General features: G+C 54.5%; 101 protein-coding genes and 1 pseudogene (1 of these 102 running past the window's edge). 54 read left to right on the top strand and 48 right to left on the bottom strand.

Annotated elements, in window-relative coordinates; translation table 11 throughout:
• Positions 1-588, bottom strand: the 5' portion of a protein-coding gene (zapD, locus tag INF61_RS18845; protein WP_017383779.1) for a cell division protein ZapD. The gene continues 156 nt to the left of window position 1, outside the view; only the first 588 of its 744 coding nucleotides appear in the window; its start codon is at positions 586-588; the stop codon falls past the left edge of the window.
• Positions 588-1,208 carry a dephospho-CoA kinase gene (gene coaE, locus INF61_RS18840; protein ID WP_193547999.1) on the bottom strand — a complete coding sequence of 207 codons (621 nt, stop codon included), beginning with the start codon at positions 1,206-1,208 and terminating at the stop codon, positions 588-590. Before coaE ends, zapD begins: the two co-directional genes overlap by 1 nt.
• Before the next feature lie 228 nt (positions 1,209-1,436).
• Here coaE and INF61_RS18835 point away from each other — a divergent pair, with 228 nt between their 5' ends.
• Positions 1,437-2,480 carry a GMP reductase gene (locus INF61_RS18835; protein ID WP_017383777.1) on the top strand — a complete coding sequence of 348 codons (1,044 nt, stop codon included), beginning with the start codon at positions 1,437-1,439 and terminating at the stop codon, positions 2,478-2,480.
• Positions 2,481-2,513: 33 nt separating this feature from the next.
• Here the strand turns inward: INF61_RS18835 and hofC are convergent, their stop codons facing one another.
• The 4 genes from hofC to nadC all read right to left on the bottom strand — a co-directional run bounded on the left by hofC (position 2,514) and on the right by nadC (position 6,585).
• Complete coding sequence (gene hofC, locus INF61_RS18830; protein ID WP_045350067.1) at positions 2,514-3,698, bottom strand: protein transport protein HofC; 1,185 nt, start codon at positions 3,696-3,698, stop codon at positions 2,514-2,516.
• On the bottom strand, positions 3,688-5,067 hold the full coding sequence (gene gspE, locus INF61_RS18825) for a type II secretion system protein GspE (RefSeq protein WP_015572679.1): 1,380 nt from the start codon (positions 5,065-5,067) through the stop codon (positions 3,688-3,690). The genes hofC and gspE overlap by 11 nt, the downstream gene beginning before the upstream one ends.
• Positions 5,068-5,079: 12 nt before the next feature.
• Positions 5,080-5,517 carry a prepilin peptidase-dependent pilin gene (gene ppdD, locus INF61_RS18820; protein ID WP_015572680.1) on the bottom strand — a complete coding sequence of 146 codons (438 nt, stop codon included), beginning with the start codon at positions 5,515-5,517 and terminating at the stop codon, positions 5,080-5,082.
• Between the two features lie 174 nt (positions 5,518-5,691).
• The gene (nadC, locus tag INF61_RS18815; RefSeq protein WP_015572681.1) at positions 5,692-6,585 is read right to left on the bottom strand and encodes a carboxylating nicotinate-nucleotide diphosphorylase; all 894 of its coding nucleotides are present in this window, start codon (positions 6,583-6,585) and stop codon (positions 5,692-5,694) included.
• 87 nt (positions 6,586-6,672) lie between these two features.
• Here nadC and ampD point away from each other — a divergent pair, with 87 nt between their 5' ends.
• Both ampD and ampE read left to right on the top strand, forming a co-directional pair.
• Positions 6,673-7,236 (top strand): 1,6-anhydro-N-acetylmuramyl-L-alanine amidase AmpD, encoded by a 564-nt coding sequence (gene ampD, locus INF61_RS18810; protein WP_017694507.1) that lies wholly within the window; start codon positions 6,673-6,675, stop codon positions 7,234-7,236.
• On the top strand, positions 7,233-8,087 hold the full coding sequence (ampE, locus tag INF61_RS18805; RefSeq protein WP_003856320.1) for a beta-lactamase regulator AmpE: 855 nt from the start codon (positions 7,233-7,235) through the stop codon (positions 8,085-8,087). Before ampD ends, ampE begins: the two co-directional genes overlap by 4 nt.
• An 18-nt stretch (positions 8,088-8,105) precedes the next feature.
• Here the strand turns inward: ampE and INF61_RS18800 are convergent, their stop codons facing one another.
• From INF61_RS18800 to aroP, 3 genes are all read right to left on the bottom strand, one after another.
• Positions 8,106-9,056, bottom strand: a complete 951-nt coding sequence (locus INF61_RS18800; protein WP_033486449.1) for a family 43 glycosylhydrolase — start codon at positions 9,054-9,056, stop codon at positions 8,106-8,108.
• Between the two features lie 10 nt (positions 9,057-9,066).
• Positions 9,067-10,464, bottom strand: coding sequence for a glycoside-pentoside-hexuronide (GPH):cation symporter (locus INF61_RS18795; RefSeq protein ID WP_047718814.1), 1,398 nt, complete (start codon positions 10,462-10,464; stop codon positions 9,067-9,069).
• Between the two features lie 164 nt (positions 10,465-10,628).
• The gene (aroP, locus tag INF61_RS18790; protein ID WP_193547998.1) at positions 10,629-11,999 is read right to left on the bottom strand and encodes an aromatic amino acid transporter AroP; all 1,371 of its coding nucleotides are present in this window, start codon (positions 11,997-11,999) and stop codon (positions 10,629-10,631) included.
• 537 nt (positions 12,000-12,536) lie between these two features.
• On the opposite strand from aroP, the gene pdhR reads away from it, so the two are divergent.
• From pdhR to lpdA, 4 genes are all read left to right on the top strand, one after another.
• Positions 12,537-13,301, top strand: coding sequence for a pyruvate dehydrogenase complex transcriptional repressor PdhR (gene pdhR, locus INF61_RS18785; RefSeq protein ID WP_015572686.1), 765 nt, complete (start codon positions 12,537-12,539; stop codon positions 13,299-13,301).
• Between the two features lie 123 nt (positions 13,302-13,424).
• Positions 13,425-16,088: a pyruvate dehydrogenase (acetyl-transferring), homodimeric type gene (aceE, locus tag INF61_RS18780; protein ID WP_003856315.1), complete on the top strand. Its 2,664-nt coding sequence runs from the start codon at positions 13,425-13,427 to the stop codon at positions 16,086-16,088.
• A 14-nt stretch (positions 16,089-16,102) separates the two neighbouring features.
• The gene (gene aceF / locus INF61_RS18775) at positions 16,103-17,998 is read left to right on the top strand and encodes a pyruvate dehydrogenase complex dihydrolipoyllysine-residue acetyltransferase (RefSeq protein WP_047062348.1); all 1,896 of its coding nucleotides are present in this window, start codon (positions 16,103-16,105) and stop codon (positions 17,996-17,998) included.
• 175 nt (positions 17,999-18,173) lie between these two features.
• Positions 18,174-19,598, top strand: coding sequence for a dihydrolipoyl dehydrogenase (gene lpdA / locus INF61_RS18770; RefSeq protein ID WP_003856313.1), 1,425 nt, complete (start codon positions 18,174-18,176; stop codon positions 19,596-19,598).
• Between the two features lie 56 nt (positions 19,599-19,654).
• On the opposite strand, the pseudogene INF61_RS18765 reads toward lpdA, so the two are convergent.
• Both INF61_RS18765 and INF61_RS18760 read right to left on the bottom strand, forming a co-directional pair.
• A pseudogene (locus INF61_RS18765) lies at positions 19,655-20,443 on the bottom strand (DUF2950 family protein); the annotation flags it as partial.
• A 10-nt stretch (positions 20,444-20,453) separates the two neighbouring features.
• On the bottom strand, positions 20,454-21,908 hold the full coding sequence (locus INF61_RS18760; protein ID WP_193547997.1) for a DUF3300 domain-containing protein: 1,455 nt from the start codon (positions 21,906-21,908) through the stop codon (positions 20,454-20,456).
• Between the two features lie 449 nt (positions 21,909-22,357).
• Between INF61_RS18760 and acnB the strand changes: the two genes are divergently transcribed.
• Together acnB and yacL are read left to right on the top strand one after the other, a co-directional pair.
• Complete coding sequence (acnB, locus tag INF61_RS18755) at positions 22,358-24,955, top strand: bifunctional aconitate hydratase 2/2-methylisocitrate dehydratase (RefSeq protein WP_017383766.1); 2,598 nt, start codon at positions 22,358-22,360, stop codon at positions 24,953-24,955.
• Between the two features lie 212 nt (positions 24,956-25,167).
• Positions 25,168-25,530, top strand: a complete 363-nt coding sequence (gene yacL / locus INF61_RS18750) for a protein YacL (RefSeq protein WP_017694501.1) — start codon at positions 25,168-25,170, stop codon at positions 25,528-25,530.
• 31 nt (positions 25,531-25,561) lie between these two features.
• On the opposite strand, the gene speD is transcribed toward yacL, so the two are convergent.
• From speD to INF61_RS18735, 3 genes are all read right to left on the bottom strand, one after another.
• A complete protein-coding gene (gene speD, locus INF61_RS18745) occupies positions 25,562-26,356 on the bottom strand; it encodes an adenosylmethionine decarboxylase (RefSeq protein WP_017694500.1) in 795 nt (264 codons plus the stop codon).
• Entirely contained in the window at positions 26,357-27,226 is an 870-nt protein-coding gene (gene speE, locus INF61_RS18740) for a polyamine aminopropyltransferase (RefSeq protein ID WP_193547996.1), read from the bottom strand.
• A gap of 101 nt (positions 27,227-27,327) precedes the next feature.
• The gene (locus INF61_RS18735; protein WP_003856306.1) at positions 27,328-27,675 is read right to left on the bottom strand and encodes a YacC family pilotin-like protein; all 348 of its coding nucleotides are present in this window, start codon (positions 27,673-27,675) and stop codon (positions 27,328-27,330) included.
• A gap of 145 nt (positions 27,676-27,820) precedes the next feature.
• Between INF61_RS18735 and cueO the strand changes: the two genes are divergently transcribed.
• Complete coding sequence (cueO, locus tag INF61_RS18730; protein ID WP_032652587.1) at positions 27,821-29,380, top strand: multicopper oxidase CueO; 1,560 nt, start codon at positions 27,821-27,823, stop codon at positions 29,378-29,380.
• An 87-nt stretch (positions 29,381-29,467) separates the two neighbouring features.
• Here cueO and INF61_RS18725 read toward each other — a convergent pair whose 3' ends face one another.
• Positions 29,468-31,858 carry a glucose/quinate/shikimate family membrane-bound PQQ-dependent dehydrogenase gene (locus tag INF61_RS18725; RefSeq protein ID WP_003856304.1) on the bottom strand — a complete coding sequence of 797 codons (2,391 nt, stop codon included), beginning with the start codon at positions 31,856-31,858 and terminating at the stop codon, positions 29,468-29,470.
• Positions 31,859-32,064: 206 nt separating this feature from the next.
• Here INF61_RS18725 and hpt point away from each other — a divergent pair, with 206 nt between their 5' ends.
• A complete protein-coding gene (gene hpt, locus INF61_RS18720; RefSeq protein WP_193547995.1) occupies positions 32,065-32,601 on the top strand; it encodes a hypoxanthine phosphoribosyltransferase in 537 nt (178 codons plus the stop codon).
• 64 nt (positions 32,602-32,665) lie between these two features.
• On the opposite strand, the gene can is transcribed toward hpt, so the two are convergent.
• Positions 32,666-33,328, bottom strand: coding sequence for a carbonate dehydratase (can, locus tag INF61_RS18715; protein WP_003856301.1), 663 nt, complete (start codon positions 33,326-33,328; stop codon positions 32,666-32,668).
• Between the two features lie 107 nt (positions 33,329-33,435).
• Between can and INF61_RS18710 the strand changes: the two genes are divergently transcribed.
• The 4 genes from INF61_RS18710 to INF61_RS18695 all read left to right on the top strand — a co-directional run bounded on the left by INF61_RS18710 (position 33,436) and on the right by INF61_RS18695 (position 36,986).
• Positions 33,436-34,362, top strand: a complete 927-nt coding sequence (locus INF61_RS18710) for an ABC transporter ATP-binding protein (RefSeq protein WP_193547994.1) — start codon at positions 33,436-33,438, stop codon at positions 34,360-34,362.
• Positions 34,359-35,129: an ABC transporter permease gene (locus INF61_RS18705; protein WP_006810078.1), complete on the top strand. Its 771-nt coding sequence runs from the start codon at positions 34,359-34,361 to the stop codon at positions 35,127-35,129. Before INF61_RS18710 ends, INF61_RS18705 begins: the two co-directional genes overlap by 4 nt.
• Positions 35,130-35,234: 105 nt before the next feature.
• On the top strand, positions 35,235-35,675 hold the full coding sequence (locus tag INF61_RS18700; protein WP_015572698.1) for a PTS sugar transporter subunit IIA: 441 nt from the start codon (positions 35,235-35,237) through the stop codon (positions 35,673-35,675).
• Positions 35,676-35,738: 63 nt separating this feature from the next.
• Positions 35,739-36,986: a polysaccharide deacetylase family protein gene (locus tag INF61_RS18695; protein ID WP_017383761.1), complete on the top strand. Its 1,248-nt coding sequence runs from the start codon at positions 35,739-35,741 to the stop codon at positions 36,984-36,986.
• Position 36,987: 1 nt separating this feature from the next.
• Here INF61_RS18695 and INF61_RS18690 read toward each other — a convergent pair whose 3' ends face one another.
• The 16 genes from INF61_RS18690 to thpR all read right to left on the bottom strand — a co-directional run bounded on the left by INF61_RS18690 (position 36,988) and on the right by thpR (position 51,213).
• On the bottom strand, positions 36,988-38,064 hold the full coding sequence (locus tag INF61_RS18690; protein WP_047056010.1) for a fimbrial protein StkG: 1,077 nt from the start codon (positions 38,062-38,064) through the stop codon (positions 36,988-36,990).
• A gap of 11 nt (positions 38,065-38,075) precedes the next feature.
• The gene (locus INF61_RS18685) at positions 38,076-38,684 is read right to left on the bottom strand and encodes a fimbrial-like protein (RefSeq protein WP_048973387.1); all 609 of its coding nucleotides are present in this window, start codon (positions 38,682-38,684) and stop codon (positions 38,076-38,078) included.
• A 14-nt stretch (positions 38,685-38,698) separates the two neighbouring features.
• Positions 38,699-39,262, bottom strand: a complete 564-nt coding sequence (locus INF61_RS18680; RefSeq protein WP_015572702.1) for a hypothetical protein — start codon at positions 39,260-39,262, stop codon at positions 38,699-38,701.
• A gap of 26 nt (positions 39,263-39,288) precedes the next feature.
• Complete coding sequence (locus INF61_RS18675; RefSeq protein ID WP_047056015.1) at positions 39,289-39,864, bottom strand: fimbrial protein; 576 nt, start codon at positions 39,862-39,864, stop codon at positions 39,289-39,291.
• Positions 39,865-39,892: 28 nt separating this feature from the next.
• A complete protein-coding gene (locus INF61_RS18670; RefSeq protein WP_048973388.1) occupies positions 39,893-42,484 on the bottom strand; it encodes an outer membrane usher protein in 2,592 nt (863 codons plus the stop codon).
• Positions 42,485-42,565: 81 nt separating this feature from the next.
• Positions 42,566-43,309, bottom strand: a complete 744-nt coding sequence (locus INF61_RS18665) for a fimbrial chaperone (RefSeq protein ID WP_032670544.1) — start codon at positions 43,307-43,309, stop codon at positions 42,566-42,568.
• Between the two features lie 80 nt (positions 43,310-43,389).
• Positions 43,390-43,998 (bottom strand): fimbrial protein, encoded by a 609-nt coding sequence (locus INF61_RS18660; protein WP_193547993.1) that lies wholly within the window; start codon positions 43,996-43,998, stop codon positions 43,390-43,392.
• A gap of 277 nt (positions 43,999-44,275) precedes the next feature.
• Positions 44,276-44,656 (bottom strand): aspartate 1-decarboxylase, encoded by a 381-nt coding sequence (panD, locus tag INF61_RS18655; protein ID WP_003856284.1) that lies wholly within the window; start codon positions 44,654-44,656, stop codon positions 44,276-44,278.
• A 32-nt stretch (positions 44,657-44,688) separates the two neighbouring features.
• On the bottom strand, positions 44,689-45,540 hold the full coding sequence (panC, locus tag INF61_RS18650; protein WP_003856282.1) for a pantoate--beta-alanine ligase: 852 nt from the start codon (positions 45,538-45,540) through the stop codon (positions 44,689-44,691).
• 11 nt (positions 45,541-45,551) lie between these two features.
• Positions 45,552-46,343 (bottom strand): 3-methyl-2-oxobutanoate hydroxymethyltransferase, encoded by a 792-nt coding sequence (gene panB / locus INF61_RS18645; protein WP_015572705.1) that lies wholly within the window; start codon positions 46,341-46,343, stop codon positions 45,552-45,554.
• Positions 46,344-46,466: 123 nt separating this feature from the next.
• A complete protein-coding gene (gene folK / locus INF61_RS18640) occupies positions 46,467-46,946 on the bottom strand; it encodes a 2-amino-4-hydroxy-6-hydroxymethyldihydropteridine diphosphokinase (RefSeq protein WP_015572706.1) in 480 nt (159 codons plus the stop codon).
• Complete coding sequence (gene pcnB, locus INF61_RS18635) at positions 46,943-48,340, bottom strand: polynucleotide adenylyltransferase PcnB (RefSeq protein WP_026080645.1); 1,398 nt, start codon at positions 48,338-48,340, stop codon at positions 46,943-46,945. Before pcnB ends, folK begins: the two co-directional genes overlap by 4 nt.
• A 42-nt stretch (positions 48,341-48,382) precedes the next feature.
• Complete coding sequence (gluQRS, locus tag INF61_RS18630; protein ID WP_193547992.1) at positions 48,383-49,273, bottom strand: tRNA glutamyl-Q(34) synthetase GluQRS; 891 nt, start codon at positions 49,271-49,273, stop codon at positions 48,383-48,385.
• A 59-nt stretch (positions 49,274-49,332) separates the two neighbouring features.
• Entirely contained in the window at positions 49,333-49,788 is a 456-nt protein-coding gene (gene dksA, locus INF61_RS18625; protein ID WP_001155232.1) for an RNA polymerase-binding protein DksA, read from the bottom strand.
• A 176-nt stretch (positions 49,789-49,964) separates the two neighbouring features.
• On the bottom strand, positions 49,965-50,669 hold the full coding sequence (gene sfsA / locus INF61_RS18620) for a DNA/RNA nuclease SfsA (protein ID WP_017383754.1): 705 nt from the start codon (positions 50,667-50,669) through the stop codon (positions 49,965-49,967).
• Positions 50,659-51,213, bottom strand: a complete 555-nt coding sequence (thpR, locus tag INF61_RS18615) for an RNA 2',3'-cyclic phosphodiesterase (RefSeq protein WP_003856249.1) — start codon at positions 51,211-51,213, stop codon at positions 50,659-50,661. Before thpR ends, sfsA begins: the two co-directional genes overlap by 11 nt.
• Positions 51,214-51,286: 73 nt before the next feature.
• Here thpR and hrpB point away from each other — a divergent pair, with 73 nt between their 5' ends.
• From hrpB to fhuB, 10 genes are all read left to right on the top strand, one after another.
• Positions 51,287-53,716, top strand: coding sequence for an ATP-dependent helicase HrpB (hrpB, locus tag INF61_RS18610; RefSeq protein ID WP_193547991.1), 2,430 nt, complete (start codon positions 51,287-51,289; stop codon positions 53,714-53,716).
• Between the two features lie 152 nt (positions 53,717-53,868).
• Positions 53,869-56,394: a bifunctional glycosyl transferase/transpeptidase gene (gene mrcB / locus INF61_RS18605; RefSeq protein ID WP_015572709.1), complete on the top strand. Its 2,526-nt coding sequence runs from the start codon at positions 53,869-53,871 to the stop codon at positions 56,392-56,394.
• A 272-nt stretch (positions 56,395-56,666) separates the two neighbouring features.
• Complete coding sequence (locus tag INF61_RS18600) at positions 56,667-57,275, top strand: fimbrial protein (RefSeq protein ID WP_110871047.1); 609 nt, start codon at positions 56,667-56,669, stop codon at positions 57,273-57,275.
• A 43-nt stretch (positions 57,276-57,318) separates the two neighbouring features.
• Positions 57,319-58,032, top strand: a complete 714-nt coding sequence (locus INF61_RS18595) for a molecular chaperone (protein WP_032682231.1) — start codon at positions 57,319-57,321, stop codon at positions 58,030-58,032.
• A 20-nt stretch (positions 58,033-58,052) separates the two neighbouring features.
• On the top strand, positions 58,053-60,530 hold the full coding sequence (locus tag INF61_RS18590) for a fimbria/pilus outer membrane usher protein (protein ID WP_047364734.1): 2,478 nt from the start codon (positions 58,053-58,055) through the stop codon (positions 60,528-60,530).
• A gap of 44 nt (positions 60,531-60,574) precedes the next feature.
• Positions 60,575-61,522 (top strand): fimbrial protein, encoded by a 948-nt coding sequence (locus tag INF61_RS18585; protein ID WP_223826492.1) that lies wholly within the window; start codon positions 60,575-60,577, stop codon positions 61,520-61,522.
• A 205-nt stretch (positions 61,523-61,727) separates the two neighbouring features.
• On the top strand, positions 61,728-63,938 hold the full coding sequence (gene fhuA / locus INF61_RS18580; protein ID WP_193547990.1) for a ferrichrome porin FhuA: 2,211 nt from the start codon (positions 61,728-61,730) through the stop codon (positions 63,936-63,938).
• Positions 63,939-63,988: 50 nt separating this feature from the next.
• Positions 63,989-64,786 carry a Fe3+-hydroxamate ABC transporter ATP-binding protein FhuC gene (fhuC, locus tag INF61_RS18575; RefSeq protein ID WP_003856242.1) on the top strand — a complete coding sequence of 266 codons (798 nt, stop codon included), beginning with the start codon at positions 63,989-63,991 and terminating at the stop codon, positions 64,784-64,786.
• Entirely contained in the window at positions 64,786-65,676 is an 891-nt protein-coding gene (gene fhuD / locus INF61_RS18570) for a Fe(3+)-hydroxamate ABC transporter substrate-binding protein FhuD (protein ID WP_003856240.1), read from the top strand. Before fhuC ends, fhuD begins: the two co-directional genes overlap by 1 nt.
• Positions 65,673-67,655, top strand: coding sequence for a Fe(3+)-hydroxamate ABC transporter permease FhuB (fhuB, locus tag INF61_RS18565; protein ID WP_017383744.1), 1,983 nt, complete (start codon positions 65,673-65,675; stop codon positions 67,653-67,655). Before fhuD ends, fhuB begins: the two co-directional genes overlap by 4 nt.
• A 111-nt stretch (positions 67,656-67,766) precedes the next feature.
• Here the strand turns inward: fhuB and hemL are convergent, their stop codons facing one another.
• Positions 67,767-69,047 (bottom strand): glutamate-1-semialdehyde 2,1-aminomutase, encoded by a 1,281-nt coding sequence (gene hemL / locus INF61_RS18560; protein ID WP_015572714.1) that lies wholly within the window; start codon positions 69,045-69,047, stop codon positions 67,767-67,769.
• A 177-nt stretch (positions 69,048-69,224) separates the two neighbouring features.
• Here hemL and clcA point away from each other — a divergent pair, with 177 nt between their 5' ends.
• Both clcA and erpA read left to right on the top strand, forming a co-directional pair.
• The gene (gene clcA, locus INF61_RS18555) at positions 69,225-70,625 is read left to right on the top strand and encodes a H(+)/Cl(-) exchange transporter ClcA (RefSeq protein WP_017383743.1); all 1,401 of its coding nucleotides are present in this window, start codon (positions 69,225-69,227) and stop codon (positions 70,623-70,625) included.
• Positions 70,626-70,710: 85 nt separating this feature from the next.
• A complete protein-coding gene (gene erpA / locus INF61_RS18550; protein ID WP_003856230.1) occupies positions 70,711-71,055 on the top strand; it encodes an iron-sulfur cluster insertion protein ErpA in 345 nt (114 codons plus the stop codon).
• Between the two features lie 58 nt (positions 71,056-71,113).
• Here the strand turns inward: erpA and INF61_RS18545 are convergent, their stop codons facing one another.
• The 3 genes from INF61_RS18545 to mtnN are packed head-to-tail and all read right to left on the bottom strand — an operon-like array spanning position 71,114 to position 73,261.
• Positions 71,114-71,737: a TRIC cation channel family protein gene (locus INF61_RS18545; RefSeq protein WP_003856227.1), complete on the bottom strand. Its 624-nt coding sequence runs from the start codon at positions 71,735-71,737 to the stop codon at positions 71,114-71,116.
• 23 nt (positions 71,738-71,760) lie between these two features.
• On the bottom strand, positions 71,761-72,570 hold the full coding sequence (gene btuF, locus INF61_RS18540; protein ID WP_017383741.1) for a vitamin B12 ABC transporter substrate-binding protein BtuF: 810 nt from the start codon (positions 72,568-72,570) through the stop codon (positions 71,761-71,763).
• Positions 72,563-73,261 carry a 5'-methylthioadenosine/S-adenosylhomocysteine nucleosidase gene (mtnN, locus tag INF61_RS18535; RefSeq protein WP_003856223.1) on the bottom strand — a complete coding sequence of 233 codons (699 nt, stop codon included), beginning with the start codon at positions 73,259-73,261 and terminating at the stop codon, positions 72,563-72,565. Before mtnN ends, btuF begins: the two co-directional genes overlap by 8 nt.
• Positions 73,262-73,343: 82 nt before the next feature.
• On the opposite strand from mtnN, the gene dgt reads away from it, so the two are divergent.
• From dgt to INF61_RS18520, 3 genes are all read left to right on the top strand, one after another.
• Positions 73,344-74,858, top strand: a complete 1,515-nt coding sequence (dgt, locus tag INF61_RS18530; RefSeq protein WP_023295945.1) for a dGTPase — start codon at positions 73,344-73,346, stop codon at positions 74,856-74,858.
• 132 nt (positions 74,859-74,990) lie between these two features.
• Complete coding sequence (degP, locus tag INF61_RS18525) at positions 74,991-76,424, top strand: serine endoprotease DegP (protein WP_193547989.1); 1,434 nt, start codon at positions 74,991-74,993, stop codon at positions 76,422-76,424.
• 146 nt (positions 76,425-76,570) lie between these two features.
• Positions 76,571-77,728: a CdaR family transcriptional regulator gene (locus INF61_RS18520; RefSeq protein ID WP_003856217.1), complete on the top strand. Its 1,158-nt coding sequence runs from the start codon at positions 76,571-76,573 to the stop codon at positions 77,726-77,728.
• 89 nt (positions 77,729-77,817) lie between these two features.
• Here INF61_RS18520 and INF61_RS18515 read toward each other — a convergent pair whose 3' ends face one another.
• From INF61_RS18515 to map, 4 genes are all read right to left on the bottom strand, one after another.
• Positions 77,818-78,207, bottom strand: coding sequence for a DUF3461 family protein (locus INF61_RS18515; protein ID WP_015572719.1), 390 nt, complete (start codon positions 78,205-78,207; stop codon positions 77,818-77,820).
• A 111-nt stretch (positions 78,208-78,318) separates the two neighbouring features.
• Positions 78,319-79,143, bottom strand: a complete 825-nt coding sequence (gene dapD, locus INF61_RS18510) for a 2,3,4,5-tetrahydropyridine-2,6-dicarboxylate N-succinyltransferase (protein ID WP_003856214.1) — start codon at positions 79,141-79,143, stop codon at positions 78,319-78,321.
• A 32-nt stretch (positions 79,144-79,175) separates the two neighbouring features.
• Positions 79,176-81,851, bottom strand: a complete 2,676-nt coding sequence (gene glnD / locus INF61_RS18505) for a bifunctional uridylyltransferase/uridylyl-removing protein GlnD (RefSeq protein WP_003856210.1) — start codon at positions 81,849-81,851, stop codon at positions 79,176-79,178.
• A 62-nt stretch (positions 81,852-81,913) separates the two neighbouring features.
• Entirely contained in the window at positions 81,914-82,708 is a 795-nt protein-coding gene (gene map, locus INF61_RS18500; RefSeq protein WP_032652626.1) for a type I methionyl aminopeptidase, read from the bottom strand.
• A gap of 321 nt (positions 82,709-83,029) precedes the next feature.
• Between map and rpsB the strand changes: the two genes are divergently transcribed.
• The 20 genes from rpsB to tilS all read left to right on the top strand — a co-directional run bounded on the left by rpsB (position 83,030) and on the right by tilS (position 106,510).
• On the top strand, positions 83,030-83,755 hold the full coding sequence (rpsB, locus tag INF61_RS18495; protein WP_003856207.1) for a 30S ribosomal protein S2: 726 nt from the start codon (positions 83,030-83,032) through the stop codon (positions 83,753-83,755).
• 117 nt (positions 83,756-83,872) lie between these two features.
• A complete protein-coding gene (gene tsf, locus INF61_RS18490; protein ID WP_015572722.1) occupies positions 83,873-84,724 on the top strand; it encodes a translation elongation factor Ts in 852 nt (283 codons plus the stop codon).
• Positions 84,725-84,873: 149 nt separating this feature from the next.
• Positions 84,874-85,599 (top strand): UMP kinase, encoded by a 726-nt coding sequence (pyrH, locus tag INF61_RS18485; protein WP_002889306.1) that lies wholly within the window; start codon positions 84,874-84,876, stop codon positions 85,597-85,599.
• A gap of 167 nt (positions 85,600-85,766) precedes the next feature.
• Complete coding sequence (gene frr, locus INF61_RS18480; protein WP_017383739.1) at positions 85,767-86,324, top strand: ribosome recycling factor; 558 nt, start codon at positions 85,767-85,769, stop codon at positions 86,322-86,324.
• A 92-nt stretch (positions 86,325-86,416) separates the two neighbouring features.
• Positions 86,417-87,616, top strand: coding sequence for a 1-deoxy-D-xylulose-5-phosphate reductoisomerase (ispC, locus tag INF61_RS18475; RefSeq protein WP_023315432.1), 1,200 nt, complete (start codon positions 86,417-86,419; stop codon positions 87,614-87,616).
• Between the two features lie 185 nt (positions 87,617-87,801).
• Positions 87,802-88,560 (top strand): (2E,6E)-farnesyl-diphosphate-specific ditrans,polycis-undecaprenyl-diphosphate synthase, encoded by a 759-nt coding sequence (gene ispU, locus INF61_RS18470; RefSeq protein WP_003856176.1) that lies wholly within the window; start codon positions 87,802-87,804, stop codon positions 88,558-88,560.
• A 12-nt stretch (positions 88,561-88,572) separates the two neighbouring features.
• Positions 88,573-89,430 (top strand): phosphatidate cytidylyltransferase, encoded by an 858-nt coding sequence (gene cdsA, locus INF61_RS18465; RefSeq protein WP_003856175.1) that lies wholly within the window; start codon positions 88,573-88,575, stop codon positions 89,428-89,430.
• Positions 89,431-89,441: 11 nt separating this feature from the next.
• Positions 89,442-90,794 carry a sigma E protease regulator RseP gene (rseP, locus tag INF61_RS18460; protein ID WP_003856174.1) on the top strand — a complete coding sequence of 451 codons (1,353 nt, stop codon included), beginning with the start codon at positions 89,442-89,444 and terminating at the stop codon, positions 90,792-90,794.
• A 31-nt stretch (positions 90,795-90,825) separates the two neighbouring features.
• Positions 90,826-93,243, top strand: coding sequence for an outer membrane protein assembly factor BamA (gene bamA, locus INF61_RS18455; RefSeq protein ID WP_003856172.1), 2,418 nt, complete (start codon positions 90,826-90,828; stop codon positions 93,241-93,243).
• 123 nt (positions 93,244-93,366) lie between these two features.
• Positions 93,367-93,861: a molecular chaperone Skp gene (skp, locus tag INF61_RS18450; RefSeq protein ID WP_006810039.1), complete on the top strand. Its 495-nt coding sequence runs from the start codon at positions 93,367-93,369 to the stop codon at positions 93,859-93,861.
• A gap of 3 nt (positions 93,862-93,864) precedes the next feature.
• Positions 93,865-94,890 (top strand): UDP-3-O-(3-hydroxymyristoyl)glucosamine N-acyltransferase, encoded by a 1,026-nt coding sequence (lpxD, locus tag INF61_RS18445; RefSeq protein WP_193547988.1) that lies wholly within the window; start codon positions 93,865-93,867, stop codon positions 94,888-94,890.
• A 104-nt stretch (positions 94,891-94,994) separates the two neighbouring features.
• Positions 94,995-95,450, top strand: a complete 456-nt coding sequence (fabZ, locus tag INF61_RS18440; RefSeq protein WP_003856165.1) for a 3-hydroxyacyl-ACP dehydratase FabZ — start codon at positions 94,995-94,997, stop codon at positions 95,448-95,450.
• A gap of 3 nt (positions 95,451-95,453) precedes the next feature.
• Entirely contained in the window at positions 95,454-96,242 is a 789-nt protein-coding gene (gene lpxA, locus INF61_RS18435) for an acyl-ACP--UDP-N-acetylglucosamine O-acyltransferase (protein ID WP_003856164.1), read from the top strand.
• Complete coding sequence (gene lpxB / locus INF61_RS18430) at positions 96,242-97,390, top strand: lipid-A-disaccharide synthase (RefSeq protein WP_193547987.1); 1,149 nt, start codon at positions 96,242-96,244, stop codon at positions 97,388-97,390. Before lpxA ends, lpxB begins: the two co-directional genes overlap by 1 nt.
• Positions 97,387-97,983, top strand: coding sequence for a ribonuclease HII (gene rnhB / locus INF61_RS18425; RefSeq protein ID WP_015572727.1), 597 nt, complete (start codon positions 97,387-97,389; stop codon positions 97,981-97,983). The genes lpxB and rnhB overlap by 4 nt, the downstream gene beginning before the upstream one ends.
• Positions 97,984-98,021: 38 nt before the next feature.
• Positions 98,022-101,504 (top strand): DNA polymerase III subunit alpha, encoded by a 3,483-nt coding sequence (gene dnaE / locus INF61_RS18420; RefSeq protein WP_017383737.1) that lies wholly within the window; start codon positions 98,022-98,024, stop codon positions 101,502-101,504.
• Positions 101,505-101,516: 12 nt separating this feature from the next.
• Positions 101,517-102,476 carry an acetyl-CoA carboxylase carboxyl transferase subunit alpha gene (accA, locus tag INF61_RS18415; protein ID WP_003856154.1) on the top strand — a complete coding sequence of 320 codons (960 nt, stop codon included), beginning with the start codon at positions 101,517-101,519 and terminating at the stop codon, positions 102,474-102,476.
• Between the two features lie 100 nt (positions 102,477-102,576).
• Positions 102,577-104,709 carry a lysine decarboxylase LdcC gene (locus tag INF61_RS18410; protein ID WP_015572729.1) on the top strand — a complete coding sequence of 711 codons (2,133 nt, stop codon included), beginning with the start codon at positions 102,577-102,579 and terminating at the stop codon, positions 104,707-104,709.
• Between the two features lie 66 nt (positions 104,710-104,775).
• Complete coding sequence (locus INF61_RS18405) at positions 104,776-105,165, top strand: VOC family protein (protein WP_003856151.1); 390 nt, start codon at positions 104,776-104,778, stop codon at positions 105,163-105,165.
• 58 nt (positions 105,166-105,223) lie between these two features.
• Positions 105,224-106,510, top strand: a complete 1,287-nt coding sequence (tilS, locus tag INF61_RS18400; RefSeq protein ID WP_045911041.1) for a tRNA lysidine(34) synthetase TilS — start codon at positions 105,224-105,226, stop codon at positions 106,508-106,510.
• Between the two features lie 26 nt (positions 106,511-106,536).
• On the opposite strand, the gene rof is transcribed toward tilS, so the two are convergent.
• Both rof and INF61_RS18390 read right to left on the bottom strand, forming a co-directional pair.
• Entirely contained in the window at positions 106,537-106,797 is a 261-nt protein-coding gene (gene rof / locus INF61_RS18395; protein ID WP_003856148.1) for a Rho-binding antiterminator, read from the bottom strand.
• Positions 106,784-106,984, bottom strand: a complete 201-nt coding sequence (locus INF61_RS18390) for a YaeP family protein (protein ID WP_003856146.1) — start codon at positions 106,982-106,984, stop codon at positions 106,784-106,786. Before INF61_RS18390 ends, rof begins: the two co-directional genes overlap by 14 nt.
• A 195-nt stretch (positions 106,985-107,179) precedes the next feature.
• Between INF61_RS18390 and INF61_RS18385 the strand changes: the two genes are divergently transcribed.
• The 3 genes from INF61_RS18385 to nlpE are packed head-to-tail and all read left to right on the top strand — an operon-like array spanning position 107,180 to position 108,876.
• Positions 107,180-107,725: a YaeQ family protein gene (locus INF61_RS18385; protein WP_003856144.1), complete on the top strand. Its 546-nt coding sequence runs from the start codon at positions 107,180-107,182 to the stop codon at positions 107,723-107,725.
• Positions 107,722-108,138, top strand: a complete 417-nt coding sequence (arfB, locus tag INF61_RS18380; RefSeq protein WP_006810027.1) for an alternative ribosome rescue aminoacyl-tRNA hydrolase ArfB — start codon at positions 107,722-107,724, stop codon at positions 108,136-108,138. The genes INF61_RS18385 and arfB overlap by 4 nt, the downstream gene beginning before the upstream one ends.
• 39 nt (positions 108,139-108,177) lie before the next feature.
• Positions 108,178-108,876 (top strand): envelope stress response activation lipoprotein NlpE, encoded by a 699-nt coding sequence (nlpE, locus tag INF61_RS18375; RefSeq protein WP_017383734.1) that lies wholly within the window; start codon positions 108,178-108,180, stop codon positions 108,874-108,876.
• Between the two features lie 45 nt (positions 108,877-108,921).
• Here the strand turns inward: nlpE and proS are convergent, their stop codons facing one another.
• From proS to metN, 6 genes are all read right to left on the bottom strand, one after another.
• The gene (proS, locus tag INF61_RS18370) at positions 108,922-110,640 is read right to left on the bottom strand and encodes a proline--tRNA ligase (protein ID WP_047737079.1); all 1,719 of its coding nucleotides are present in this window, start codon (positions 110,638-110,640) and stop codon (positions 108,922-108,924) included.
• A 112-nt stretch (positions 110,641-110,752) separates the two neighbouring features.
• The gene (gene tsaA, locus INF61_RS18365) at positions 110,753-111,460 is read right to left on the bottom strand and encodes a tRNA (N6-threonylcarbamoyladenosine(37)-N6)-methyltransferase TrmO (RefSeq protein WP_015572734.1); all 708 of its coding nucleotides are present in this window, start codon (positions 111,458-111,460) and stop codon (positions 110,753-110,755) included.
• Positions 111,457-111,861 (bottom strand): Rcs stress response system protein RcsF, encoded by a 405-nt coding sequence (rcsF, locus tag INF61_RS18360; protein WP_015572735.1) that lies wholly within the window; start codon positions 111,859-111,861, stop codon positions 111,457-111,459. Before rcsF ends, tsaA begins: the two co-directional genes overlap by 4 nt.
• 106 nt (positions 111,862-111,967) lie before the next feature.
• Entirely contained in the window at positions 111,968-112,783 is an 816-nt protein-coding gene (metQ, locus tag INF61_RS18355; protein WP_003856132.1) for a methionine ABC transporter substrate-binding lipoprotein MetQ, read from the bottom strand.
• Between the two features lie 40 nt (positions 112,784-112,823).
• On the bottom strand, positions 112,824-113,477 hold the full coding sequence (locus tag INF61_RS18350; protein WP_003856130.1) for a methionine ABC transporter permease MetI: 654 nt from the start codon (positions 113,475-113,477) through the stop codon (positions 112,824-112,826).
• Positions 113,470-114,501, bottom strand: a complete 1,032-nt coding sequence (metN, locus tag INF61_RS18345) for a methionine ABC transporter ATP-binding protein MetN (RefSeq protein ID WP_006810022.1) — start codon at positions 114,499-114,501, stop codon at positions 113,470-113,472. Before metN ends, INF61_RS18350 begins: the two co-directional genes overlap by 8 nt.
• Positions 114,502-114,689: 188 nt before the next feature.
• Here metN and gmhB point away from each other — a divergent pair, with 188 nt between their 5' ends.
• Positions 114,690-115,256, top strand: coding sequence for a D-glycero-beta-D-manno-heptose 1,7-bisphosphate 7-phosphatase (gene gmhB / locus INF61_RS18340; RefSeq protein ID WP_017694475.1), 567 nt, complete (start codon positions 114,690-114,692; stop codon positions 115,254-115,256).
• Positions 115,257-115,343: the final 87 nt, after the last annotated feature.

Here is a 115,343-nt window from a genome sequence, read left to right as displayed (position 1 = left end):
GTCGCCGTTATCCTGATAAAAACCGTTGAGACTGGTTTGTTTGCGGAACGGGGCAGAGTTACGCACAAGATCGAGGATCAGGGATAACGTCTGATTCATCGGCTCCAGGCTGCCCAGCCAGCTGTTCACCTGGCGATCGCGCTGTTCCTGCGGCATGTGCAGCCACATATGCAGCGTTGGCAGGTCAAAGCTACAGCATCCGCCCGGTATGCTCAGGCGCTGGCGCACCAGCGCAATCAGACGATCCTCTCGTAAAAACTGGCCAACGCGCGGCGCGGCCATCAGGGTTGTGCTGCTGTTTTTCAGCTGCTTGCGTAAAGCGTCAATTCGACTTTGATCCACGCCCGGTACTTCGGCCCAGGCCTGTAATTTACGCTGCTGGCGCTCCAGCTCTTTCAACAGCTCAGTGCGGACGTCGCCGCGTTCAATCACATCCAGCAGATCGCCCACGTTGCGGAAAAAATGCAGCGCGGTGGCGTGATCGTTGACAGGCAGATGTTGTGAAAGCTGTTGAATAAGAAATTCTATGCGTAGCCAGGTACGCATTTTTTCGTTAAGCGGGTGCTCAAAAAGGATATGAGTCGACATTATGGTTTTTCCTGTGCAACGGCCTGCGCGGCGAAGGTCAGATACTGCGCGTGCAGACGAGCAACATCCGATGCAATAGCATCTGGTGCGCCGTTATTATCAATAACATCATCCGCAACGGCGAGGCGCGCTTCGCGCGTGGCCTGTGCGGCAAGAATTTGTTCAGCATGCTCGCGTGAAACATGGTCACGCGCCATGGTTCTCTGGATTTGCGTTTCGCGGGAAACGTCAATCACCAGCGTTCTGTCTGCTTTATTTTGAAGCTGATTTTCCACCAGTAACGGGACCACCCACAACACATAGGGCGAACTGGCTGCGGCAATCTGACGCTGAGTTTCCTGGTGGATAATGGGGTGGAGCAGGGCATTAAGCCAGGCTTTTTCCGCTGGATCGGAAAATATGCACTCACGCAGCTGCCGACGATTCAGGGTGCCGTCAGCCTGTATCACACGGCGACCAAAATGCGCTTCGATGGCGTTTAAGGCGGGTGTATTGGGTTCTACCACCTGACGGGCAATGATATCGGCGTCGATAATCGTGATGCCGAGACGAGCAAACGCGTGCGCAACGGTGCTTTTACCACTACCGATGCCGCCGGTTAATGCGACGATATACCCCATTAAATCAGATCCTGGGAATTATTCAGTTTTAAAATCAGTTGTTTAAAATTCAAACTTACAACAGCCAATGTTTAGCTCTCTTTACCCGCTTTTTACCAGGTAAATTTATAGGATTGTAGCGTAAAAAAAGAGAATTTCGCAGTCTTGCGGAGCAGGTATTAGTGCGTATGATAGCGTCACTGGAGTTGTGCTTTTAATATATTTGCCTCTAACCCCAGGAATCCGCACATGCGTATCGAAGAAGATCTGAAGTTAGGTTTCAAAGACGTTCTTATCCGCCCTAAACGCTCTACACTGAAAAGTCGCTCAGACGTTGAACTCGAACGTCAATTCACCTTTAAGCATTCCGGTCAGACGTGGTCTGGCGTGCCGATTATCGCGGCCAACATGGATACCGTCGGGACCTTCGAGATGGCGACCGCACTGGCGCAATTCGACATCCTTACTGCGGTACACAAACACTACAGCGCTGAAGAGTGGGATGCGTTTGTCGCCTCCGCCTCGGCTGACGTGGTGAAGCATGTGATGGTCTCGACCGGTACCTCTGATGCAGATTTCGAGAAAACCAAACAGATCCTGAACGCCAATCCAGCGCTGAATTTTGTCTGCATTGACGTGGCAAATGGTTATTCCGAGCATTTCGTTCAGTTCGTCAGCAAGGCACGTGAGGCCTGGCCAACCAAAACCATCATCGCGGGCAACGTGGTGACCGGTGAAATGTGTGAAGAGCTGATCCTCTCCGGGGCCGACATTGTAAAAGTTGGCATTGGCCCGGGGTCCGTTTGCACCACGCGCGTGAAAACCGGTGTGGGTTATCCGCAGCTGTCTGCGGTAATTGAATGCGCTGACGCTGCGCACGGTCTGGGCGGCCAGATCATCAGCGACGGTGGCTGCACCATGCCAGGCGATGTCGCGAAAGCCTTCGGCGGCGGCGCGGATTTCGTGATGCTCGGCGGCATGCTGGCAGGCCACGAAGAGAGCGGCGGTACCGTGGTGGAAGAAAACGGTGAGAAGTTCATGCTGTTCTACGGAATGAGCTCTGAATCCGCGATGACCCGTCACGTGGGCGGTGTCGCGAAATACCGTGCGGCGGAAGGCAAAACCGTTAAGCTGCCACTGCGTGGTCCGGTCGAAAACACGGCGCGCGATATCCTCGGCGGTCTGCGTTCTGCCTGCACCTACGTTGGTGCTTCCCGCCTGAAAGAGCTGACGAAACGCACGACGTTTATCCGCGTTCAGGAGCAGGAAAACCGCGTATTCAATAGCCTCTGACGGCTACGGCTGGCGCGCGTCCGTGCGCCAGCATTACCCCGCGCTCATTGCATCCCCCAGATGGAAAATCGGCAAATACATTGCCACCACCAGCGTGCCAATAATCAGACCCGTCACGACCAGTAGCAAAGGCTCAAGAAGCGCTGCCAGATTGTCTGCCTGCTGAAATGTCTGTTCCGTATGGTGGCGGGCCAGATTCATCAGCATCACATCCAGTGAACCCGACACTTCTCCGGTGCGAATGAGCTGAATACACAGTGGCGTAAAAACAGAGGCCTTCTGGAAGGAGGACCACACGGGCATCCCCTGTTCGATATCGCTGCGTATCTCACGGAGTTTCTCCTGCCAGTAGCCCCTCTCAACGGTCTCCTCCACACTCTCCAGTCCTTGTAAAAAGGCAATTCCGGCCTGCTGGGTTAATGACAGCACGGTAAAAATCTGTCCCAGTTTTTGCCCGCGCGTCAGCGTGCCCATCACCGGTACGTGTAACAAGACATACTGCCAGCGTGGATGCCGCCGCAGCTTACAGGCGATTACAACCATTGCCACGAGCAGGGCCAAAAGGGTGAGGATATGCGCCTGAACCAAGGCCGCCAGCCCCATGACTGCCTGCGTGAGCAAAGGGAGCGGGGTGTTGAACGTTTTGTAGATTGCAGCAAACTCAGGCAAAACCAGCGTGACCATCGCCAGCACCACGAAAACGGCCAGCGTCAGGATGATCAGCGGATAGCGCAGCGCTTTCTTCACCTTCGCACTGAGCTGCTGCTGGGATTTTTGTTGCTGCGCAAGCTGACGGCAGCAGGCTTCGAGCTTACCCGTCAGCTCACCCGTCTTCACCATTGAGACATAAAGAGGGCTAAACACCTCTGGCCATTTCTTCATGGCCTCTGACAGGGCGCAACCTTCGCTCAGGTCATCAGCAAGACTGTGCAGCAGCGCCTGCCAGTGCTGCAAAGGATGCTGTTCCGCCAGCATGTGCAGGCTTTGGGATAGCGTGAGTCCAGCCTGTAGCAGCGTGGCGAGCTGGCGAAAAATATCGTAGCAGTGCTGCACTTGCCATCGGTGGCGTTGCTGGCAGCGTTTCAGCGCCAGCGGGTGCAGTTGTTTAAGCACCAGAGCCGTGTAAGCTGCGCCACGGTCGATGGCCCAGAGGGTGCCGGTTTGCACCTCCCCCTCGGTGTTCAGGGCACGCCAGCGCCAGAGCGAATTAGCAGCCATCGGGCATTCCCAGGACGCGCAACAGCTCTTCGAGCGTGGTCAGCCCTTGCTCTACGGCCATGCAGCCATGCTCAAACAAAGAGGTCATTCCCGCCTGACGAGCGCTGGACCCAATCACCTCCGTGCTTGCTCCGCTGGCGATGGCCTGCCGCAGCGTGTCGTCGATGACGAGCACTTCAAAAATGGCTACGCGACCATAAAAACCGTGGTAGCAGCGATCGCAGCCGGTGGGTTGCCAGCGAGGAAGCGGCCGGGGCCACAGCGTGCGGGGTAATTCGGTGTGGCGGCTGGCTTCCTGTCGGCAGTACGGACATAAACGGCGCACCAGTCGCTGGGCAATCACCATCGAGAGCGCCGAAGAGATCATCCAGCGCGCGACGCCCATCTGTTGCAGCCGTACCAGCGTTTCAGTCGTCGAGTTAGTATGGAGGGTGGACAGCACCAGATGTCCGGTTTGCGCCGCCTTAATGGCAATTTCTGCCGTTTCGCCGTCACGAATTTCACCCACCATAATGATGTCAGGATCCTGCCTGAGCAGGGCACGCAGCACGCTCTGGAAGGTCAGCCCCGCACGCGGATTAATCTGCGTCTGGTTTAAGCCTGCAAGCGGGATTTCAACGGGATCTTCCACGCTGCAAATATTGACGTCAGGGGTATTTCGCGCCTGTAACGCGCTGTACAGCGTCACCGTTTTCCCGCTACCGGTCGGGCCGGTGACCAGAATCAACCCCTGAGGGCTGTTAAGCGCCCCGGCAAAACGGGCCTGCTGGTCTGCGCTCATCCCCAGCTGTTCAAGCTCCAGTGCCTGCTGTACCTGGTGAAGCAGACGAAGCACGATTTTTTCTCCACCACTACAGGGAAGGGTTGCGATACGAAAAGAGACGGGGACGCTTGCCAGCTCCACCGTAAACTGGCCGTCCTGCGGCAGGCGGCGCTCCGCAATATCCAGTTGGCCCAGCACCTTCAGGCGTGCGGCAAGCGTCGTCCCGAGGGCGGCAGAGATCGGCAGTTGCGGGTAGAGAACACCGTCGATTCGCAAACGGATCTGGTAGCCGTGCTCCGTCGGTTCAATATGGATGTCAGAAGCCCGCTGGTTTACTGCCTGCTGCAAGGTTGTACTGAGCACGTCAGCGGCTGAGTTTGGCGCTATGCCCGGCAGGTGTGATGATGAGACGGACTGAAGCCGTTTTTCCATCCGTTCTGCCGTCCAGCACTCAATATCAATACGCTTCTGCGTGGCGAAGCGTAACGCTTCCATCAGCTCAGAGGCAGGATTACCCACCACCGCAATGCTGATCATATCGGTGTCGCTTGCGAGTAGCAGTGCGTGATGGCGCTGACAGAGCGTCATTAGCTGTTCGGTATTCATTGTCCACTCCTGTCAGTTGTTGTCGAAGCGGAAAACATCTTCACAGGCTTGTCTGAGCGCCGTGTCGGACGCAATTTTGCAGTCACGCGTCCAGCCCGTCATACCGTTACCGTCGCTCCAGATCGGTGTCATGAGCACTTCAAGTCCGTTAAGGCTTTCCTGCCCTGTTAACGATACGGCCCCCTTTGCCACGCTCATCGCTGAAACGTAACGTGTGGTTGTCGGGGAGGGGATGCCATTGGTGCCTGCGTCGCAGCTATCCACACCACCACGATCCAGGGCGCAAAGCTCAATGGCGGTGCGGTAGGGGATGAACGTTTGCAGCATATCGGTGAGCGCCGCTTTTCGCAGGTAGTTCTGATAGGCCGGAACGCCAATGGCGCTCAGGATGGCAATAATGCCAATGACCACCATTAGCTCAATCAGGGTAAATCCTTGTTGTCTGTTCATGTCTGCTCCTTACGTTAAGTGGCGCTACTGTGGCAGTGCCAGCATGCAGAAACGAGGGACAAAAGCGTGAACGTGAAGGGGCTTTCAGGGAAATGATTCAGTGTTGCAGAGAAGGACAGCGTAATTGCGAGCGGTTTCGTATTTCCCCTCTCCGGGCGGAGAGGGGAGGATAATTTATTTGAAGCGCATCGAGAGGTCGAGGGCGCGGACGTGCTTGGTCAGGGCGCCAACGGAGATGTAATCGACGCCGGTTTCAGCAAATTCGCGGATGGTGTCGAACGTCACGTTGCCGGACACCTCAAGCTGCGCCTGGCCGTTTGTGCGTTTGACCGCTTCACGCATCTGCTCCGTGTCGAAGTTATCGAGCATGATGATGTCAGCCCCCGCTTTAATGGCCTCGTCCAGCTCCTCCAGCGTTTCCACTTCCACTTCGACCGGCACATCCGGATGTAGCCAGAAGGCTTTTTCCACGGCCTGACGCACCGAGCCAGAGGCAATAATGTGGTTCTCTTTGATCAGGAAGGCATCGGATAGCCCCAGACGATGGTTGGCACCGCCACCGCAGAGTACCGCGTATTTCAGCGCGGTGCGCAGGCCCGGCAGGGTTTTACGGGTATCCAGCAACTGCGTGCGGGTGCCTGCCAGCAGGTCAACGTAGCGGCGTACTTCACTGGCAACGCCAGAGAGCGTTTGCACAAAATTGAGCGCGGTGCGTTCACCGGTCAGCAAGACGCGGGACGGGCCGTCCAGCTCGAACAGTGGCTGATTCGCCGTGACCGCATCACCGTCTTCAACGTGCCATGTTACCTGCACCTCGTCGCCTGCCAGCTGGGTAAAGACCTCCTCAACCCAGCGTTTGCCGCAGAAAACCCCCGCTTCGCGGGTGATGATCACCGCATGCGAGCGTGTCTCTTTTGGCAACAATTGGGCGGTAATATCGTTATCGGCGCTGACGTCGCCGCCGAGATCTTCTTTCAGGGCATGGGCAACGCTTGCCGGGATATCACTATTAATACGTTCCAGAAGCGCGTCACGTCGGTGGTCGGGGTTATAGCGGCGAGGCGGCATGATAAAACTCCAAATTGGTAACGAATCATAATATTGAAACATGCTACTCTGAACCGAGTAACAGCACCATAGATAAGGAGTTCCAGCATGTTGTTAGAAAACGGATGGCTGGTGGACGCGCGGCATGTACCGTCGCCGCACCACGACTGCCGCCCGGAGGATGAAAAGCCCACACTGCTGGTGGTTCACAATATTAGTCTCCCGCCGGGTGAGTTTGGCGGTCCGTGGATCGATGCGTTATTCACTGGAACGATAGATCCCGATGCCCACCCCTTCTTTGCTGAGATTGCGCATCTGCGCGTATCGGCGCACTGTCTGATCCGTCGTGATGGCGAAGTGGTTCAGTATGTTCCTTTTGATAAGCGAGCCTGGCATGCTGGCGTGTCGATGTATCAGGGGCGCGAGCGGTGCAATGATTTCTCTATTGGAATTGAACTGGAAGGAACGGACACCACGCCTTACACCGATGCGCAATATGAGAAACTGGTTGCTGTAACGCAAACGTTAATCGGGCGCTATCCCGCCATTGCAGACAATATTACAGGGCACAGCGACATCGCCCCGGAAAGAAAAACCGACCCCGGCCCGGCGTTTGACTGGTCCCGGTTTCACGCCATGCTTACCACGTCGTCAGATAAGGAGATAACATGACGTTGTTTACCATGCTGCTGGTTATGATCGCTGAACGCCTGTTTAAGCTCGGCGAGCACTGGCATCTGGATCACCGGCTGGAGGTGTTATTCCGCCGCATCAGGCATTTTTCCATGCTGCGCACGCTGCTGATGGCGGCAGGCGTGATGGCGATTACGTTCCTGTTGCTGCGCTCGCTTTACGGCCTCTTTTTCAACGTGCCGCTGCTGGTGGTGTGGATCCTGCTCGGCGTGCTGTGTATTGGCGCGGGCAAGGTGCGTTTGCACTATCACGCGTATCTGAAAGCCGCTTCCCGGGACGATGCCCACGCGCGCGGCGCGATGGCGAGCGAGTTGACGATGATCCACGGCGTACCGCCGGATTGCGATGAACGCGAGTTTCTGCGGGAGCTGCAAAACGCGCTGCTGTGGATTAACTTCCGTTACTACCTGGCGCCGCTGTTCTGGTTCGTGGTGGGCGGACCCTGGGGGCCGGTACTGCTGATGGGTTATGCGTTCCTGCGCGCCTGGCAGACCTGGCTTGCCCGCTATCTTACGCCGCATGAACGTCTACAGTCCGGCATTGATGCCATCCTGCACGTGCTCGACTGGCTTCCGGTGCGTCTGGTAGGCGTGGTCTATGCCCTCATCGGTCACGGTGAAAAGGCGCTGCCCGCGTGGTTTGTCTCCCTTGCAGACCGCCATACCTCGCAGTATCAGGTTTTAACCCGACTGGCACAGTTCTCGCTGGCGCGTGAGCCGCACACGGATAAAGTCGCAACGCCAAAAGCTGCCGTCTCGATGGCGAAGAAAACATCCTTTGTGGTGGTGGTGATTGTGGCGCTGCTAACGATTTACGGCACGCTGGTCTGAGCCAGCGCGCCGAAGCCGTTACGGCGTATCCGCGGGCGGGATGCCGAAGTCAGGCATCCCGTTTTCGTTCCAGCGGACGAGTTTCAGGCGAGTATGGCGATTGGGATCGTAAAGCGGATCGCCTTCAATTTCAGTGTAGTTTCGCGCGTGGTAGACCAGCACATCTTCGCCTTCCGGCGTCTGCGTAAAGCTGTTATGGCCTGGCCCATACTGACGGTTTTCGTAGCTGGTGACGAACACCGGGCGTGGGGATTTATGCCAGTTAGCCGGGTTTTGCGGATCGGCATTCAGGTCTGCCCACAGTAATCCCATGCAGTAGTTCTCGTCGGTGGCGCTGGCGGAATAGCTGATAAACAGCTTATCGCCATGGAACAGCACCGCCGGGCCTTCGTTGACCCAGAACCCACGGCACTCCCAGTCATATTCCGGTTTACTGAGCATCACCGGCTCGCCTTTCAGCGTCCACGGATTTTCCATTTCACACAGGTAAAGATTGGAGTTACCGGAAATATCCGGGGCTTTTTGTGCCCACAGATACCAGCGTTTACCCTGATGAACAAAGGTGGTGGCATCCAGCGCGAAGGTGTCAAACGGGGTTTTGATTTGCCCTTTTTCCACCCACGTACCGGTGAGCGGATCGCGATCTGCGCATTCAATGGCGAACATGCGATGCTGGAACATCCCGAGCTGATCAAGCGCCTGGGTATGCGTGGCGGCAAAATAGATGTACCACCTGCCGTCGATATGATGCAGCTCCGGCGCCCAGATCAGCTGGCTCATCGGGCCGGTGTCGGGCTTGCGCCAGACAATCACCTCTTCGGCATCGCGTAAACCTTCCAGCGAGTCCGCGCGGCGGATCGCCAGCCGATCGTACTCCGGTACGGAGGCGATAAAGTAATATTGCCCATCGTGACGCAGGATATACGGGTCGGCGCGTTGTTCAATAAACGGGTTTGGCCAGGTTTGCATTCGGCTTTCCTTATTTAGTCTCAGCGGCTTTGAGTTCCTGATAATCGTTCAGCTCGCGATAGTTGGTGCGACGCTTTTCCAGATCGGACTGGATCTGCTTCATGGTCTCACGGTCCACTTTCAGCAGACGTACTACGCCCGCGGTAATTAAGTATCCAATGCCGGGAATGACGGTAAACAGCAGCACGATCCCGTTGATGGCGTCCGCGCTCTGCGCTTTTGCGCCCGCGTCGTAGCCGTACCAGGAGAGCAGGAAGCCGACCATTGCCCCGGCAATCGCCAGACCCAGCTTCAGGAAGAAGATGTTGCCGGAGAAGCTGATCCCGGTGATGCGTTTCCCGGTTTTCCATTCACCGTAGTCGTCCACGTCGGCCATCAGCGACCAGTGCAGCGGTGACGGGATCTGGTGCAGAATGTTCAGCAGGAAGTAGAGCACGACAATGGTTGTCGTCGCTTTCGGGTCGAAGAAGTAAAAGGCGCAGGAGAAAATCGCCAGCACGATGTTGGTCCAGAAGAAGACCTTCAGCTTACACCAGCGGTCGGTCAGCACTTTCGCCAGCATACTGCCGAACATCATGCCGACCACGCCCAGGCTGATAAACAGCGTGGCGAAATGGGTGCTTTGCCCCATGACCCAGGTGACGTAATACATGGTGGCCGCCATGCGGATAAAGCCAGGGCAGACGTTGCACAGGGTTAACAGCAGGATCCGCACCCACTGGTCATTCTTCCACACGTCTTTCAGGTCGTTTTTCAGTTCGTCATGGGTTTGCACTGCCGGACGCACGCGCTCGCGCACCGTGGCGAAGCAGAACAGGAACATGCAGGTACCAATCAGCGCCAGCACGGTCATCGCCATCTGGTAGCCTTTGGCTTTGTTATCCCCACCGAACCAGTCGGCCATCGGCAGGAGCGTTAGCGACAGCAGCAGAGTGGCGATACCAACCATAACAAAACGGTAGGACTGGCAGGCAACGCGCTCTTTCGGATCGTTGGTGATCACGCCGCCCAGCGAGCAGTAGGGAATGTTGATAGCCGTATAGGTCAGCGACAGCAGGAAGTAGGTGACAAAGGCATAGATAACTTTGCTGTTATAGCTCCACTCCGGCGTGGTGAACATCAGAATGCTGAACAGCGCATAGGGGAAGGCAATCCACAGCAGCCATGGACGAAACCGGCCATATTTGCTGCGGGTACGGTCGGCAATCGCGCCCATAATTGGGTCCGTGATGGCATCAATGACGCGTACGGACAGGAGTAAAACGCCAACCAGTGCAGGAGCCAGACCAAAAATATCCGTATAAAAGTAGTTAACAAATAACATGATGGCGCCAAAGATAATGTTGCATCCGGCGTCACCCATGCCATAGCCGATCTTTTCTTTTACTGACAGTTTGTTGTTATTCATCGACAGCTCTCCGGGTTTCGGTATGGAGAGAATTATTCGCTGGCAAACGAATATATGCGTTGCAATATAAAGGCGGTGATATGGAGGATTTTGCTGTAGGCGCGAATTTGTGAGGAAGGTAACAAGACGCTGTACCCGCAACCGCGAGTACAGCGAGAAAACACTTAGTGCGCTTTCACCGTTTTGGCATTTTTCTGTTTCACCATATAACCCACGCCGAGGATCGCAATCCAGACCGGGATCAGGTAGACGGAAATCGCCATGCCTGGGGTGATGAGCATGATGACCAGCACAGCTGCCATGAACAGCAGGCAAACCCAGTTCCCCAGCGGATAGAGCAGGGCAGGGAAGCGCGTGGTTACGCCCTGCTGGTGCTTGGCGCGGCGGAACTTGATGTGCGCGAGGCTAATCATCGCCCAGTTAATCACCAGCGCGGAAACCACCAGCGCCATCAGCAGACCGAAGGCAGATTCCGGTGCCAGGTAGTTAATCAGAACGCACAGCGCCGTCACGACCGCCGACACGATGATGGTATTAACCGGTACGCCACGCTTATCAACGGTAAGCAGCGCTTTCGGTGCGTTGCCCTGTTGCGCCAGGCCGAACAGCATACGGCTGTTGCAGTAAACGCAGCTGTTATAAACGGAGAGCGCGGCGGTCAGCACCACGACGTTGAGCGCGTTCGCCACGAAGGTGTCGCCCAGCTCGTGGAAGATGAGCACAAACGGGCTGGTATCCGCCGTCACGCGCGTCCATGGCAGCAGGGAGAGCAGGACCGCCAGGGAGCCCACATAGAAGATCAGAATACGGTAGATAACCTGGTTAGTGGCTTTCGGGATGCTCTGCTCCGGGTTGTCGGCTTCCGCGGCGGTGATGCCCACCAGCTCCAGACCGCCGAAGGAGAACATGATAATTGCCATCATCATCACCAGACCGGTCATGCCGTGCGGCAGGAACCCGCCTTGCTCCCAAAGGTTGCGCACGGTGGCCTGTGGACCGCCGTTGCCGCTGAACAGCAGCCAGCCGCCGAAGATGATCATCGCTACAACGGCAATCACTTTGATGATGGCAAACCAGAACTCCATCTCACCAAACACTTTTACGTTGGTCAGGTTAATGGCATTGATAATGACGAAGAAGGCCGCCGCAGACGCCCAGGTGGGGATCTCCGGGTACCAGAACTGAATGTATTTCCCAACGGCGGTCAGCTCGGCCATGGCAACCAGAACGTACAGAGCCCAGTAGTTCCACCCCGAGGCGAAACCTGCGAAGCTGCCCCAGTATTTATAGGCGAAGTGGCTGAATGAGCCTGCGACCGGCTCCTCAACAACCATTTCACCTAACTGGCGCATAATCAGAAATGCAATAAAACCCGCAATCGCGTACCCCAGAATAATGCCCGGACCGGCCGACTGGATAACCGATGCACTGCCCAGAAACAGGCCAGTACCAATAGCACCGCCCAGGGCGATGAGCTGTATATGGCGGTTTTTAAGGCCGCGCTTTAGCTGATCGCCATGCTGTTGAGCTTCCATTTGAAACCTCGTGTGTGGTTGTTATGTTCACGCTGTGCGTGTGTAATTATGAAAGTCCATATTCTGTATTTATTTCTTTACGGTTAACGATACCGAAAAAAGCGGAGATGGCTTCCGTTAGCGCAAGAATAGTGGTAAGTGCCAGCGAATGCACCTGCTTTATGAAGGGATGAAGACGACTTGAATAAAAAGAAACCAATTGTAAATCGGTACGTTAACCCCTCATACCCCAACCTATAGAATAGAAATGCGTCAGAAGAGGGCGAATTTTCATTTTTTGCCTTGTTGAATCGCTTCAGATTGCAAAAACCCTCGTTTCATTATGGTTAAAACTGCCTCTTTGGTAGTAACCATTTCATTTGTGCAAAGTTACATTCCTGAAACGTTAGTTCTGTAAGGTTGTTAAAATGTGCCGGGTTTACTGATTTCAATCAAAACCAATATGGACAGAAGGTGAATACTTTGTTACTTTAGCGATACGAACATGAAATTGGTAAGACCAATTGACTCCGGGCAAAAAGGCGTAAGACAGGGAATATGGCCTACAGCAAAATTCGCCAACCAAAACTTTCCGATGTGATTGAGCAGCAGCTGGAGTTTTTGATTCTCGAAGGGACACTGCGCCCGGGCGAGAAGCTCCCGCCAGAACGCGAGCTGGCAAAACAGTTCGACGTTTCACGCCCCTCTCTGCGTGAGGCGATTCAACGTCTCGAAGCAAAGGGCCTGTTGCTCCGTCGCCAGGGTGGCGGAACCTTTGTGCAAAACAGCCTGTGGCAGAGCTTCAGCGACCCGCTGGTAGAACTTCTCTCTGACCACCCAGAATCCCAGTTTGATCTGCTTGAGACCCGTCACGCGCTGGAAGGTATCGCGGCTTATTACGCCGCCCTTCGCAGCACTGATGAAGACCGCGTACGTATTCGCGAGCTGCATCAGGCCATTGAACGGGCACAGCAGTCCGGCGATTTAGACGCCGAGTCCAATGCCGTCGTCCAGTATCAAATTGCCGTCACCGAAGCGGCGCACAACGTGGTGCTCCTCCATCTGCTACGCTGCATGGAGCCGATGCTGGCCCAGAACGTTCGTCAGAATTTTGAATTGTTGTATGCCCGTCGGGAGATGCTCCCGCTGGTAAGCAACCATCGCACCCGAGTATTCGAGGCGATAATGGCCGGGGAACCGGAGCAGGCGCGCGAAGCGTCGCACCGCCATCTGGCTTTCATTGAGGAAATCTTGCTGGACCGCAGCCGTGAACAATCGCGTCGCGAACGTTCATTACGCCGCATACAGCAACGAAAGGATTAAGCGCCAGGTACTTTTAGAGCGCGGCAACTAAACGCAGAACCTGTCTTATTGTGTTTTCTGGCGAAAATACAATGGGACAGGTTCCAGACAAATCAACGTATTAGATAGATAAGGAATACCCCCATGTCAGAACGTCTCCAAAATGACGTGGATCCGATCGAAACTCGCGACTGGCTACAGGCGATCGAATCGGTCATCCGTGAAGAAGGTGTTGAGCGCGCTCAGTATCTGATTGATCAGCTGCTTTCAGAAGCACGCAAAGGCGGCGTGAAAGTGGCTTCAGGTGCAGGGGCTAGCAACTACGTAAACACGATTGCCGTCGAAGACGAACCGGAATACCCGGGCAATCTGGATCTGGAACGCCGTATCCGTTCTGCTATCCGCTGGAACGCCATCATGACCGTTCTGCGCGCATCCAAGAAAGACCTGGAACTGGGTGGCCACATGGCGTCCTTCCAGTCTTCTGCGACCATTTACGAAGTGTGCTTCAACCACTTCTTCCGTGCAGCTAACGAGAAAGATGGCGGCGATCTGGTGTACTTCCAGGGCCACATCTCTCCGGGCATCTATGCACGTGCCTTCCTGGAAGGTCGTCTGACTGAAGAGCAGATGAACAACTTCCGTCAGGAAGTTCACGGTAAGGGTCTGTCTTCTTACCCGCACCCTAAACTGATGCCTGAGTTCTGGCAGTTCCCGACCGTATCTATGGGTCTGGGTCCAATCGGTGCGATCTATCAGGCTAAATTCCTGAAGTACCTGGAACACCGTGGTCTGAAAGACACCTCTGAGCAGACCGTTTACGCCTTCCTGGGCGACGGTGAAATGGATGAGCCAGAATCTAAAGGCGCGATCACCATCGCGACCCGTGAGAAGCTGGACAACCTGTGCTTCATCATCAACTGTAACCTGCAACGTCTGGATGGTCCGGTAACCGGTAACGGCAAGATCATCAACGAACTGGAAGGCATCTTCGCAGGTGCTGGCTGGAACGTGATCAAAGTGATGTGGGGCGGTCGTTGGGATGAGCTGCTGCGCAAAGACACCAGCGGTAAACTGATCCAGCTGATGAACGAAACCGTTGACGGCGACTACCAGACCTTCAAATCCAAAGACGGTGCCTACGTTCGTGAGCACTTCTTCGGCAAATATCCTGAAACCGCAGCCCTGGTTGCAGACTGGACTGACGAGCAGATCTGGGCGCTGAACCGCGGTGGTCACGATCCGAAGAAAGTTTACGCTGCACTGAAAAAAGCGCGTGAAACCAAAGGTAAAGCGACTGTGATCCTGGCCCACACCATTAAAGGTTACGGCATGGGTGATACCGCAGAAGGTAAAAACATCGCTCACCAGGTTAAGAAAATGAACATGGACGGCGTGCGTTATATCCGCGATCGTTTCAACGTTCCAGTGACCGATGAGCAGGTAGAAAAACTGTCTTACATCACCTTCCCGGAAGGTTCTGAAGAGCACAAGTACCTGCACGAACGTCGTCAGGCGCTGAAAGGCTACCTGCCTGCTCGTCAGCCTAACTTCACCGAGAAGCTGGAACTGCCAGCGCTGGAAGATTTCTCTCAGCTGCTGGAAGAGCAGAACAAAGAGATCTCTACCACTATCGCTTTCGTTCGTGCCCTGAACGTGATGCTGAAGAACAAGTCGATCAAAGATCGTCTGGTTCCAATCATCGCCGACGAAGCGCGTACTTTCGGTATGGAAGGTCTGTTCCGTCAGATCGGTATCTACAGCCCGAACGGTCAGCAGTACACCCCGCAGGACCGTGAGCAGGTTGCATACTACAAAGAAGACGAGAAAGGTCAGATCCTTCAGGAAGGTATCAACGAACTGGGTGCAGGCGCATCCTGGCTGGCTGCTGCGACTTCTTACAGCACCAATAACCTGCCGATGATCCCGTTCTACATCTACTACTCCATGTTCGGGTTCCAGCGTATCGGTGACCTGTGCTGGCAGGCAGGCGACCAGCAGGCTCGCGGCTTCCTGATCGGTGGTACTTCTGGTCGTACGACCCTGAACGGTGAAGGTCTACAGCACGAAGATGGTCACAGCCACATTCAGTCTCTGACTATCCCTAACTGTATCTCTTACGACCCGTCTTACGCGTACGAAGTGGCAGTCATCATGCATGACGGCTTGCAGCGCATGTACGGTGAAGCGCAAGAGAATATTTACTACTACATCACCACCCTGAACGAAAACTACCACATGCCGGCAATGCCAGCAGGTGCCGAGGAAGGTATCCGTAAAGGTATCTACAAACTCGAAACCATCGAAGGTAGCAAAGGTAAAGTTCAGCTGCTGGGCTCCGGTTCTATCCTGCGTCACGTTCGTGAAGCAGCGCAGATCCTGGCGAAAGACTACGGTGTGGGTTCCGATGTGTACTCTGTTACCTCCTTCACTGAACTGGCGCGTGATGGCCAGGATTGTGAGCGCTGGAACATGCTGCACCCAATGGAAACCCCACGCGTTCCGTACATCGCTCAGGTGATGAACGACGCGCCAGCGGTGGCGTCTACTGACTATATGAAACTGTTCGCTGAGCAGGTTCGTACTTACGTTCCAGCTGATGATTATCGCGTACTGGGTACTGACGGCTTCGGTCGTTCTGACAGCCGCGAAAACCTGCGTCACCACTTCGAAGTTGATGCTTCCTACGTGGTAGTAGCAGCACTGGGCGAACTGGCTAAACGTGGCGAAATCGATAAGAAAGTGGTTGCAGACGCAATTACCAAATTCAACATCGATGCAGATAAAGTTAACCCGCGTCTGGCGTAAGAGGTAAAAGAATAATGGCTATCGAAATCAATGTACCGGACATCGGGGCTGATGAAGTTGAAATCACCGAGATCCTGGTCAAAGTGGGCGACAAAGTTGAAGCTGAACAGTCGCTGATCACCGTAGAAGGCGACAAAGCTTCTATGGAAGTCCCGTCTCCTCAGGCTGGCATCGTTAAAGAGATCAAAGTCTCTGTTGGCGATAAAACCGAGACCGGTAAACTGATCATGATTTTCGATTCCGCCGACGGTGCAGCAGCTGCTGCACCTGCGCAGGAAGAGAAGAAAGAAGCAGCACCTGCTGCTGCTCCAGCAGCGGCCGCGGCAGCGAAAGAAGTGAACGTGCCTGACATCGGCGGTGACGAAGTTGAAGTCACTGAAATCCTGGTGAAAGTGGGCGATACCGTTGCGGCCGAGCAGTCACTGATCACCGTAGAAGGCGACAAAGCCTCTATGGAAGTGCCGGCACCGTTCGCGGGTACCGTTAAAGAGATCAAGATCAACACCGGCGACAAAGTGTCTACAGGTTCCCTGATCATGATTTTCGAAGTGGCGGGCGCTGAAGGCGCTGCGGCTCCAGCGAAAGCGGAAGCTGCTCCGGCTCCGGCTGCTGCACCAGCGGCTGCTGGCGGCGTGAAAGACGTTAACGTACCGGACATCGGCGGTGACGAAGTTGAAGTGACCGAAGTGATGGTAAAAGTGGGCGACAAAGTTGCCGCTGAACAGTCACTGATCACCGTTGAAGGCGACAAGGCTTCTATGGAAGTCCCTGCGCCGTTCGCGGGTACCGTTAAAGAGATCAAAATCAGCACCGGCGACAAAGTATCTACCGGCTCTCTGATCATGGTCTTCGAAGTGGAAGGCGCAGCACCTGCCGCCGCTCCAGCTGCCGTGGCTGCTCCGGCACCGGCTGCTGCACCGGCTCAGGCTGCTAAACCGGCTGCTGCCCCTGCTGCTAAAGCAGAAAAATCTGAGTTCGCTGAAAACGACGCTTACGTCCACGCGACTCCGCTGATTCGTCGCCTGGCGCGCGAATTCGGTGTGAACCTGGCGAAAGTGAAGGGCACTGGCCGTAAAGGCCGTATCCTGCGCGAAGACGTTCAGGCTTACGTGAAAGACGCGGTGAAACGCGCCGAAGCTGCACCTGCTGCTGCCGGTGGCGGTATCCCGGGCATGCTGCCATGGCCGAAAGTGGACTTCAGCAAGTTCGGTGAAATCGAAGAAGTGGAACTGGGCCGTATCCAGAAAATCTCGGGTGCTAACCTGAGCCGTAACTGGGTAATGATCCCGCACGTTACCCACTTCGATAAGACCGATATCACCGATCTGGAAGCGTTCCGTAAACAGCAGAACGCCGAAGCTGAGAAGCGTAAGCTGGACGTGAAGTTCACTCCAGTGGTCTTCATCATGAAAGCGGTTGCCGCTGCCCTTGAGCAGATGCCTCGCTTCAACAGCTCCCTGTCCGAAGACGGCCAGAAGCTGACGCTGAAGAAGTACATCAACATCGGTGTTGCGGTTGATACGCCAAATGGTCTGGTTGTTCCGGTCTTCAAAGACGTGAACAAGAAGAGCGTCACTGAGCTGTCCCGTGAACTGACCACCATCTCCAAAAAAGCGCGTGATGGTAAGCTGACTGCCGGCGAAATGCAGGGCGGCTGCTTCACTATCTCCAGCATCGGCGGCCTGGGTACCACCCACTTCGCGCCGATTGTGAACGCGCCGGAAGTGGCTATCCTCGGTGTGTCCAAGTCCGCGATGGAGCCGGTATGGAATGGCAAAGAGTTCGTGCCGCGTCTGATGATGCCAATCTCTCTGTCCTTCGACCACCGCGTGATCGACGGGGCTGATGGTGCGCGTTTCATCACCATCATCAACAACATGCTGAGCGACATTCGCCGCCTGGTGATGTAATCGAAAAGCCGGCCAGTCGGCCGGCTTTTTTCTGATAATCTCATGGGGTTTTTGAGGTTATTGGTGAAAGCGATAATTCGTGAGCCGTTTGTTGTTTCAAAATTGTTAACAATTTTGTAAAATACGGGCGGATAGAACGACCCGGTGGACGACGGGTATACATTAAGAGGTCATGATGAGCACAGAAATCAAAACTCAGGTCGTAGTACTTGGGGCAGGCCCGGCAGGTTACTCCGCAGCATTTCGCGCCGCGGATTTAGGTCTGGAAACCGTCATCGTAGAACGTTACAGCACCCTCGGCGGTGTTTGTCTGAACGTCGGCTGTATCCCTTCTAAAGCGCTGCTGCACGTAGCGAAAGTTATCGAAGAAGCCAAAGCGCTGGCTGAACACGGTATCGTCTTCGGCGAGCCGAAAACCGACATCGACAAAATTCGTACCTGGAAAGAGAAAGTTATCACTCAGCTGACCGGCGGTCTGGCGGGTATGGCCAAAGGCCGTAAAGTGAAAGTGGTAAACGGTCTGGGTAAATTCACCGGTGCGAACACCCTGGAAGTGGAAGGCGAAAACGGCAAAACCGTGATTAACTTCGACAACGCGATCATCGCGGCAGGCTCTCGCCCAATCGAACTGCCATTCATTCCACATGAAGATCCACGCGTGTGGGATTCCACCGATGCGCTGGAGCTGAAAACCGTTCCTAAGCGCCTGCTGGTTATGGGCGGCGGTATCATCGGTCTGGAAATGGGTACCGTGTACCATGCGCTGGGTTCAGAGATCGACGTGGTTGAAATGTTCGACCAGGTTATCCCGGCTGCCGACAAAGACATCGTTAAAGTCTTCACCAAACGCATCAGCAAGAAATTCAACCTGATGCTGGAAACCAAAGTGACTGCCGTTGAAGCGAAAGAAGACGGTATTTACGTTTCCATGGAAGGCAAAAAAGCCCCATCCGAACCACAGCGTTACGACGCCGTGCTGGTGGCTATCGGTCGTGTGCCGAACGGTAAAAACCTCGACGCGGGCAAAGCTGGCGTGGAAGTGGACGACCGTGGCTTCATCCGCGTTGACAAACAGCTGCGCACCAACGTGCCGCACATCTTTGCTATCGGCGATATCGTCGGTCAGCCAATGCTGGCGCACAAAGGTGTTCACGAGGGTCACGTTGCCGCTGAAGTTATCGCCGGCATGAAGCACTACTTCGATCCGAAAGTGATCCCATCTATCGCCTACACCGAGCCAGAAGTGGCATGGGTCGGTCTGACTGAGAAAGAAGCGAAAGAGAAAGGCATCAGCTACGAAACCGCCACCTTCCCGTGGGCTGCTTCTGGCCGTGCTATCGCATCCGACTGCGCAGACGGTATGACCAAACTGATCTTCGACAAAGAGACTCACCGCGTGATCGGTGGTGCGATTGTCGGTACCAACGGCGGCGAGCTGCTGGGTGAAATCGGTCTGGCTATCGAAATGGGCTGTGACGCGGAAGACATCGCGCTGACCATCCACGCTCACCCGACTCTGCACGAGTCCGTGGGCCTGGCGGCAGAAGTGTTTGAAGGTAGCATCACCGACCTGCCAAACGCGAAAGCGAAGAAGAAATAAGTTTCTTCAGATGAAAAAAGCGGCCTCAGGCCGCTTTTTTTATGCGCCGCGTTCAGGGGGGTGACAGGCTGCCAGGTTTTATCCGGGTAGTATGCAGCGAGCGCCTGCGCTTTTTGTGCCGAATCGTTGCCGAGATTTGCCTGATGCACCTTGTCATCCTGGTTAACGACAAAGCTCATTACCCCCGTCTGACCATAGCTCACGGGCCAGGCAACCATCGCAAAGCCATTTTTATCCGGCAGAATGCGGAACCGATAGCCGTGATAGCCCATACCCGGCTCCGGCGGGCTGAAGGCGGGACCTAGCGGGCTTGGCGCTTCGCCCGGCGAGATGGGCCAGTACAGGCCGTCTTTTAGCCCTGGCGTGCTGACAATCTTCTGCGCATAGCGGTGGTTCATGGCGTAGTAGCTCTGCTGTGCGTCGACGTAGGCGTGCAGCGCTTCGATAGCCGCGAGTTCGTTGCGGCCGATTTCGCGGGTCAGGATCTCATCAGCCGCTTTCTGCATATCAAATTGCCAGCCCACTTTTTTCTTCACTACCGGTATGGGGAGTTGCCAGCCGTTATCGCCAACTGACAGATGGGCAATATCGCCGCTGATTTCGGTACGATGGTTAATCTTCCAGTCACGCAGGAATCGAGCTACCGCCTCCGGATCAACCCCTTCAGGTGGCAGATAGTCGCGCCAGTTATCCCCCAGCAGGTCGGCCATCGCGCTCTCATTCTGCTCGCTGATGGCCTTCGTCAGGGCATTGGCCGCCTGCTCAGGCGTGGAGAAAGATTGCTGGGCGCAGGCGAAGGTGGATACCATCAACAACAGCATTCCACCGATCGGTTTCATGTTCATAGCGGCTTCCTTAACGACGATGGAATTCACGGTGTTCGGTATGATGTTCGGACAGCTGCTGGCGGCTTTGCAGCCCGCGCTGGTGCTGGGCCTGCCAGTTGGCCGAGCGGCTGTCGTTGCCGCTCAGGGCGTTTGCCCGCAGCGGCTGATGCTGAACCTGCGTCGGGCGTCTGGCTTGCGCAAGAGTATTATTCATCTGCTGTGCGTGGGGCCGCGCGCTGTCGTAGCCGCGATAGTTGCTGCGCTGAGAGAGCTGCTTCAGCTGCTGCGCGGACGCTGAATGTTGCGGGAAATGCGCGTCGCCATGCTGTAGCTGTGTGAGGGTTTTGCCCGTCGACTGCTGTATCTGCGCCATCGCAGCCTGCCGCTGGCTATCGCGGTTGACCGTCTGCTGCCGGGTAGCGCTCAGCCCTCCCGGCACTGAAGTCTGATGATAGCGGCTGGCAAGCTGGCTATTGGCGTAGGGCACGCCGTTGCGGTAGGCCGGATTATGCTGCCAGACCTGATGATTATCGGTACGGTGCTCGCCGGTGATCTTGTTGAAGTTATTAACATTAATATTAATGTTATCGCCGTTATGCGAATAACCGCCGTGGTGATCGTCATCATGATCGTGATGATGTTCGTCGTCATCGTCCCAGTCTATGTTACTGAACAGCGCATAGGTAGTGGCTACGCCGAGGCTATAGCCAAAGCCTCTGACAAAACTATTGGTAAACTGCTGGCCGGGAGACGGGGGCAGATACACAGGCGGATAGCTGGCGTTTGGCCACGTGCCGTAAACGGTGGAAGGGTTGTAGGTAGGGACATAAACCACCTGTGGATCGGCTGGCTCAATTTTAATCACCGTCGGACTAGCCGACGTTGACGTCGCGGCTGTACTGGCGGAGGCTGGCGCAGATTTTTTCACGGTGGTGACGGTCTGCTGCGGGGTGGATTGCAACGTGCCTGTCTGCTGCGCGAGCAGGCGCAGACGCTGCACGGAATCCATCACATCCTTTGGCTGGGCCAGAAAGGCGTCGCCGAGGCTCTGTACCCACGACGGGTTTTCTCCCATCAACGACATTAACTGCGGAAAGGCGACCAGCGATTTCACGCTGGCATCCCATGGCTGCCCGCTGACCGCCTGAATGGCGGTATCGCCCTGAATTTTAGGGTTGTCCTTTGACCACTGGGCGGCCTGAATCACGCTCGCCGGATAGGTTGAGGCCATCAGAATTTGCGACAGCAGCGCGTCGGGATAGAGCGCAATGGGCGCTGTCCACTGATCGATCTGCGCGGCGGTATAGGCCGGAGTCGCCACCGGGGCAGGTTGTGCTGTCGGGGCGGGGAGCTGCGGGGCTACCGGCGCAGGTGCGGGAGCGGGTTCCGTTGCGCGGCTTTTAACGAACATGACGCCCGAGGCGGCAAACAGCCCCGCACTGCAAAGCAGAACAAGAAGATGTGGTTTAAAAGGCAACTTCATAGATTGACTCCAACGAGACGAGTGCAGTGCCGTGAGGCGTTGCTGTTGCCGCGAGTATCATTCACCCGTGTTTTACAGTTTTAACTTTTGTTGGGAAAACCTCCGAAGCATCCGGATAAAGAGTGTGAGTATTTATTACACAATTATATCGGACGGCTGAGCAGGCGACGGACATTCAGAAGGCCGCTCTTGCGAGCGGCCAGCAGCTAGCTGCTGGGGTGGCGACAAACTTACGGAACTGCTTTCGGGCCCGGTGACGGGGTGCTATACCATGCTTAACGATTCAGCAAATTTTTTAATGTTGCTTTTTTGTAAACAGATTAACACTGTGCAGAAATCCTGCTATGCTGCCCGACGCGGTATCGGGCATTTACCCTACAAACTGCTGTCTCACAGGAGCGTGAAGAGAACGCCCGCCGCATATGACAATGAGAGCGAGGAGAACCGTCGTGCTAGAAGAATACCGTAAGCACGTAGCAGAACGTGCCGCCGAGGGAATTGTACCCAAACCGTTAGATGCAACCCAAATGGCCGCGCTCGTCGAGCTGCTGAAGAACCCGCCTGAGGGCGAAGAAGAATTCCTGTTAGATCTGCTGATCAACCGTGTACCGCCTGGCGTAGATGAAGCTGCCTACGTAAAAGCCGGATTCCTTGCCGCCGTTGCCAAAGGCGAAGCCACCTCCCCACTGGTTACTCCTGAAAAAGCGATTGAACTGCTCGGCACCATGCAGGGCGGCTATAACATTCATCCGCTGATTGACGCGCTGGATAACGACAAGCTGGCGCCAATTGCTGCCAAAGCGCTCTCTTCAACGCTGCTGATGTTCGATAACTTCTACGATGTGGAAGAAAAAGCCAAAGCAGGCAACGTTTACGCGAAGCAGGTGATGCAGTCCTGGGCCGATGCCGAATGGTTCCTGAACCGCCCTCAGCTTGCTGAAAAAATTACCGTTACCGTCTTTAAAGTGACCGGTGAAACCAACACCGATGACCTTTCTCCGGCGCCGGATGCATGGTCTCGCCCGGATATCCCACTGCACGCCCTGGCGATGCTGAAAAACGCCCGTGAAGGCATTGAGCCGGATCAGCCAGGCGTGGTTGGCCCGATCAAACAGATCGAAGCCTTGCAACAAAAAGGTTTCCCGCTGGCTTACGTCGGTGACGTGGTTGGTACCGGTTCTTCCCGTAAATCCGCCACCAACTCCGTGCTGTGGTTCATGGGCGACGACATTCCGCACGTGCCGAACAAGCGCGGCGGCGGCCTGTGCCTCGGCGGCAAAATTGCGCCAATCTTCTTCAACACCATGGAAGATGCGGGCGCGCTGCCAATTGAAGTGGACGTGAGCAACCTGAACATGGGCGACGTGATTGACGTTTACCCGTATAAAGGCGAAGTGCGCAACCACGAAACCAACGAACTGCTGGCCAGCTTCGAACTGAAAACCGACGTGCTGATCGACGAAGTGCGTGCCGGTGGCCGTATTCCGCTGATCATCGGCCGTGGCCTGACCACCAAAGCGCGTGAAGCGCTGGGTCTGCCGCACAGTGACGTATTCCGTCAGGCGAAAGACGTGGCCGAGAGCAACCGCGGTTACTCTCTGGCGCAGAAAATGGTGGGTCGCGCCTGCGGCGTCACTGGTATCCGTCCTGGCGCGTACTGCGAACCGAAAATGACCTCCGTGGGGTCTCAGGACACCACTGGCCCAATGACCCGTGATGAACTGAAAGACCTGGCGTGCCTGGGCTTCTCTTCCGATCTGGTGATGCAATCCTTCTGCCACACCGCGGCGTATCCGAAGCCGGTTGACGTAACCACGCACCACACGCTGCCAGACTTCATTATGAACCGTGGCGGTGTCTCCCTGCGTCCGGGCGACGGCGTTATCCACTCCTGGCTGAACCGCATGCTGCTGCCGGATACCGTCGGTACCGGCGGTGACTCCCATACCCGTTTCCCAATCGGGATCTCCTTCCCGGCGGGTTCCGGTCTGGTGGCGTTTGCCGCAGCGACCGGCGTGATGCCGCTGGATATGCCGGAATCGGTGCTGGTGCGCTTCAAAGGTAAAATGCAGCCGGGCATTACCCTGCGCGATCTGGTGCACGCGATCCCGCTGTATGCCATTAAACAGGGTCTGCTGACCGTCGAGAAGAAAGGCAAGAAAAACATCTTCTCTGGCCGCATTCTGGAAATTGAAGGTCTGCCGGATCTGAAAGTGGAGCAGGCGTTCGAGCTGACCGATGCCTCTGCCGAGCGTTCTGCGGCGGGCTGTACCATCAAGCTGAACAAAGAGCCGATTATTGAGTATCTGACCTCCAACATCGTGCTGCTGAAGTGGATGATAGCGGAAGGCTACGGCGACCGTCGTACGCTGGAGCGTCGTATTCAGGGCATGGAAAAATGGCTGGCGGATCCGCAGCTGCTGGAAGCCGACGCTGACGCAGAGTACGCGGCGGTGATTGAGATCGATCTGGCGGATATCAAAGAGCCAATCCTGTGTGCGCCTAACGATCCGGACGATGCGCGTCTGCTCTCTGACGTGCAGGGCGATAAGATCGACGAAGTGTTCATCGGCTCCTGTATGACCAACATCGGCCACTTCCGTGCTGCCGGTAAGCTGCTGGATACCCACAAAGGCCAGCTGCCGACCCGTCTGTGGGTGGCGCCGCCAACCCGTATGGATGCGGCGCAGCTGACCGAAGAGGGCTACTACAGCGTGTTTGGTAAGAGCGGGGCGCGTATCGAAATCCCTGGCTGTTCCCTGTGTATGGGCAACCAGGCGCGCGTGGCCGACGGTGCGACGGTGGTTTCCACCTCAACCCGTAACTTCCCTAACCGTTTAGGAACCGGGGCGAACGTTTACCTGGCCTCTGCGGAGCTGGCGGCGGTTGCGGCGCTGATTGGCAAACTGCCAACGCCGGAAGAGTACCAGACCTTTGTGGCTCAGGTAGATAAGACGGCGGTGGATACTTATCGTTATCTGAACTTCGACCAGCTCTCTCAGTACACCGAGAAGGCTGACGGGGTGATCTTCCAGACCGCAGTATAAATGCTACCCTCTCCCGTGGGAGAGGGGCTGGGGGTGAGGGCACCAGACCGCTCCGCACCTGACCCATTGCCCGGTGGCGCTACGCTTACCGGGCCTACAAAACCCATCGCAACGTCGGTGGGTTTTTTATTTTCATTCCTCCCACCTCTCCCGCTTTTTTTCTTCCTCTCTGCTGCGATAATTACCCTAATGGCTTTGCAGAGGAAAACGCTATGGATTACGAATTTTTGCGCGACATCACCGGCGTGGTGAAAGTGCGAATGTCGATGGGGCACGAAGCCGTTGGACACTGGTTTAACGAAGAGGTGAAAGAGAACCTCGCGCTGCTGGATGAAGTCGAACAGGCGGCGGAAACGGTGAAAGGCAGTGAACGCTCCTGGCAACGCGCCGGGCACGAATACACGCTGTGGATGGATGGCGAAGAGGTGATGGTGCGCGCCAACCAGCTTGAGTTCTCGGGTGATGAGATGGAAGAGGGAATGAGCTACTACGACGAAGAGAGCCTGTCGCTGTGCGGCGTGGAAGACTTCCTGAGCGTGTTGAACGCCTACCGCGATTTTATGAAACAGAAGTAATTCCCCGAAGCATCCCTGCTCCGGGTCACGTTTACACGGTCGGAATGTTACGGCCGTAGTAAATTTCGCGCATCTCTTTCCAGAGCAGGTCGGTAATGACCTTACGCTCTTCGTCACTTAAATCTTCCGGCCTGGTGTGGAACATATAGTGCTTAAGATCGAACTCTTTAAGCATCATCTTGGTATGGAAGATATTCTCCTGATAGACGTTCACATCCATCATGTCGTACAGCGACTTCATGTCCTCGGACATGAAGTTCTGAATGGAGTTGATCTCATGATCAATGAAGTGCTTCATACCGTTGATATCACGGGTAAAACCGCGCACGCGATAATCAATAGTGACGATATCGGATTCCAGCTGGTGGATTAAATAATTCAACGCATTCAGCGGTGAAATCACGCCGCAGGTCGACACTTCAATATCCGCGCGGAAGGTACACAGCCCGCCTTCCGGGTGGCTTTCCGGGTAGGTGTGCACGCAGATGTGGCTTTTATCCAGGTGGGCGACTACCACTTCCGGCAGCGGGCCGGGGTGCTCGGTTTTGTCGATAAGCTTCGGGTCAACCGGCTCTTCACTCACCAGAATGGTGACGCTCGCACCTTGAGGCTCATAATCCTGGCGCGCGATATTCAGGATGTTCGCGCCGATAATCGAGCAGGTCTCTGTCAGGATCTCGGTCAGACGGTTGGCGTTGTAGAGTTCATCGATATAGGCGATGTAACCATCGCGCTCTTCTGCTGTTTTGGCGTAGCAGATATCGTAAATACAAAAACTCAGGCTTTTGGTCAGATTGTTAAAGCCATGCAGTTTAAGCTTTTTCAATTAGTTCACCTCCTTTGAGGACAGCGCGTCTTGCAGATATTGAGGCAACGCAAAGGCTGCGGTGTGGATCGCCGGGTTGTAGTATCGGCATTTGAGTCCGGCCTGGTGGAAGCGGGCCTGCACGATCTCGGTAGAGAGATGGCGCAGAACGTCGTTATCCGTCGCCCAGGCAAAGGTCATGATCCCGCCGTAGTAAGTGGGGATCGCCGCCTGGTAGAAGCTGACGTCAGCAAAATAGGTGCTCAGCTTACGGTGGCTATCAAGCGCTTCATCCTGTTGCAGGAAGCAAACGCCGTTTTGCGCCACAAAAATTCCGCCAGGCTTCAGGCAGCGCTTGCAGCCTTCGTAAAACGACGAGGTAAACAGCGACGCGCCCGGACCGATAGGGTCGGTACAGTCAGAGATAATGACATCAAACGTTTGCGTAGTCTGGTTAACAAAATTGACGCCATCATCGATAACCAGATTAAACCGCGGATCGTCATAGCTGCCGGCATTATGGTTGGGCAGATACTGGCGGCAGAACGACACCACACCGGCGTCGATTTCCACCATGGTGATGGTTTCGACATTCTGATGGCGAGAGACTTCACGCAGCATCGCGCCGTCGCCGCCGCCGATAATCAGCACGTCCTTCGCGTGGCCGTGGGCCAGCAGCGGGACGTGGGTCATCATTTCGTGATAGATAAACTCGTCGCGCTCGGTGGTTTGCACCACGCCGTCCAGCGCCATCACGCGGCCAAAGGCGGCGTTTTCGAAGATTATCAAATCCTGATGATCGGTTTTCTCATGATAGAGCACGTTATCCACGGCAAAATACTGACCAAACTGGTCATGCAGCGTTTCTTGCCATACCGTTTTTTCGGTCATGGGGAGCACCTCCTTCGTTAACATCCATTACATCCGGCAGATGGGCGCAACACAACACCGCCGTGAGGCGGTTAACGGGTCAACAAGGGGCGTCGGGAAGGTTACTTCACGTAGGCGAGCAGGCTGAGTGAATCGCGAGCCAGCGCTTTGCATTTTTTAGCAGTGGGAATGCCAATACCGCTTAAATCACGGTAGCTGTCTTCACCGAGCGCCTTCATGTCGAAGCTGTCGTAGTTGCTGAGGTCCCATTGGTTCTGCTGGGCAAAAAAGACCAGTGCGCGACGAATTTGCCCATTGGGTAAATTCTGGTAACCACAATCGTTTTTCAGAAAAACAAAAACTGCCGTCAGATCGGCCATATCTTCCGCTTCGTTTTCACTTAGCGCGTAACTGTTCGCACACATCGCCATCAGGCTGGCGAACAAAATTGTTCTGAAAAACGTCTTCATTGCCTTTACCACTGCATCACGGAAAATTAACGTTAGCATACTTGATGCCAGGCCGACGATCTTTATTATTGCCGCCGTGCTTGACCTTCCGGTAAGGGGAGGGTTTATGCTCAAAAGATCGCCTGCTGGAAATAAGGAAATGCACATGCAACGTCGTGATTTTTTAAAATTTTCTGCCGCGCTGGGGGTTGCCAGCGCGTTACCTCTCTGGAGCCGCGCCGTTTTTGCCGCCGACAGACCGGCTTTACCCATTCCTGAATTACTCGCCGCAGATGCCCGGAGCCGCATTCAGCTTGTGGTGCAGGCCGGTAAAACCACGTTCGGTCAGCACGCCGCCACGACGTGGGGCTATAACGGCAATCTGCTCGGCCCGGCGTTGCAGTTACGCAAAGGGAAGGCGGTGACCGTAGACATTCATAACACGCTTGCGGAAGAGACCACGCTGCACTGGCACGGGCTGGAAGTCCCGGGCGAAGTGGATGGAGGGCCTCAGGGCATTATCAGGCCTGGTGGTAAACGCAGCGTAACCTTTACTCCGGAACAACGCGCGGCGACCTGCTGGTTCCACCCGCATCAGCATGGCAAAACGGGCCATCAGGTGGCGATGGGGCTGGCCGGCCTGGTGCTGATTGAAGACGATGAAAGCCGCCTGCTGCGCCTGCCAAAACAGTGGGGAATCGACGATGTCCCGGTGATTGTGCAGGACAAAAAATTCAACGCTGACGGGCAAATTGACTATCAGCTGGACGTAATGAGCGCGGCGGTAGGCTGGTTTGGCGATACACTCCTGACCAACGGCGCGATCTACCCGCAGCATGCCGCGCCAAAAGGCTGGCTGCGCTTACGTCTGCTTAACGGCTGTAACGCCCGCTCGCTGAACTTCGCCACCAGCGATAAACGCCCGCTTTACGTGGTGGCAAGCGACGGCGGCCTGCTGCCGGAGCCGGTGAAGGTGAGCGAGCTGCCGATGCTGATGGGGGAGCGCTTCGAGGTGCTGGTGGATATCAGCGATGGCAAAGCGTTTGACCTGGTGACCCTGCCGGTCAGCCAGATGGGGATGGCCGTTGCGCCGTTTGATAAGCCGCATCCGGTCCTGCGCATTCAGCCGCTACAGATCACCGCCTCCGGTACGCTGCCGGAGACCCTCACCACGCTGCCAGCACTCCCGTCGCTGGACGGGCTTACGCAGCGTAAACTTCAGCTTTCTATGGATCCGATGCTAGACATGATGGGCATGCAGGCGCTGATGAAGAAGTACGGCAATCAGGCCATGGCGGGAATGCATCACGGCCAGATGATGGGCCATATGAATATGGACCACGGTAAAATGGGCGGCATGGATCACGGCGGCCATGGTTTCGATTTCCACAACGCCAACCGCATCAACGGCAAAGCGTTCGATATGAACACGCCCATGTTCGCCGCCACGAAAGGGCAGTTTGAACGCTGGGTGATTTCAGGCGAAGGCGACATGATGCTGCACCCGTTCCATATCCACGGCACGCAGTTCCGTATTCTGTCTGAAAATGGTAAAGCGCCGGAGGCGCATCGTGCGGGCTGGAAAGATACGGTGAGGGTGGAAGGCGGCGTCAGCGAGGTGCTGGTGAAGTTCGACCACGAGGCGCCGAAAGAGTTTGCCTATATGGCCCACTGTCATCTGCTGGAGCATGAAGATACGGGGATGATGCTCGGTTTTACCGTATAAAAAAAAGCCGGGTGGCGGCTTCGCCTTACCCGGCCTACATAGGGCACCCGTAGGCCCGGTAGGCGTTAGCGCCACCGGGCTTTTTCGTTACTTAGCGTCGTCAGGCAGTGCATACGCGACAATATAGTCGCCCATCTTCGTGCCAAACGAACCGTGACCACCCGCAGAGATGACAACGTACTGCTTGCCATTCACTTCATAGGTCATCGGCGTTGCCTGTCCACCGGCTGGCAGACGGCCTTGCCACAGTTTCTCACCGTTGGTCATGTTGTACGCGCGCAGGTAGTTATCTGCGGTTGCCGCGATGAACAGCACGTTACCGGCGGTGGAGATTGGGCCACCCAGCATTGGCATACCCATATTGAAAGGCACTGGAACAGGCATCGGGAACGGCATGCTGTCCTGTGGCGTACCAATACGTTTCTTCCAGACGATCTTGTTGGTCTTCAGATCCAGACCGGAGATGTAACCCCAGGCAGGCTGTTTACACGGCAGACCGAACGGAGAAAGGAACGGATTCAGGGTCACACCATAAGGAACGCCATACTGCGGCTGGATACCGGCTTCGGTACCGCTGCCTTTCGCATCTTTCGGCTGCTCCATTGGGTTACCCGGACCACGAGGGATCAGGCGGGAAACGAACGGCAGCGCCATTGGGTTAGCGATGGCGACCTGACGGTTAGGGTCAACGGAGATCCCACCCCATTCGAACATCCCCAGGTTACCCGGGAAGACCAGCGTACCCTGCTCTGACGGCGGGGTGAAAATCCCTTCGTAGCGCAGCTGGTGGAACATCACGCGGCATACCAGCTGGTCAAACATGGTGGCACCCCACATGTCTGCACCGCTGAGATCTTTCTTCGGACGGAAGCTCAGGTCAGAGAACGGCTGCGTTTTGGTGACGTAGTCGCCTTTGGCCGCACCCTGCGGAACCGGTTTTTCCGGCGCAGGAACAACCAGCTTACCGTTGCTACGATCAAGCACGAAGATGTTACCGGTTTTCGCCGGGGCGTAAATCACCGGTACGGTTTTACCGTTAACGGTAATGTCCGCCAGCGTCGGCTGGGACGGCATATCCATATCCCACAGATCGTGGTGAACGGTCTGGTAGCTCCATGCCAGTTTACCGGTCGTTGCGTTCAGCGCCACGATGGAGCTGGCGTAACGTTCCTGCTCCGGCGTACGGTTACCGCCCCAGATATCCGGCGTGGTCACGCCCATCGGCAGGTAGACCAGGTCCAGCTTCGCGTCATACGCTGCCGGTGCCCAGGAGTTCGGTGAGTTAAAGGTAAAGGTGTGTTCATCCGATGGGATCGCGTTAGGATCTTTCGCGCCCGGGTCGAAGGCCCACAGCAGTTTACCGGTGTTCACGTCGAAACCACGGATAACGCCGGAGGTTTCACGGGTGGAGAAGTTATCCGTTACCGAACCGGCAATCACGATGGTTTTATCGGTGATGATTGGCGGGGAGGTCGGTTCATACAGGCCCGGCGTGGTGTCCGGCATGTTGGTCTGAAGATTCAGAATGCCTTTATTGGCGAAGGTTTCGCACAGCTTGCCGGTCTCAGCGTTAATGGCAAACAGGCGGCCATCGTTCACCGGCAGCATAATGCGGCGAGGACAGTCGGCAATGACTTCCGGGCTGGCATTATCGGCGCGCGCTTCGTGGTAAGAGACGCCGCGGCAGGTAATGTGCTGGAACGACGGGTTGGAGTTCAGCTGTGGATCAAAGTGCCATTTCTCTTTACCGGTAGCCGCGTCGAGCGCGAACAGACGCTGGTGCGCCGTACACAGGTAGAGCATGTTGCCCACTTTAATCGGGGTCACTTCGTTGGTCAGCTCACCCGGATCGTTTGGCATCTTCAGGTCGCCGGTACGGAATACCCAGGCTTCCTTCAGGTTTTTCACGTTGTCCGCGTTGATCTGCTTCAGCGGGGAGTAGCGTTGACCTTCCTGGTTACGACCATAAGCAGGCCAGTCACCGTCCGCCACCTGCGAAATAGCCGCAGCCGGCGTGGATTCCGCGTTCAACGTACCGTTGATCTCCTGCGGGTCGTTAAAACCGGCCCAGGTCAGGATGCCGCCACTAATCAGCAGGGCAACGACCAGACCGGCCACGGCGCCACTGGAAGGGACAATCAGACGACGCCAGACAAACGGCAGGATCAGCCAGATACCGAAGAAGACCAGAATGTCGCTGCGCGGCGTCAATGCCCAGAAGTCGAACCCGACTTCCCAGACGCCCCAGATCATGGTTGCGAGCAGTAACGCTGCGTACAGCCACAGAGCAGATTGTTTTCTGCGTAAAAGCAGGACGGTTACGCCAACCATAACCAGACCCGCAATCGGGTAGTACCAGGAGCCGCCAATCGCGACCAGCCATACGCCACCGATTAACAAATACAGCGCGCAGAATGCGGCAAACGCGGCTGTTAATGTCACCAGTAGACGCGGCTGTTTAGTTTTTGTTTCAGCCATAGAAAAGTACTCGTCAGTTTTGTTAATTATTTGCTAGCAATTAATTATAGGTATTAACAACTGTGATCGGAATCACAAATATTGCTTTTTATAACTCATACGCCAGGCTTATCCATTTACTGGTATAATGGCTGGCTTGCGTATCGATGCCGGAGCGAGAGTCATCCGCATTGAGAGATTTTCACTAAAATCATTTGGTTAGTAATATGAAACATACTGTTGAAGTGATGATCCCGGAAGCCGAGATCAAAGCGCGTATCGCCGAACTGGGTCGTCAAATCACCGAACATTACAAGGACAGCGGCAGCGAAATGGTGCTGGTCGGTCTGTTGCGTGGCTCTTTCATGTTCATGGCAGACCTGTGCCGTGAAGTGCAGGTGCCGCACGAGGTCGATTTTATGACCGCCTCCAGCTACGGCAGCGGCATGTCCACAACCCGTGATGTGAAAATCCTGAAAGATCTGGATGAAGATATTCGTGGCAAAGATGTGTTGATTGTTGAGGACATCATCGACTCCGGCAACACGCTCTCTAAAGTGCGTGAGATCCTGAGCCTGCGTGAACCAAAATCACTGGCGATTTGTACTCTGCTGGATAAGCCTGAGCGCCGTGAAGTGCACGTGCCGGTGGAGTTCGTTGGTTTCTCCATCCCGGACGAATTTGTGGTGGGTTACGGCATTGATTACGCGCAGCGTTATCGCCATCTGCCGTATGTTGGGAAAGTAGTGATTCTGGACGAATAATTGCGGGCTGATGCCCTCACCCCAGCCCTCTCCCACAGGGAGAGGGTGAAAACCCCCGGCTTTGTTATTTATGGTTAACGTGCTTAAGCTTGAGGTTGGCAATTCCCGAGCGGTAACGCTGTTCCAGCGTTTCGCGGTTGGTGGCGGTCACTTCCAGATTGCGTAGCAGGCCGTCGTGAATACCGTACGCCCAGCCGTGGATGGAGACCTTCTGTCCGCGTTTCCAGGCAGACTGCATAATCGTCGAGTGGCCCAGGTTATAGACCTGCTCCATCACGTTCAGCTCACACAGCGTGTCGAGACGGCGCTCCTGCGGCATTTCGCCCAGCAGTGAGCTATGTTTGAACCAGATATCACGGATGTGCAGCAGCCAGTTATCGATTAACCCCAGCTCTGTATTTTCGACCGCCGCCTGTACGCCGCCGCAGCCGTAGTGGCCACAAATAATGATGTGCTCAACCTCCAGAACGTCAACGGCATACTGAACAACCGAAAGGCAGTTGAGATCGGTATGAATAACGAGGTTAGCCACATTGCGGTGAACAAACAGTTCGCCCGGTTCAAGACCGGTCAGACGTTCGGCGGGGACGCGGCTGTCGGAACATCCAATCCAGAGAAAGCGCGGGTTCTGCGCCTGTGCCAGTTTTCCAAAAAATCCGGGGTCTTCCTCCACCAGCATTTTTGACCATAGTGCATTGTTGCTGATGAGTGTATCTATGTCGTTCATGGAGGTTAGCGACCTGTAACCAAGTGATTGCGTTGCGCTACTATAGGGTAACCCGACTTTTAATGAAACCACACAACGTGTGTCAGAACTTAAGGTAAGTTGAATTCATGGCGATTGCACTGGAGCTTGAACAGCTCAAAAAAACCTACCCGGGGGGCGTCCAGGCGCTGCGCGGGATAGATCTTAAAGTCGAAGCGGGAGATTTCTACGCGCTTCTGGGGCCGAACGGGGCGGGAAAATCGACCACCATCGGGATTATCAGCTCGCTGGTCAATAAAACGTCTGGCCGCGTTAGCGTGTTTGGCTACGACCTGCAAAAAAACGTGGTCAACGCCAAGCGCCAGCTGGGGCTGGTGCCGCAGGAGTTCAACTTCAACCCGTTTGAGACGGTACAGCAGATTGTTGTTAACCAGGCGGGTTACTATGGCGTTGAGCGCAAAGAAGCGCTGGAGCGCAGCGAAAAGTATCTCAAACAGCTTGACCTGTGGGAGAAGCGTAACGAGCGCGCGCGGATGTTGTCCGGGGGGATGAAGCGCCGCCTGATGATTGCTCGCGCGCTGATGCACGAGCCAAAGCTGCTCATTCTTGATGAACCGACCGCTGGCGTGGATATTGAACTGCGTCGTTCCATGTGGGGCTTCCTGAAGGATCTGAACGACAAAGGCACCACCATCATTCTGACCACGCACTACCTTGAAGAGGCAGAGATGCTGTGCCGCAACATCGGCATCATTCAGCACGGCGAGCTGGTGGAAAACACCTCGATGAAGAACCTGCTCTCCAAGCTAAAATCAGAGACCTTTATCCTCGATCTGGCGGCGAAAAGCGCCCTGCCGAAGCTGGAGGGGTATAACTATCGCCTGGTCGATACCTCGACGCTGGAGGTAGAAGTGCTGCGCGAGCAGGGCATCAACAGCGTGTTCTCCCAGTTGAGCGCGCAGGGCGTTCAGGTATTAAGCATGCGTAACAAAGCGAACCGACTGGAAGAGCTGTTTGTCTCTCTGGTGCACGATAAACAAGGAGACAAGGCATGACGCATCTTTACTGGGTCGCGCTGAAAAGCATCTGGGCGAAAGAGATTAACCGCTTTATGCGCATCTGGGTGCAAACCCTGGTGCCGCCGGTGATCACCATGACGCTCTACTTCATCATTTTCGGCAACCTGATTGGCTCCCGCATTGGTGAGATGCACGGCTTTACCTATATGCAGTTTATCGTGCCGGGCCTGATCATGATGGCAGTGATCACCAACGCTTACGCGAACGTGGCATCCTCATTCTTCAGCGCCAAGTTCCAGCGCAACATTGAAGAGCTGCTGGTGGCGCCAGTGCCGACGCACGTCATTATCGCCGGTTACGTGGGCGGCGGCGTGGCGCGCGGGCTGTGCGTGGGTATTCTGGTGACGGCGATTTCGCTGTTCTTCGTGCCGTTCCAGGTGCACTCGTGGCTATTCGTCGCGCTCACGTTATTGCTTACTGCGATCCTGTTCTCACTGGCTGGCTTGCTGAACGCCGTGTTCGCCAAAACGTTTGATGACATCAGCCTGATCCCGACCTTCGTGCTGACGCCGCTGACTTATCTGGGCGGGGTGTTCTACTCCCTGACGCTGCTGCCGCCGTTCTGGCAGGCGCTGTCGCACCTGAACCCGATTGTCTATATGATCAGCGGCTTCCGCTTTGGTTTCCTCGGCATTACCGATGTTCCGCTGTTCACCACCGTTGTGGTGCTGGCGGTATTTATCGTGGCGTTCTATCTGCTGTGCTGGTATCTGATCCAGCGTGGACGTGGGCTGCGTAGCTAATCTTCTGCCCGGCGACGTTCTGTTTGCCGGGCACTTTCTTTGACAGTTATCACCGTAAACTAACCTTCACCTGGATAAACTACTCGCCTGCTAAGGAGAGACGTTATGCTGGGATGGGTTATCACCTGCCACGATGAAGAGGCACAGGAAATGCTCCTGAAGCTGGAGGCCCGATTTGGACCTCTGGCGCAATGTCGTGCGGTAAATTACTGGCGAGGGCTGAGCACCAATATGCTAAGCCGGATGATGTGCGACGCGCTGCATGAAACCGACACCGGTGATGGCGTGATTTTTCTCACCGACAGATCGGGCGCGGCGCCTTACCGTTCAGCGGCGTTAATGAGCCATAAGCATGATAACTGTGAAGTGATCTCCGGTATCAGCCTGCCTTTACTCGAAGCGATGTATCCGCTGCGCGCAACGTTGAGCAGCGCTGAGTTTCGCCACGCCATTGTGGCGCAGGGCTCGCCGGGCGTGAGCAGCCTGTGGCACCAGCAGCAGAAGAATCCACCTTTCGTTCTGCTTCACGATCTGTATAAGCATTAAACATTGGTATTGATGTCGCTTTTGCTACAATGGCGACTGATTTTCCGTATCGATTTATATCCCATGCTCATGCGCGTTATCTTTATCCTTCTGCTACTGGTCTCCGGTGGTGCGTCTGCCAGCCTGACCAGTCAGCAAGGCCTTCCTGCCCAATATATGCAAACCACCGAAGATGCAGCCATCTGGGCGCAGGTGGGAAATGCCGTCGTGAACGTGGGCAATGTCCGCGCCGGGCAGATCCTCGCCGTCTTTCCGGCCGCGGCGGATTACTATGAATTTCGTTTCGGATTCGGTACGGGGTTTATTGATAAAGAGCACCTGGAAAAAGTGCAGGGTAAGCAACGCGTCGAGGATAGTCTGGGCGATCTGAACAAGCCGCTCAGCAATCAAAACCTCATCACCTGGAAAGACACGCCGGTGTATAACGCCCCCAGCAGCGGAAGCGCGCCCTTTGGCACCTTAAGCGCCAATCTTCGCTATCCGATTCTGAATAAGCTGAAAGATCGCCTGAACCAGACCTGGTTTCAAATTCGCATCGGCAATCGTCTGGCGTGGATCAGCAGCCTGGATGCACAAGAAGATAACGGACTGCCGGTTCTGACCTACCACCATATCCTGCGTGATGAAGAGAACACCCGTTTTCGACATACCTCCACGACAACCAGCGTACGTGCGTTTAATAATCAGATGGCCTGGTTACGCGATCAAGGCTATACCACGCTGACGATGTACCAGCTTGAAGGGTACGTACGTAACAAGATGAATCTGCCCGCGAAAGCGGTGGTGATCACTTTTGATGATGGCCTGAAATCGGTGAGCCGCTACGCGTATCCGGTGCTAAAAGAGTATGGCTTCAACGCGACGGCGTTTATTATCTCATCCCGTATCAAAGGTCACCCTCAGAAGTGGGATCCCCGATCGCTACAGTTTATGAGCGTTCAGGAAATCAAGGCCATTCAGGATGTGTTCGACATTCAGTCTCACACCCACTTCCTGCATCGCGTAGATGGGTATAAACACCCCATCTTATTGAGCCGCAGCTATCACGTGATCCTGTTCGATTTTGAACGCTCACGTCGTGCACTGGCGCAGTTCAACCCGCGCGTGCTATATGTTTCGTACCCGTTTGGCGGGTATGACAATAAAGCGATTAAAGCCGCGAATGATGCCGGTTTTCATCTGGCGGTGACAACGGTGAAAGGGAAGGTGAAGCCGGGGGATAATCCGTTCTTACTGAAGCGGCTGTATATTCTGAGAACGGATTCGCTGGAGACGATGTCGCGGCTGATCAGCAATCAGCCGCAGGGGTAGGTTATTCGTACGTGGTCTGAATGGTCACGGTGGTACCGAATACACCGACGGTTACCGGATCGCTACCGGTTTTGACCAGCCTGGCCCAAAGTGATCTGTCAATAATGCTAACGGGATCTCCAATAATCTCTCCTACAGCTATAACACGTTGGAAACTGTCTGCCGGCACGGGGTAATGATCATTTTCAGAATCCGTAATCATGACGCCGACGCCTCCTGCCGCAGTAACACCACCTGTATTCTCGACGGTATTGGTAAAATATTTTTTATCTGCGGTGGTATGTGTAGAGGATAACGTATAGTAAACAGCGGTCGTATTTACACATGTACCCGTAACATGGAACTCGACTTTGCTGGTATTCCCGTTTTCAACTTCTGCGGGATACCAGTCACCAAGGTTTACCGTTGTGGGCGCACGTAAGACACAGGTCGGGCGATTTAATGGCATGCTGAATGACATTTCGCTCATGTTCACATGGGGACGAGGATGATCGGATTCAATAGTACCGTTTGGATCGCCCAGAATGATCTGACCAATCGGGCCTGCACCGGCCGTTAAAAAATTAACATCCGAAGGAACACCCTGAAATCCATTGGTTTGATAGATTTCCATGCGCACATGCCAGGTTTTTTCGTCAAGCAGCTCTTCGTGATCGTCATCAGGTGCGGTCATATACCAGGACCCTGCGTTGGGCGGGAACCACGCGGTGACGCCGTTACCATCGGGATACATCGCCAGGGTATAGACAATACCCGGAATATTCGTCCGGAAGGTGGCTTTGTTATCTATGTAGCCTGCCAGCATTGAGTTGTCGGTAATCTGATAGGTGTTTTCACCGTCATTTCCCCCAGCACAGTGAGATTTTAACGCAGGCGTTGTTTCCATAATGATCGTATTACTGATCTGTATGGGAGTTGTTACTGTGCCCACAGGCAGAGGAGTGATAACCGGTTGTGCACCTGGAGACATAATCTGCAAGTCATCATGACCGTAAAATTTACACTCATCTAAATTAGCCTTTGCTGCGCCAGACATTCCGAGCGCCGCGAACGCTAATATGCTGAGATATTTTTTCATTCTAAATCCCTTTATTCGTAGCTGACATTAACCAGAACATTACTCATAACCACACCGCTGGTGATCGTTCCAATATTCTGATAACGTGCGTAAAAGCCATAATCCTTTATATAGTTCTCACTACTTCCACCGACATCGTAAATAACGTTTGATGTCCCGTCGCTGTTCAGGACGTTAGTTTTGAACGTATCTGAAAAAATAACGATACCCACATTTTCAGCCGCACCGGCTGTGGCATCGTTTTTAAACACCTGGTTGTGATTACTCCAGAAACCATTTTGCGGAGCAAAACTAAATTTTAGTTTGTTAATCGTTGCGCCTTCTGTACTGCTCGCATAGCAGTCATCTACGTGGATGGTAAAAGGCGTTCCAGTTTCATCATCGTTTGGCGATAAACGATCGCTCTTGTCGCTGTTATAAAACCAGTCTCGTGACACGGTCGGCAAAGTGATCTCTCCGCCGTTTTCGACGCTTAGCCGACAGGTATTATTTACGATGTTTGCTGTCAGGTTTACATCCATACCTGAACCTGCCTGGCTTACGCCAGGCAGAGTGCTACCAGCCAGACCGATAAGCAACACAAGACCGGGCTGGTGTAAATTAAACGGTGATTGTTGCATAATGGTTCCTGGAATTATTGATAGGTGACTGTGAAGGTTACTGGCGCAGTAACGGCACCTGTGCCAACATCGGCAATATTTCTGTCTTTCGCAATCACAATGCGTGAGTTCATCGGGAATTCCCCTACACCGTCAGCAATGGTGACCTCCTGTGCCGCCGGAGGCCTTTTGCAACTCAACATTACGCCAGTATCTACAACTCCTGACCAGATTTCGAAGCCTGTTGCTAACCCAGCAGAATAAGAATCTCCGTCCGTTTTCGGACCCGAGCATCCCCCACCTGCACCACTCGCTGCGGCTACCGTTGCCTTAGTTACACCAGAGCAGTTTGTAAAGGCAATTTTTAACGGCTCGACACGAGTCTTATTTACCAGATCGGTTTTATATACGTCGCCAAACGCAATTTCAGTGGACGCAGTTCCTGCACCGTTAAGCACTTTTGCTGTACACGTGCCCGAGACTATTTTTGATTTTATCGTTAATTTAACACTGTCAGTACCTGTAATTGCTGCGTTTGCCATTCCCGAATACAGAAGTGCAGAAACGGACAGGGCGATAAAAGTAGATTTAAATTTCATAATGTTGCTCCGTTTTCCTGCACCAATTACTCGTAGCTAAATTCAAAAGTCGCAGTAGCCTCAAAATCACCAACTGTCATGCTATTAACTTTGGTTTCACGTATTGTGGCTACTAAAGGAACTTCTTTATTCTGGATTTCTGTTGCACTCCAGACCAGTCGCTTAGCATCATCGTAAGAGTTGATGATAAAAGGGGCCTCCGGTGCGCTGGCTCTGGCAATTTCAACAGCAGAGAAATCTGCGCCTCCATCGGCTTTTGGTTTTTGATTAACAAGGCCGCTAAGCAAATAACCCGATTGGCTTCCTTTTACCGTGGCTTTCAGTGAGGTCAGAGAGGCCGGGCACTCAACAATCACAATTTTGAAATTGGCATTTGCGGTGCCAGCTTTGACATCGTCGAGACGCACCTGGCCGCCGTTACCAATGAGCAGTGTTTGATCCGTATCGGAACCCGTACCGCCCATCAGTTTCATATCACAAGTGGTTTCACGGATATTGGCCGTAAAGTTAACATCGAGATTCGTGCCCTCGGCGAGCGCCGAACCTGATAACGCCAGCATCGTTACGGCAACGACTGACAGGCTATAAAGATTTTTTTTCATACAAACTCTCGTCTATTTTCCCGAATAATTACATCTGGCACACTTGATTGCTGAGCACCGTTGTAAGTCCTACTTTTTGAGCATGTGATGAGACGTTATAATGCACGTCACATTTACTGTCTTTATCGCTTCCCCAGACAACATGAAGCGTGCCTTCATCCTCAACGCCGCGGACATAGGCTTGCCCCGCCTGTCCCACGGTGCCAATAGATTCATTTTTTTCATTTAAAACATCAGCGCCTAAAGGAATAAATCCGTTATCGGTGCGCTTAAGTTCTAAAATTAATGAACGGCCTTCATCGGTTGCAAAATCAACCAGCACAACGGAACCACTGCGGGGAACCGTAATTTCACTGGTGTTTTTAATTTCAACGTCGTTTTCCAGCGTGCTGATATCAAGGTATACGCGGTTTTCACGGTAGGCAGACATATAAGGCAGAATGCCATAGCCGGAACTGCCTATTTCGCTGTTACCAAAGCCGATACCGGCGCCTTTCGCACCACTCGCTTTGACCAGTGCCAGCGCATCGTTGTCACCAATACTCCCTGGTGCAAATGCAATACCTCCTGAATGGATGACCATGCCACCGTTATAGGAGGCAGAATATTGTTTACTATTGTCATCACCAAAAGAGGCAGATAAACCCAGCGGGCCATATTCACTGTTATAGGACCCGTAGCCGCTTATCTGATTCAGGTCACCATAATTACCACTGTTTGACGAGGCGCTAACGGAATAACTCACCTTATTATCTTGCGTATTTCCACCCGCGGACGTGTTAAAACTTGTGCCGCCTTTAAGGTCGGAACGTAATCCCATATTGATGTTCGAGAATCCACCGGCATTCCCTCTATCTTTTGAGAATACACTTAATGGAATGCTTAGGCTTAAATAAACGCTATCGTCTTTCTTGCCGTTCTGATCATAGGTTCGCTGTAATGACAAGCTGTAGCTGCCGTAGGTGAAGCTATTGTTATACCCAATATTGTAATTGGAAGTAGAGCCCGTCGCGTTCCAGTAATCCTGCCAGGTGCCGCTTACATACAGGGAGCCAAAATTGTCTTCTCCGGAGGTCAGCGGTTGGTTAAGACTAATTTGCACCTGGTTTTTGGTGCGCTGATAGTCTGCATATAGCGCTTCGTTTGAGTCATAGCTACGGTTTGAGTACTTCTGGTGCTTAATACTGTCCTGAAGTTGCGCCGCATCGTTAAGCGTCAGGTAGTCTTCCGTCGAGAAACGATAAGCCGCAACGTTAAAGGAAGTATTCGTTGACTCAATCATTTTACTGTAGGTTAAACGATAACTTTGCCCGATTAATTTATCCAGCCCCTCAATATCTGCATAAGATTGCGTAACGTCGAATGCAAACGCACCAACAGGGGTGTTCATTGCCACGCCGAGAATACCGGCATAAAAATCCATGTCGGTATATTGCGCGCCAATATAACCCGTGAACGTATTATTCAGGCCATAGTAAAGCGTACCGTAACCCACTTTAGGCGCATCAATAAGTGACTCATCATTTAACTCACCTAAACCGACGTCCCAGCGAGAGGCTCCCGGACGGAGCATCTGCGTGACGGATGAAAAGGGTACGGTAAAGGAGCGTTTGCTGCCATCCGCTTCTTCAATCGTTACCAGTAAATCATTTCCGTAACCTGTGGTACTCAGGTCGTTTATTTCAAACGCGCCTGGTGGCACCGAGGTTTCATAAATCTTATTGCCGCTCTGCGTGACGCTGACCTTCGCGTTACTGTTCGCGACACCCCGAATGACAGGCGCGTAGCCTGTGGACCCCATTGGCAGCATGCGATCGTCACTGTACATGCGTGCGCCGCGCAGGCTCATAGAGTTAAATGCCTCGCCACGCGTGTAAGAGTCGCCGATGACAAACTGGGCACTCAACGGTGTGATATCGCGCTGCAAATAGACATCCTGACTGGAGTATTTTGTGCCGCTATCTTTGTCCCAGTTAAAATTGCCACGCGAGCGCAGGCGCCATGGCCCCATATTCAGGCCATAGCGTAACCCTACATATGCACTTTCTGATGTACTGCCGTTGTTCTCGCTACGCCAGCCGTTCATGTCATAAGAGAGCAGAGCGGCAGGAATCCCGTTATCCCACAACGATGGATCGACATAGCCCGCCGGGCGTTTCAGCACATAAATCTGGGGAAAATTAAAATCCATAGCCTGCTTGCCACTGTCATAGCTAACCGTAGCGCCAGCGAAAGATTTTTTAATATCGACGCAGGTTTCATCGTCTTCCGGTCCGTCAGGCAATGTGCTGGTGTCGACACCCGATTGTGACAGCAGCAGTTTTGTTATGCACGGGGTCGCACGAGGTGTTCCGTTATCTTTAAACGTGACCTCCACGGTGGACTTCAGTTTACCGTTCAGGTTGATCTTAGTGCGATAGGTCCCCGGTAAAACCGGGTTGCCATGTGAAAAACGATTAATATCAATATTAGCGCTGCCATTTAAAAGAAATTGATCGTTAAACTCGACCTCTTCTTCATTATCAGGCAGATCTTTTGCTGGCGTGATATTTTCTGCACAGGCATAAAAAGGCAATGCTGCACTTATCGTAAGACATAAAAGAGAACGTTTAAATAACATGGCACATCCACTTAATCAGTGCAGAGAGGGTCCTCTCCACAGAGTTAATGCTATTAATTATTATATGTATTAAAGGGTGCTCTATTTTAGTCCCGCTTCGTGATGGTCTGTGCCGCCATAGTCATTAATAGAATCAAACTCTACTTTACCATTTACGGCAGAAGCTAAACCTTTAACCGTCATTGTGGTATCACTGAACGGTGGAACGGCCTTATGATCAACGTCGTATGTTTTTTGACTGGCTTTAATGGTTACCGCCGAAACGGAGACGTTATACGGTGAATTATTATGGGCAACAAGCTTAACCGCGTTTCCTTCTTTTTTCTGCGTCCATGTCAAATGCTCAGCTGCTTCACCTGCCGAGCCTTTTAACCCGTCAGGACGGTAAAAGAATTTAATACGTGTTCTGAATGCCAGCTGAAGCTGGTTAAGATTCTCTTTATCCGCAGCTTTTGATTTTGGTGGAATCTCCAGGACATTGAACCAGAAAAGCGATTCACGATCCTGTGGTAAAGGTGTACCTGTGTAGGTAATACGTACGGATTGGCCTTTTTTCGGGTCAATACGGGATACTGGAGGGGTAATGATAAAAGGAAGCTTTAACTCTTCCGGATTTACGCCATCACGCCCATCATCAAGCCAGGTTTGAACCAAAAGCGGTTTGGTTCCATGGTTATCGAGATTAACAACAACATCCTTCGATGACTGTGGATAGATAATACGGGTGCCGGAAATAACAATATCCGCACTTGCATTCGATGTGGCCAAAACGGCAGTTGCGAGCAATACGGCTTGAAAACTTTTAATGCAGACTGAATGAGACATTTTTCCACTTCCTTTTGGAATTACACAAGCAATCCCTCACTCACCATGAAGGATTGCTTAATTTAAAGTTTACGAATCTCTTATTCGTAAATCATGGTGAAGGCAACCTGTGCCTGCACGGTACCAGCAGAAACTGGATTACTTGTTGCATCCCAACCCTGACCCTGCGTGTACGCTACGCGGTAGTACAGGTTTCCTGCGCCAGAAGTTCCATCGATGGTTGCTTTCTGGGAGTTGTTAGTCTGGTCAATTTTGATCTGATCGGTAGCTGAGTTACCGTCGTTTGACAGCACCAGGTTAACGTTCTTAGCTGAACCCTGAGCATTGCTTGGTGAAACCAGCAGACCGCCTTCGGTAGAAGAGGAGCCAGCCCAGGAAGAGAACTGTGCAGATGCTTTCTTCACAGTTGCGGTATCACAACCGGTCAGTGAAAGGCTGAATTTCTTTTCACCCAGGGTGCTGGTGCTACCCAGTGCGTTTGCGAAATCACGCACAAATACGGTGTCCAGCGTTACGTCAAAATCGTTACCGTCTTGGTTGATTTTCTGGTCAAGGGAGACCTGGCAAGTGTTGTTAGAAACCATGCCGTGGAAAGTAATAGTCCCGGTGTCAGAATCTGCTGCTACCGCTGAACCCGCAGCCAGAACGCTTGCCATAGCAATTGCCAAACCATATTTTTTAGAAATCATTTCAATATCCATATTCGTTGAGTAAATAATAAGTGCCCGTAAATCTTTTATTTGAAATTAAATTTCGTGGCGAATTATATTGTTAATCTCAATGAAATATAGATGTTGTGCGTGATTTAAACTAAATGAATAGTTTAGTAAATTTAAAATTATTTGTTATCAATGTGATGGGATTGTCTGGTTGTGCGGGGAGAGTTTGAATATTAATTCTATAAATGCTTTTTAAAGACCCATTCATTTAATAAATGCGCAGGAATGGGTCGTGGGATAAATATTATCAGGCAACCTGTACCGGAATCGCCTTCGCGGTACGTTTCATCTCATTGTCGCCTTCAAAGTAGGCTACTTTTGGCTGCCAGCGACGCGCTTCTTCGTCAGACATCATGACAAAGCTGGCGATAATCACGATATCGCCTACGTCCGCGCAGTGCGCCGCCGCCCCGTTGACGGAGATGATTTTGGACCCGCGCTCAGCGGCAATGGCGTAGGTAGAGAAGCGTTTGCCGTTATTTACGTTCCAGATATCAATGGCTTCGTTTTCGAGAATACCCGCCGCGTCGAGAAAATCCTGGTCGATCGCGCAGGAGCCTTCATAATGCAGGTCGGCCTGAGTGACTTTCACACGGTGAAGCTTACCTTGCAGCATTTTGCGAATCATTACGTTTACCTTTCATCTTCCGGGTAGAAAAACTACGCCAGCTCAACCACTTTGTTATCGATAAGGCGGGCCTGGCCGAGCCATGCCGCCACCAGAATTACCGCACGTTTGCTGGTCTCTGTAAGTGCCAGAAGCGTATCGGCATCCCGAATTTGAACGTCGTCAGCACGAAGACCTTTCTCGTTCAGCGCCTGTTCAGCCAGGGCGATAATCTCTTCTGCTGTTAACTCTTTTGCCAGCAGTTGCTCTGCCATCGTATTCATGACTTTGCTTAAGCCCGGCGCAATTTTACGCTGTTCGGCGGTCAGATAGCCGTTACGGGAACTGAGCGCCAGGCCATCTTTCGCACGCACAATCGGTACGCCGACGATCTCGATGTCGTAGCCCATGTCGGCAACCATTTTGCGGATCAGCGCCAACTGCTGGAAATCTTTCTCGCCAAAGCAGGCGATGTCCGGCTGCACAAGGTTAAACAGCTTGCTGACGATGGTGGAGACGCCACGGAAATGGCCCGGGCGGCTGGCGCCCTCCAGCATGGTCGAAATACCCGGCACGTCGACGTAGGTCGATTCAGTGGTACCCTGGGGATACACATCTGCGGGTGCCGGTGCGAAGACGATATCCGCATGACGTTTTTTGAGCTTCTCGCAATCTTCCTGCAAGGTACGTGGGTAGCGCGCCAGATCGTCTTCGCGATCGAACTGCATCGGGTTAACGAAGATACTAACTACCACGATATCTGCCCGGGCTCTCGCTTCATCGACCAGCTTCATATGGCCATCGTGCAGGTTGCCCATGGTTGGGACAAGGGCGATACGTTTACCTTCCTGACGCGCCCGACGAATATGCTGACGCAGCAGCGGCAGGGTTTCTATGATTAGCACACCTGGACTCCTTAATGGAAACTGTGTTCTTCGCCCGGATAAACGCCGGACTCAACCTCGGCAATATACTGCCGCACAGCAGCACGCATGTCGCCTGCTTCTGACAGGAAATTTTTAGCAAATTTTGGAATATGGCCGCCGGTGATCCCGAAGGCGTCGTGCATGACCAGAATCTGGCCATCGGTGACGTTACCCGCACCGATGCCGATCACCGGAATCGACAGCGCCTCAGTGATACGCTTAGCCAGCTCAACCGGCACACACTCCAGCACCAGCAGCTGCGCGCCCGCGGCTTCCAGCGCCACGGCATCATCAAACAGCGTCTGCGCCGCATCGCCTCGGCCCTGCACCTTATATCCGCCAAAGATGTTGACCGACTGCGGCGTCAGCCCCAAATGACCACAAACCGGCACGGCGCGGTCGGTGAGCATTTTCACCGTATCGACCAGCCAGGCGCCGCCTTCGATTTTGACCATATTGGCGCCGGCGCGCATCACTGTCGCCGCATTTTCGAAGGCCTGCTCCGGGGTGGCATACGCCATAAACGGCAGATCGGAAAGCAGCAGGCAGGCGGGGGCACCCCGGCGCACGGCGCGGGTATGGTAAGCAATATCCTCGACCGTGACCGGCAGAGTGGAATCATGTCCTTGTACCGTCATCCCTAACGAGTCTCCGACCAGCATGACGTTGATCCCTTCTTCGGCAAACAGTTTTGCGAAGCTGTAGTCATACGCGGTGATAGTGGCGAAGCGTTTTTTTTCCTGTTTGCATTTCTGCAATAAGGAGATGGTGGTTGGTTTCATACTGTTTCCTGATGGCCCAAAAGCGAATCTTTGCGCATTCTAACAGTAACATTTGAGGGAACAATGATTTTAGGCAATCGATTAACCGCAAATAAGGAATGGTTAATCGATGCGGAGGCGGGATTACCAGCGGGCCGGTTTATCCGCGTTGAGATTTTGCAGAACGGCTTGCAGCGAGGAGCCGTCAGGGAAGGTGAGATCGGGCGCGACTTCAAACAGTGGCCAGAGCATAAACCCGCGGTTTTTCATGTCGTAATGCGGAACGGTGAGGCGTTCGGTGTTAATCACCTCGTGACCGAAGAGCATAATATCGAGATCGAGCGTGCGCGGTCCCCAGCGTTCGGCTTTGCGGACACGACCCTGCTGTAGCTCAATACGCTGGGTATTATCCAGCAGCGTTTCTGCGTCAAGGGTCGTTTCCAGCACCACGGCGGCGTTCAGATAATCAGGTTGATCCTGCGGGCCGAGCGGCGGCGTACGGTAAAATGAGGACAGCGCGACAATGCGGCTTTGGGGGATCTCTCCAAGGGCCTGCACGGCAGCGTTAACCTGCTCCAGCGGAGAGGCCAGATTGCTGCCGATGGCGATATACGCAAGGGTCATGCCGTACCTTCACGACGCGGTGCGCGTTTGCGCGGGCGACGGTGACGACGGCGCGGTGCCGGTTCATCATCCAGATCCGTAAGCATATCTTTTTGCTCCGGTGGCGCAGAAACCTGAAACTCGCCCCACCACTGCGCCAGGCGCTGTAGTTCCGGGTTCCTTTCAACTTCAGCACGCAGAGAGAGCAGATCGAACGCGGCGCGGAACTTAGGATGCTCCATCAGCTTCCAGGCGCGTTTACCCTGACGGCGGGACATACGCAGCTGAAGCTGCCAGATATCACGCACCAGCGTGGTAATACGTTTCGGGATCGCCAGCGTGCGACAGCCTTCGTCCAGCACGTCGTTTGCCGCCAGCGCGAACGCATCATAATAGGCGAGACCGCTCTCCTGGGTAATGCGCTGCGCCGTTTCCAGCAGCGGATACCAGAACATGGCCGCGAACAGGAACGCCGGATTCACGCGCATATCGTTATGAATACGGGTATCGGTGTTCTTCAGCACCTGCGCAATTATCCGCTCCATTGCGCTGTCACCGTTTTCGGTGAAGTAGCGGGTAATGGTCGGGAACAGCGGCTGGAACAGGTTGTATTCACGCAGCAGGTTGTAGGTTTCAAACCCGTAGCCTGCCTGGAGCAGCTTTAACGACTCCTCAAACAGACGGGCAGGGGGCACGTCGTTGATCAGCGTCGCCAGGCGCGGGATCGGCTCTGCGGTTTCCGGGCTGATACGCATGTTCAGCTTGGCGGCGAAACGCACGGCGCGCAGCATTCGGACCGGATCTTCGCGATAGCGTGTTTCCGGCGTACCGATCAGGCGAATCAGACCATCTTTCAGATCCTGCATACCGCCGACGTAATCGCGCACGGTAAAATCCGCCACGCTGTAGTAAAGGCTGTTGATGGTGAAATCGCGACGCTGAGCATCTTCTTCAATAGAGCCGAAGATGTTGTCGCGCAGCAGCATACCGTTTTGGCCGCGCTGGGAAGTCGTACGATCGTTGACGCCCGCTTCGTGGTGACCGCGGAAGGTCGCCACTTCAATAATTTCCGGTCCAAACATCACGTGCGCCAGACGGAAACGGCGGCCAACCAGACGGCAGTTGCGGAATAATTTACGCACCTGCTCAGGCGTGGCACTGGTCGTCACGTCGAAATCTTTTGGTTTTTTGCCCAGCAGTAAATCGCGCACCCCGCCGCCGACGAGATAGGCCTCGTAGCCTGCTTTATTCAGACGATAGAGCACCTTGAGGGCATTTTCACTGATATCTTTGCGGGAAATATTGTGCTGCTCACGCGGAATGACCGACATGTGTGGCTGTGCAATAGCGTCGTTCGCCATGCTCTCTTCGCGGCTCAGCACTTTACGGCAAAAATTAGCGACTCGGGTAAAAATAGTACACCTCGTAGTGTGTTTTGTTATCAAAAAAGCGGCTAATCATAGCTCAGCGCAACGCATTTGAGAATGCTGGATTTTTGGCACGGCCATAAGCGCCCAGTCAGCAATGGCCGTTTTCAGCAATTCATCCAGACTCAGATCCTGCCATTCCTGCGTTACATTCTGGTTGAGAAATCGCAGCGCGTCGATCAAAACCGGGCGCGGATCGCCGTCAGGCAGCGCCGGGGCATGATTCTGTTTCGATAGCTTATTTCCCTGTTCATTGACTGCCAGCGGCAGATGGATGTAATCCGGCACCGCCCAGCCAAACTGCTGGTAAAGCGATATTTGCCGCACGGTAGGCTCAACCAGATCCGCCCCGCGCACGATTTCCGTAACGCCCTGGAAATGGTCATCGACAACCACCGCCAGGTTATAGGCAAACAAACCATCACGACGGTGAATAATAAAATCTTCACGCGCCAGGCGTTCATCCGCCTGAATTGTTCCTGAGAGTACGTCGGTAAACTGCGTCACCGGAGTACGCTGTATCAGCCGCACGGCGGCATTCTCAGGACCGTTGTGCCGCGTACGGCAGTGGCCGTCGTAAACGCCACCCACGCTCTGAATTCGCGCCCGCGTGCAGGTGCAGTTATAGGAAAGGCCCTGTTCAGCAAGCCACGCCAGACGTTCACGGTAGGCATCATGGCGTTGAGACTGCCAGAGTACGTCGCCGTCCCAGTGAAGACCGTAATGTTCCAGCTGACGCAGAATAGTGTCTGCTGCACCGGGAACTTCACGTGGAGGATCGATATCTTCAATGCGGACCAGCCATTGACCCTGGCGGGCGCGAGCCTGTAGGTAGCTGCCGAGCGCGGCAATTAATGAGCCGAAGTGTAATTCACCGGAGGGAGATGGCGCAAAGCGCCCGATATAGTGAGATTCAGACATATCAACGGTAACAAGGCGGGAGAGACTCCCGCCTTAGCTGAGTAGTGAGAGGGCAGGCGTTAGCCGGCCATCTGTTTTTCGCGGATTTCTGCCAGCGTTTTACAGTCGATGCACAGATCGGCTGTTGGACGCGCTTCCAGGCGACGAATACCGATTTCAACACCGCAGGATTCGCAGTAGCCAAAATCTTCGTCCTCGACCTTCTTCAGCGTTTTTTCGATCTTTTTGATCAGTTTGCGCTCGCGGTCACGGTTACGCAGTTCGAGGCTGAACTCTTCTTCCTGAGCGGCACGGTCGACCGGGTCCGGGAAGTTAGCAGCTTCATCCTGCATATGTGTAACGGTGCGATCGACTTCATCCCTGAGTTGATTACGCCATGCTTCAAGAATACGCTTGAAGTGCGACAGCTGGGCTTCGTTCATATACTCTTCGCCCGGCTTCTCTTGATACGGCTCCACCCCAGCGATGGCGAGAATACTCAGGGACGATGTTTTACGGTTTTGCCCTTCTTGCATGTTGCTTCTCCTTAACACGCACTATCGATCCCCGTGTTGGGGGAAAAATCAGGTCGCTATAAATAGCAGATGCTTTTCCGTATGGCAATTATCTAAACGTAACACTTGACAACCCTGTGAGGAAAAGCGTATTTGCGCACGCGGCCAGAACACTTATTAGTCAATCGTCTAATCCCTTATAAGACAATGGGAAGAGAGGATCTCAGAGTCATATTATCGGCAGAAAGTTCCGCTTTATAAGCGAAAATCTCTACCCCCTGCTTTTGTGCCTCATTCAACAATTGCGCGTATTTAGGATCAATATGACGGGCCGGGGAAAACCGTTCAATGGCTGAATGCAGAACCGCAAACAGCAACACGGCGCGCTTGCCCGCCGCCGCTACACTCATTAGCTCTCGCAGATGCTTCTGGCCACGTAGCGTTACCGCATCCGGAAAGAAGCCGTTTTCCTGTTCCGCTAACGTCACTGATTTCACTTCAATATAGCACTCAGGGCGGTCTTCCGCCTGTAACATAAAATCAATTCTGCTGCCTTCATCGCCATATTTCACTTCGCTTTTTTGCGTGCCGTAACCCACCAGTTCAGGAAGCATTCCATTTGTCAGGGCTTCCTTAACCAGCTGATTTGCGCGCAGGGTATTCACGCAAATAAATGCCCCGCTTTGCGTCTTGGTCATTTCCCAGGTATGAGGATATTTGCGTTTAGTATTTTCTGATGTGGAATACCAGACCGTGTCACCCGGCGTGGCGCAACCGGTCATGGCGCCGGTGTTAGGGCAGTGCAGCGTGAGCGTTTCGCCCTCAGGGGTGATCACGTCAGCGAGAAAGCGTTTGTAACGCTGGATCAGCGTGGCGGGCTGGAGTGCAGGGCTAAACTTCATCAGGATTCCTTAACGTGTCGCCCAGCGTCCAGCGCTGAAGCGGAGTATAGCGGGTGCGTCCTTGTACAAAGGCAGATTCGTACAGCGCAAATTCATTCACCTGAAAGGACCAGTGAAAGCCCGGTGGCGGGATGGCAACGGCCTGACCCGCATCGCGCAGCAGGGTAATGTGGGGATGAAACGGCTGCGGGCTCTGATAACAGCCGCTGCGCGCGGCCTGCGCCCGCAGCATGTTGGCGAGCTGTAGCAGTCCGCGAGGGGGCTGCCGCGTCCCCAGCCAGACCACCCGAGAGCGCAGCCATTGCCCGGCATCGTCAAGATGCAGCGTAAACCCCGGCTGCGAAATGCGTCCGGCCATTGCGCTTAACGCGCGCTGCTTTTCAGCGCTTACTTCACCAAGAAAGGCTAACGTCAGGTGCATATTGGCGGCGACGACGGGGCGGCCCGCTTCCGCGGGGAAGTGGCTGGCGCGCCAGCGAACAATCTGCCGTTGAAGCGTGGTGGGTAATTCAATGGCGAAGAATAGCCGTTTTGACTCAGACATGCGCAAGACTCGGTAATGATATGCGCCGATGCTACAATGTACGCCGATTAATGTTAACCCTCTGGAGCCGTAAGTGTCCTCTTTGCCCGTCGCCGTCGTCCTTCCTGAGCTACTCGCAGCCTTAGAACATGCGCCACAGGTTTTGCTCAGCGCGCCCACCGGAGCGGGTAAATCCACCTGGCTGCCCCTGCAAATTCTGCGCGAGGGGAGCATCAGCGGGAAAATTATCCTGCTGGAGCCGCGCAGGCTGGCGGCGCGCAATGTGGCGCAGCGCCTGGCGGAACTGCTGAATGAAAAACCGGGCGAGACGGTAGGGTACCGGATGCGCGCCGAAACCTGCGTTGGACCGTCCACGCGGCTGGAGGTGGTCACCGAAGGTATTCTCACCCGTATGCTGCAAAACGATCCGGAGCTGACCGGCGTCGGGCTGGTGATCCTTGATGAATTTCACGAGCGCAGCCTCCAGGCCGATCTGGCCCTTGCGCTGCTGCTCGACGTTCAGCAGGGGCTGCGCGACGACCTTCGGTTGCTGATTATGTCGGCGACGCTGGATAACGAGCGGCTCCGGCAGACGCTCCCTGACGCGCCGATGATCTCCTCTGAAGGGCGTGCGTTCCCGGTCGAGCGCCGCTATCAGCCGCTGCCTGCCCATCAGCGTTTTGACGAAGCGGTTGCCATCGCCACCGCCGAATTGCTCCGTCAGGAACCCGGCTCGCTGCTGCTGTTTTTACCCGGCGTAGGCGAAATCCAGCGCGTACAGGAGCAGCTGGCATCCCGGGTGAACAGTGACGTTATGCTGTGCCCGCTCTACGGCGCGCTGCCGTTGGCTGACCAGCGCAAGGCGATCCTTCCCGCACCGGCGGGGCAGCGCAAAGTGGTGCTGGCAACCAATATCGCGGAAACCAGTTTGACCATCGAAGGCATTCGCCTGGTGGTGGACAGTACGCAGGAGAGGGTGGCCAGTTTTGATCCGCGTACCGGGCTGACCAGGCTACTGACGCAGCGCATCAGCCAGGCCTCAATGGTGCAGCGCGCAGGGCGAGCAGGGCGTCTTGAGCCGGGTATTTGCCTGCATTTAACCAGCGCCGAGCAGGCGGAGCGTGCGACATTGCAGAGCACGCCTGAGATTTTACAAAGCGATCTCTCCGGGCTGGTGATGGATCTGATGCAGTGGGGCTGCCCGGACCCTGACCAGCTCACCTGGCTTAATCCTCCGCCTGTCGTGAACCTTTCCGCCGCGCGCAGCCTGCTGACCCAGCTTGGCGCGCTGGAAGACGAGCGACTGACGGCGCGCGGTCAGAAAATGGCGGCGCTGGGCAACGATCCGCGTCTGGCGGCAATGCTGGTGGCAGCACAGGGCGACGATGAAATTGCCACGGCGGCAAAACTGGCGGCTATTCTTGAGGAGCCGCCGCGCGGTGGCAGCAGCGATCTGGGACAGGCCTTTTCTCGCCATCAGGGAAACTGGCAACAACGCGCGCAGCAGCTGTGTAAACGCCTGAATTGCCGGGGCGGTTCGCCTGACAGCGATAAAGTTATCCCTCTGCTGGCCCAGGCCTTCCCGGACAGGATCGCTCGCCGTCGCGGGCTGGATGGTCGCTATCAGCTGGCAAATGGGATGGGCGCGATGCTGGACAGCGATGACGCCCTGACGCGTCACGAATGGCTGATCGCGCCGCTCTTGCTCCAGGGCAGCCACTCCCCGGACGCGCGTATTTTACAGGCGGTTGCCGTGGATATTGACGCGCTGACGCGTGCCTGCCCGCAGCTGCTTCAGCAATCTGACATCGTGGAATGGGATGATGCCCAGGGCACGCTGAAGGCGTTCCGTCGTAGCCAGATTGGCAAACTGACGCTCGGGACGAAACCGCTGGCGAAGCCGTCGGAGGAAGAGTTACACCAGGCGATGCTGAACGGCATTCGGGAAAAAGGGCTGAGCGTACTGAACTGGACGCCGGAGGCCGAACAGTATCGCATTCGCCTGCATTGCGCCGCGAAGTGGCTGCCGGAACAGGGGTGGCCAGCGGTGGATGATGAGACGCTGCTCGCGACGCTTGAACAGTGGCTGTTGCCGCAGATGAACGGCGTACACTCGCTGCGCGCCCTGAAGGCGCTTGATGTTAAGGCAGCGTTACAGAATTTACTGGACTGGTCGTTACGTCAACGTCTGGATAGTGAACTGCCTGGGCATTACACTGTGCCAACCGGGAGCCGGATTGCCATTCGTTATCATGAGGATAATCCGCCGGCGCTGGCGGTTCGGATGCAGGAGATGTTTGGTGAGGCCACCACGCCATCCATCGCTGAAGGGCGCGTGCCGTTAGTGCTTGAGCTGCTTTCGCCTGCGCATCGTCCCTTGCAGATCACCCGCGATCTGGGGGCGTTCTGGGCGGGGAGCTATCGTGAGGTGCAGAAAGAGATGAAAGGGCGATATCCCAAACACGTCTGGCCGGACGATCCGGCGAATACCGCGCCGACACGGCGCACGAAGAAATATTCGTAATGGATCGAAAAGGGGAGTGCGGCCTGATGCCCTCGCCCCGGCCCTCTCCCACGGGGAGAGGGAGAAACAAACTTTGAGAGATTTCTTCTTTCACTGACCTGTGCAAGATAAGAAAATCTGGCCTTTGCGCCTGAATGTTGCGGAGAAAAAGCATGGCGGGGAATGACCGCGAGCCAATAGGACGTAAGGGAAAGCCGACGCGTCCGGCGAAAGAAAAGGTAAGCCGTCGTCGCCTCAGAGATGAGGAGTATGACGATGACTATGAAGACGATTATGAGGATGAAGAACCGATGCCACGTAAAGGGAAAGGCAAAGGGCGTAAGCCTCGTGGTAAGCGCGGCTGGTTCTGGTTGCTGCTGAAGCTGTTCATTGTTTTTGTTGTCCTGATCGCGATTTACGGCGTTTATCTGGATCAGAAGATCCGCAGCCGTATCGACGGGAAAGTCTGGCAATTGCCTGCGGCAGTGTACGGTCGCATGGTGAACCTTGAGCCGGACATGTCCATCAGCAAGAACGAGATGGTGAAGCTGCTGCAAGCCACACAGTATCGTCAGGTCACGAAAATGACCCGTCCGGGTGAATTTACCGTCCAGGCGAAAAGCATTGAGATGATCCGCCGTCCGTTCGACTTCCCGGACAGTAAAGAAGGGCAGGTGCGCGCGCGTCTGACCTTTGACGGCGATCGTCTGGAAACCATTGAGAACATGGATAACGATCGCCAGTTCGGTTTCTTCCGTCTCGATCCGCGCCTCATCACCATGCTGTCGTCCGCAAACGGCGAACAGCGCCTGTTCGTGGCGCGTAACGGCTTCCCGGATCTGCTGGTAGATACCCTGCTGGCAACCGAAGACCGCCACTTCTACGAGCACGACGGTATTAGCCTTTACTCCATTGGTCGTGCGGTACTGGCGAACCTGACTGCCGGGCGTACGGTGCAGGGGGCAAGTACCCTGACCCAGCAGCTGGTGAAAAACCTGTTCCTCTCCAGCGAGCGCTCTTACTGGCGTAAAGCCAACGAAGCGTACATGGCCGTGCTGATGGATGCGCGCTACAGCAAGGATCGTATTCTTGAGCTGTACATGAACGAGGTGTACCTCGGTCAGAGCGGTGACAACGAGATCCGCGGCTTCCCGCTGGCGAGCCTGTACTACTTTGGTCGTCCGGTAGAAGAGCTGAGCCTTGACCAGCAGGCGCTGCTGGTGGGCATGGTGAAAGGCGCGTCGATCTACAACCCGTGGCGTAACCCGAAACTGGCGCTGGAGCGTCGTAACCTGGTGCTGCGTCTGCTGCAACAACAGCAGGTGATTGACCAGGAGCTGTACGACATGCTGAGCGCGCGTCCGCTGGGCGTTCAGCCGCGTGGTGGGGTGATTTCTCCGCAGCCAGCCTTTATGCAGATGGTGCGTCAGGAGTTGCAGTCTAAGCTCGGGGATAAAGTGAAAGATCTCTCCGGCGTGAAGATCTTTACCACCTTTGACTCCGTGGCACAGGACGCCGCAGAAAAAGCGGCGGTAGAAGGTATTCCGGCGCTGAAAAAGCAGCGTAAGCTGAGCGATCTGGAAACCGCGATGGTAGTGGTTGACCGTAACACCGGCGAAGTTCGTGCCATGGTGGGCGGTGCTGAGCCGCAGTTTGCGGGCTATAACCGTGCCATGCAGGCGCGTCGTTCAATTGGTTCACTGGCAAAACCGGCGACCTATCTGACCGCGCTGAGCCAGCCGAATCTTTATCGCCTGAATACCTGGATTGCCGATGCGCCAATTTCCCTGCGCCAGCCTAACGGCCAGGTTTGGTCACCGCAGAACGATGACAGACAGTTCAGCGGCCAGGTCATGCTGGTGGATGCGTTAACCCGCTCGATGAACGTGCCAACGGTTAACCTCGGAATGGCGCTGGGCCTGCCGGCCATTACCGACACCTGGCAGAAGCTGGGGGTACCGAAAGATCAGCTGCACCCGGTGCCAGCGATGATTCTGGGGGCGCTTAACCTGACGCCAATCGAAGTGGCGCAGGCGTTCCAGACCATCGCCAGCGGCGGTAACCGTGCTCCGCTTTCCGCTCTGCGTTCGGTGATTGCCGAAGATGGCTCCGTGCTGTATCAGAGCTTCCCGCAGGCAGAACGTGCAGTTCCGGCGCAGGCGGCCTATATGACGCTGTGGACCATGCAGCAGGTTGTCCAGCGCGGTACAGGCCGTCAGCTGGGAGCGAAGTATCCGGGCCTGCATCTGGCGGGTAAAACCGGGACCACCAACAACAACGTCGATACCTGGTTCGCCGGTATTGATGGTCGTGAAGTGGTCATCACCTGGGTGGGGCGCGATAACAACCAGCCGACCAAACTGTATGGCGCGAGCGGTGCGATGTCGATTTACCAGCGCTACCTGGCCAACCAGTCTCCGGTGCCGCTGAACCTGGTTGCCCCGGAAGATATCGTTGATATGGGCGTGGACGCATCGGGCAACTTTATTTGCGGTGGCGGGATGCGTACGCTGCCGGTCTGGACGACTAACCCGGATGCGCTGTGTCAGCAAAGTCAGCCAGAAGAACCGACAGGTAACCCGTTTGATCAGTCTTCTCAACCCCAGCAGCCGCAGCAGCAACAGCCGCAGCAGCAGAATGAGAAGAAAGACAGCGACGGTGTCGCCGGCTGGATCAAGGACATGTTTGGCGGAAACTAATTAGTTTCCTGAATAAAAGGCCGCTTAATGATTAAGCGGCCTTTTTTTATGTTTACATTCATTTATATTTAAAATTATTAAATTTAAAATGTAGAATTATTAATTTTTGCTTTTTTTCATCTAAAACAGAAAGTTGTGTCCGATTATTCGGGTGTTATCATTTTGCGATCTAGACGTGATGAAGAATAATCTGATTAAATCCTCTCCAGAAATTTACTGACCTCACAGGATATTCCTTAGAGGACTTCCCAACATTTTTGTATATATCAAGAATGGATATCTTCATCATCACATATAAGGATATTGTTATGAGTAAATATGTTGTTTCAACGGTGCTGGCCAGCACGATTATGGCTGCACTCTCTCTGCCGGTATTTGCAGCGAACGATTCTGGTACGGTAAATTTCGCCGGAAAAATTGTGGCGGATACCTGTGAAATTGATGTTGATGGCTCGGGGTCCAATACTTCCACCGTCACATTTGCAGATACTTATCCTTCTGATTTTGGTACTGACGGTCAGGTCGGGACGTCGAAGGCCTTTAAGATTGAAGTGAAAAAATGTGATCCGCTGGTTGCCAAACTGAACCTCAAGTTCAGCGGCACCACAACGGATGCGGAATACAAGCGCCTGAAGAACGATCTTTCCGGCGCTGGCAATGCGACCAACGTTGGCATCATTGTCAGTAATGAAAATGGGACTAAGGGGGACGTGGTTTTCAACGGATCAGAACCGGAAGCCGGTACCGATGTTGCGAACGATGCCACTGGCGCCACAGCATCTGTCTTTAATTACACCGCGAAAGTTATTCAGGTTGGTGATAACAAACCAACAGCAGGTCACTACTCCTCATCTGCAACGTTCGAGGTTGTTTATCGCTAAATCTATTTTGGCAGCCTGAAATGGCTGCCTTCTGGAACGTAGTATGAATTATTTATTAAAATTGTTAGGTGGATGTTTGATTATCTCTTGCTGTTCAGTACAGGCAAGTGTGGTTCTCGGTGGCACGCGAATTATTTATCCATCGAATAAATCCGAAGTACAAATAGCACTAAAAAATAAAGACCCTCATACTCGATATCTGGTGCAAAGCTGGGTGAGTTACCCCAATGATGCAAAAGCACCTTTCATCATTACGCCGCCTGTCTATAAATTACAGGAAAATCGTCAGACCCTTTTGCACATCATTTTTACCGGCGATAAAAAAAATCTGCCCGCAGATCGCGAATCTTTATTTCTGGCGAATGTGAAATCCGTCTCGGCGTTATCACCTGACTTAAAAGACAAGAATACGCTGCAATTCGCGATGAAAACGCGTCTGAAGCTGTTCTGGCGCCCTGCTGATTTGAAAGAAGCCGATGCGCTACAAGCCTATGAAAAAATCACCTTCCGCCGCCAGGGGAACAGGCTCATTGCGAAAAACCCAACGCCGTTTTACGTCTCCTTTGGCGAGCTGGCCGTGGGCGGGAAAAGTGTCCCTGTGACTGACACAAAAACCACGCCGGGGGCGATTTCAATGATGGTCGCACCTTTCAGCGAGCAATATTTTTCTGTGCCTCAATCTGCAAACGGGCCCGTGACGTGGACTGCTATTAGCGATTTCGGCGCGCAAACCTCCCAGCGCAAGCAGGCTCTTTAAACACACAATGCTGGTACCCTATGTCGTCATCTCCACTCTACAAACAGGTTCTGAAGGGAATCGCGTTAGCGCTGCTCGCGATGATCCAGCCTGTGAGTGCAGATGACGAATTTAACCTGCGGATCCTCGAGATGGACACTCCGCTGGAAAACACCTCAACGCTAAAAAATTTCATCAATGATAATGGCTTACTGCCGGGAAACTTTCTGACGACCATTATGTGGGATCGGGATGTTCTGGATAAACGCACGGTGAGTTGGATCTTGTCTGACGATAAGCAGCGCCTGTTACCGGAGCTGACCAAAGCGGATCTGCGTGCATTAGGGGTAAAAGTCGACACGATCCCGGACATGAAAGATCTGGATGATGCGGCGATAATCGATGACATCTCCCATTTTATTGATAATGCCCGCTACGATTACGACCAGGATAATCAGACCCTCAAGCTGGTGATCCCGCAAAAATACCGCGATCAGGCTGCGGCCGGGGCTATCGAGCCTAAATTCTGGGATGACGGTGCTCCCGCCGCCTGGACAAGCTACCAGTTTAGCGGCTCTCAGCAGCACTACCGTTCTGGTGAAACGTCATCTGCATGGCTTGGTCTGGAGTCGGGGATCAACCTCGGGGCGTGGCGGTTGCGTAACAACAGCACCTGGAGTGACAACGCCGGTTGGGATGCAATCGCCAGTACGCTGCAACGTGATATCAAAACCCTGCAAAGCCAGCTTGAGATAGGCCAGACGTACACTAACGGCGAGCTTTTCGACAGCGTCCAAATGACCGGCGTGAAGCTGGAAACGGATACTTCCATGCTGCCCACCAGCCAGCAGGGGTTTGCCCCCGTGGTGCGTGGTATCGCAAATAGCGATGCAAAAGTCACCATCAGGCAAAACGGCTACACCATTTATCAAAGCAACGTCTCTCCGGGGCCATTTGAGATTCGCGATTTAAGCCAGGTCACATCCGGCGCGGATCTGGAGGTGACGGTGGAAGAGGCCGACGGCAGCGAACACAGCTTCATCCAGGCCAGCGCATCGGTACCGGTGCTACAGCGGGAAGGGGCATTTAAATATTCGCTGGCGGCAGGGCGTTATCGCGGTAATGAAGGTGAGGACGAGCCCCCTTTTCTGCAAGGGACGGTCATTTACGGCCTGCCTTATGGCGTAACAACATACGCCGGCGCGCTCGTTGCATCGTCGTATCAGGCTATGCTGGCGGGAACAGGGGCCGATCTTGGCCGTTTCGGATCGGCATCCGTGGATGTGACCGCCGCCCGTACGGCTTTTGATGATGGACGAGATGATGCCCGCGGGATGTCATGGCGTGCGCAGTATTCCAGGGATATTCCGGATACAGACACCACCGTGACGCTTGCCAGCTACCGTTATTCCACCTCAGGGTTTTATACCTTTCAGGAAGCTGTCGACCAGCGTGACAGCGAGATTGACGATGGGATTTATACCTATCGGCGAACCAATAATCGGCGCAGCCGCATGCAGGTTAATCTTTCCCAACGCGTTTCGGACTGGGGATCGGCTTACCTTAATGGCTATCAGCAGGATTACTGGAACATGGCGGGACACGAGCGCAGCGTCAGTGCGGGGCTAAGCTCCGGCTGGCGCGGTATAACCTGGTCGGTAAGCTACAGCCTGACGCGTACGCCGGACGCCAATACCGATCGGCAAATGGCGTTGATGGTCAACGTACCTCTTTCACGCTGGCTAGCGAACGCATGGTCAACTTACAGCGCCAACACTGCCAGCGGTGGATTCGTTTCGCATCAGGTAGGGATCGGCGGCACGGCACTTGAGAACAATAACCTCAGCTATAACCTCCAGCAGACCTATGCCAGTCACGATACTGGCTATGGTGGCAGTGTATCCGGGCGCTACCGGGGATCTGCCGGTGATGTCGGGCTGGGGTATAACTACGGGGGCGATAACCGACAGTGGAACTACAGCGCGCAGGGTTCAATTGTTGCGCATGAACATGGAGTAACCCTGGGGCAATCCGTCCGCGACGCCTTTGCCATTGTCCATATCAAAGATGGCGATAACGTCAAAGTACAGAACGGGCGAGGGATCTACACCGATCGCTTTGGTAACGCGATTGTCCCTTCCCTGACGGCCTACCGGAAAAACGGTATTACGGTCAACACCCAGGATCGTGAAGATATTGAAATTGCCGCCGCTACCCAGGATGTTGTCCCAACAAAAGGCGCGGCCATCTCAGCGAATTTTGATGCACGAGTGGGGAAGCGTGCGCTTATCACGCTGCTTTTCCACGGCAAGCCGGTACCTTTCGGCGCCATTGTCACGCAGGAAAGTGCAACGGCTATCGTCGGTGATGAAGGAGAAGTCTGGCTTACCGGTCTGCATGAAGCGGTTTCCCTGAATGTGCAGTGGGGTGACGGGCGCGATCAACGGTGTGCGTGGGCGGGGGATCTCCCTCCCGGGCGCTCAGCAACTATTTTGAAAATGACGGTAAATTGCCAATGAGGCGTAGCAAAGAACTATTCATCAGCGCAATGGCTGGCCTAATCATGCTGTTTTCAGCTCCGGCATTCGCAACTTGTACATTTACGGGAGGCGGAAGTAGCGGGGGAATTGTTACCTTCAACATTCCCGCTGTCATCCAGCTTGAGCCAGACGTTCAGGTCGGTACCATTATTTATGACGCCAGTGTGGAATCAGGTGAAATTGCGCAAAGATGTGATGGTGATTCCGTTCGGGTACGTAGAGGCTATCTCTCATTGAGTGATGCTGATGCACGTGAAGATGTTTTACCCGGAGTGTATAAAACCAACGTGGCCGGTATTGGCATTCGCGTTGCAGCGTCTACAACCCAGTTCCCCAGCTATACCGAAGAAGACATTATCAGGCCGGAAACTTATCTTGGCACGATCAGAAGCTTTTCAACGAATTACAATTTCCGGGCTACCGCTCAGTTGATCGTTATTGGTGAAGTCGAAGAGGGCGATCTTAATACGTCCCTGTTAACCTCACATGAAACTTACGATAACGACGTGATAGGCGAAATTCGCTTTTCACCAACCAGTGTGCACATCACGACAAACACCTGTAACCTGGCGGATAAAAACATCTACGTGCCGCTAGAAACGGTCAATGCGCACGATTTTAACGGTCAGTATTCTGACATCCTGACCGACAGTCGTTTCAGGATTGATATTACGGACTGCGCCGCCGGGACAAAAATTGATTATCAGTTCACCAGTGCAGGGTCGACTGGCGTAACGGATGGCAATATCCTCAACATTGCTACCGGAGACAACGCTGCAAGCGGCGTAGGCATTCAAATCCTCGACAAGAACGATGCGGTGTTACAGTTCGACCAGAGCTACACGGCAATAACCCGTAGCCAGGACAACGTCCCGGTTGAGATCCCACTCAAAGCCCGTTACATCAAAACGGGAGAGGTTAAAGCCGGGAAAGTCGACGCCGTCGCGACTTTCGAACTCTTTTATCGTTAAGCCCTCCGGCCCGTTTCGGCGGGCTTTAGCGATCATTCCGCTAACTTCATTAACCCTCTATTTTCATCTGGTTAATTCTTAAACCCTTAAATCTTGTAGGGCCGCATACTGCTTGCTATGCAGCCAACGTTTCGCATATTATTCTGCGGTCATAATAATAATTCTCGTTTACGTTATCATTCACTTTTTCCATCAGAGATCCATCATGGCGCTTTCCAATACTGCTCAGCCAATTAACACGTCGCTGCGTAAAATCGCGGTCGTCGTAGCCACAGCGGTTGCCGGCATGTCTGCTTATGCTCATGCCGCCGAAACCCCGAAAAAAGAAGAAACCATTACTGTTACTGCCGCACCGGCTGCGCAGGAGAGTGCCTGGGGGCCTGCACCGACGATTGCAGCAAAGCGCACTGCAACGGCGACGAAAACCGATACACCGATCGAGAAAACCCCGCAGTCCATTTCCGTGGTCACACGTGAAGAGATGGACATGAAACAGCCGGGGACGGTTAAACAGGCGCTGGCCTACACGCCGAGCGTTTTCGCAACGCGCGGCGCCTCCACGACCTATGACGTGGTTTCTATTCGTGGTTTTACGACCTCCAGTACAGTGAACACCAACCAGTATCTGGACGGTATGAAGCTGCAAGGGGATAACTACTCTGAAGCGTCGATGGACCCATACTTCCTGGAGCGCGTAGAGCTGCTGCGAGGCCCGACGTCCGTACTGTATGGAAAAAGCCACCCTGGCGGCGTAGTGAGTATGGTCAGCAAGCGTCCAACCACGGAACCGTTAAAAGAAATTCAGTTCAAAATGGGGACGGATAACCTGTGGCAGACTGGGTTTGACTTCAGCGACGCGATTGATGATAACGGCGTGTGGTCCTACCGTCTGACCGGCCTGGGACGCAGTGAAAATGCGCAACAGGAGATGGTGAAGTCTACTCGTTACGCGATTGCGCCGTCTTTCAGCTGGCGTCCTGATGATAAAACCGATTTCACTTTCCTGAGCAACTTCCAGAGCGATCCGGATGCGGGTTACTACGGCTGGCTGCCGCGTGAAGGTACCGTTGTGCCTTACTATGATGCTAACGGAAAGGCGCACAAACTGCCGACCGATTTCAACGAAGGCGATGAAGACAATAAGATCTCCCGTCGTCAGAAAATGGTGGGTTACAGCTTCGCGCATGAATTCAACGACACCTTCACCGTGCGTCAGAATCTGCGTTATACCAAAATCAATACGCTTTACCGTTCAGTTTACGGTAATGGCTATATCGCTCCGGCCCAGATCAGCCGTGCGTACGTGCGCTCAGATGAAGACCTCAACTCGTTCACGGTTGATACACAGCTCCAGTCGAAATTCGCGACCGGTGCCGTTGACCATACGCTGCTGACGGGGGTGGATTACCTTCGTATGCGCAATGATATTGATGCTGACTACGGTACCGCCGATCCGATCAGCATGAACAATCCGCAGCACGGCAATGCGAACGTCAATGTGAACTTCCCGTATGCCATGCTAAATCGCCAGGAGCAGACCGGGCTCTATGCGCAGGATCAGGCGGAATGGGATAAGTGGGTACTCACCATGGGTGGCCGCTATGACTTTGCAAAAACGTATGCCTTTAACCGTAATAACGGGACCACCGCGGAAATTAACGATCAGGCATTTACCTGGCGCGGGGGGATTAACTACCTGTTCGACAACGGGATTACCCCATACTTCAGCTACAGTGAATCCTTTGAACCGCTCTCTGGCACCACCCAGGGCGGCAAACCGTTCGATCCGGCGCGCGGCAAGCAGTATGAAGCGGGCGTGAAGTATGTTCCGAAAGATCTGCCTGTTGTGGTGACGGCCGCGGTATATCAGCTGACCAAGAACAACAACCTGACCGCCGATCCGGCGAACCCGACCAGCGGCTTTAGCGTGCAGGGCGGTGAAATTCGCTCCCGTGGCTTTGAGCTGGAAGCGAAAGCGGCGGTGTCGGCTAACGTGAACGTAACGGCGGCCTACAGCTACACAGATGCGGAATATACCCACGATACCTGGTATGAAGGTCGTCGTCCGGCAGAAGTACCGCGCAACATGGCATCCCTGTGGGCGGATTACACCTTCCACGAGACGGCGCTGAGTGGCCTGACCGTCGGTGCGGGCGCGCGTTACATCGGTAACACGGTGACGTACTACTCCTCAGCGTCGCCTAAAGCCTATGAGTCCTTTAACGTCGCGGGTTATGCCCTGGCGGATGCGACCGTGAAATACGATCTGGCGCGCTTTGGTCTGCCGGGATCTTCCGTCGGCGTCAACGTGAACAACATCTTTGACCGTGAATACGTCTCCAGCTGCTACAGCGAGTATGCATGCTACTGGGGAGCAGGACGCCAGGTTGTTGCCACCGCGACCTTCCGCTTCTAACCTCTTTATGGGCACGGTTCGCCGTGCCCTTTTTATTTAAGTTGGCTGACATGCAGGATAATAAAACGCAATCCGACTCCACCTTCACGCTTAACAATCTCTCCTTTCGCGTACCCGGGCGCACCTTGCTGCATCCGCTCTCTTTGACGTTTCCCGCAGGTAAAGTGACCGGTTTAATCGGGCACAATGGTTCCGGTAAATCGACGCTGCTGAAGATGCTGGGTCGTCATCAGCCGCCGTCCGAGGGCGACATATTGCTGGATGACCAGCCGCTGGCGAGCTGGAGCAGTAAGGCCTTTGCCCGCAAGGTGGCCTATCTGCCGCAGCAGTTGCCGCAGGCGGAGGGGATGACGGTGCGCGAGCTGGTGGCGATTGGACGTTATCCGTGGCACGGTGCGCTCGGGCGTTTTGGCGTCGCTGACAGGGAGAAAGTGGAAGAGGCGATCGCGCTGGTTGGGTTAAAACCGCTGGCGCACCGTCTGGTGGATAGCCTGTCCGGTGGCGAGCGTCAGCGCGCATGGATCGCGATGCTGGTGGCGCAGGACAGCCGCTGCCTGCTGCTCGACGAACCCACTTCGGCGCTGGATATTGCTCATCAGGTTGACGTCCTGGCGCTGGTGCATCGCTTAAGTCAGCAGCGCGGCCTGACGGTGATTGCCGTTCTGCATGATATCAACATGGCGGCACGCTATTGCGACTACCTGGTAGCGCTGCGCGGCGGTGAAATGATCGCTCAGGGTACGCCTGCCGAACTGATGCGCAGCGAAACGCTGGAACATATCTACGGTATTCCTATGGGCATCCTGCCTCACCCAGCCGGGGCTGCACCCGTGAGCTTTGTCTACTGATGCTGGATTCAACATTCATTAGCCGCCGTCGCCTGCTGACGGCCATGGCGCTCTCACCGCTGCTGTTAAAGATGGGCCCGGCCCGCGCTGCCGCTATCGATCCGCACCGCATCGTGGCGCTGGAGTGGTTGCCCGTCGAACTGATGATGGCGCTTGGCGTGACGCCTTACGGCGTGGCCGATATTCCCAACTACACCCTGTGGGTGAATGAGCCAAAACTGCCGGACTCCGTCATCGACATTGGCCTGCGTACGGAGCCGAACCTTGAGCTTCTCACCCAGATGAAACCGTCTTATTTATTCTGGTCTGCGGGGTATGGCCCGTCGGAAGAGACCATGGCGAAGATTGCGCCCGGACGGGGCTTTTCCTTTAGCGACGGCAAAAAGCCGCTGACCATGGCAAAAAATTCCATCCACGAGATGGCGCAGTTTCTCAACCGTGAGGCTCAGGCGAAAAAACATCTCGATGAATTTGATGCGCTGATTGATTCCCTCAAGCCGCGCTTTGCCCACCGTGGCGATCGGCCTTTGCTGATGGTAACCCTGCTGGATGCCCGCCATATGCTTGTCTTTGGAAATAACTGTCTGTTCCAGGAAGTGCTCGACAGCTTTGGCATTCGCAATGCCTGGGAAGGCGAGATGACATTCTGGGGCAGTACCGCCGTGGGTATTGACCGTCTGGCGGCGTTTCGTGATGTGGACGTGCTGTGCTTCGATCACGGGAACGAGCGCGAGATGCAAACCCTGATGGCGACCCCGCTCTGGCAGGCAATGCCGTTCGTCCGCGAGCAGCGCTTCCTGCGCGCGCCAGCGGTATGGTTCTACGGCGCGACGCTGTCGGCAATGCATTTTGCCCGCGTGCTGGACAATGCACTGGGAGGCAAGGCATGAGCACGCGTATGGCTCGTTTCCCAATGTTGCTGTTAGCGCTCATTTTTCTGGCTGCCCTGATGTTAACCGGCTTTAACCTGAGCACGGCGTTACCGCGCGATCAATGGGCAGCCGCGTTTGCCGCACCGGATATCGATAATATTCAGCAAATGCTGTTCCACTACAGCCTGCTGCCGCGTCTGGCTATCTCCCTGCTGGTCGGGGCGGGACTGGGACTGGTGGGCGTACTGTTTCAGCAGGTGCTGCGTAACCCGCTGGCAGAGCCGACCACGCTGGGCGTGGCGACGGGGGCTCAGCTGGGGATCACCATCACCACTCTCTGGACCCTGCCGGGAGCGTTAACCTCGCAGTTTGCCGCGCTGGCAGGCGCATGTGTGGTCGGTGCGCTGGTCTTTGGCGTGGCCTGGGGAAAACGTCTCTCGCCGGTCACGCTGATCCTCGCGGGGCTGGTCGTCAGCCTCTACTGTGGGGCGATCAACCAGCTGCTGGTGCTGTTTCACCACGACCAGCTGCAAAGCATGTTTATGTGGAGTACCGGCACGCTCACCCAGACCGACTGGAGTATCGTCCAGCGCCTGTGGCCGCAGCTGTTCGGCGGCGTGGTGCTGACGCTGCTGCTGCTGCGTCCGCTGACGTTGATGGGCCTCGATGACGGCGTGGCGCGCAATCTGGGGCTGGCGCTGTCGCTGGCGCGTCTGGCGGCCCTGACCCTGGCGATTGTGCTGAGCGCGTTACTGGTTAACGCCGTCGGCATCATCGGGTTTATCGGCCTGTTTGCGCCATTGCTGGCAAAAATGCTCGGCGCGCGCCGTCTGCTGGCGCGTCTGATGCTGGCTCCGCTGATTGGCGCGCTGATCCTCTGGCTTTCCGATCAACTCATTCTCTGGCTGGCGCGCGTCTGGATGGAAGTTTCCACGGGCTCGGTGACGGCCCTGATCGGCGCGCCGCTGCTGCTGTGGCTGCTGCCGCGCCTGCGCAGCATTAGCGCCCCGGCAATGGATGCCGGCGATAAAGTACATGCCGAACGTCAGTCGGTGGTGTGGTTCAGCCTTGCCGGGCTGGCGGTGCTGGTTATCGCCTCGTTTGCCGCACTCTCGCTGGGACGCGACGCCACGGGCTGGCACTGGGCGACGGGGGATTTGCTGCATGAACTCATGCAGTGGCGCTGGCCGCGGATCTTCTCCGCGCTAATTGCGGGCGTCATGCTGGCGGTGGCGGGCTGTATTATCCAACGTCTCACCGGCAACCCGATGGCAAGCCCGGAAGTATTAGGGATCAGCTCCGGGGCCGCGTTTGGCGTAGTGTTAATGTTGTTCCTCGTGCCGGGAAATGCGTTCGGCTGGCTGATGCCTGCCGGGAGTATCGGCGCGGCAGTCACGCTGATGATTATCCTGATCGCCTCCGGGCGAGGGGGGTTCTCACCTCACCGCATGCTGCTGGCCGGGATGGCGCTCAGCACCGCGTTTACTATGCTGCTGATGATGTTGCAGGCGAGCGGCGATCCGCGCATGGCGCAGATCCTGACCTGGATTTCCGGTTCAACGTACAACGCTACCGGCAGTCAGGTGGTGCATACCGGGATTGTGATGATCGTACTGCTGGCGATTGTGCCGCTGTGCCGTCGCTGGATGACCATTCTGCCGCTGGGTGGGGATACCGCCCGCGCGGTCGGGGTGGCGCTGACGCCAACGCGTATCGCCCTGTTGCTGCTGGCCGCGTGCCTGACGGCGACGGCCACCATGACTATCGGCCCGCTCAGTTTTGTCGGATTAATGGCGCCGCATATCGCCCGTATGATGGGCTTCCGCAGGACTTTGCCGCATATCGTGATCTCTGCGCTGACGGGCGGAGCGATCCTGGTCTTTGCTGACTGGTGCGGAAGGATGGTGCTGTTCCCGTATCAGATCCCGGCGGGCCTGCTGTCGACCTTTATCGGCGCGCCGTACTTTATATATCTGTTGAGAAAGCAAAGTCGGTAATAAAAGTAAACGGCAATCCTTAGATTGCCGTTTTCGTGTTTGCTCCCTCTCCCAAGGGAAGATGGAGAACATCGTAGGCCGGGTAAGCGTTAGCGCCACCCGGCAATGCCCTTAGAGCTTCGCAAACACCTTACGCGCTGCGTCGATGGTGTTATTGATATCTTCCTCGCTGTGTGCCACGGACATAAAGCCCGCTTCAAACGCTGACGGGGCCAGATACACGCCTTCTTCCAGCATCAGGTGGAAGAAGCGTTTGAAGCGTTCCACGTCGCATTTCACCACGTCCTGATAGCAAGTCACGGTTTTCGCATCGGTGAAGAAAATCCCGAACATCCCGCCGACGTGGTTTACCACCAGCGGAATACCCGCGTCTTCTGCGGCTTCCAGCAGGCCGTTTGCCAGCTGCGTCGTCCGGTCCGTCAGGGTTTCGTGGATACCCGGCTGCGCCACTTCGGTCAAACAGGCAAAGCCCGCCGCCATCGCAATCGGGTTACCGGAGAGCGTACCCGCCTGGTAAACCGGACCGGTTGGCGCCAGCGCGTCCATCACGTCCTTACGGCCGCCAAACGCGCCGACAGGCATGCCGCCGCCAATGATTTTGCCGAGGCAGGTCAGATCCGGCTCTACGCCGTAGTATGACTGCGCTCCCGCCAGCGCGACGCGGAAACCGGTCATCACTTCGTCGATGATCAGCAACGCGCCGAACTCATCGCACAGTGCGCGCAGGCCCGGCAGGAAATCCGGCTGCGGTGGAATACAGTTCATGTTGCCCGCCACCGGTTCAACGATGATGCAGGCGATCTCCTGCGGATACTGCTCGAACGCGGCGCGAACGGTGTTCAGATCGTTATAGGTGCAGGTCAGCGTGTGTTTCGCGAAATCAGCCGGCACCCCCGGGGAGTTCGGTTGACCGAGCGTCAGCGCGCCGGAACCGGCTTTTACCAGCAGGCAGTCGGCGTGGCCGTGATAACAACCTTCGAACTTGATGATCTTGTCACGACCGGTAAAACCGCGCGCCAGACGAATAGCGCTCATGGTCGCTTCGGTACCGGAGTTCACCATACGCACCATGTCCATCGTTGGCACCAGCTCGGTGACCAGCTCCGCCATTTTGACTTCCATCTCGGTTGGCGCGCCGAAGCTCAGGCCGCGCTGAGCGGCTTCAATCACCGCATTGCGGATCGCCGGGTGGTTGTGCCCCAGTACCATCGGGCCCCAGGAGCCGACGTAATCGACATAGGCTTTACCATCCACATCATACAGATATGCGCCATCCGCACGTTCGATAAACAGCGGGGTGCCACCCACGCCGGTAAAGGCGCGCACGGGTGAGTTTACGCCGCCTGGGATAAGCTCGCGGGCTGCGCTGTAGAGGTTTTCAGACTTGCTCATGGCGTCGTTCCTGGTTCGTAGAAATAAGTTAAGGCAACTATTCTAAGTGATTCGGAAGAGGTTATAAAATTTTTGCCCCTCAGAAGGCTTAACAATTGTTAAGTATTTTTCAGGGGACGAGGGGATTGTCTCTGGTAGAATCCCTGCGGCCTTTTGTATGACGAAACAGAACAGGTAATGAACGAGAACACACCTTCTTTTGAACAACAACAGTTTACGCGCGCGAAGCACCGGGTCAGTATCCGGCGGCTGCTCAACCGTGACAAAACCCCGTTAGCCATTCTGCTGGCAGCCGCCGTGGTCGGTACGCTGGCCGGGCTGGTGGGGGTCGCATTCGAGAAAGCGGTCAACGCGGTGCTCAACTGGCGCATAGGTACCGTCGCCAGCTTTGCCGATCGGGAATGGCTGGTCTGGGTGTGGGCATTTGGCCTTTCGGCGCTGTTTGCCATGGTGGGGTATTTTCTGGTGCGTAAATTCGCACCTGAAGCAGGTGGCTCGGGGATCCCTGAAATTGAGGGGGCGCTGGAGGAGCTACGCCCGGTTCGCTGGTGGCGGGTGCTTCCTGTGAAATTTATCGGCGGGATGGGAACCCTCGGGGCGGGCATGGTGCTCGGTCGGGAAGGGCCAACGGTACAGCTGGGCGGTAACGTCGGGCGCATGGTCGGCGATCTGTTCCGTATGCGCAGCGCCGAAGCTCGGCATACGCTACTGGCGACGGGGGCCGCAGCGGGGCTGTCTGCGGCGTTTAACGCGCCGCTGGCGGGTATCCTGTTTATCATTGAAGAGATGCGCGCCCAGTTCCGCTACAACCTGATCTCCATTAAAGCGGTGTTTACCGGCGTGATTATGTCGAGCATTGTCTTTCGCGTCTTTAACGGCGAAGGAGCGGTGATTGAAGTTGGCAAGCTGACCAATGCGCCGGTCAATACTTTATGGCTGTATCTGGTTCTTGGGATGATTTTTGGCGTCGTCGGCCCGCTTTTTAACACCCTGATTTTACGGGCGCAGGATATGTTTCAGCGCATCCATGGCGGAAATACCACGAAATGGGTGCTGGTGGGAGGCCTGCTTGGCGGCGTGTGCGGGATCCTCGGTTTCATCGAACCGAATGCGGCGGGCGGCGGTTTCGGCCTGATTCCCATTGCCGCGGCGGGGAATTTCAGCGTAGGCCTGCTGCTGTTTATGTTTATTTCACGCGTCATCACCACGGTATTGTGCTTCTCCTCTGGCGCCCCGGGCGGCATTTTTGCTCCGATGCTGGCACTGGGGACGCTGCTGGGTACGGCGTTCGGGATGGCGGCGGCGGCAGGTTTCCCGGCCTACCATCTGGATGCGGGGACGTTTGCGGTTGCGGGAATGGGGGCGCTGCTGGCGGCCTCCCTGCGCGCGCCGCTGACCGGGATCGTACTGGTGCTGGAAATGACCGACAATTACCAGCTCATTTTGCCAATGATCATTACCTGTCTCGGCGCGACACTATTAGCCCAATTCCTGGGTGGAAAACCGCTATACTCCACCATTCTTGCCCGTACCCTGGCGAAACAGGAAGCTGAACAGGCCCTGAAGCAGAATACTTGAATGAATTACCAGGGTATTAGATAATGACAAAAAGAATTGGGTGATTTTTGCCCAATAGCAGTCGCAGTATTCATGGGAGCATAAGATGAGTGATGACGTAGCGTTGCCGCTGGAATTTACCGAAGCAGCAGCGAAAAAAGTGAAAACCCTGATTGCCGACGAGGACAATCCGGATCTGAAACTGCGTGTTTATATTACCGGCGGCGGCTGTAGTGGCTTCCAGTATGGTTTTACCTTTGACGATCAGGTTAACGATGGTGATATGACTATCGAGAAACAGGGCGTCGCGCTGGTGGTTGACCCGATGAGCCTGCAATATCTGGTGGGCGGTTCAGTGGACTACACTGAAGGTCTGGAAGGTTCGCGCTTTGTGGTGACTAACCCGAATGCGACCAGCACCTGCGGGTGTGGTTCTTCGTTCAGTATTTAAGCCTGAACGCAGATTGTAGGCCCGGTAAGCGAAGCGCTACCGGGCTTATAAACGACGCCTATCTTGAATTTTCATCCAGCGCAAACGTCGGCAGCTTCAGGTGCCAGCGTATCGCCGCTAAACGGATCACCAGCGTGACCACCATCCCCAGCATCGCCGCATTCTCCAGCGGGACAGCAAAGGTGTAATACGCCGTGGCGTGAACAATCCCCCCGATGATACAGGCCGTCGCGTAGATTTCCGTTCGCAGGATCATCGGGACTTCTCGCGCCAGTATGTCGCGAATAATCCCTCCGCCCACGCCGGTTAACACGCCCATACAGATCGCCACCAGCGGGCCAGTCCCGGCAATAAAGGCTTTATTCACGCCTATTCCCACAAAGACCGCCAGACCGACGGCATCCAGCACCGGCAATATCCATTTTGGCAGTCTGCGAGGCTGACGAACCAGCACGATGGTTAACAGGCAGGTGACCATCGCCACCACCAGATCCGTGGGATCTTTTACCCAAAATACCGGGCCATTTGCCAGCGCCATATCGCGGATCGTTCCGCCTCCCACCGCCGTAACAACGCCGAGTACCAGTACGCCAAAAGGGTCCATGCGCAGTTTTCCGGCAAGCAAAACGCCGGAGATAGCAAAAACGGCTGTGCCAAGAATATCCAGCCAATACACGAGCATCGTTAAATCCTCGAAGGGGGTATTTATCTGTTTGAGTGACTCTCTGCCAGTTCGGCGCAGAGTTGTTTTGCGGCGAGGATAATACGCGGGCTGGCGCGTTCAAACCAGTCGCTGTTGAGTGCGATGACCGGAATTTTAAGCTGCCGATGCCAGAATTGTTCTATTTTAGGAATCTCGCTCGCATTTCCGACCACCACAATGGCCTGCGGTTGTCGCGCAAGAACCTGCTCACGACTGACCTGGGGCCAGGGAACCCGGCTTTCGGCAAAGATATTTTCACCTCCACAGGTTTCAAGCACCTGGTTCTGGATCGAGCCTTTCCCGGTAGTGAACAGCGGCTGGCTGCCAAATTGCAGAAAAACGCGTTGTTTCGGTTGCGTGCCGTATCGGGCTTTTAGCGCGGCATAGTCGTTGAGCATCTGCTGTGCAGCCTGCCCGGCGCGTTGGGGGGTAGGGCTGAAAGGCGCGAGGTCACGGAGGGTTTGCGCCACCTGTTCGATGCTCACCGCGTCCACCCATTTTACCGTTATTCCCAGCGAAGAGAGCTGGTTCACCTGCCGTTCGGCATTACCGCCGCGCCAGGCGAGGACCAGATCGGGCTTCAGCGCCACGATGCGTTCCAGGTTCATTCCCTGCCAGGTGGCAACCTGTTCGATATGGGCGGCCTGCGGTGGATAATCGGAAAAGCTGCTCACCGCAACGGGCGTGATCCCGGCGGCAAACGCCAGTTCCGTATTGGCAGGGGAGAGAGTGATCACCCGCGGCGCGGCGATGAGCCAGGCCGGAGCGAGCAGAAGCAGGGCGACCAGCGCCCTGAATGACACCTTACCCACGCGCCAGTTTCTGCACCAGAGTTTCCACCATCACGGTGGACTGTTTGGCCGCAACGGCCAGGAATTCGTCGAAGCTGATGTGGGACTGCTGGTCCGCCACGTCAGAGATCGCGCGAACGACCACGAACGGCACGCTGAAGTTATGGCATACGTGCGCGATGGCCGTGGCTTCCATCTCAACGGCCACAGCCTGCGGGAAGTTATGACGGATTTTCGCCAGACCGACAGAGCCGTTGATAAAGGCATCGCCGCTGACGATCAGGCCACGCACCGCATTGAGGTTCAGCTCGTTAATGCAGCTTTCAGCGGCGGCAATCAGCTTATCATCCGCTTTAAACCCGGCCGGGCAGCCCGGAAGCTGACCATATTCGTAGCCGAATGCGGTGACATCTGCATCGTGATAACGCGCTTCGTCGGAAACCACGATATCGCCCACTTTCAGCGTCGGCGCCAGGCCGCCCGCAGAACCCGTATTAATGATAACGTCAGGCTTGCAGCGCTCAAGCAGCAGGGTCGCGCCCAGTGCCGCTGCAACTTTACCGATGCCTGATTTCAGCAGAGCCACGTCAACACCGTTCAACTGGCCGGTGTAGATCTCACAGCCACCGAGGGAGAGGGTCTGACGGTTCTCAATTTTGTCACGCAGCAGCGTAACTTCTTCTTCCATTGCACCAATAATGCCGATTTTCATAGATTTACTCGCGATGTGCCTTGTTAAGATGCATAGTCTATCATGCGGTTAAGGGGAAACGCATTCTCACGCGGGGGAGCACATGGCACCAATCGATTTTCGCACCAAAATTAACTGGCACCGACGTTTCCGTTCGCCACAGGGCGATAAGAGCGAACATGAGATCCTGCGCATTTTCGAAAGCGATCGCGGACGCATCATCAACTCGCCCGCCATCCGTCGGTTACAGCAAAAAACCCAGGTGTTCCCGCTGGAGCGTAACGCCGCGGTGCGTACGCGGTTAACGCACTCCATGGAAGTGCAGCAGGTGGGGCGCTACATTGCGAAAGAGATCCTCAGTCGCCTTAAAGAGCAACGTCTGCTGGAAACCTACGGACTGGATGAACTGACCGGGCCGTTCGAAAGCATCGTTGAGATGGCCTGCCTGATGCACGATATCGGCAATCCTCCCTTTGGTCATTTCGGCGAGGCCGCCATCAATGACTGGTTTAAACAGCGGCTTTTTCCCTCTGACGCCATAAGCCAGCCGCTCAGCGATGACCGCTGTGTGGTACGCGATTTATGTCTGCGTGAAGGCGAAGATAGCCTGAACGATCTGCGCCGTAAGGTGCGCCAGGATCTGTGTCATTTCGAAGGTAACGCGCAGGGGATCCGTCTGGTGCACTCCCTGATGCGGATGAATCTGACCTGGGCCCAGGTGGGCTGTATTCTTAAATACACGCGTCCCGCATGGTGGACCGGAGAAACGCCCGCCACGCATAGCTACCTGATGAAAAAACCGGGCTATTACTTATCGGAAGAAGCATACATCGCGCGGTTGCGTAAAGAACTGTCTCTTACCCCTAATGGCCGTTTTCCATTGACATGGATTATGGAAGCGGCTGATGACATTTCTTATTGCGTGGCCGATCTGGAAGACGCGGTGGAAAAAAGAATATTCAGCGTCGAGGAGCTGTATCAGCATCTTCATGATGCCTGGGGAGAGCATGAAAAAGGTTCTCTGTTTGCGCAGGTCGTCGAGAATGCCTGGGATAAATCGCGTTCAAATTCGCTGAGCCGCAGTACCGAAGATCAGTTCTTTATGTATTTGCGGGTGAACACACTGAATAAACTGGTGCCGTATGCGGCCGCCCGTTTCATTGATAATTTGCCGATGATATTTAGCGGGGAATTTAATCACGCCCTGCTGGAAGATGAGAGCAGTTTTAGTCAGCTTCTTGAATTATATAAAAACGTGGCTGTTCGCCATGTTTTCAGCCACCCGGATGTCGAACAGCTGGAGCTGCAAGGATACCGGGTTATCAGCGGGTTGCTGGAAATTTATGGTCCGCTGCTCCAGCTGACGGTCGATGAGTTTTGCGAGCTGGTCGAAAATGAACGTGTTCGCCGCTTGCCGATTGAATCTCGTCTCTATCAGAAGCTTTCAACCCGCCACCGGCTGGCATACATTGAGGCCGTCAGTAAAATAGATCGCCATTCTTCCCAATGGCCAGTTATGGAATATTATTATCGCTGTCGTCTTATCCAGGACTATATCAGCGGGATGACAGATTTGTATGCCTGGGATGAATACCGCAAGCTTATGGCCGTTGAATAAGCCATGAGTTTTGTAAAGACGACCAATAAATTTTTACTTTTTCCATAAACTTAATCCCGGAACTAAGCGGTATAAAACGAATCTGAGTTACACAGCAATTTTGCGTTATCTGGTAAATCGAGATTGAGAAACATGAAAAAAACCACATTAGCAATGAGTGCACTGGCTCTGAGTTTAGGTTTAGCGCTGTCCCCTCTGGCGATGGCGGCCGAGACAGCTTCCTCGGCAGCGACTGCGCAGCAGTTGCCAAGCCTGGCCCCGATGCTCGAAAAAGTGATGCCATCGGTGGTGAGTATTAACGTTGAGGGCAGCACGACCGTCAATACGCCGCGTATGCCGCGTAATTTCCAGCAGTTCTTCGGCGATAATTCGCCATTCTGCCAGGACGGTTCGCCATTCCAGAGCTCCCCGTTCTGTCAGGGCGGCGGCGCAGGGGATGACGGCATGGGCGGCGGCCAGCAGCAGAAATTCATGGCACTCGGCTCGGGCGTGATTATTGATGCAGCGAAAGGCTACGTGGTGACCAATAACCACGTGGTAGATAATGCTAACACCATTAAGGTGCAGATGAGCGATGGCCGTAAATTCGATGCCAAAGTGGTTGGTAAAGACCCGCGCTCTGATATCGCGCTGATTCAAATCCAGGATCCGAAGAACCTGACGGCGATTAAGCTTGCCGACTCTGACGCGCTGCGCGTGGGTGACTACACCGTCGCCATCGGTAACCCGTTTGGTCTGGGCGAAACCGTGACCTCGGGTATCGTCTCTGCGCTGGGACGTAGCGGCCTGAACGCGGAAAACTATGAAAACTTCATCCAGACGGATGCGGCCATTAACCGCGGTAACTCCGGCGGTGCGCTGGTTAACCTGAACGGTGAGCTGATCGGTATCAACACCGCTATCCTGGCACCGGACGGTGGCAACATCGGTATCGGCTTTGCTATCCCGAGCAACATGGTGAAAAACCTGACTGCGCAGATGGTGCAATATGGACAGGTGAAACGCGGTGAGCTGGGTATCATGGGTACCGAGCTGAACTCCGAGCTGGCGAAAGCGATGAAAGTGGACGCTCAGCGCGGCGCATTCGTAAGCCAGGTCATGCCGAACTCCTCGGCGGCGAAAGCCGGCATTAAAGCGGGTGACGTCATTACCTCGTTGAACGGTAAACCGATCAGCAGCTTTGCCGCCCTGCGTGCGGAAGTGGGTTCTATGCCAATCGGCAGTAAAGTGACCCTCGGCCTGCTGCGTGAAGGTAAACCGGTTAACGTGAGCCTGGAACTGCAACAGAGCAGTCAGAATCAGGTCGATTCCAGCACCATCTTCAGCGGTATTGAAGGTGCCGAGATGAGCAACAAAGGGGCAGATAAAGGCGTGGTGGTGAACAACGTGAAAGCGAACTCACCTGCTGCCCGTATCGGCCTGAAAAAAGGTGATGTGATCATGGGCGCTAACCAGCAGCCGGTGAAAAACATCGCTGAGCTGCGCAAAATTCTCGACAGCAAGCCGTCCGTGCTGGCACTGAATATTCAGCGTGGTGATACCTCTATTTATCTCCTGATGCAGTAATCTTCTTAAGCCCCTGTTCGCAGGGGCTTTCTCTTTTCTGTGACCTTTCCCACAACTCCATACATCTCTCTCTGCCTTTGGGCATCTGCACAATGCAGCCTTAGCTGAACTTCCCTATGCTTGAGCTCTGCTCACGGGAGGGTTATATGGCTGGCTGGCATCTTGATACCAAAATGGCGCAGGATATCGTGGCGCGAACCATGCGCATCATTGATACCAATATCAACGTAATGGATGCCCGCGGGCGCATTATCGGCAGCGGCGATCGTGAGCGTATTGGGGAATTGCACGAAGGGGCGTTGCTGGTGCTCTCTCAGGGGCGCGTGGTCGACATCGATGACGCCGTGGCGAAACATCTGCACGGGGTCCGTCAGGGGATCAACCTGCCGCTGCGTCTGGAAGGAGAGATTGTTGGCGTTATCGGTCTGACCGGCGATCCTGAATCGCTGCGTAAATACGGCGAGCTGGTCTGCATGACGGCGGAGATGATGCTGGAGCAGTCGCGTCTGATGCATCTGCTTGCCCAGGACAGCCGCCTGCGTGAAGAGCTGGTGATGAATTTGATTCAGGCTGAGGAGCACACGCCTGCCCTGAGCGAATGGGCGCAGCGTCTGGGTATCGACCTGAATCAGCCGCGCGTAGTCGCCGTTATTGAGGTGGATAGTGGCCAGCTTGGTGTGGACAGCGCCATGGTGGAGCTACAGCAGCTGCAAAACATGCTGGCGACGCCGGAGCGTAACAACCTGGTGGCGATTGTCTCTTTGACGGAAATGGTGGTGCTCAAGCCTGCGCTTAATCAGTTTGGTCGCTGGGACGCGGAAGATCATCGTCGCCGCGTTGAGCTGCTCATCGAGCGCATGAAGGAGAACGGACAGCTCCGTTTTCGCGTCGCGCTGGGAAATTATTTTACCGGGCCGGGAAGTATTGCCCGTTCATGGCGAACGGCGCGCACCACCATGATGGTGGGTAAACAGCGCATGCCGGAGAGCCGCAGTTATTTCTATCAGGATCTGATGCTGCCGGTCCTGCTCGACAGCCTGCGCGGCGGCTGGCAGGCCAACGAGCTGGCGCGTCCGCTGGTGCGTCTGAAAGCGATGGACAACAACGGGCTGCTGCGCCGCACGTTGCAGGCGTGGTTCCGGCATAACGTGCAGCCGCTGGCAACGTCAAAAGCGCTGTTTATTCACCGTAATACGCTGGAGTATCGGCTTAACCGGATCTCGGAACTGACGGGGCTGGATTTAGGGAATTTTGACGACCGGCTACTGCTGTATGTGGCGTTGCAGCTGGATGAACAGAGATGATGCTGTTTGCCGGGTGGCGGCTTCGCCTTACCCGGCCTACATGCGTTCGTAGGCCCGGTAAGCGAAGCGCCACCGGGCAATAAAACGGCTCATTTGTTACGCGTCAATTTCTCAAGATCCGCTTCAATCTCGCTGATCTTATTGGTGACTACGCTTTCCAGGTGACGCAGGTCGTCAAGGATCTTACGTTTCAGATCGACTTCGCTGCGATCGCGCTGGCAGATTTGATCGAGTTCGTCGATCACGTAGCGCAGGTTAGGGCTGATTTCCTGTACTTCTTTATATCCCTGACCGATACCGTCAGCGACAACGGTCTTACGCTGGCGAGGGTATTTAAACTTCACGCTTTTGGCGAAGAACTCTCCTTTGTCCTTGTGAAAATAGATTTTCAAAATATCGTTATTGGCTTCCTGGCGGAGACTATAACGATCAATTTCATCAGGATTGGTAATGCCCAGACTTTTCAGATTATCGTACATAGCGGTACCCTTGATCTCAACATAACCTATGAATAATTAACGAAAAAATCTATTTTCGCCACCTTCGGATATAAAAAAAGCGGGGTTGCCCCCGCTTTTTGTTATACCCGATTAATCGATGGTGCGCAGCAGTTCATTGATGCCCACTTTACCGCGCGTTTTCGCGTCCACTTTTTTCACGATGACCGCGCAATACAGGCTGTATTTGCCATCTTTAGACGGCAGGTTGCCGGAAACCACAACGGAACCGGCTGGAACGCGGCCGTAGTGAATTTCACCGGTTTCGCGATCGTAAATACGGGTGCTCTGGCCAATATAAACGCCCATGGAGATCACAGAACCTTCTTCGACGATCACGCCTTCAACCACTTCGGAACGTGCGCCGATGAAGCAGTTGTCTTCGATGATGGTTGGGTTAGCCTGAAGTGGCTCAAGAACGCCACCGATGCCCACACCGCCGGACAGGTGAACGTTTTTACCGATCTGCGCGCAGGAGCCGACGGTAGCCCAGGTGTCCACCATGGTGCCTTCGTCAACGTAGGCGCCGATGTTCACGTAGGATGGCATCAGCACGGTGTTGCGTGCGATGAAGGCACCCTGACGAACGGCCGCCGGTGGTACTACGCGGAAGCCCTCTTTCTGGAAGCGCGCTTCGTCGTAATCCGCAAATTTCATTGGCACTTTATCGAAGTAGCGGCTTTCTGCTCCGTCGATAACCTGGTTATCGTTGATGCGGAAAGAGAGCAGCACAGCTTTCTTCAGCCATTGATGAGTAACCCACTGACCGTCGATTTTTTCTGCCACGCGCAGCGCGCCGGAATCCAGCAGGGAAATAACCTGGTTTACCGCTTCACGGGTCACGGTATCCACATTTGCCGGAGTGATGTCGGCGCGACGCTCAAAAGCGGACTCAATAACGTTCTGTAACTGCTGCATTGTTTACTCTTTCCATTTCACTAAAAAACACGTCACCCTTTATCGTTTGGATTGAGGGCTGCTGTCAACCGTTGTTGCACTTCAAGTTGCAGGTCATTATTAAGGGCACGCCGGTCGGCCGTCGCGATTATAAATAAATCTTCTACTCGTTCGCCAATGGTTGTAATTCGGGCGCCGTGAAGCGAAATTCCCAGATCGGCAAAAACCTGGCCGACGCGGGCGAGCAGCCCTGGCTGGTCGAGCGCAATCAGCTCAAGGAACGATTTACGGTCGGTATGGGTCGGCAGGAAATTGACCTCGGTATCGACGGTAAAGTGGCGCAGTTTTGCCGCCTGACGACGCGGCTGCGGAGGTTGCCAGCTGCGCTGCGTAATCGCCTGCTCGAGGCCAAAGCGTATCCCCTCATGCCTGTCCGACGACAGCGGGCTGCCGTCCGGCTCCAGCACAATAAAGGTGTCCATCGCCATGCCGTCGCGGGTGGTAAAAATCTGCGCGTCGTGCACGCTCAGGTTACGCCTGTCCAGCTCGGCACAGACCGCTGCAAACAAATAAGGCCGGTCCGGACTCCAGATAAAGATCTCTGTCCCGCCGCGCGTGGCCTGCGGGCTGAGCAGAATCATCGGTTTTGTCAGGTCGTGCTTCAGCAGATGCCGGGCGTGCCAGGCAAGCTGGTTTGGGCTGTGGCGCACAAAGTAGTTGGCGCGACAGCGCGCCCAAATCTGATGCAGCGCCTCTTCGTTGATGTTATCCATGCGCAGCAGAGCCAGCGCCTGCAACTGATGGTGGCGCACACGCTCGCGCATGTCGGGGGTGTTCTGCATCCCGCGACGCAGCTGTTTTTCGGTGGCGAAGTAGAGTTCGCGCAGCAGGCTCTGCTTCCAGCTGTTCCACAGGGTTTCGTTGGTGGCGCAGATATCGGCTACCGTCAGGCAGACCAGGTAGCGCAGGCGGTTCTCCGTTTGCACTTCCTCGGCGAACTGCTTGATCACTTCCGGATCCTGAATATCACGACGCTGAGCAGTAACTGACATCAGCAGATGATGGCGAACCAGCCAGGCGATAAGCTGCGTTTCACGCGAGTTCAGGCCGTGCAGCTCGGCAAATTTCAGCACGTCCTGCGCACCGAGTACGGAGTGGTCGCCGCCGCGACCTTTGGCGATATCATGGAACAGGGCGGCGATCAGGATCAGCTCCGGGTGCGCCAGACGTGGCCACAGATCAACGCACAGCGGATGGCGGGATCGCGTCTCTTCTTTAGCGAAGCTTTCCAGCTTCAGCATGACGCGGATTGTGTGCTCATCTACCGTATAGGCGTGAAACAGGTCGAACTGCATCTGCCCGACAATATGCGACCACTGGGGCATATAGGCCCACAATACGCTGTGACGGTGCATCGGCAGCAGACCGCGGCTGACGGCGCCCGGATGACGAAGCATGCTCAGGAACAGCGAGCGCGCCTCCGGGATGTAACACAGCGGCTGCTTCAGATGGCGTCGTGCATGGCGCAGATGACGCAGGGTGGTGGAGTAGATCCCGGTGATCGTGCTGTTGCGCACCATGGTGTAGAACATTCGCAGGATCGCTTCCGGTTCGCGGATGAACAGCGTTTCGTCGCGCAGATCGATAAGCGTGCCGCGCAGCTGAAATTCGTCATCAATCGGACGCGGTTTTTCGTCTGCCGTCAGCGCGAGGATCGCCTCATCGAACAGCTGTAACAGCATCTGGTTTAGCTCAGAGACGCGGCGGGTGACGCGGAAGAAATCCTTCATCATTTGCTCGACCGGCTCGTTGCCCTCGCCCTGGTAATTCAGGCGCTGCGCCACGCTGAGCTGTCGGTCAAACAGCAGGCGGTTATCGTAGCGGGTGACTTCCAGGTGCAGGGCAAAACGGATGCGCCACAGCAGATGCAGACACTCATTGAGTTCGTTACGTTCGGCTTCGGTCAGAAAACCAAACCCGACCATTTCGTCCAGTGATGTTGCTCCAAAATGTCGACGGGCGACCCATTGCAGCGTGTGGATATCGCGCAGGCCACCGGGGCTGCTTTTAATATCCGGTTCGAGATTATAGCTGGTACCGTGATAACGCTGGTGGCGCTGGTTTTGTTCTTCGACTTTCGCGGCGAAGAATTTTTCCGAAGGCCAGAAGCCGTCGCTAAAGATGTGCTTTTGCAGTTCGAGGAACAGCGCAACGTCGCCAATCAGCAGGCGGGTTTCAATCAGGTTGGTGGCGACGGTCAGGTCAGATAACCCTTCCAGCAGACACTCTTCCAGCGTGCGTACGCTGTGGCCCACTTCCAGCTTTACGTCCCAGAGCAGGGTCAACAGTTCACCGATTTTCTGCGCCCGATCGTCCGGCAGTTTTTTACGGCTTAAGATCAGCAGGTCGATATCAGAGAGCGGATGCAGTTCACCCCGGCCATAGCCGCCGACCGCAACCAGCGCGACGTCGCTCACCTGGCCGAAACCGTAGTCGATCCACAGACGTTGCAGGAGCTGGTCGATAAATTCGGTGCGCGCTTCAATGAGCTGCTCGGCCGAAACGCCTGCGTCAAATGCGCTACCCAGCCAGCGATGGAAAACTTCCATGTGGGCTTTGATATGCGCGCAGGTCAGCTCATGCGGTGGCCAGACGCCCGGGTTATCAGGCTGGTCGGGGAGGGTGGGAAGTGCTGTGTTAGCATACTGTTCGGGTAAGAGATTACTCATCGTGCGCCACCCATAAGAAAAAGCTATCGCCATTAAAAAAGCCGGCATTCGCCGGCTTCTTATCACTCAATGTTCGTCAGTATCGCCGGGATGGTGTCATCCTTGCGCAACGTCATAATTTCGCAGCCGTTGTCTGTAACCACAATAGTATGCTCGTACTGGGCAGACAAGCTTCTGTCTTTGGTTTTTACCGTCCAGCCATCTTTCATGGTACGGATGCGGTAATCACCCGCGTTGACCATTGGTTCGATAGTGAAGGTCATGCCCTTTTGCAGCACTACGCCACCGTCGTCTGCATCGTAGTGCAGAACCTGCGGTTCTTCATGGAACACACGACCAATACCGTGACCGCAATATTCGCGCACCACGGAGAAACCTTCCGCTTCCACAAATTTCTGGATTGCGGCACCGATGGTGCGCAGGCGGATGCCCGGCTTCACCATTTTCAGCGCCAGGTAGAGGCTCTCTTGCGTCACTTTGCACAGACGCTCGCCCAGAATCGTTGGCTTGCCAACGATGAACATCTTAGAAGTGTCGCCGTGGTACTCGTCTTTAATCACGGTCACGTCGATGTTGACGATGTCGCCATCTTTCAGCAGTTTTTCGTTGTCCGGAATGCCGTGGCAAACCACTTCATTAATAGAGATGCAGACGGATTTCGGGAAACCGTGATAGCCAAGGCAGGCGGAGACCGCGTGCTGCTCGTTGACGATATAGTCGTTACAGATGCGATCCAGTTCGCCAGTGCTGACGCCCGGTTTCACAAACGGCTCGATCATTTCCAGCACGTCCGCGGCCAGACGACCGGCGACGCGCATCTTTTCAATTTCTTCAGGTGTCTTAATAGAGATAGCCATGTAATCTGTCCATCGGTGTCGATTTTTTCGACAATACTAGTGTAAGTGTTGTCAATGGTATCAGTCAGGCGCACCCCGTGCCAAATTGAGAATCATTAACAGCACACTCCGCCAACAATTATTGGTTTCTGGCCGTGTTTTGTGATATAAAGCGCGCCGGACTTCCGATCCATCTCAGATACACAGGCTGGACGGGAGCGACAAATCTCACTTTGTGTAACAACACACACGTATCGGCACATATTCCGGGGTGCCCTTCGGGGTCGGTAATATGGGATACGTGGAGGCATAACCCCAACTTTCAATATAGAGGTTTTAAACATGGCAACTGTTTCCATGCGCGACATGCTCAAGGCTGGTGTTCACTTCGGTCACCAGACCCGTTACTGGAACCCGAAAATGAAGCCTTTCATCTTCGGCGCACGTAACAAAGTTCACATCATCAACCTTGAGAAGACTGTACCAATGTTCAACGAAGCCCTGGCTGAGCTGAACAAGATCTCTTCCCGTAAAGGTAAGATTCTGTTCGTTGGTACTAAGCGCGCTGCAAGCGAAGCTGTGAAAGATGCTGCTAACAGCTGCGACCAGTTCTTCGTGAACCATCGCTGGTTGGGCGGCATGCTGACCAACTGGAAAACTGTTCGTCAGTCCATCAAGCGCCTGAAAGATCTGGAAACCCAGTCTCAGGACGGTACTTTCGATAAGCTGACTAAGAAAGAAGCGCTGATGCGCACTCGTGAACTGGACAAGCTGGAAAACAGCCTGGGCGGTATCAAAGATATGGGCGGCCTGCCAGACGCGCTGTTCGTAATCGATGCAGACCACGAGCACATCGCAATCAAAGAAGCTAACAACCTGGGTATCCCGGTATTCGCTATCGTTGATACCAACTCCGATCCGGACGGTGTTGACTTCGTTATCCCGGGTAACGACGACGCAATCCGTGCTGTTAGCCTGTACCTGAGCGCTGTAGCTGCTACCGTTCGTGAAGGCCGTTCCCAGGATCTGGCTTCTCAGGCGGAAGAAAGCTTCGTAGAAGCTGAATAATAAGGTTTTACCCCTTATTAGTACCGTGTATGAATAGGGGCCCATTATCGGCCCCTTTTTTCAATTTATACTGTTTGGCTCCCGGCCGGGCAGTTCACATCTCCCGAGGATTTAAGAATGGCTGAAATTACCGCATCCCTGGTAAAAGAGCTGCGTGAGCGTACTGGCGCAGGCATGATGGATTGCAAAAAAGCGCTGACCGAAGCGAACGGCGACATCGAGCTGGCAATCGAAAACATGCGTAAATCCGGTGCGATCAAAGCAGCTAAGAAAGCAGGCAACGTTGCTGCTGACGGCGTGATCATCACCAAAATCGACGGCAACTACGGCATCATTCTGGAAGTTAACTGCCAGACTGACTTCGTTGCTAAAGATGCTGGTTTCCAGGCATTTGCTAACAAAGTTCTGGACGCAGCGGTTGCAGGCAAAATCACTGACGTTGAAGTTCTGAAAGCACAGTTCGAAGAAGAGCGTGTAGCGCTGGTTGCTAAAATCGGTGAGAACATCAACATCCGTCGCGTTTCTTCCCTGGAAGGCGATGTTCTGGGCTCTTACCAGCACGGCGCGCGTATCGGTGTTCTGGTTGCGGCTAAAGGCGCTGACGAAGAGCTGGTTAAACAGCTGGCAATGCACATCGCTGCAAGCAAACCAGAATTCGTTAAGCCAGAAGACGTGTCTGCTGAAGTGGTAGAGAAAGAGTACCAGGTTCAGCTGGACATCGCGATGCAGTCTGGTAAGCCAAAAGAAATCGCAGAGAAAATGGTTGAAGGCCGCATGAAGAAATTCACCGGCGAAGTTTCTCTGACTGGCCAGCCTTTCGTGATGGATCCAAGCAAGTCTGTTGCTCAGCTGCTGAAAGAGCACAACGCTGATGTAACTGGCTTCATCCGCTTCGAAGTGGGCGAAGGCATCGAGAAAGTTGAGACTGACTTCGCAGCAGAAGTTGCTGCAATGTCCAAGCAGTCTTAATGATTGAAAAGGAGCCGCCTGAGGGCGGCTTCTTTTTGTCACCCGTCTCACGAAATCAGACAGGCTCCAGTATCGCTGTGCTGATTTGCGACATATCATGTCGCCAGAATTAACCCCATCTTAATCGTTGACAGTCTCAGGAAAGAAACATGGCTACCAATGCAAAACCCGTGTACAAACGCATTCTGCTTAAGCTGAGTGGCGAAGCGCTGCAAGGATCGGAAGGCTTCGGTATTGACGCAAGCATCCTTGATCGCATGGCACAGGAAATCAAAGAACTGGTCGAACTGGGTATTCAGGTTGGCGTGGTCATTGGCGGTGGCAACCTTTTCCGTGGTGCTGGTCTGGCGAAAGCGGGGATGAACCGCGTAGTGGGCGACCACATGGGTATGCTGGCAACCGTGATGAATGGCCTGGCGATGCGTGATGCGCTTCATCGCGCCTATGTGAACGCTCGCCTGATGTCCGCTATTCCTTTGAATGGCGTATGCGATAACTACAGCTGGGCAGAGGCCATCAGCCTGCTGCGCAACAACCGCGTGGTGATCCTCTCCGCCGGTACGGGTAACCCGTTCTTTACCACCGATTCCGCAGCCTGCCTGCGCGGTATCGAAATCGAAGCCGATGTGGTGCTGAAAGCGACCAAAGTAGATGGCGTGTTTACTGCCGACCCGGCAAAAGATCCTTCAGCGACCATGTACGATCAGCTGACCTACAGCGAAGTGCTGGAAAAAGAGCTGAAAGTGATGGATCTTGCCGCCTTTACGCTGGCTCGTGACCACAAACTACCGATCCGTGTCTTCAACATGAACAAGCCTGGCGCGCTGCGTCGCGTTGTTATGGGCGAAAAAGAAGGCACTTTGATCACGGAATAATTTCCGTCGGCGATAAATACAGGTAAGATTCCGCTTTATTTCGACGTGGTATCTTACCCGGGCGCGCCTTTGGCGTTGTCATGAATTAAACGCGACTATACTTAGCACACCTGTAGCGCTGTGCTGGCGGATAGTCTGCCTGAGACAAGTTTTCAAGGATCCGTAACGTGATTAACGACATCAGAAAAGATGCTGAAGTACGCATGGAAAAATGCGTAGAAGCGTTCAAAAACCAAATCAGCAAAATCCGTACTGGCCGTGCTTCCCCAAGCCTGCTGGATGGCATCATCGTAGAATATTACGGTACGCCAACGCCTCTGCGTCAGCTGGCGAGCGTGACGGTAGAAGATACCCGTACCCTGAAAATCAACGTGTTCGACCGCTCAATGAGCCCGGCCGTTGAAAAAGCGATCATGGCATCCGACCTGGGTCTGAACCCAAGCTCAGCCGGCGCGGATATTCGCGTTCCACTGCCTCCGCTGACGGAAGAGCGTCGTAAAGACCTGATCAAAGTAGTTCGTGGTGAAGCTGAGCAGGGTCGTGTTTCCGTACGTAACGTGCGTCGCGATGCGAACGATAAAGTGAAAGCCCTGCTGAAAGAAAAAGAGATCAGCGAAGACGACGATCGTCGTTCTCAGGACGACATTCAGAAAATGACCGACGCGGCCATCAAGAAAATTGATGCGGCGCTGGCAGAAAAAGAAGCGGAACTGATGCAGTTCTGATTTTCGCTGTACACTGATAAACGCCGTTCAGAAGGACATTGAGTCTTGCTGGCGGCGTTTTGCTTTTATCTGGTCTAACTTTTGGGCATCTCATGAAGCATCTCACTCTCCTCGGCTCGACCGGCTCTATCGGTTGCAGCACTCTCGACGTTGTACGTCATAATCCTGACAGCTACACCGTGGCCGCGCTTGTGGCTGGAAAAAACGTGCAGCGAATGGTCGAACAGTGCCTGGAGTTTACCCCCCGTTTTGCGGTGATGGATGACGAAGAGAGCGCCCGCCAGGTGAAAGCGCTGTTGCAGGAGAAGGGCTGCCGTACCGAGGTACTCAGCGGGCAACAGGCGGCGTGCGATATGGCCGCGCTTGATGAAGTTGATCAGGTCATGGCGGCAATCGTCGGGGCGGCGGGTCTTCTGCCGACGCTTGCCGCTATTGATGCGGGTAAAGATGTCCTGCTTGCGAACAAAGAGTCGCTGGTCACCTGCGGACGCCTCTTTATGGAGGCGGTAAAACAGCGTGGGGCGCGTCTTTTGCCGGTCGATAGCGAACACAACGCGATTTTTCAGAGTTTGCCTCAACCTTTTCAACAAAACCTGGGGTACGCTGACCTGGAGCAGAATGGCGTTGTGTCGATTCTGCTTACCGGGTCTGGTGGCCCGTTCCGTGAAACGCCACTGTCTGAATTGAGCGCAATGACGCCGGATCAGGCGTGTCGTCATCCGAACTGGTCAATGGGGCGTAAGATCTCCGTCGATTCGGCCACCATGATGAACAAAGGTCTGGAATACATTGAAGCTCGCTGGCTGTTCAATGCGTCGGCGAAACAGATGGAAGTGCTGATCCACCCGCAGTCGGTGATTCACTCGATGGTGCGCTATCAGGACGGCAGCGTGCTGGCCCAGCTGGGCGAACCGGATATGCGTACGCCTATTGCTCATACGATGGCGTGGCCAAACCGCGTAAAATCGGGCGTTAAGCCTCTCGATTTTTGTAAGCTGAGTTCACTGACGTTTAGCGAGCCTGATTATGACCGTTATCCCTGTCTGAAACTGGCGATGACGGCCTTCGATCAGGGGCAGGCGGCGACAACGGCGCTTAATGCAGCCAATGAAGTGACCGTTGAAGCATTCCTGAATCAGCAGATCCGCTTTACTGACATCGCCGCGTTGAATTTATCCGTGCTGGAGATGATGGATTTGCGTGAGCCGCAGAGCGTCGAAGAGGTGCTGGCCGTGGATGAACAGGCACGCATTGTTGCGCGTAAACAGGTGACACGTCTCGCAAGCTGGTGATAAAGCAAGCACTAGTCGTCGTGCTATTTGTTAGCGTTGGGCTTCAGTGATATAGTCTGCGCCACCTGATCGCAGGTATTTGGCTTTAAGTGGTCAGGTAAGCCGTGGTTTGACACGGCTTTTTTATGTATAGGCTTCAGTATTCCTGTGTACCGTTAAATCCTTTCAGGGACTAAAAACGCGTTATGTTGTCTGCGAATCAACCAATAAGCGAAAACTTGCCAGCACATGGCTGTCGCCATGTTGCAATCATCATGGATGGCAATGGCCGCTGGGCGAAAAGACAAGGGAAGATACGAGCCTTTGGGCATAAAGCTGGGGCGAAATCTGTTCGCCGCGCCGTCTCTTTTGCCGCCAATAACGGCATTGATGCGTTAACGCTCTATGCTTTTAGCAGTGAGAACTGGAATCGACCTGCGCAGGAAGTGACTGCGTTGATGGAACTGTTCGTGTGGGCGCTCGATAGTGAAGTAAAAAGCCTGCACCGCCACAACGTCCGCTTGCGTATTATTGGCGAAACCAGTCGTTTTAACTCACGTTTGCAGGAACGGATTCGCAAAGCAGAAGCGCTGACGGAAAATAATACCGGCCTGACGCTCAATATCGCGGCGAATTACGGCGGACGCTGGGATATTATCCAGGGGGTTCGGCATTTGGCTGAGCAGGTTCAGGAAGGGCTGTTAAGACCCGACCAGATTGATGAAGAGGCGCTGAGTCAGCAAATCTGCATGAATGAACTGGCACCCGTGGATTTGGTTATAAGGACAGGGGGGGAACATCGCATAAGTAACTTTTTGCTGTGGCAAATTGCCTACGCCGAACTTTACTTTACGGATGTTCTTTGGCCAGATTTTGATGAACAAGACTTTGAAGGTGCGCTGCATGCCTTTGCCAATCGAGAGCGTCGTTTCGGCGGCACCGAGCCTGGTGGCGATAACGCCTGATGGGGGTAGCTTTTGCTGAAGTATCGCCTGATTTCCGCTTTTGTATTAATACCCGTCGTCATCGCAGCGCTGTTTTTACTGCCTCCGGTGGGATTCGCTATTGTTACGCTGGTGGTGTGTATGCTCGCCGCGTGGGAATGGGGGCAGCTTAGCGGCTTTACCTCGCGCACTCAGCGGGTATGGCTGGCGGTACTCTGTGGTTTTTTACTGGCCCTGATGCTGTATACCTTGCCTGAATATCATCATGATGTTCACCAGCCGCTGGTTGCCGGATCCTTATGGATATCGCTGGCCTGGTGGATTGCTGCGCTTGTTTTAGTGCTTTTCTATCCGGGCTCTGCGGCGATCTGGCGTAACTCTAAAGTGTTGCGCCTTATTTTTGGTCTGCTCACGATTGTTCCGTTTTTCTGGGGGATGGTTGCGTTGCGCGCCTGGCACTATGACGAAAACCACTACAGCGGCGCGATATGGCTGCTTTATGTGATGATTCTCGTCTGGGGGGCTGACTCCGGGGCCTATATGTTTGGTAAACTGTTCGGCAAACATAAACTGGCGCCAAAGGTTTCTCCGGGCAAAACCTGGCAAGGCTTCATCGGCGGCCTGTTTACGGCAGCGATTATCTCCTGGGGCTATGGCGTCTGGGCGAATCTTGAGGTTGCCCCCTCCACGCTGCTGGTATGTTCGATTTTCGCGGCGCTGGCATCGGTGCTGGGTGATTTAACCGAGAGTATGTTTAAGCGTGAAGCAGGGATTAAGGACAGTGGTCACCTGATTCCAGGACATGGCGGAATACTGGATCGCATTGACAGCCTTACCGCGGCTGTTCCCGTATTTGCTTGCCTGCTTTTACTGGTGTTTGGGACGATATAACGGAAGGTTTTATGCTGAGCATTCTCTGGAATCTGGCGGCGTTCATTGTTGCACTGGGTGTACTGATTACCGTGCATGAATTTGGCCATTTCTGGGTTGCCCGGCGCTGTGGTGTGCGGGTGGAGCGATTCTCGATTGGCTTTGGCAAATCGCTCTGGAAGCGCACCGATAAGCATGGCACCGAGTTTGTCATTGCTCTGATTCCCCTGGGCGGCTATGTCAAAATGCTCGACGAACGCGTTGAGCCTGTCGCCCCGGAACTTCGCCATCGCGCGTTTAACAATAAAACTGTTGGACAACGTGCTGCCATCATCGCTGCCGGCCCGGTAGCCAATTTCATCTTCGCTATCTTCGCCTACTGGCTGGTGTTTATCATCGGCGTGCCTGGCGTACGCCCGGTCGTGGGCGAAATCACCACGGGTTCTATTGCGGCAACGGCGCAAATTACACCGGGAATGGAACTTAAAGCGATTGATGGTATCGAAACCCCTGATTGGGATGCCGTGAGGTTACAACTGGTTGCCAAAATCGGTGATGAGCAGACAACCGTCAGCGTATCGCCATTTGGTTCCGACCAGCGGCAGGAAAAAGTGCTGGATTTACGCCACTGGCGCTTTGAGCCAGACAAAGAGGACCCTGTCGCCGCACTCGGGATTCGACCGCGCGGCGCGCAGATCGAGCCGGTATTAGCCGAAGTACAGGCCAAATCGGCAGCGAGTAAAGCAGGTTTACAAGCGGGTGACAGGATCGTTAAAGTCGATGGTCAGCCATTAACACAATGGATGACCTTTGTTACTCTGGTGCGCGATAATCCAGGCAAGCCGCTCGCGCTGGAAGTGGAAAGGCAGGGGAGTTCGCTCTCACTGACTCTCACCCCGGATACCAAATCGGGCGGCGGTAAGGCGGAAGGGTTTGCAGGCGTTGTGCCGAAAGTGATCCCACTGCCAGATGAGTACAAGACAATACGCCAGTATGGGCCGTTTAGCGCCATCGTTGAGGCCACGGATAAAACATGGCAGCTGATGAAGCTTACGGTCAACATGTTGGGGAAATTGATAACCGGTGATGTGAAACTGAACAACCTCAGTGGGCCAATTTCGATTGCTCAGGGGGCTGGGATGTCAGCGGAGTTCGGGGTGATTTACTATCTCATGTTCCTTGCGCTGATTAGCGTGAACCTGGGGATAATCAACCTGTTCCCGCTTCCCGTATTAGATGGGGGCCATCTGCTGTTTTTAGCGATTGAAAAGCTAAAAGGCGGACCGGTATCCGAGCGAGTTCAAGACTTTAGTTATCGCATTGGCTCGATTTTGCTGGTGCTGTTAATGGGGCTTGCACTTTTCAATGATTTCTCTCGGTTGTAAGAGAGTTAGTTAGGAAGAACGCATAATAACGATGGCGATGAAAAAGTTGCTCATAGCGTCGCTGCTGTTTAGCAGCGCGACCGTATACGGTGCTGACGGGTTCGTAGTGAAAGATATTCATTTCGAAGGCCTTCAGCGTGTCGCCGTTGGTGCGGCCCTCCTCAGTATGCCTGTGCGCCCCGGCGATACGGTTAATGATGAAGATATCAGTAACACCATCCGTGCTCTGTTTGCCACTGGCAACTTTGAGGATGTCCGCGTCCTGCGCGATGGTGATACGCTGGTGGTTCAGGTAAAAGAACGTCCAACGATTGCCAGCATCACTTTCTCCGGTAACAAATCGGTGAAAGACGACATGCTCAAGCAGAACCTTGAGGCATCGGGTGTTCGTGTGGGGGAATCTCTGGACCGCACAACCCTTGCAGACATTGAAAAAGGTCTGGAAGATTTCTACTACAGCGTCGGTAAATACAGCGCGAGCGTTAAAGCGGTTGTTACACCGCTGCCACGTAACCGTGTTGACCTGAAACTGGTCTTCCAGGAAGGTGTTTCTGCGAAGATCCAGCAGATCAACATCGTGGGTAACCACGCGTTCAGCACCGACGAACTGATCTCCAACTTCCAGCTGCGTGACGAAGTGCCGTGGTGGAACGTGGTAGGCGATCGTAAATACCAGAAACAGAAACTGGCGGGTGACCTTGAAACCCTGCGCAGCTACTATCTGGATCGCGGTTACGCCCGTTTCAACATCGATTCAACTCAGGTGAGTCTGACTCCGGACAAGAAAGGTATCTACATTACCGTTAACATCACAGAAGGCGATAAGTACACGCTTTCGGGTGTTGAAGTCAGCGGCAACCTGGCAGGACATTCAGCTGAAATTGAATCTCTGACCAAAATTCAGCCGGGCGATCTGTACAGCGGATCTAAAGTCACCAAAATGGAAGACAGCATTAAGAAGCTGCTCGGCCGTTATGGTTATGCGTATCCGCGTGTGCAAACGCAGCCGGAAATTAACGACACGGATAAAACCGTTAAGCTGCACGTTAACGTTGATGCGGGCAACCGCTTCTACGTGCGTAAGATCCGCTTCGAAGGTAACGATACCTCTAAAGACTCCGTTCTGCGCCGTGAAATGCGCCAGATGGAAGGGGCATGGCTGGGAAGCGATCTGGTAGATCAGGGTAAAGAGCGTCTGAACCGTCTGGGCTACTTTGAAACGGTCGATACCGATACTCAGCGTGTACCAGGTCGTCCGGATCAGGTTGATGTTGTTTATAAAGTTAAAGAACGTAATACCGGTAGCTTCAACTTCGGTATTGGTTACGGTACTGAAAGTGGCGTGAGCTTCCAGGTCGGTGTTCAGCAGGATAACTGGCTGGGTACGGGCTACTCTGTCGGTATCAACGGGACGAAAAACGACTACCAGACCTACTCTGAGTTCTCCGTTACCAACCCATACTTCACCGTTGACGGTGTAAGCCTGGGCGGTCGTATCTTCTATAACGACTTTAAAGCGGACGATGCGGACCTCTCCTCGTATACCAACAAGAGTTACGGTCTGGATGGTACGCTTGGCTTCCCGGTTAACGAATACAACACCTTGCGCGCAGGTTTAGGGTACGTGCATAACGACCTGTCCAACATGCAACCGCAGGTGGCGATGTGGCGTTACCTGGACTCCATCGGTCAGTCGGCGAGTACGTCCAGCGATGACAACGGTTTCGCCGCGGATGACTTCACCTTCAACTACGGTTGGACCTACAACCGTCTTGACCGTGGCTACTTCCCGACGGAAGGTTCACGCGTCAACCTGAACGGTAAAGTGACTATCCCGGGCTCGGATAACGAGTTCTACAAGGTCACGCTGGATACGGCGTCCTACTTCCCAATTGATGAAGATCACAAGTGGGTTGTTCTGGGTCGTACCCGTTGGGGTTATGGTGACGGTATTGGAAGCAAAGAACTGCCGTTCTATGAAAACTTCTACGCCGGTGGTTCAAGCACCGTGCGTGGCTTCCAGTCCAATAACATTGGTCCGAAAGCGGTTTATTACGGCGGTAATGACGAAGATAACTGCGCAAGCCGTGATCCTAAGCAAGTATGTAGCTCTGATGACGCAGTAGGTGGTAACGCTATGGCCGTGGCGAGCCTCGAGTTCATCACGCCTACGCCGTTTATCAGTGATAAGTATGCGAACTCCGTGCGTACCTCCTTCTTTATGGATGCAGGTACGGTGTGGGACACCAACTGGGAGAACACCGCCCAGATGCGTGCGGCGGGGGTTCCGGACTACAGCGATCCGAGCAACATTCGCATGTCCGCAGGTATCGCATTACAATGGATGTCACCGCTGGGGCCGTTGGTCTTCTCTTACGCCCAGCCGTTTAAGAAATACGATGGAGACAAAGCGGAGCAGTTCCAGTTTAACATTGGTAAAACCTGGTAATAATCCGCTGCAATGGAATGCGTTGGCAGTGTAGCGCTGACAACCGGCGATCGGTAACACGGTCGCCTTGCCACGCAAAGAACGGTACCCCTCGGGTGCCAATGGGATGGTAAGGAGTTAATTGTGAAAAAGTGGTTATTAGCTGCAGGTCTCGGTTTAGCGATGGCAACTTCTGCTCAGGCAGCGGATAAAATTGCAATCGTCAACATGGGTAATTTGTTCCAGCAGGTTGCACAGAAAACCGGTGTTTCTGCAACGCTGGAAAACGAATTCAAAGGCCGTGCGAGCGAACTGCAACGTATGGAAGGTGATCTTCAGTCCAAGATGCAGCGTCTTCAGCGTGATGGTTCTACCATGAAAGCGAGCGAGCGCAGCAAACTGGAAAAAGACGTCATGTCTCAGCGCCAGACCTTCTCTCAGAAAGCACAGGCTTTCGAGCAGGATCGTCAGCGTCGTTCTAACGAAGAGCGTGGCAAACTGGTGACGCGTATTCAGTCTGCCGTTAAAGCAGTAGCAGCCGATCAGAGCATCGATCTGGTTGTTGATGCGAACGCCGTTGCATTCAACAGCAGCGATGTTAAAGACATCACCGCTGATGTTCTGAAACAGGTTAAATAAGTAATGCCTTCAATTCGACTGGCTGATTTAGCTCAGCAGTTGGATGCAGAATTACACGGTGATGGCGATATCGTCATCACCGCTGTTGCGTCCATGCAATCTGCTAAAGCAGGCACTATTACCTTCATGGTAAGCCCTAAGTACCGTGAACACCTGGCCCAGTGCCAGGCGTCTGCCGTTGTGCTGACGCAGGACGATCTTCCGTTTGCCACTAGCGCTGCACTGGTAGTGAAAAATCCCTACCTGACCTATGCACGCATGGCCCAAATTCTTGATACCACGCCGCAGCCGGCACAGAACATTGCAGCCAGTGCTGCGATTGATCCGACGGCTCAGCTGGGTAACAACGTATCAGTCGGCACAAACGCCGTTATCGAATCCGGCGTTGTTTTGGCTGATAACGTGGTGATTGGCCCTGGCTGCTTTGTTGGAAAAAATACGAAAATTGGCGCAGGGACTCGTCTGTGGGCCAATGTCTCTGTCTACCATGAGGTTGAGATTGGCGAGAATTGTCTCGTACAGTCCAGCACGGTGATTGGTTCTGACGGATTTGGTTACGCCAACGATCGGGGTAACTGGGTTAAGATCCCTCAGCTGGGTCGCGTGATTATCGGCGATCGTGTGGAGATCGGCGCTTGTACAACTATCGACCGCGGTGCGCTTGACGACACCATTATTGGTAACGGTGTTATCATAGACAACCAGTGCCAGATTGCACATAACGTTGTGATTGGCGACAATACCGCAGTTGCGGGTGGTGTTATCATGGCAGGCAGCCTGAAAATTGGCCGTTACTGCATGATTGGCGGTGCCAGCGTGATCAATGGCCATATGGAAATATGCGACAAAGTCACGGTGACGGGGATGGGTATGGTGATGCGTCCAATCACTGAGCCTGGCGTTTATTCCTCAGGTATTCCGCTGCAACCGAACAAGGTCTGGCGTAAAACAGCTGCACTGGTGATGAATATTGATGATATGAGCAAGCGACTCAAAGCGATTGAGCGCAAAATCGATCAACAAGACTAAGCGTTCATCCGTTTAACGCTAAATTTCCCGGCCTGTCGGCTTTGTTTATAAACCGGCAGGCCGTGTTATTATTGCTACTTAGTACATTTGACAGGAAGAGTATTTTGACTACTGACACTCATACTCTGCATATTGAAGAGATTTTAGAACTTCTGCCGCACCGCTATCCGTTTTTACTGGTAGACCGTGTGCTGGATTTTGAAGAAGGTCGTTTTCTGCGCGCAGTGAAAAATGTCTCCGTTAACGAGCCGTTCTTCCAGGGGCACTTCCCTGGTAAGCCTATCTTCCCGGGTGTATTGATCCTGGAAGCGATGGCACAGGCTACCGGTATTCTGGCGTTTAAAAGCGTAGGTAAACTGGAACCGGGTGAACTCTATTACTTCGCGGGTATCGATGAAGCGCGCTTCAAGCGTCCGGTCGTGCCTGGTGATCAAATGATCATGGAAGTCACTTTTGAAAAAACGCGTCGCGGCCTGACTCGCTTCAAAGGCGTAGCTATGGTTGACGGCAAAGTTGTTTGCGAAGCGACAATGATGTGTGCGCGTAGCCGGGAGGCCTGATACGTGATTGATAAATCCGCCTTTATTCATCCTACCGCCATTGTGGAAACGGGTGCCATCATTGGTGCCAACGTCCACATTGGCCCGTTTTGTATTGTTGGACCCCATGTCGAAATTGGTGAGGGTACAGTACTGAAATCTCACGTTGTCGTGAATGGTCATACCACCATTGGCTGCAACAATGAGATCTATCAGTTCGCCTCCATCGGCGAAGTTAACCAGGATCTTAAGTATGCTGGCGAACCGACCCGCGTGGAAATCGGCGATCGTAACCGCATTCGCGAAAGCGTCACCATTCATCGTGGTACAACGCAAGGCGGTGGATTGACGAAGGTGGGCAGCGACAACCTGTTTATGGTTAATGCGCATATTGCGCACGACTGTACCGTGGGTAGCCGCTGTATTCTCGCCAACAACGCAACGCTGGCGGGACACGTATCGGTTGATGATTTCGCCATTATTGGCGGCATGACCGCAGTCCATCAGTTCTGCATCATTGGTGCACACGTGATGGTCGGCGGATGCTCCGGTGTGGCGCAGGACGTCCCACCGTTTGTGATTGCGCAGGGCAACCATGCCACGCCGTTTGGCGTGAACATCGAAGGTCTCAAGCGTCGTGGTTTTAGTCGCGAAGCGATTACTGCCATCCGCAACGCGTACAAACTGCTGTACCGTAGCGGTAAAACGCTGGAAGAGGCTAAGCCGGAAATTGCCGAGCTGGCGAATAAGCACCCTGAAGTGAAAACGTTCATGGAATTCTTTGAACGTTCAACCCGTGGTCTGATTCGTTAATGGTCGACAGTCGTCCGCTTACCATCGCCCTGGTCGCCGGAGAAACCTCCGGCGATATTCTTGGTGCAGGTCTTATCCGCGCGCTTAAAGCCCGTGTACCCAATGCCCGCTTTGTGGGCGTGGCTGGGCCGCTGATGCAGGCCGAAGGCTGTGAAGCCTGGTATGAAATGGAAGAGCTGGCTGTGATGGGCATCGTCGAGGTGTTGGGGCGCTTGCGTCGCCTGCTGCATATTCGCGCCGACCTTACCCGCCGCTTTACCGACCTTAAGCCCGATGTATTTGTCGGCATTGATGCGCCTGATTTCAATATTACCCTTGAAGGGAACCTGAAAAAGCAGGGGATCAAAACTATCCATTACGTCAGTCCGTCCGTGTGGGCGTGGCGACAGAAACGCGTTTTCAAAATCGGACGATCCACTAATCTGGTGCTGGCTTTTCTGCCTTTCGAAAAAGCGTTTTACGACAGATTTAATGTCCCGTGCCGTTTTATCGGTCATACCATGGCGGATGCCATGCCGCTGGATCCGGATAAAAACGCGGCGCGTGACGAACTGGGCATCCCGCATGATGTGCACTGTCTGGCGCTGCTGCCAGGGAGCCGGGGTGGGGAAGTTGAAATGCTCAGTGCCGATTTCCTGAAAACGGCGCAAATTCTTCGCAAGACTTACCCCGATCTTGAAGTGGTCGTGCCGCTGGTGAATGCCAAACGCCGCGAGCAGTTTGAGCGTATCAAAGCCGACGTCGCCCCGGATCTTCACGTCCGCCTGCTGGACGGAAAAGGGCGGCAAGCCATGTTTGCGAGTGATGCCGCACTGCTGGCTTCCGGCACGGCTGCTCTGGAGTGTATGCTGGCAAAATGCCCAATGGTGGTCGGTTATCGCATGAAGCCGTTTACCTTCTGGCTGGCAAAACGTCTGGTAAAAACAGATTACGTATCCCTGCCAAACCTGCTTGCGGGTCGCGAACTGGTGAAAGAGCTCTTGCAGGATGAATGCCAGCCGCAGGCACTGGCTGATGCATTACTGCCGCTGCTGGCCAACGGTAAAACCAGCCACCAGATGCATGATACCTTCCGTGAACTGCATCAACTGATCCGCTGTAATGCTGATGAGCAGGCGGCCGATGCGGTGCTGGAGTTAGCACAATGATGGAATTTATTTATCCCCATACCCACCTCGTTGCCGGTGTGGATGAAGTCGGTCGTGGCCCGTTAGTGGGTGCCGTTGTGACCGCGGCGGTGATCCTCGATCCAGCCCGCCCGATCGTTGGCCTGAACGACTCGAAAAAACTGAGTGAAAAGCGTCGCCTGGCGCTGTTCGATGAAATTAAAGAAAAGGCGCTGGCCTGGAGTCTCGGGCGCGCAGAGCCGGATGAGATCGACGATCTGAACATTCTGCACGCCACCATGCTGGCGATGCAGCGTGCCGTCGCTGGCCTGAAGATTGTGCCTGAGTATGTGCTGATCGACGGTAACCGTTGCCCGGCGCTGCCGATGCCTTCCATGGCTGTTGTTAAAGGCGATAGCCGCGTCGCAGAAATCAGTGCGGCGTCAATCATTGCTAAAGTGACGCGCGATGCCGAAATGGCCGCGCTGGACCTCACTTATCCCGCGTATGGTTTCGCCCAGCACAAGGGATATCCAACGGCTTTCCATCTGGAAAAGCTGGCTGAACATGGCGCAACTGAACATCATCGGCGCAGCTTTGGCCCGGTGAAACGCGCGCTGGGACTGGTGTCCTGAATCAAGACGCAAGCAATTAAGTAACGCGGGATTTGAAGATGGCTGAACCACGTTTCGTACACCTGCGGGTGCATAGCGACTACTCCATGATCGATGGGCTGGCAAAGACCGGGCCGCTGGTAAAAAAGGCGGCCTCGCTTGGCATGCCTGCGCTGGCGATCACCGATTTTACCAACCTGTGTGGCCTGGTGAAGTTCTACGGAACGGCGCATGGCGCAGGATTAAAGCCCATCGTCGGCGCGGATTTTCATGTGCAGAGCGAGCTGCTCGGCGATGAGATGACGCAGATTTCCGTGTTAGCTATGAATAACACGGGCTATCAGAACCTCACTCTGCTGATCTCAAAAGCCTACCAACGCGGTTACGGCGCACTGGGTCCATGGATTGACCGCGACTGGCTGGCGGAGCTGAACGAAGGTCTGCTGCTGATCTCCGGTGGCCGTATGGGAGATGTCGGCAAATGTCTGCTACGCGGTAATAACGCGCTGGTGGATCAGTGCGTCTCGTTCTACGAAGAGTATTTCCCGGATCGTTATTACCTGGAGCTGATCCGTACCGGGCGTGCGGATGAAGAGAGCTACCTGCATGCGGCCGTCGCCCTGGCGGAAGCGCGTGGCCTGCCTGTGGTGGCCACCAACGATGTGCGCTTCCTTGAGGCGGGTGATTTTGACGCGCATGAAATTCGCGTCGCCATCCACGACGGCTTCACCCTCGACGATCCAAAACGTCCGCGCAACTACTCATCGCAGCAGTACATGCGCAGCGAAGAGGAGATGTGTGAGCTCTTCTCGGACATCCCGGAAGCGCTGGAAAACAGCGTAGAGATTGCCAAGCGCTGTAACGTCACCGTGCGTCTCGGCGAATACTTCCTGCCGCAGTTCCCGACGGGAGACATGACCACCGAAGATTTCCTGGTCATGAAATCGAAAGAGGGTCTGGAAGAGCGTCTGGAATTCCTCTTCCCGGATGAAGCGGTCCGTAAAGAGAAACGTCCTGAATATGACGAGCGCCTGGATATTGAACTCCAGGTGATCAACCAGATGGGGTTCCCTGGCTACTTCCTGATCGTGATGGAGTTCATCCAGTGGTCGAAGGATAACGGCGTGCCGGTAGGTCCGGGCCGTGGTTCTGGTGCCGGCTCGCTGGTGGCGTATGCCCTGAAAATTACCGATCTCGATCCGCTGGAATTTGACCTGCTGTTCGAACGTTTCCTCAACCCGGAACGTGTCTCCATGCCCGACTTTGACGTCGACTTCTGCATGGAAAAACGCGACCAGGTGATTGAGCACGTGGCCGATATGTATGGTCGTGATGCGGTTTCGCAGATCATCACCTTCGGTACGATGGCCGCGAAAGCGGTTATCCGCGATGTGGGCCGCGTTCTGGGCCACCCGTACGGTTTTGTCGATCGTATCTCTAAGCTGGTGCCGCCCGATCCGGGCATGACTCTGGCGAAAGCCTTTGAAGCTGAACCTCAGCTGCCGGAAATCTACGAAGCCGACGAAGAGGTCAAAGCGCTGATCGACATGGCGCGCAAGCTGGAAGGCGTCACGCGTAACGCCGGTAAGCATGCGGGGGGTGTGGTTATCGCCCCGACCAAAATCACCGACTTTGCGCCGCTGTACTGCGACGAAGCGGGCCAGCATCCGGTCACCCAGTTCGACAAGAACGACGTAGAATACGCCGGGCTGGTGAAGTTCGACTTCCTCGGCCTGCGTACGCTGACCATCATCAACTGGGCGCTGGAGATGATCAACGCCCGTCGCGAGAAGAACGGCGAGCCTCCGTTGGATATCGCGGCTATCCCGCTTGATGACAAGAAAAGTTTCGACATGCTGCAACGCTCGGAGACGACAGCCGTCTTCCAGCTTGAATCCCGCGGCATGAAAGATTTGATTAAGCGTCTGCAACCAGACTGCTTCGAAGATATGATCGCGCTGGTGGCCCTGTTCCGTCCGGGGCCGTTGCAGTCGGGGATGGTAGATAACTTTATCGACCGTAAACACGGGCGCGAAGAGATTTCCTACCCGGACGTGCAGTGGCAGCATGAAAGCCTGAAACCGGTACTGGAGCCAACCTATGGCATCATCCTGTATCAGGAACAGGTCATGCAGATCGCCCAGGTGCTTTCTGGTTATACCCTTGGCGGCGCAGACATGCTGCGTCGTGCGATGGGTAAGAAAAAGCCGGAAGAGATGGCCAAGCAACGTTCCATCTTTGAGGATGGGGCGAAGAAAAACGGCGTCGATGGCGAACTGGCGATGAAAATCTTCGACCTGGTGGAGAAATTCGCCGGGTACGGATTTAACAAATCCCACTCCGCCGCCTATGCTTTGGTTTCGTATCAAACGCTGTGGCTGAAGGCTCACTATCCCGCTGAGTTTATGGCGGCGGTAATGACCGCCGATATGGACAACACCGAGAAGGTGGTTGGCCTGGTGGACGAGTGCTGGCGCATGGGGCTGAAGATCCTGCCGCCGGATATTAACTCTGGCCTGTACCATTTCCACGTTAACGATGACGGGGAAATCGTCTATGGGATCGGCGCGATCAAGGGCGTAGGTGAGGGGCCGATCGAGGCGATCATCGAAGCGCGTAACAACGGCGGCTATTTCCGCGAGCTGTTCGATCTGTGCGCCCGCACCGATACCAAAAAACTGAACCGCCGGGTGCTGGAAAAACTGATCATGTCCGGCGCGTTTGATCGGCTGGGGCCACACCGCGCCGCGCTGATGAACTCGCTCGGCGATGCGCTGAAAGCAGCCGATCAGCACGCGAAAGCGGAAGCCATTGGCCAGGCAGATATGTTCGGCGTGCTGGCGGAAGAGCCAGAGCAGATTGAGCAGTCTTATTCCAACTGCCAGCCCTGGCCAGAACAGGTGGTGCTGGATGGGGAGCGGGAAACGTTAGGCCTGTACCTGACGGGGCACCCGATCAACCAGTATCTGAAAGAAATTGAGCGCTATGTCGGCGGCCACAGGCTTAAAGACATGCATCCGACAGAACGTGGTAAAATCACCACGGCTGCGGGGCTCGTGATTGCTGCAAGGGTAATGGTCACCAAGCGCGGCAATCGTATCGGCATCTGTACCCTGGATGACCGTTCCGGGCGTCTGGAGGTGATGTTGTTTACCGACGCGCTGGATAAATACCAGCAATTGCTGGAAAAAGACCGCATACTTATCGTCAGCGGACAGGTCAGCTTTGATGACTTCAGCGGGGGGCTTAAAATGACCGCCCGCGAAGTGATGGACATTGACGAAGCCCGGGAAAAATATGCTCGCGGGCTTGCTATCTCGCTGACGGACAGGCAAATTGATGACCAGCTTTTAAACCGACTCCGTCAGTCTCTGGAACCCCACCGCTCGGGGACCATTCCAGTACATCTCTATTATCAGAGGGCGGATGCACGTGCGCGGTTGCGCTTTGGTGCAACGTGGCGTGTCTCTCCGAGCGATCGTTTACTGAACGATCTCCGTGGCCTCATTGGTTCGGAGCAGGTGGAACTGGAGTTTGACTAATACAGGAATACTATGAGTCTGAATTTCCTTGATTTCGAACAGCCGATTGCAGAGCTGGAAGCGAAAATCGATTCTCTGACAGCCGTGAGCCGTCAGGATGAAAAACTGGATATTAACATCGACGAAGAAGTGCATCGTCTGCGCGAAAAAAGCGTGGAACTGACGCGCAAAATCTTTGCCGATCTCGGCGCATGGCAGATCGCCCAGCTGGCGCGTCATCCACAGCGTCCGTACACCCTGGATTATGTCCGCCTGGCGTTTGACGAATTTGACGAACTGGCAGGCGACCGCGCATACGCTGACGATAAAGCTATCGTCGGCGGTATCGCGCGTCTGGATGGACGTCCGGTGATGATTATTGGTCATCAGAAAGGCCGTGAAACCAAAGAGAAAATCCGTCGTAACTTCGGTATGCCAGCGCCAGAAGGCTACCGTAAGGCCCTGCGTCTGATGGAGATGGCTGAGCGTTTCAATATGCCTATCATCACCTTCATCGACACGCCGGGTGCTTACCCGGGTGTTGGCGCTGAAGAGCGCGGTCAGTCTGAAGCCATCGCACGCAACCTGCGTGAGATGTCTCGCCTGAAAGTGCCGGTCATCTGTACCGTTATCGGTGAAGGTGGGTCCGGCGGTGCGCTGGCAATTGGCGTGGGCGATAAAGTGAATATGCTACAGTACAGTACCTATTCCGTTATCTCTCCGGAAGGCTGTGCCTCCATTCTGTGGAAAAGTGCCGATAAAGCGCCGCTGGCTGCTGAAGCGATGGGCATCATTGCCCCACGTCTGAAAGAGCTGAAGCTGATCGACACCGTTATCCCTGAACCGCTGGGTGGCGCGCATCGTAAGCCGGAAGTGATGGCTGCTTCCCTGAAAGCGCAGCTGCTGGCAGATCTGGCGGACCTGGACGTGCTGAGCACAGAAGATCTGCTCAACCGTCGTTATCAGCGTCTGATGACCTACGGTTACGCGTAAGCCTCACAATTATCCTAAAAGCCGCACATTGTTGCGGCTTTTTTTATACCTGCCGTTTACCTTAACTATGCTTATCTGATGTTTTTCAAGGAGGTAAACCATGAACATCATTGCCATCATGGGGCCACACGGCGTCTTTTATAAAGACGAACCCATCAAGGAGCTGGAGCAAGCCCTCAAAGCACGCGGATACCAGCTGATCTGGCCGCAAAACAGCGCCGACCTGCTGAAATTTATCGAACACAATCCGCGCATCTGTGGCGTGATATTCGACTGGGACGAATACGACATGGAGTTGTGCAGCGATATCAATAAGCTCAACGAATATCTTCCGCTGTACGCGTTTATCAACACTCACTCGACCATGGACGTGAGCGCGCATGATATGCGTATGGCACTGTGGTTCTTCGAATACTCACTCGGCGTTGCCGAGGACATTGCGACCCGCATTCAGCAGTACACCGGTGAATACCTCGATAACATCACACCGCCGTTCACGCGCGCGCTGTTCACCTATGTGAATGAAGGGAAGTACACCTTCTGTACGCCAGGCCACATGGCGGGAACAGCCTATCAAAAAAGCCCGGTGGGATGTCTGTTCTACGATTTCTTCGGCGGTAACACGCTGAAGGCGGATGTGTCGATTTCGGTCACCGAGTTAGGCTCTCTGCTGGATCATACCGGCCCGCATCTGGAAGCTGAAGAGTACATCGCCCGGACCTTTGGCGCCGAGCAAAGCTACATGGTGACCAACGGTACCTCAACCTCGAACAAAATCGTCGGGATGTATGCCGCGCCTGCCGGCAGTACGCTGCTGATTGACCGAAACTGCCACAAATCACTAGCGCATTTGCTGATGATGAGCGACGTGGTGCCGCTCTGGCTGTCGCCTACGCGTAATGCGCTGGGTATTCTCGGCGGCATTCCTCGCCGTGAGTTCGCGCATGAAGCCATTGAAAATAAGATCGCGGCGATCCCCGAGGCAAGCTGGCCTGTGCACGCGGTGATCACCAACTCCACCTATGACGGGCTGCTTTACAACACGAACTGGATCAAGCAGACGCTCGACGTGCCGTCGATCCACTTTGACTCCGCGTGGGTGCCTTACACCAATTTCCACCCGATTTACTCGGGTAAAAGTGGGATGAGCGGCGAGCGGGTGCCGGGCAAGGTGTTCTTCGAAACGCAGTCGACGCACAAAATGCTGGCCGCGTTTTCCCAGGCGTCTCTCATTCACATCAAGGGCGAGTACGACGAGGACACCTTCAACGAAGCCTTTATGATGCACACGACCACGTCGCCGAGCTACCCGCTGGTGGCGTCCATCGAAACGGCGGCGGCGATGCTGCGCGGTAATCCGGGTAAACGCCTGATCAATCGTTCGGTGGAACGGGCGCTGCATTTCCGAAAAGAGGTTCAGCGGCTTAAAGATGAAGCGGACGGCTGGTTCTTTGATATCTGGCAGCCGGAAGAGATTGATGAGGCAGAATGCTGGCCCGTCGCGCCGGGGGAGAGCTGGCACGGTTTCCGGGATGCCGATGCGGACCACATGTTCCTCGATCCGGTTAAGGTGACGATCCTGACGCCGGGCATGGATGAGCAGGGCGTGATGGGTGAGGAAGGGATCCCGGCTGCGCTGGTGGCGAAGTTCCTTGATGAGCGCGGCGTGGTGGTGGAGAAAACCGGCCCCTATAATTTGCTGTTCCTGTTCAGCATCGGGATCGATAAAACCCGCGCGATGGGTCTGCTGCGCGGACTGATGGAGTTTAAGCGCGCATATGATCTGAACCTGCGGGTAAAGAATATGCTGCCGGATCTCTACGCGGAAGATCCTGACTTCTATCGCAATATGCGTATTCAGGATCTGGCCCAGGGGATCCACAGGCTGATCCGCCAGCACGATCTGCCGCGCCTGATGTTGCAGGCATTTGATGTTCTGCCTGAAATGAAGCTGACGCCGCACAGGGCGTGGCAGCGCCAGGTGAAAGGGGAGGTTGAAACCGTTGAGCTGGAAAACCTGGTCGGGCGGGTATCGGCCAACATGATCCTGCCTTATCCGCCGGGCGTGCCGCTGCTGATGCCGGGTGAAATGATCACCGAGGAGAGCCGGGCGGTGCTCGATTTCCTGCTGATGCTCTGTTCGGTAGGGCGCCACTATCCGGGCTTTGAAACGGACATTCATGGCGCGAAACGCGATGATAACGGCGTGTACTGGGTGAGAGTCCTAAAATAAAAGGGTCTGCTTGCCAGGGGCGGGTTGTCGGTTGTAACGTTCAGAGCATCATAAAAAGGAGAAACTATGCTGGGTTTAAAAGCGGTTCATCATATTGCGATCATTGCTACCGATTACGCGAAAAGTAAGGCATTCTACTGTGACGTTCTCGGCTTTACGCTGTTGAGCGAGGCTTACCGTGAGGAGCGCGACTCCTGGAAAGGCGATCTGGCGTTAAACGGACAATATGTGATTGAACTGTTCTCTTTTCCTTTCCCGCCAGCGCGTCCTTCACGCCCGGAAGCCTGCGGCCTGCGCCACCTGGCCTTCAGCGTCGACGACCTGGACAGCGCGGTAAAACATCTGGAAGCCCACGGCGTGGCCTGCGAAGCGATTCGTGTCGATCCCTTTACCGATAAACGTTTCACTTTTTTCAACGATCCGGACGGGCTGCCGCTGGAGCTTTACCAGCAGTAATCGCCGTCATGTGTGATAATGCCCGTTCAGTTCGGGCATTTTTTATGTGTAATTTCCTATGACCTTACCCGCTATCGCGCACGCCGTTTCACCCTATCGCCAGCTGCTGGTGGGGTTCAGCGGTGGCCTGGATTCCACCGTTTTGCTGCACCGCCTTAAGCTCTGGCGCGACCGTGAGCCTGACGTCCAGCTGCGGGCGATGCATATCCATCACGGCTTAAGCCCCCATGCCGACGACTGGGTAGCGCACTGCGAAGCGGTGTGTTCAGGGTGGGCGATTCCGCTGATCGTTGAACGCGTCACGCTTGAGGATGAGGGGCTGGGTATTGAGGCGCAGGCGCGGAAAGCCCGCTACGCCGCGTTTTCCGGCGCATTACAGCAAGGGGAAGCGTTGGTCACCGCGCAGCATCTGGACGACCAGTGCGAGACGTTTTTACTGGCGCTCAAGAGGGGCAGCGGGCCTGCGGGGTTATCTGCCATGCCTGAGCGCGCAGATTTTGCTGAAACAGAGCTCATCCGCCCGCTACTGGGTGAGACGCGCGCATCACTGGAAGCCTGGGCGCAGCAGCATCATCTGTGCTGGATTGAAGACGAGAGCAATCAGGACGACAGTTACGACCGTAACTTCCTGCGCCTGCGCGTCTTACCGCTGCTGAGTGAGCGCTGGGCGCATTTTTCCGAAGCGGCGGCCAGAAGCGCCATGCTGTGTGCTGAACAGGAAAGCTTGCTGGATGAGTTGCTGAGCGAGGAGCTGGATACGCTGACTACCGCTGACGGTGCCCTGAACATTGCGCCGTTGAAGGTGATGAGCCCCGTGCGCCGGGCTGCTCTGATTCGTCGCTGGCTGGCTTACCACCGTGCGGTTATGCCGTCCCGGGCGATGCTCAACCGTATCTGGGAGGAAGTTGCACAGGCGAGGGAAGATGCTGCCCCGTGTATACACCTGAATGGTTATGACGTCAGGCGCTATAAAGGGCAACTCTGGTGGGTAAAATCTGTGCCGTCGCTGGCTGACGTTGTGCTCGACTGGCCGTCGCCGGAAAAAGCATTAACGCTACCGATGAATGGCGGTGTCGTTGCGTTAAGCCATTCGGGCAATGTGCGTCTACCTGAGCCGGACGAGAACGTCACTATACGCTTCAGGGCCAGCGGCATGCTGCATATCGTCGGGCGTAACGGCGGGCGTAAGCTGAAGAAAATCTGGCAGGAACAGAACGTTCCGCCCTGGCGACGTGATACCACGCCGCTTCTGTTTTACGGCGACACGCTCATCGCGGCGGCAGAGGTGTTCATCACTGAAGAGGGGTGGGCTGAAGCGGGTGTTAATTTTGAATGGAAAGCGTAACGGGCAGCCTGGCTGCCCGTTGGTTATCAGGATTCGCTCACCACAACGGTGCCGATTTCCGGATGGCTGAAACTGGCAATTTTGTCGAGGCGTAGCTCACGCGTTGCACCTGCATCTTCCACAACCAGGTATTCCACATTTTTACGGGAAACCAGATCGCTGGCCTTTGCCTTTAGCACTTCGCCATCTTTTAGCTCCAGCGTCAGTATTAAATGATGCTGGCAGGCGAGTTCGAGGTTGTCATAGTCATCACAATTGATGGGTTGATAGGTATCATTCATCGACATAATCGCTCACCAGTAAATTCGCCGCAGCATACGCTGCTTTTTCCCTGACCGATTCAGAAAGGCTCTCATCAGAGGCCACTTCATTTAGCACGTTCAATACACAGCCTAACGCATCCGGAATGTACCCCAGATCTCCGCTGGCGATCTCCGCATACCGTCTGCGAATCAACTCACAATAATTATTCACATCACCTCCTGCCAGCGTACTGACTTACTGTGAGATATCATTAAGCCTACGAAGTTAAACTCGGTTTAGCAAGGTGACTATACCATACTCATTTAAGCATTATCAGCGCCTTGATAAGAGGGAGACACCACCTCGTAACAGCCTTTTGCCGCGGTTTTCGCTACAATGTACGCCTGATTCGAAAGGAGTTCTCTCATGGCGCTGAAAGCGACAATTTATAAAGCTGTGGTCAATGTGGCGGATCTTGACCGTAACCAGTTTCTGGATGCGTCATTGACGCTGGCGCGTCACCCTTCTGAAACCCAGGAGCGCATGATGCTGCGCCTGCTGGCGTGGATTAAGTATGCCGACGAGCGTCTGCAATTTACCCGTGGTTTAAGCGCGGAAGATGAACCGGAAGCCTGGCTGCGCAACGATCATCTGGGTATCGATTTATGGATTGAGCTTGGCCTGCCGGATGAACGCCGGATCAAAAAGGCCTGCACCCAGTCTGCTGAAGTGGCGTTGTTTGCCTACAACCAGAGAGCGGCGGAGATCTGGTGGCAACAAAATAAAAATAAATGTGCGCAGTTCAAAAATCTTACCGTCTGGTATCTGGATGATGAACAGCTAGCGCAGCTGAGTGCGTTCGCCAGCCGGACGATGGCGCTACAGGCGACGATTCAGGACGGCGCCATCTGGCTTTCCGATTCTCAGAATAATCTGGAAATTCATCTCACGGCCTGGCAGCCCGCATCATGATTGTATTGTCCCGAAACGTCAGCATCCCTGATAACGAGCTGGAGATCACCGCCATCCGGGCCCAGGGAGCAGGGGGACAGCACGTTAACAAGGCCTCAACGGCTATCCATTTGCGCTTTGACATTCGGGCCTCCAGCCTGCCAGAGTATTATAAAGAAAGCCTGCTTGCCGCCAGCCATCACCTGATCACCAGCGAGGGTGTGATGGTGATTAAAGCGCAGGAGTATCGCAGCCAGGAGCTAAACCGGGAAGCGGCAATAGCCCGGCTGGTCGCGGTCATTAAAGAGCTGACGGCTGTACAAAAAAGTCGCCGGGCAACACGTCCAACGCGGGCATCGAAAGAACGTCGGTTGTCATCGAAGGCGCAGAAATCCACCGTAAAATCACTGCGTGGCAAAGTCCGTCACCCATAATGTGACGAAAGGGATACCCTTTTTCATAAGGAAAGTATTGTGAAAAAAGCATTATTATCAGCGCTGGCCGTGACAAGCCTGTTCGCGCTTTTTGGCTGTAATAACCGTTCAGAAACGCAGGTACTACAGCCAACGCAAAATGAAGAATTAAAGCCGATGCAGCAAAGCTGGCGCGGCGTATTACCGTGTGCAGATTGCGAGGGCATCGAAACCTCTCTGTTCCTGCAAAAAGATGGCACCTGGGTCATGAACCAGCGTTACCAGGGGGCGAAAGAACCGTCTTCTTTTGCATCTTACGGAACATGGGCGCGTACGGCTGAGAAGCTGGTATTGACGGATACCACGGGCGATAAAACCTTCTTCCGCGCCAAAGGCGAGGGGATGGAGATGCTCGATCGCGAAGGCAATCCGATTGAATCCCAGTTCAACTACACGTTGGCCCCGGTGAAAGCGACCCTGCCAGCCACCCCAATGGCGATGCGAGGGATGTATTTCTACATGGCGGATGCGGCGATCTTCACTGACTGTGCAACCGGGAAGAAAGTCAGCGTGGCGAACAATGCCCAGCTGGAGCGAGACTATGCCGTCGCGCGCGGCAACGACAGTAAGCCAGTGTTGCTGACGGTTGAAGGGCATTTTACGCTGGAGCCAAACCCGGATAGCGGCGAGCTGGTGAAAACGCTGGTGGCAGATAAAGATGCGAAGTTTGCCGCGGGGAAAGACTGCGAAAGCAAATAAGATATAGCCATTAAAAAACCCCGCACTGGCGGGGTTTTTTGTTTCTTAACCTTTGATGGCTTTCACCAGGTAATCAAGAATATCTCCCGTCTTGATCATCTGTTTTTCGCCGTTGCGACGGTATTTGTATTCAATCTCGTCGCCGTCGAGGTTACGGTCGCCAATGACAATGGTGTGTGGAATACCGATCAGTTCCATGTCAGCAAACATCACGCCAGGACGCTCTTTACGGTCATCCATCAGCACGTCGATACCTTTCGCGCTCAGCTCAGCGTAGAGTTTCTCAGCCAGCTCCTGCACGCGGTAAGACTTGTGCATGTTCATTGGCAGGATCGCCACCTGGAACGGCGCGATGTTATCCGGCCAGACGATTCCGCGTTCGTCATAGTTCTGCTCGATAGCGGCAGCAACAACGCGCGTTACGCCAATGCCGTAGCAGCCCATGGTCAGAACCTGGTTACGGCCATCTTCGCCCTGAACGGCAGCGTTCATTGCGCGCGAGTACTTATCGCCCAGCTGGAAGATGTGGCCTACTTCGATACCGCGTTTGATCATCAGGGTACCCTTGCCGTCCGGGCTTGGATCGCCTGCGACCACGTTACGGATGTCAGCCACTTCCGGCGTCGCCACGTCACGATCCCAGTTGATGCCGAAGTAGTGTTTACCGTCGATGTTTGCGCCCGCAGCGAAGTCGCTCATCGCCGCAACGGTGCGGTCAATGACCACCGGAACAGGCATGTTCACCGGACCCAGAGAACCAGGGCCTGCATTCACCACGGCGCGGATCTCTGCTTCCGTTGCAAAGGTCAGCGGGCTGGCAACCTGCGGCAGCTTCTCGGCTTTCACTTCGTTCAGCTCGTGATCGCCTCGTACCAGCAGGGCAACCAGTGGATAAGCGCTACCTTCAGCCGATTTCACCAGCAGGGTTTTCACGGTTTTTTCGATCGGCAGAGTAAACTGCTCAACCAGCTCGGCGATAGTTTTCGCGTTTGGCGTATCAACCAGCGTCATCTCTTGCGTTGCCGCGCCGCGTGGTTCTTTTGGTGCCAGCGCTTCTGCAAATTCGATGTTCGCGGCGTAATCAGAGGAGTCAGAGAAGATCACATCGTCTTCGCCGCTCTGCGCCAGAACCTGGAATTCATGGGAGGCGCTACCGCCGATTGAACCGGTATCAGCCTGTACAGCACGGAAATCCAGCCCCATGCGGGAGAAGATTTTGCTGTAGGCCGCGTACATTTTGTCGTAGGTCTCTTGCAGCGATTCCTGAGAAGTATGGAAAGAGTAAGCATCTTTCATCAGGAACTCGCGAGAACGCATGACGCCAAAGCGTGGACGCACTTCGTCACGGAACTTAGTCTGGATCTGGAAGAAGTTCAGCGGCAGCTGTTTGTAAGAGCTCAGCTCGTTACGGATCAGGTCGGTGATCACTTCTTCATGCGTTGGGCCGAGAACGAATGGACGATCGCCACGATCGGCAATACGCAGCAGTTCAGGACCGTACTGCTCCCAGCGACCGCTCTCCTGCCACAGTTCAGAGGGCTGAACGACCGGCATTAACACCTCGATAGCACCGGCGTTGTTCATCTCTTCACGCACGATGTTTTCGACTTTTTTCAGGACGCGCACGCCGGTCGGCAGCCAGGTGTATAACCCGGAGGCCAGCTTGCGGATCATCCCGGCGCGCAGCATCAGCTGGTGGCTGATCACCTCGGCGTCGGCAGGTGTCTCCTTCAGAGTGGAGAGCAGATATTGGCTAGTACGCATGTTGTTACGGTTCCATTTCGACGATTGGAACAGGCTGAAACATCAGCCTGACACAAAAAAAGTGGTTTAGTTTACCAGTGTGGCAAAGATGCCAAAAGAGAGGAGAACAAAATTACCTGGGTTCCAGGGCAAACACTTCAAAACCCGCCGCAGTCACGCGCCAGCGCACGTTAAAGTCCAGCAGCCAGACGGCGTACGTATTCCCGGCTTCCTCTTCTTTGCGGTAGGCGGGACGGGGGTCCTGGGCCAGCACTTCAACGATAAAGTCACGCAGGCGAGGATAACGCTTTTCCAGCTCGCTGATTTGCGTCGTTATTTCAGACGTGAAGTGAACCGGCATATCTGCCTGCGGTGCGTCCTGAGCATAGCTTGCTCGGGCATCCGGCAGCGCTTCGGCGAAGGGCAGGTAAGGCTTAATATCTATGACCGGCGTGCCATCAACCAGGTCAAGGCTACCTAACTCCAGGATCACCTGATCTTTCTGACAACGTATGCCTTTCAGCTCGACCAGCGACATCCCGATGGGGTTGGGACGAAAGGTTGAGCGGGTGGCAAAGACACCCATTCTGGCATTTCCGCCCAGACGAGGCGGACGCACGGTGGGACGCCAGCCGCCTTCCATGGTCTGGTGAAACACAAAGACCACCCATAAATGGCTGAACGCCTCAAGCCCGCGCACTGCATCGGCCTGATTATACGGCGCCACAAGATGAAGCTCGCCGCCGCCGTTAATGACCAGACCCGGCTGACGCGGCACGGCGAACTTTTCTTTATAAGGGGAGCGGATAACGCCTATCTGCTCGAACTGAAATGAACTCATTTCGCCGTAATGTTAAGCGCAGAACCGATACATACCGCCTGGCGATAGCAACCTGGTGTGCCGCTGGTGACTTCGCAGCTGTGCAGCAGCACCGCGTTGGCTTTCATTTTCGACGCGTTGATTTGCATACGCTTGCGGGCTGTCGGAATATTGGGTGGGGAGTCCTGATTCGTTGCCTGGCAGGATTCGCCGCTCACTTCGCCCAGTTCACGGAATGGCTTACCGACCAGCTCGTCGGCTTTGGTAATAATACGTACCGGCGCAGCGCGAGGCGCTTTCGGTTTTGCTGGCTCCGCTTTTGGCGGGGTTGCAGTGCTTTGAACAGGTTCAACAGGAGATCTGCTTAGCATAGAACAGCCGCTCAGCATCAGTGCTAAAAAACAGATCGGTAAAGCACGCATAATAATTCCTCAGTGGATAATCAAAACGTCAGATATTGAAGCAGTTGACCGCACAAATGACAAGACGGGCAAATGCCCGTCTTGATGATATTACACTGCCGGGAGATTACCAGCCTTTAACCGCGCCGCCGTTAAACACCTTATTGGCTTCCTGGTACACTTCTTCAGACTGATATGCCTGTATGAATTTCTTCACATTCTCCGCGTCTTTGTTGTCTTCGCGAGTCACGATCAGGTTGACGTACGGGGAATCTTTATCTTCAACGAAGATGCCATCTTTCGCTGGGGTCAGGCCGATCTGGCTGGCGTAAGTGGTGTTGATCACGGCCAGGGCGATCTGCGCATCGTCCAGAGAACGTGGCAGCTGTGGTGCTTCCAGCTCAACAATTTTCAGATTTTTCGGGTTTTCGGTGACGTCCAGAACGGTCGGTAACAAGCCAACGCCTTCTTTCAGTTTAATCAGGCCCACTTTCTGTAGCAGAAGCAGGGAACGGCCAAGGTTGGTTGGGTCGTTAGGGACGGCAACCTGTGAACCCGGCTGGAGTTCATCCAGAGATTTAATTTTCTTGGAGTAACCGGCAATCGGGTAAACGAAGGTGTTACCGACAGCAACCAGTTTGTAGCCGCGATCTTTGATCTGCTGATCCAGGTACGGTTTATGCTGGAAGGCGTTAGCGTCAATGTCGCCTTTGCTCAGCGCTTCGTTCGGCAGAACGTAATCGTTGAAGGTCACCAGTTCAACGTCCAGGCCATATTTCTCTTTAGCGATTTTCTGCGCGGCCTCAGCAACCTGCTGTTCTGCACCGACGATAACGCCTACTTTGATGTGGTTTGGATCTTTTTCGTCCTGACCGCAACCCACCAGTGCCAGCGAGCCAATCAGTGCGCCTACTGCTGCGAAGGTCTTAAATTTAAACGCCATGTTATATCCTTAACTCGTCGAGTTTGTGTTGTTTGTAACGTTATTTATGCGTAACAGCCCGGACGATACGATCGCCAGAGAATTGAATTAAGTAAACCAGCACAACCAGCAATACCAGAACGGTATTCATTACGGTAGCGTTATAGCCAATATAGCCGTACTGATATCCAATCTGGCCTAAACCGCCAGCACCTACGGCGCCGCCCATTGCGGAATAACCGACCAGGGTGATAAGCGTGATGGTTGCTGCGTTCACCAGCCCAGGCAGCGCCTCTGGCAGCAGAACTTTGCGAACGATCTGCATTGGCGTCGCACCCATAGCGCGGGAAGCTTCGATCAGGCCGGTTGGGATTTCCAGCAGGGCGTTTTCCACCATACGGGCGATAAACGGTGCCGCGCCTACGGTCAGCGGGACAATAGCTGCCTGCAAACCAATCGACGTCCCGACGATCACGCGCGTAAACGGAATCATCCACACCAGCAGAATAATGAACGGAATAGACCGGAAAATGTTCACCAGCGCAGAGAGCGTACGATACAGCTTCGCGTTTTCAATAATTTGACCCGGGCGCGTAACGTACAGCAGCACGCCGACCGGCAGCCCAATCACAAAACCAAAGAAGCCCGATACGAAGGTCATTGCCAGCGTTTCCCAAACGCCGCGAACCAGTAGCCACATCATCGGCTCAGACATAACCCAGTACCTCTACTTTTACGTGATGTTCTTGCAGCCAGGCAATTGCCGCCTGGGTTTCTTCCTGTGTGCCGTGCATTTCCGTCAGCATAATGCCGAACTTCACGCCACCGGCGTAGTCCATCTGCGCGCTAATAATGTTGTTATTCACGTTAAAGCGACGCGCGGTTTCGGACAGCAGCGGTGCGTCAACGGACTGGCCCGTGAACTCCATGCGCAGCATCGGGACGCTGTCAGGCGTTGCGTCTGTTTTTAAACGTTCCAGATAATCTTCCGGAATATCCAGATGCAGTGTGGACTGAATGAACTGCTGAGCCAGCGGCGTTTTCGGGTGCGAGAAGACTTCACTCACCGTATCCTGCTCAATCAGCTCACCGTTGCTGATGACCGCCACGCAGTCGCAGATGCGTTTAACTACATCCATTTCATGCGTAATAAGGAGAATCGTCAGGCCCAGGCGACGGTTAATGTCTTTTAACAGTTCCAGAATAGAGCGCGTGGTGGCCGGGTCTAACGCGCTGGTGGCTTCATCGCACAGCAGCACCTTAGGATTGCTTGCCAGCGCGCGGGCAATGGCCACACGCTGTTTTTGCCCACCGGACAGATTTGCCGGGTAGCTATCATGCTTGTCGCCCAGACCAACAAGGTCGAGCAGTTCGGTGACGCGACGCGTAACTTCTTCTTTCGGCGTGTTATCCAGCTCAAGCGGCAGGGCAACGTTGCCGAACACGGTGCGGGATGCCAGCAGGTTAAAGTGCTGGAAAATCATGCCAATCTGGCGACGCGCTTTGGTGAGTTCTTTTTCTGAGAGAGCGGTAAGCTCCTGGCCGCCAACTTCTACGCTGCCCTGGGTTGGGCGTTCAAGCAGGTTAACACAACGGATCAGCGTACTTTTACCCGCACCCGATGCGCCAATGACGCCATAAATCTGACCAGCAGGCACATGCAGGCTGACGTTGTTCAGCGCCTGAATGGTTCGGTTCCCCTGCTGGAACACTTTGGTGATATTGGAAAGTTTAATCATTAGATTATTTTTATCGTAAGTAAGTTAGCCGTGGCATTTTCTTCTGCCAGATACGGGGAATGACCGTAAACAAAATGGATGTTAAGGCATCCAGACGTCTAAATCAATCCACCTCTGTGCGATGAGCACTTTATTGCGCTGCGATTCATGAGATACTAGCTGAACAAGACTTTTTCAGGAGCAAACCGGTGGCAAAATCTGTACCCGCAATTTTTCTCGATCGTGACGGCACTATTAATGTGGATCACGGTTACGTCCATGAGATTGATGAGTTCGAGTTTATCGAGGGCGTAATAGATGCCATGCGCCAGTTGAAAGAGATGGGCTATGCGCTGGTGGTGGTGACTAACCAGTCCGGTATCGCCCGGGGTAAATTCACCGAAGCGCAATTCGAGACGCTGACGGAATGGATGGACTGGTCTCTGGCCGATCGTGGCGTCGATCTTGATGGCATCTATTATTGTCCGCATCACCCGCAGGGAAGTGTAGAGGCGTATCGTCAGACCTGTGATTGCCGTAAGCCACACCCGGGCATGTTTATCTCTGCACAGGAATTCCTGCACATTGATATGGCCGCATCTTATATGGTGGGCGATAAACTGGAAGATATGCAGGCAGCAGCGGCGGCAGGTGTAGGTACCAAGGTATTAGTGCGTACCGGTAAACCGGTCACCACAGAAGCAGAAAATGCAGCCGACTGGGTGATAACTAGTCTGGCAGAACTGCCAAAAGAGATTAAAAAGCACCAAAAATAAGGCGTTTTGGCGAAAAGGTGAGCGGTTGAAATAAAAATGCATTTTTCCGCTTGTCATTCCTCGGCGGCTCCCTATAATGCGCCTCCA

The sequence above is a fragment of the Enterobacter cloacae complex sp. P18RS genome (genome assembly GCF_014982105.1).
GTDB lineage: Bacteria > Pseudomonadota > Gammaproteobacteria > Enterobacterales > Enterobacteriaceae > Enterobacter > Enterobacter hormaechei_C.
This window is presented reverse-complemented; position numbering and strand designations above follow the sequence as displayed.

What these genes read in the sequence shown, in the direction of transcription:
- coaE (WP_193547999.1), bottom strand. Translation starts at nt 1,208, where the DNA reads ATGGGGTATATCGTCGCATTAACCGGCGGCATCGGTAGTGGTAAAAGC.
- INF61_RS18835 (WP_017383777.1), top strand. Translation starts at nt 1,437, where the DNA reads ATGCGTATCGAAGAAGATCTGAAGTTAGGTTTCAAAGACGTTCTTATC.
- hofC (WP_045350067.1), bottom strand. Translation starts at nt 3,698, where the DNA reads ATGGCTGCTAATTCGCTCTGGCGCTGGCGTGCCCTGAACACCGAGGGG.
- gspE (WP_015572679.1), bottom strand. Translation starts at nt 5,067, where the DNA reads ATGAATACCGAACAGCTAATGACGCTCTGTCAGCGCCATCACGCACTG.
- ppdD (WP_015572680.1), bottom strand. Translation starts at nt 5,517, where the DNA reads ATGAACAGACAACAAGGATTTACCCTGATTGAGCTAATGGTGGTCATT.
- nadC (WP_015572681.1), bottom strand. Translation starts at nt 6,585, where the DNA reads ATGCCGCCTCGCCGCTATAACCCCGACCACCGACGTGACGCGCTTCTG.
- ampD (WP_017694507.1), top strand. Translation starts at nt 6,673, where the DNA reads ATGTTGTTAGAAAACGGATGGCTGGTGGACGCGCGGCATGTACCGTCG.
- ampE (WP_003856320.1), top strand. Translation starts at nt 7,233, where the DNA reads ATGACGTTGTTTACCATGCTGCTGGTTATGATCGCTGAACGCCTGTTT.
- INF61_RS18800 (WP_033486449.1), bottom strand. Translation starts at nt 9,056, where the DNA reads ATGCAAACCTGGCCAAACCCGTTTATTGAACAACGCGCCGACCCGTAT.
- INF61_RS18795 (WP_047718814.1), bottom strand. Translation starts at nt 10,464, where the DNA reads ATGAATAACAACAAACTGTCAGTAAAAGAAAAGATCGGCTATGGCATG.
- aroP (WP_193547998.1), bottom strand. Translation starts at nt 11,999, where the DNA reads ATGGAAGCTCAACAGCATGGCGATCAGCTAAAGCGCGGCCTTAAAAAC.
- pdhR (WP_015572686.1), top strand. Translation starts at nt 12,537, where the DNA reads ATGGCCTACAGCAAAATTCGCCAACCAAAACTTTCCGATGTGATTGAG.
- aceE (WP_003856315.1), top strand. Translation starts at nt 13,425, where the DNA reads ATGTCAGAACGTCTCCAAAATGACGTGGATCCGATCGAAACTCGCGAC.
- aceF (WP_047062348.1), top strand. Translation starts at nt 16,103, where the DNA reads ATGGCTATCGAAATCAATGTACCGGACATCGGGGCTGATGAAGTTGAA.
- lpdA (WP_003856313.1), top strand. Translation starts at nt 18,174, where the DNA reads ATGAGCACAGAAATCAAAACTCAGGTCGTAGTACTTGGGGCAGGCCCG.
- INF61_RS18760 (WP_193547997.1), bottom strand. Translation starts at nt 21,908, where the DNA reads ATGAAGTTGCCTTTTAAACCACATCTTCTTGTTCTGCTTTGCAGTGCG.
- yacL (WP_017694501.1), top strand. Translation starts at nt 25,168, where the DNA reads ATGGATTACGAATTTTTGCGCGACATCACCGGCGTGGTGAAAGTGCGA.
- speE (WP_193547996.1), bottom strand. Translation starts at nt 27,226, where the DNA reads ATGACCGAAAAAACGGTATGGCAAGAAACGCTGCATGACCAGTTTGGT.
- INF61_RS18735 (WP_003856306.1), bottom strand. Translation starts at nt 27,675, where the DNA reads ATGAAGACGTTTTTCAGAACAATTTTGTTCGCCAGCCTGATGGCGATG.
- cueO (WP_032652587.1), top strand. Translation starts at nt 27,821, where the DNA reads ATGCAACGTCGTGATTTTTTAAAATTTTCTGCCGCGCTGGGGGTTGCC.
- INF61_RS18725 (WP_003856304.1), bottom strand. Translation starts at nt 31,858, where the DNA reads ATGGCTGAAACAAAAACTAAACAGCCGCGTCTACTGGTGACATTAACA.
- hpt (WP_193547995.1), top strand. Translation starts at nt 32,065, where the DNA reads ATGAAACATACTGTTGAAGTGATGATCCCGGAAGCCGAGATCAAAGCG.
- can (WP_003856301.1), bottom strand. Translation starts at nt 33,328, where the DNA reads ATGAACGACATAGATACACTCATCAGCAACAATGCACTATGGTCAAAA.
- INF61_RS18710 (WP_193547994.1), top strand. Translation starts at nt 33,436, where the DNA reads ATGGCGATTGCACTGGAGCTTGAACAGCTCAAAAAAACCTACCCGGGG.
- INF61_RS18705 (WP_006810078.1), top strand. Translation starts at nt 34,359, where the DNA reads ATGACGCATCTTTACTGGGTCGCGCTGAAAAGCATCTGGGCGAAAGAG.
- INF61_RS18700 (WP_015572698.1), top strand. Translation starts at nt 35,235, where the DNA reads ATGCTGGGATGGGTTATCACCTGCCACGATGAAGAGGCACAGGAAATG.
- INF61_RS18695 (WP_017383761.1), top strand. Translation starts at nt 35,739, where the DNA reads ATGCTCATGCGCGTTATCTTTATCCTTCTGCTACTGGTCTCCGGTGGT.
- INF61_RS18690 (WP_047056010.1), bottom strand. Translation starts at nt 38,064, where the DNA reads ATGAAAAAATATCTCAGCATATTAGCGTTCGCGGCGCTCGGAATGTCT.
- INF61_RS18685 (WP_048973387.1), bottom strand. Translation starts at nt 38,684, where the DNA reads ATGCAACAATCACCGTTTAATTTACACCAGCCCGGTCTTGTGTTGCTT.
- INF61_RS18680 (WP_015572702.1), bottom strand. Translation starts at nt 39,262, where the DNA reads ATGAAATTTAAATCTACTTTTATCGCCCTGTCCGTTTCTGCACTTCTG.
- INF61_RS18675 (WP_047056015.1), bottom strand. Translation starts at nt 39,864, where the DNA reads ATGAAAAAAAATCTTTATAGCCTGTCAGTCGTTGCCGTAACGATGCTG.
- INF61_RS18670 (WP_048973388.1), bottom strand. Translation starts at nt 42,484, where the DNA reads ATGTTATTTAAACGTTCTCTTTTATGTCTTACGATAAGTGCAGCATTG.
- INF61_RS18665 (WP_032670544.1), bottom strand. Translation starts at nt 43,309, where the DNA reads ATGTCTCATTCAGTCTGCATTAAAAGTTTTCAAGCCGTATTGCTCGCA.
- INF61_RS18660 (WP_193547993.1), bottom strand. Translation starts at nt 43,998, where the DNA reads ATGATTTCTAAAAAATATGGTTTGGCAATTGCTATGGCAAGCGTTCTG.
- panD (WP_003856284.1), bottom strand. Translation starts at nt 44,656, where the DNA reads ATGATTCGCAAAATGCTGCAAGGTAAGCTTCACCGTGTGAAAGTCACT.
- panB (WP_015572705.1), bottom strand. Translation starts at nt 46,343, where the DNA reads ATGAAACCAACCACCATCTCCTTATTGCAGAAATGCAAACAGGAAAAA.
- folK (WP_015572706.1), bottom strand. Translation starts at nt 46,946, where the DNA reads ATGACCCTTGCGTATATCGCCATCGGCAGCAATCTGGCCTCTCCGCTG.
- gluQRS (WP_193547992.1), bottom strand. Translation starts at nt 49,273, where the DNA reads ATGTCTGAATCTCACTATATCGGGCGCTTTGCGCCATCTCCCTCCGGT.
- dksA (WP_001155232.1), bottom strand. Translation starts at nt 49,788, where the DNA reads ATGCAAGAAGGGCAAAACCGTAAAACATCGTCCCTGAGTATTCTCGCC.
- sfsA (WP_017383754.1), bottom strand. Translation starts at nt 50,669, where the DNA reads ATGAAGTTTAGCCCTGCACTCCAGCCCGCCACGCTGATCCAGCGTTAC.
- thpR (WP_003856249.1), bottom strand. Translation starts at nt 51,213, where the DNA reads ATGTCTGAGTCAAAACGGCTATTCTTCGCCATTGAATTACCCACCACG.
- mrcB (WP_015572709.1), top strand. Translation starts at nt 53,869, where the DNA reads ATGGCGGGGAATGACCGCGAGCCAATAGGACGTAAGGGAAAGCCGACG.
- INF61_RS18600 (WP_110871047.1), top strand. Translation starts at nt 56,667, where the DNA reads ATGGATATCTTCATCATCACATATAAGGATATTGTTATGAGTAAATAT.
- INF61_RS18595 (WP_032682231.1), top strand. Translation starts at nt 57,319, where the DNA reads ATGAATTATTTATTAAAATTGTTAGGTGGATGTTTGATTATCTCTTGC.
- INF61_RS18590 (WP_047364734.1), top strand. Translation starts at nt 58,053, where the DNA reads ATGTCGTCATCTCCACTCTACAAACAGGTTCTGAAGGGAATCGCGTTA.
- INF61_RS18585 (WP_223826492.1), top strand. Translation starts at nt 60,575, where the DNA reads ATGCTGTTTTCAGCTCCGGCATTCGCAACTTGTACATTTACGGGAGGC.
- fhuA (WP_193547990.1), top strand. Translation starts at nt 61,728, where the DNA reads ATGGCGCTTTCCAATACTGCTCAGCCAATTAACACGTCGCTGCGTAAA.
- fhuC (WP_003856242.1), top strand. Translation starts at nt 63,989, where the DNA reads ATGCAGGATAATAAAACGCAATCCGACTCCACCTTCACGCTTAACAAT.
- fhuD (WP_003856240.1), top strand. Translation starts at nt 64,786, where the DNA reads ATGCTGGATTCAACATTCATTAGCCGCCGTCGCCTGCTGACGGCCATG.
- fhuB (WP_017383744.1), top strand. Translation starts at nt 65,673, where the DNA reads ATGAGCACGCGTATGGCTCGTTTCCCAATGTTGCTGTTAGCGCTCATT.
- hemL (WP_015572714.1), bottom strand. Translation starts at nt 69,047, where the DNA reads ATGAGCAAGTCTGAAAACCTCTACAGCGCAGCCCGCGAGCTTATCCCA.
- clcA (WP_017383743.1), top strand. Translation starts at nt 69,225, where the DNA reads ATGAACGAGAACACACCTTCTTTTGAACAACAACAGTTTACGCGCGCG.
- erpA (WP_003856230.1), top strand. Translation starts at nt 70,711, where the DNA reads ATGAGTGATGACGTAGCGTTGCCGCTGGAATTTACCGAAGCAGCAGCG.
- INF61_RS18545 (WP_003856227.1), bottom strand. Translation starts at nt 71,737, where the DNA reads ATGCTCGTGTATTGGCTGGATATTCTTGGCACAGCCGTTTTTGCTATC.
- mtnN (WP_003856223.1), bottom strand. Translation starts at nt 73,261, where the DNA reads ATGAAAATCGGCATTATTGGTGCAATGGAAGAAGAAGTTACGCTGCTG.
- dgt (WP_023295945.1), top strand. Translation starts at nt 73,344, where the DNA reads ATGGCACCAATCGATTTTCGCACCAAAATTAACTGGCACCGACGTTTC.
- degP (WP_193547989.1), top strand. Translation starts at nt 74,991, where the DNA reads ATGAAAAAAACCACATTAGCAATGAGTGCACTGGCTCTGAGTTTAGGT.
- INF61_RS18520 (WP_003856217.1), top strand. Translation starts at nt 76,571, where the DNA reads ATGGCTGGCTGGCATCTTGATACCAAAATGGCGCAGGATATCGTGGCG.
- INF61_RS18515 (WP_015572719.1), bottom strand. Translation starts at nt 78,207, where the DNA reads ATGTACGATAATCTGAAAAGTCTGGGCATTACCAATCCTGATGAAATT.
- dapD (WP_003856214.1), bottom strand. Translation starts at nt 79,143, where the DNA reads ATGCAGCAGTTACAGAACGTTATTGAGTCCGCTTTTGAGCGTCGCGCC.
- glnD (WP_003856210.1), bottom strand. Translation starts at nt 81,851, where the DNA reads ATGAGTAATCTCTTACCCGAACAGTATGCTAACACAGCACTTCCCACC.
- map (WP_032652626.1), bottom strand. Translation starts at nt 82,708, where the DNA reads ATGGCTATCTCTATTAAGACACCTGAAGAAATTGAAAAGATGCGCGTC.
- rpsB (WP_003856207.1), top strand. Translation starts at nt 83,030, where the DNA reads ATGGCAACTGTTTCCATGCGCGACATGCTCAAGGCTGGTGTTCACTTC.
- tsf (WP_015572722.1), top strand. Translation starts at nt 83,873, where the DNA reads ATGGCTGAAATTACCGCATCCCTGGTAAAAGAGCTGCGTGAGCGTACT.
- pyrH (WP_002889306.1), top strand. Translation starts at nt 84,874, where the DNA reads ATGGCTACCAATGCAAAACCCGTGTACAAACGCATTCTGCTTAAGCTG.
- ispC (WP_023315432.1), top strand. Translation starts at nt 86,417, where the DNA reads ATGAAGCATCTCACTCTCCTCGGCTCGACCGGCTCTATCGGTTGCAGC.
- ispU (WP_003856176.1), top strand. Translation starts at nt 87,802, where the DNA reads ATGTTGTCTGCGAATCAACCAATAAGCGAAAACTTGCCAGCACATGGC.
- rseP (WP_003856174.1), top strand. Translation starts at nt 89,442, where the DNA reads ATGCTGAGCATTCTCTGGAATCTGGCGGCGTTCATTGTTGCACTGGGT.
- bamA (WP_003856172.1), top strand. Translation starts at nt 90,826, where the DNA reads ATGGCGATGAAAAAGTTGCTCATAGCGTCGCTGCTGTTTAGCAGCGCG.
- lpxD (WP_193547988.1), top strand. Translation starts at nt 93,865, where the DNA reads ATGCCTTCAATTCGACTGGCTGATTTAGCTCAGCAGTTGGATGCAGAA.
- lpxB (WP_193547987.1), top strand. Translation starts at nt 96,242, where the DNA reads ATGGTCGACAGTCGTCCGCTTACCATCGCCCTGGTCGCCGGAGAAACC.
- rnhB (WP_015572727.1), top strand. Translation starts at nt 97,387, where the DNA reads ATGATGGAATTTATTTATCCCCATACCCACCTCGTTGCCGGTGTGGAT.
- dnaE (WP_017383737.1), top strand. Translation starts at nt 98,022, where the DNA reads ATGGCTGAACCACGTTTCGTACACCTGCGGGTGCATAGCGACTACTCC.
- accA (WP_003856154.1), top strand. Translation starts at nt 101,517, where the DNA reads ATGAGTCTGAATTTCCTTGATTTCGAACAGCCGATTGCAGAGCTGGAA.
- INF61_RS18410 (WP_015572729.1), top strand. Translation starts at nt 102,577, where the DNA reads ATGAACATCATTGCCATCATGGGGCCACACGGCGTCTTTTATAAAGAC.
- INF61_RS18405 (WP_003856151.1), top strand. Translation starts at nt 104,776, where the DNA reads ATGCTGGGTTTAAAAGCGGTTCATCATATTGCGATCATTGCTACCGAT.
- tilS (WP_045911041.1), top strand. Translation starts at nt 105,224, where the DNA reads ATGACCTTACCCGCTATCGCGCACGCCGTTTCACCCTATCGCCAGCTG.
- rof (WP_003856148.1), bottom strand. Translation starts at nt 106,797, where the DNA reads ATGTCGATGAATGATACCTATCAACCCATCAATTGTGATGACTATGAC.
- INF61_RS18385 (WP_003856144.1), top strand. Translation starts at nt 107,180, where the DNA reads ATGGCGCTGAAAGCGACAATTTATAAAGCTGTGGTCAATGTGGCGGAT.
- arfB (WP_006810027.1), top strand. Translation starts at nt 107,722, where the DNA reads ATGATTGTATTGTCCCGAAACGTCAGCATCCCTGATAACGAGCTGGAG.
- proS (WP_047737079.1), bottom strand. Translation starts at nt 110,640, where the DNA reads ATGCGTACTAGCCAATATCTGCTCTCCACTCTGAAGGAGACACCTGCC.
- tsaA (WP_015572734.1), bottom strand. Translation starts at nt 111,460, where the DNA reads ATGAGTTCATTTCAGTTCGAGCAGATAGGCGTTATCCGCTCCCCTTAT.
- rcsF (WP_015572735.1), bottom strand. Translation starts at nt 111,861, where the DNA reads ATGCGTGCTTTACCGATCTGTTTTTTAGCACTGATGCTGAGCGGCTGT.
- metQ (WP_003856132.1), bottom strand. Translation starts at nt 112,783, where the DNA reads ATGGCGTTTAAATTTAAGACCTTCGCAGCAGTAGGCGCACTGATTGGC.
- INF61_RS18350 (WP_003856130.1), bottom strand. Translation starts at nt 113,477, where the DNA reads ATGTCTGAGCCGATGATGTGGCTACTGGTTCGCGGCGTTTGGGAAACG.
- metN (WP_006810022.1), bottom strand. Translation starts at nt 114,501, where the DNA reads ATGATTAAACTTTCCAATATCACCAAAGTGTTCCAGCAGGGGAACCGA.